This window comes from Saccharopolyspora indica (genome assembly GCF_027853965.1).
Lineage (GTDB): Bacteria > Actinomycetota > Actinomycetes > Mycobacteriales > Pseudonocardiaceae > Saccharopolyspora > Saccharopolyspora indica.
Genome location: NZ_JAQGLB010000023.1, coordinates 1 through 111,267, shown reverse-complemented (window position 1 = coordinate 111,267; position 111,267 = coordinate 1). Strand labels below are relative to the sequence as shown.

Genomic DNA, 111,267 nt, shown 5'->3' with positions numbered 1-111,267 from the left:
GCGCATGGCGATGCGCGGCGGGCGCTGCTCCTCGGCGGGCAACGAGTTCGTGCGGCAGGCGGCGGCGGACCTGCGCCTGGCCGCCGCCCGCCACCCCGACGACCAGCGCATCGCCGGTCTGGCCGATGAGTACGCCGAGTTCAGCGCGGAGTTCGCGGCGTCGTGGACCGATCACGACGTGCAGGTCCGCCCCACCCTGCGCAAGCGGATCGAGCACCCGGACCTGGGCGGGCTCGACCTGGAGGCCCAGGTCCTGCACGCCCCGAACAGCGCCCACCGGCTGATCTTCCTGACGGCGGAACCGGGCACTCGATCCCACGAAGCCCTTACCGCGCTGAGCGCTGCGGGAGGCGGTAGGCCCAGTTCCACACCGCTTCGAGCGGACCGCGCTCGAAGCGCCGGAGCCACAACGAGGCCAGCGTCATGAACGTCGCGCAGATCGCCGCCCAGGCCAGCAGGACCCACCACGGACGCGCCCAGTCGAACTGCGCGGCCAGCCCCAAACCCCAGCCGTAGCACAGCACAGCGCCGACCAGGTTCTGGAAGACGTAGCAGGACAGGGCCGTTCGCCCGACCGCGGTCAGACCTCGGCGCAGCGCACCGGGTTCACCGCGCAGCGATGCCACCACCGTCGGGATCAGGCCGAGCAGGCCCAGCGCGATCATCGGCGGCAGGATGTAGCGGTCCACCATGAACCACTCCGGGCCGGCGAAGGTCGTCACGAGGTTCAGCGGCACGCCGATGCCGAAGCCGAACAGCATCAACCGGTTTCGCAGTCGCTGCTGGTCGGCGTTGAACACCCCGGCCCGGTAGAGCCGCGCACCGGCCAGGAACAGCAGCGTCGACAGCGGGATGACGAAGATGGCTTCCGCGCGGTAGCTGCTCCAGTCGGTCAGGCGTCCGGAGAGCTGCTCCAGGTAGCTGCCGCGGGTGTAGAGGTCGGTCGGCGGAGTGGACAGCGACACGTCGCCGTGCAGCATCCCGATGGTGGCCAGGCCGATGAACGCCACGTGCACGGTGCCCATCGCGATCATCCAGCCGCGCTGCGCCCGGTCGCTGCGGCCGATGAGGTAGGCGACCAGGATCGAGGTCACCGCGTAGCTCATCAGCACGTCGTACTCGAAGATCAGCACGTAGTGCAGCAGGCCCTCGGTGAACAGCAGCCCGGCCCGCCACAGGTACCAGCCGGGCCACTTGCCGCCGCGCCGCTTGGCGGAGCGGTACTGCAGCTCCAGCCCGATGCCGAACAGCAGGGTGAGCAGGGCGAGGAACTTCCCGTTGGCCAGCCAGCGCAGCGCCGCTTCGACGTACGAAGCGCCGCCGTCGAGCGTGATGTTCAGAGCGGCTGCCGGGCCCTGCGGGTTGGTGAAGATCCAGATGTTGGTGCCGAGGGTGCCTAGGATCGCCACACCGCGGATGACGTCGAGCGCGCCTATCCGGGTCGAGGCGGGCGCCTGTTGCAGAGTTGTCATGGGTTCCCCAGTTGTCGGAAGCCTCCGTTTTGTGACGGAGGGTTACGATGCAAGTGCATGGTAAACAGCCGGGTGCCGGTTTTGCAATGCAGTTGCATTGGAAAGGTTGGTGACGTGCCGAAACAGGTCGACCACGCCGCACGGCGAATCCAGATCGCCGAGGCGCTGCTGCGCCTGGCCAGCCGCGGCGGGCTGGAGGCGGTGAGCCTGCGCGACGTCGCGGCGGAAGCCGGCATCTCGATGGGCGCGGTGCAGCACTACTTCAAGAGCAAGGAGCAGATGCTCCTGCACGCGATGGACCACGTCACCAAACGCGCTGGTGAGCGGATCGTGGCGGCGTTGAGCCGGCAGGGCGAGCGGCCGTCGGCGCGAGAGGTCGTGCGCACCGTGATGCTCGAAATGCTGGCGCTCACCGAGGACAGCCGCATGGAGTTCCTGACCCACCTGGCGTTCTTCATGCGAGCGCTCGGCTCATCCGAACTGGCCGCGATGTACCGGGAGTGGTGGCCGGAGCTGGAGCGCTGGCTCACCGGCGAGCTGCGATCGGCCCAGGAGGCCGGTGAACTACCGCCCGACCGCGACCCGGCCCGAGAGGCGGAACTCCTCCTGTCGATCCCCGACGGCCTCTCGGTGGGCCTCCTCCTCGGCCACCGAACCGGAGAAGAAGCGATCGCCACGATCGACTACCACCTGGACCGAGTCTTCGGCGATCGCCGATCGTGAGCGAGCCCGCTGTCAGGAGCGGATCTCGGCGTAGGTGAGGGCGCCGGGGGTGGCTTCGGCGGTGCCGCCGGTGGTCTCCGCCAGCCAGGTGGCGAAGGTGTCCACTTCGGACGCCGGGACGTTGACGTGGAAGCGGACCACTTCCAGGTACTCGGTGTCGGCCACCTGGTAGCCGGCCGATCGGAGATCGTTGTCCAGCTTGCCCGCCAGCAGGTAGTCCACTTCGGTCGTCACGGTCCGGACCGGGCGGCGCTCGACCAGCCCGACGTGCTCCAGCGCCGCCGACACCGCGCCGCCGTAGGCGCGCACCAGCCCGCCCGCGCCGAGCAGCACGCCGCCGAAGTACCTGGTCACCACCGCCACCGCGTTGGTCACCTCGTTGTGCCGCAGGACCTCCAGCATCGGCACGCCCGCGGTTCCCGCCGGTTCGCCGTCATCGCTGGACTTCTGGATCTCGCCGAGGTCGCCGAGCACGAAAGCCGAGCAGTGGTGGCGCGCGTCGTGATGCAGCTTGCGGCGCTGCTGGATGAACTCGCGAGCCTCCGCCTCATCGGTCACCCGGGCCAGCGCGCAGAGGAACCGGGACTTCTTGACCTCCAGCTCGTGCTCACCGGACTGCGTGATGGTGCGCATCTGTCCCCTTCGGAAGGTGGCGTTGCTCACGGCCCCGCTGGGCTGCTCCCTCATCCTCCCACCGAGTCGATGTCGCAGGTCAACGCGGTGCGGCGGCATTAAGGGGACGGCGATTTCCGTTGTGGCCCGCGGCCACGTAACGTCCCCCCTCATGGAGCAGTCCTCGAACCCGTTTGAACCAGGCGTGCGGGTCCGCGCCACGTTCGGCCGGTTCCGCGACAAGGTCGGCACGGTCGTGGAGACCGCCACCGGCCTCCCCGAAGTCTTCGACGGTCCCGTCCTGTGGGTCCGCTTCGAAGGAGACGAAGAGCCCGGCTTGGTAGCAGGCCGCTTCCTCGAAGCGGCCTGATCCCAGCCCGGTCAGCCCCAGACCTCGGCGGCGGTTTCCGCGACGAGGCGGAGCTTGGCCACTTCCTCCTCGTAGGTCAGGGAGTTGCCGTCCTCGGTCGAGGCGAAGCCGCACTGCGGTGACAGGCACAGCTGGTCGAGGTCGATGTGGCGGGCGGCCTGCTCGATGCGGCGCTTGAGCGCGTCCTTGGACTCCAGCTCACCTCGCTTGGTGGTGACCAGGCCGAGCACCACGGCCTTGCCCTTCGGCACGAACCGCAGCGGCTCGAAGCCGCCGGAGCGCTCGTCGTCGAACTCCAGGAAGAACCCGTCCACTTCGAGCTCGTTGAACAGCGCCTCCGCGACGAAGTCGTAGCCGCCCTCGGCGATCCAGGCGGAGCGGAAGTTCCCGCGGCACATGTGCGCGGTCACCGCCAGGGTGTCCGGTCGCCCGCGCAGCGAGTCGTTGATCAGCTCGATGGTCCGCAGGTGCGCCCGCTCGGCGTCGTCGCCGCGCGCGGTCAGCTGGGCGCGCTGGGCCGGGTCGTTGAGCTGGGCCAGGCCGGGGTCGTCGAGCTGCAGGTAGTGGCAGCCGAGGTCGGCCAGGGCACGCACCTCGGTGCGGTAGGCCGCGGCCAGGTCGGCGCGGAACTCGGCCAGGTCCGGGTAGGTGGTCTCGTCGACGGCCGCCCGGCCGCCGAGGTGGTGGAGCATGCCCGGCGACGGGATGGTCAGCTTCGGCGTCGCGGTGGTGACCCGCTCGGCCAGCGCGGTGAACTCCTCCTCGAAGATCGTCCGGCTCAGCCCGACCCGGCCGGTGACCCGCAGGCCCGGCGTGGCGAACTCGATGCCGCCCTGCTCGTTGCGGAACTGGACCGCGAGGCTGGTGTCGGCGACCTGCTCCACGCCGTCGAGCTGGCGCAGGAAGTCCACGTGCCAGGAGCCGCGCCGGAACTCCCCGTCGGTGGCGCTGTGCAGGCCGATCTCCTCCTGCACGGCCACCACCTGCGTGATCGCCTCGTCCTCGACGCGCCGCAGCTCGGCGTCGTCGATGCGGCCCGCGGCGTGGTCGTCGCGGGCGTCGAGCAGGGCTTGCGGGCGCAGCAGGCTGCCGACGTGGTCTGCGCGGAACGGCGGGGAGACGCGGGGACTCATGATCGCACCATAGTTTGCTAATGCGACCGTGCCCAGACCGCTCGCGCGGCGCTCGTTTCGCCAGGTCCGGTGGCCATCGGGGAACCCGCGGCCGTGTCGTTCGTTGTTCCGGCTGTGAGCAAGGACAAATCGGTACTACCGGTCCGCTGGATAAAATCGAGCAGGACAACTGACGTCGGGGCTGACGGATGGAGACGATGCGAGTTCTCGTGATCGGAGCCGGAGTCGGAGGACTCGCCATCGCCAACGGGCTGCTCGGCCAGGGCCACGAGGTCCAGGTCTTCGAGCACGCCGACACCCTGCGGACCACCGGCGCGGGCATCACGGTGTGGAGCAACGGCACGGCCGCGCTGCGCGAACTGGGCATCGACATCGAACCGTCCGGCCGCAAGCTGCACAGCCTGCGCTCGCTCACCGACTCCGGCCGCCTGCTGTGGGAAGCCGACCTCGGCGAGGTCACCGAGCGCCTCGGCTCGCCGACGGTGCAGATCGCGCGCCGCGAGCTGATCGCCGAGATGGCCGCCGCGCTGCCACCGGAGGTGCTGCACTTCGGCCGCCGCTGCGTCGGCGTCGTGGAACGGCCGGACAGCGTCGCGGTGGAGTTCGACGACGGCAGCGAAGCCGTCGGCGACCTGCTGATCGGCGCCGACGGGCAGCGCTCCGTGGTGCGCCGCGAGCTGCTCGGCGGCGACCCGGCCAAGCCCACCGGCTGGGCGAGCTGGCAGGGCCTGACCCGCAGCGACCTGCCCGTCGCGCACGGCCACCAGACGCTCAACATCGCGGGCCGCAACGCGCACTGCGGCCTGATCCCGACCGGCGACGGGCTGCTGCACTGGTGGTTCGACATGCCGTGGAAGGAAGGCGACCCGGTGCTCTCGGTCGCCGACCTGCGCGCGGTCTTCGCGGGCTGGCCGGATCCGGTCGAGCAGCTGCTGGCCTCGGTCACCGACGACGACCTGGGCTTCTTCCCGCACATCCGGCACAAGGTCCCGCACGTCTGGGGCGGCCCGCGCAGCACGCTGCTCGGCGATGCCGTGCACGCGATGCCGCCCGCGGTGGCGCAGGCGGCCAACCAGACGCTGGAAGACGCCTGGCTGCTCACCCAGTACCTGTCCGGAGCGGGCGACGACCTGGCTCCCCGGCTGCGCGCCTATGAGCAGGAACGCCGCCCGCGGGCCCTCAAGGTGTCCCGCACCGCGGCCCTGACCTCGGCCCAGCGCAGCACGCCGCTGCAACGCCTGGCGAAGTTCCCGGGCTGGCTGGCCACCCGCAGCCAGGTGGCCTCCCTGCGCTCCGGCAGCAACGTCCTGCGCGGCTTCGCCCCGCGCCCCGCGATCCAAGCCGCCTGACCCGCTCCGTCACCCGGGCCCTGGTCAATTTCGTGCGAAATTGACCGCTCCTGGCCGCCGAGAGCGGGGTTCGTGCAGGTCGGGGCTGCGTGCGTGGGTTGGTGGTGGTTCCCCGGAAGGTGTGAAGCACGACGGCCCGCCGCGCCGGGAGCGGCGGGGCGGGCCGTCGCGCCGGTGCGTCAGGCGCCGGCTGCGAAGGTGTCCGGGTCGGGGCCGACGCGGACGTCGGTGCGCAGCGCGGTGATCGCCGCGACGTCGTCGTCGGCCAGCTCGAAGTCGAAGACCTCGATGTTCTCCTCGATCCGCGACGGGGTGACCGACTTCGGGATCACGACGTTGCCCAGCTGCAGGTGCCAGCGCAGCACGATCTGCGCCGGGCTCTTGCCGTACTTCTCGCCCAGCGAGGACAGCGTCGTGTCGTCGAGCAGGCCCTTGCCCTGGCCCAGCGGGCTCCACGCCTCGGTGGCGATGCCGTGCTCGGCGTGGAACGCGCGCAGCTCGGCCTGCGGCAGGTTCGGGTGCAGCTCGATCTGGTTCACCGCGGGCACCACGTCGGTCTCGTCGAACAGCCGCCGCAGGTGCGGGACCTGGAAGTTCGACACGCCGATCGCCTTGGCTCGGCCCTCGTCGTAGAGCTTCTGGAACGCCTTCCAGGTGTCGACGTACTTGTCCGCGGCGGCGACCGGCCAGTGGATCAGGTACAGGTCGACGTACTCCAGGCCGAGCCGCTCCAGGCTCTCGTCGAAGGCCTTCAGCGCGCTGTCGTGGCCCTGCTTGTCGTTCCAGAGCTTGGTGGTGACGAACAGGTCCTCGCGCGCGATGCCCGATTCGGCGATCGCCCGGCCCACGCCCTCCTCGTTGCCGTACACCGCGGCGGTGTCGATGCTGCGGTAACCGGCCTCCAGCGCCGACTTCACCGGTGCGACGACCTCGTCGGCCGGCACCTGGAAGACGCCGTAGCCGAGCTGCGGCATCGCTGCGCCGGTGTTCAGCGTGATGTTCGGAACCTGAGTCATGTGGGTGATGTCCTCCGCCGTATCGCGTTCGTCGCCGGCCGCGAGGGGCCGGCACCAGGTGGAACCGATTCAGTCGATCGTGGATTCCCGCCACGCGGTGTGGCCCGTACCGCAGGCCACCGTATTTCACCTGCCCCGCGATCGCCCAGGAGGTGTTCCGCGAGTGACCGGTGTGGCACCCGGTCAGCCGATCTCGACGGCCTCGGCGGGCTGCGCGGCGACGGTCCCGGCGGACCGCGGGCGGCGGTCCAGCCAGCCGGACAGCAGCGCGAAGCCGAGGCCGACGACGGCCAGCAGGGCGCCGACCCAGCTCGGCGCGGTCAGGCCCAGTCCGGCCGCGATGACCAGGCCGCCGAGGTAGGCGCCCAGCGAGTTGGCGATGTTGAAGGTGGACTGGATGCTCGCCGAGCCCAGCGCGGGTGCTTCCTTCGCCTGGTCCAGGATCCGCGCCTGGATGCTCGGGATGGCCGCGAAGCCGGTCGCGCCGATCAGGAACACGGTGATCGGCGCCAGCACGGCGCTGTGCGCGGTGAACACGAACAGGCCGAGGGACGCGGCGAGCGCGGCGAGGAAGACGTACAGCGTCCGCATCGGGTTGCGGTCCGCGAACCGCCCGCCGAGCGCGGTGCCGACGGTCATGCCGACGCCGAACAGCGCCAGCAGCGGGGTGACCGCGGTCGCCGAGTAGCCGGTCACGTCGGTGAGCACCGGCTTGATGTAGCTGTAGAAGGAGAAGGTCGCGGCGAAGCCGAAGACCACCACGGCGAAGGCCAGCCACACCTGCGGGCGGCGGAACGCGCGCAGCTCGCCGCGCAGGCTGACGTCGGTGGGCTTGGGCTGGGCGGGCACCAGCGCGGCGACGGCGGCCAGCGCGATCACGCCGATCCCCGCGACCAGGCCGAAGGCCCAGCGCCAGCCGAACGCCTGGCCGAGCAGCGTGCCGATCGGCACGCCGACGATGTTGGCCACCGTCAGGCCGATGAACATCATCGAGATGGCCTGCCCGCGCTTGTCGGCGGCGACCAGCCCGGCCGCGACGACGGCGCCGATGCCGAAGAACGTGCCGTGCGGCAGCCCGGCGACGAACCGGGCGGTCAGCAGCAGCTCGTGCGTCGGGGCGAACGCGGAGAACAGGTTCCCGGCGGTGAACAGCACCAGCATGCTCAGCAGCATCGCCTTGCGGCGGGCGCGCATGCCGAGGATGGTCAGCAGCGGAGCGCCGATCACCACACCGAGCGCGTACAGCGAGATGTAGCCGCCCGCGTCCGGGATGGACACCTGCAGGTCGGTGGCGACCTCGGGCAGCAGGCCCATCATCACGAACTCGGTCGTCCCGATCCCGAATGCGGCGATGGCCAGGGCCAACAGGGCAATGGGCAAGGAAATCCCCCTGAGACGGAACGTGCCGGACGGTGTGCGATCGCCCCGCCGCGCGCACGCCGGAGCGGCTCGTCGCCAGCGGGGAGGTGGAACGGCTCACGCAGGCGTTCCCAGTTGTGCTCAACAGTATCCCGGTACCCCGCTGTTCCTGAACCGGTTATGAACCGCGCCACGTTCGGAATCCATCCGTCCACTGTGGATTTTCGGCAGTGCGTTCCGCACATTTCCGGGAGGCGCGCGCTGTGCGATCTGGCAAACGGGGAAAACGTGGAAACTTTTCGCAACTGACTACCTGCCGCGAGTTGCCCGGTGATAGCCCTCGACGCGACCCATCCCCGTTCTCCACGGAGGGGCCGATGCGCTCGAAGGTCGTCGCGGTCGTGTTCGCGGCGCTGGCACTGCTGGTGGCGAGCACCGCCTCCGGCGTGGCCGCGCCCCCGGAGCCGCACCGCTTCATCACCAGGCCGGATCTGAGCCCGCCGGTGGTGCGGATCGACACCCCGGCCAACGGCACCGAACCCGGCAGCATCTTCCTCGCGCCGCACGGCACCGCCGCCCAGAGCGGGCCGATGATCGTCGACGACGCGGGCCAGCCGGTCTGGTTCCAGCCGGTCGGCGACGGCGCCGGGCTGTTCACGATGGACTTCAAGGCCCAGACCTACCGCGGCCAACCGGTGCTGACCTGGTGGCAGGGCGCGCCGCGGCCCGGCTACGGCGAGGGCGAGTACGTCCTGCTGGACCGCTCCTACCAGCAGATCGCCACCGTCCGGGCGGGCAACGACCTGCGCGCCGACCTGCACGAGATGATCATCACGCCGCGCGACACCGCGCTGCTGATCGCCTACCGCACGGTGCAGCTCGACCGGCCCGTCGTGGAGGGCGTCGTCCAGGAGATCGACATCGCCACCGGCGAGGTGCTGTTCGACTGGCGCAGCCTGGACCACGTGGCGCTCGACGAGTCGACGGTCCCGCTCCCGGAGGACCCCGCGGCGCCCTACGACTACATCCACCTCAACTCGGTCACCGAGGACGCGAACGGCAACCTGCTGATCTCCGCCCGCCACACCGACGCGATCTACCAGCTGGACCGCGCCACCGGCGGGGTGCAGTGGCGGCTCGGCGGCAAGCGCAGCGACTTCGCGCTCGACCCGGACGCCGTGTTCGGGCGGCAGCACGACGCGCGCTGGCACCCGGACGGCACCATGAGCCTGTTCGACAACGCGGCCAGCGTGCCCGGGCCGGCGTCCCGGGCGCTGGTCCTCGCCGTCGACCAGACCGCGCGCACGGCCCGCGTGGTGCGCGAGTTCACCCACCCCGGCGGCGCCACGAGCGTCAGCCAGGGCGGTCACCAGGTGCTGGCGGGCGGCAACAGCTTCGTCGGCTGGGGATCGCAGCCGGAGTTCACCGAGTTCGACGAGACCGGCGCGGTGGCGCTGCACGGCTCGTTCGGCGACAACATGCCGTCCTACCGGGCCTTCCGGCTGCCCTGGACCGGCACGCCCACCGAGCTCCCGGCGGCGGCGATGAACGCCGACGACGGGACTCCGACGGTGTACGCGAGCTGGAACGGAGCCACCGAGGCCCGCACCTGGCGCGTCCTCGCGGGCCCGGCGCCGGACCAGCTCGCACCGGTCGCGGACGTCCCGAAGACGGGCTTCGAGACCGCCGCCGACCTGCCCGCCGCCGAGGACTACGCGGCGGTCGAAGCGCTCGACGCCAACGGCCAGGTGCTGGCCCGCTCGGAGGTCGTCAAGTCGGAATGACCTCAGTGGACACGTGATTCAGGAACGCGCACGTACGAGATCCACCTGGGGTCGGGCAACATCCTGATGACACCGAACGACCAGTACCTGTGCATCGTCCCGAAGCCGGGCGGCGGAGCAGTCGGCTACCTGCCCTTCGAAGGCGACGGCGTGCTGTCCGCGGTGCTCAGCAAGGCCATGATGCTGGCCGACGACGCGAAGATCACCGATCCTCGGCCAGCTGGGCAGCTGACCGGCCTCAGCGCATCCGGCGGTGACCGTGGGCACCTGGAGTCAGCTCATGGCTGCGGGCCAAGTGCTCCAGGAGCGCTTGGAGCTGCGCCCGTTCTTCCGGGGTCAGGGCCAGGCAGAAGGCGTCCTCGTGCCGCGCCGCCACCTCGAGGGCCTCGCCCAGCAGCTCGGTCCCCTCTGCGGTCAGGGCCAGGTGCTGGACGCGGCGGTCGCGGGTGCCGCGCGTGCGGGTGACCAGGCCGCGGCGCTCCAGGTCGTCGACGAAGGCCACCACCTTGCTCGGCAGCAGTCCGAGCTCGCCGGCCAGCTGCTGCTGGCTGAGGCCCGGCCGGACCGAGATCATCCGCAGCACGCCGACCAGCGGAGGTGTCAGCCCCAGCTCCTCGACGCGCGCGCCGAACTGCGTCGCGGCGTGCGCGCCCAGCTGGCTGAGCAGGAACGCGATCCCCGGGGAGTCAGCGGCCACGCGAGCATCTAACCACCGGCACCGGCAGCTGCCGAGCTCGCGCGATGCAGCTCCGTTTCCCCTGTTCAGCCCCCGTGAGTGCTTTGTGGGGCTATAGCACCCCGAAGTACTCACGGGCACTGACCTGCGGAAACGGAGCCTGCATCGCCTCGCCGGTGCCCGCGCCGCAGCGAGACGTGCGCCTCGGCCTCCAGCCGCTCGGCCATGTGCGGGTAGTGCAGCTCGAACGCCGGGCGGATCGAGCGCACCCGCGGCAACGAGGTGAAGTTGTGCCGCGGCGGCGGGCAGGAGGTCGCCCACTCCAGCGAGTTCCCGTGCCCCCACGGGTCGTCCACCCCGGCCACCGTCCCGAACCGGTAGCTCTTGAACACGTTGTACAGGAACGGCAGCATCGAGCCGCCCAGCACGAAGGCGCCGATGGTGGACACCACGTTCAGCGCGGTGAACCCGTCGGTCGTCAGGTAGTCGGCGTAGCGGCGCGGCATGCCCTCGGCGCCCAGCCAGTGCTGCACCAGGAACGTCAGGTGGAACCCGACGAAGGTCAGCCAGAAGTGCAGCTTGCCCAGCCGGTCGTCCATCATCCGGCCGGTCATCTTCGGGAACCAGAAGTACACCCCGGCGAACACCGCGAACACGATGGTGCCGAACAGCACGTAGTGGAAGTGCGCCACCACGAAGTAGGTGTCGGTGATGTGGAAGTCCAGCGGCGGTGCGGCCAGGACCACCCCGGTCAGCCCGCCGAGCAGGAACGTCACCAGGAACCCGATGGAGAACAGCATCGGCGACTCGAAGGTCAGCCTGCCGCGCCACATGGTGCCGATCCAGTTGAAGAACTTGATGCCGGTGGGCACCGCGATCAGGAACGTGGCGAAGGAGAAGAACGGCAGCAGCACCGCACCGGTGGCGAACATGTGGTGCGCCCACACGATCATGGACAGGCCCATGATCGTCATCGTGGCCAGCACCAGCCCGGTGTAGCCGAACAGCGGTTTGCGGCTGAACACCGGCAGGATCTCGGTGACGATGCCGAAGAACGGCAGCGCCACGATGTAGACCTCCGGGTGGCCGAAGAACCAGAACAGGTGCTGGTAGAGGATCGCGCCGCCGTTGGCCGGGTCGAACGCGTGCCCGCCGAGGTGCCGGTCGACCAGCAGCCCGAACAGCGCGGCGGCCAGGATCGGGAACGCCATCAGCACCAGCAGGCTGGTGGCCAGCACGTTCCAGCAGAAGATCGGCAGCCGCCACATCGTCATGCCAGGGCAGCGCAGGCACACCAGCGTGGTGATCATGTTGACCGCGCCGAGGATCGTGCCGAGCCCGCTGACGATCAGCCCGGCCGCCCACACGTCCCCGCCGGGCCCCGGGGTGAACGACGCGGACAGCGGCGCGTAGGCCGTCCAGCCGAAGTCGGCCGCCCCGTTGGGCAGCACGAACCCGCTGATCACGATCAGCCCGCCGAACAGGAACAGCCAGAACGACAGCGCGTTCAGCCGCGGGAACGCCACGTCCGGCGCCCCGATCTGCAGCGGCAGCACCACGTTGGCGAAGCCGAAGATGACCGGGGTGGCGAACAGCAGCAGCATCACCGTGCCGTGCATGGTGAACAGCTGGTTGTACTGCTCCTGGGAGAGGAACTGCATCCCCGGCGCGGCCAGCTCGCCGCGCATCAGCAGCGCCATCACCCCGCCCGCGATGAAGAACGCGAACGACGCGAGCAGGTACAGGATCCCGATCTGCTTGGGATCGGTGGTGTGCAGCCACGGCACGAGGTGCTCGCCCTTGCGCGGCCGCCGCGTGGTCCGGGCCCGCGTGGGGATCGGGGTGGGTTCGACCCGGGTGCTGGCCATCCACGCCTCCAGCGGATCGGCTCCGAGCTGGCCGTAACCCTCTCCGTACCCACCCTCGAACCCGGGCAATCACCCGTTGCCCAGGTAGCGCCGGGGAGAGGTCCCGACGGTCCGCTTGAACGCGGCGAGGAACGCGCTCGGCGTCGCGTACCCGACGGCGTGCGCGACCCGCGACACCGGCTGGCCCTCGGCGAGCAGGGCCAGCGCGGCGCGCAGGCGCGCGTGAGTCCGCCAGCGGTCGAAGGACATGCCGGTGTCGCGGACGAACAGCCTGGTCAGGGTGCGGCGGCTCACCCCGGCGGCTCGGGCGTGCGCCTCCAGGCCCCGCTGGTCCGCGGGGTCGGCGAGCAGCGCGTCGGCCACGATGCGGACGCGTTCGTCGGCCGGGCTCGGCACGTCGATGGGCGTGACCGGCAGCGGGCGCAGCAGGTCGAACACGACCGCTTCGGCCCGCAGGCGCGCGTCGTCGGCCAGGTCGTCCCGGCCGAGGTGGGCGATGAGCTGGGCCAGCAGCCCGTCGACGAGGACGGGAGTCGGCTCGGTCCACACCGGGCTGCCCGGGTGGTCCGGGTCGAAGTAGAGGCCGCTGAGCACCGCGTCGCGAGTCGCGCCGGTCCGGTGCACGACCCCTGCGGGAAGCCACAGCGCCCGGGTGGGCGGCAGGACCCAGTGGACGTCGTCCACGGCGACGCCGAGCACGCCGCTGCGGGTCCACGCCAACTGGTGCTGCGGGTGGCTGTGCGCGGAGAACCACTGCCCGGACTCCAGCGGGAAGTTCCCGACGACGATCGCTCCGATCCCGGCCGGAGCGGCGTACGAGGTCATGCCAGAAGGGTATGGCCGCAACGCGACATCCTTCGGCCTCGTTGCGCATCGCGGACAGATCGGCCGCTGCATAGCGTCGCCCCATGACAGTTGATCACCGCACAGCCGCGGTCACCGGACGTCGTGGACCGGCGCTGGTGGTCCTGTGCTTCGTGCAGTTCATGCTGGTCCTCGACGACACCGTGGTGAACGTGGCGCTGCCGAGCCTCCAGGCCGATCTCGGCTTCAGCACCGCGGGGCTGACCTGGGTCGTCAACGCCTACTTCCTCTCGTTCGGCGGCCTCCTGCTGCTGTTCGGCCGCGCGGCGGACCGGTTCGGCCGCCGCCGGGTCTTCCTGAGCGGAGTGGTGGTGTTCGGCGCGGCGAGCCTCGTCTGCGGCATCGCGCAGGAGCCCTGGCAGCTGGTGGCCGGGCGGTTCGCCCAGGGCGCGGGCGCTGCCATGTCCGCACCCGCCGCACTGGCGCTGATCGCGCTGCTGTTCCCCGGCACCGGCGAACGCGCCAGAGCGCTCGGCATCTGGGGTGGCATCGCCGCGCTGGGCGGCACGGCGGGTCTGGTGATCTCCGGCGCGCTGACCGACCTGGCGTCGTGGCGCTGGATCTTCCTGATCAACCTGCCGGTCGCCGTCGCCGCCCTCGCACTGCTCCCGCGCTTGGTCGCGGAGAGCCGGGCGGGGCGCGGGCGGCTGGACGTACCGGGTGCGGTGCTCGGCACCGGAACCCTGTTGTCGCTGGTCTTCGGACTGCTCCGGGTCGCTGAGTCGGGCTGGGACGTGGTCGCCGCCGGTGCCCTCGCGCTGGCCGCGGTCCTGGCGGTGTCGTTCGCGGTGGTCGAGTCCCGCACCGCCGAGCCGCTCGTGCCGATGGCCTTCCTGGCCCACCGGGTCCGCGCCGTCGCCAACTCCGCGTCGCTGCTGTTCTCCGCGGCCTTCTTCGGGATGGCCTTCCTGCTGATGCTGCACCTGCAGACCGTGCTCGGTTACCGGCCGCTGACGGCCGGGCTCGCCTACCTGCCCTACGGGGCGGGCATCCTCGCCGGGATGTGGCTGTCCTCCCGGTCGGTGATCCGGTTCGGCGTGGGCCGGTCCCTCGCGATGTCGTTCCTGATCAGCGCGATCGGATTGGTCGTGCTCTCCGGCGTTGCGCCCGGTGCCGCCTACGCGACCGAGGTGTTGCCCGGTCTGCTCATCACGAGCATCGGGTGCGGTCTGAGCCATCCCGCGTTGGCGGTCGCCGCGGTATCGGGCACCACCGAGCGGGACGCCGGTCTCGGTTCGGCGCTGCTGAACTGCGGCCAGCAGATCGGCGGTGCGGTGGGGCTGGCGGTGCTGGTCCCGCTGGCCACCGGCCGAGGCGCCTCGGGCTACTCCCTCGCGCTCACCGCGGCCGCTGCGCTCCTGGTCGTCGGTGCTGTCCTCATCGCGGCTCTGCTCCGGAAGGAGCACCGCGCCTGAGCCTCAGGTGGCCCGGTCGATGGCGCCGAGGGCCATCGCGCGCAGCAGGCGGGACATCGCCTCGGTGTCCAGGTGCGCGCTGTAGGGCGTCGAGTTGATCAGGCCGAACACCGCGTGCGCCGCCGCGCGGGCCGTGGGGCGCGGCAGCTCCGGGTGGATCTGGCACAGCACGTCCACCCAGACCTCCACGTAGCTGCGCTGCAGTTCGCGGACCTTGTGCCGGTCGTCGTCGGCGAGGCTGTCCAGGTCGCGCATGTGCACGGTGATCAGCGCCGGGTTGCCCAGGGCGAACTCGACGTGCCAGCGCACCAGCCGGTCCAGCGCGTCGTGCGGGTCGGCCGCCTCGCCGACGCGGTCCTGGCCACCGCGCAGCAGCCGGTCACTGATGCCGGTCAGCAGCTCCGCCAGCATCGCGTCCTTGCTGCGGAAGTGCCGGTACAGCGCGGGGCCGGAGATGCCGACGGCGCTGCCGATGTCGTCGATGCCGACCCCGTGGAACCCGGCGCGGGCGAACTTCTCCGCCGCCGCGGCCAGGATCTGCTCGCGGCGGGAGGGTTTGGCTGCATCGGTGGGCATCGCAGTCGATGCTAGACGAACCGGGTTAGTCATCGTTAACATCGGTCACGTTAACGATGACTAACCTCCGGTGGAAGGTGTGCCCCGCATGGATGCGCCCGCCCTGCGCACGACCGCGGATCCGGACTCGGCGGAGTTCGCCCGCTACACCGAGCAGCACGCGAAGCTCGTCGAAGACCTCAACGCCCAGCTCTCCCGCACCCGCCTCGGCGGGCCGGAGAAGGCCCGGATCCGGCACGTCGAGCGCGGCAAGCTGCTGCCCCGCGACCGGGTCGACGCGCTGCTCGACCGCGGCTCGCCGTTCCTGGAGCTCTCGCCGCTGGCCGCGCACGGCCTCTACGACGACGAAGCGCCGTCGGCGGGCATCATCACCGGCGTCGGCCGGGTCTCCGGCCGCGAATGCGTGGTGGTGGCCAACGACGCCACGGTCAAGGGCGGCACCTACTACCCGCTCACGGTCAAGAAGCACCTGCGGGCGCAGGAAGTCGCCCTGCACAACAACCTGCCCTGCCTGTACCTGGTGGACTCCGGAGGCGCGTTCCTGCCCAGGCAGGACGAGGTGTTCCCGGACCGCGAGCACTTCGGCCGGATCTTCTACAACCAGGCGACGATGTCGGCCCGCGGCATCCCGCAGATCGCCGCCGTGCTCGGCTCGTGCACCGCGGGCGGCGCCTACGTCCCGGCGATGAGCGACGAGGCGGTGATCGTCCGCGACCAGGGCACCATCTTCCTCGGCGGCCCGCCGCTGGTGAAGGCCGCGACCGGCGCCGAGGTGACCGCCGAGGAGCTGGGCGGCGGCGAGTTGCACAGCCGCACCTCCGGCGTCACCGACCACCTGGCCGCCGACGACGCCGACGCGCTGCGCATCGTCCGCTCCATCGTCAGCACCCTCGGCCCGCGCGCGCCCCGGCCCTGGGACGTCGCGCCGGTCGAAGCGCCGGTGGCCGACCCGGACGAGCTCTACGGCGTGGTCCCGACCGACAGCCGCACGCCCTACGACGTGCGCGAGGTGATCGCCCGCATCGTCGACGGCAGCCGGTTCGCCGAGTTCAAGCAGGAGTACGGCCAGACGCTGGTCACCGGTTTCGCCCGCATCCACGGGCACCCGGTGGGCATCATCGCCAACAACGGGATCCTGTTCAGCGAGTCGGCGCTGAAGGGCGCGCACTTCATCGAGCTGTGCGACAAGCGCTCGATCCCGCTGGTGTTCCTGCAGAACATCTCCGGCTTCATGGTCGGCAAGGAGTACGAGGCCGGCGGCATCGCCAAGCACGGCGCGAAGATGGTCACCGCGGTGGCCTGCGCCCGCGTCCCCAAGTTCACCGTGGTGATCGGCGGTTCCTTCGGCGCGGGCAACTACTCGATGTGCGGCCGGGCGTACTCGCCGCGCTTCATGTGGATGTGGCCGAACGCGCGGATCTCGGTGATGGGCGGCGAGCAGGCGGCATCGGTGCTGGCCACGGTCCGCCGCGACCAGCTCGACGCGCGCGGCGAGGACTGGCCGGTCGATGCGGAGGAGGCCTTCAAGCAGCCGATCCGCGACCAGTACGAGCACCAGGGCCACCCGTACTACGCGACGGCCCGCCTGTGGGACGACGGGGTCATCGACCCGAAGCAGACCCGCACGGTCCTCGGCCTGGCGATCTCGGCGGCGGCCAACGCCCCGCTGGAAGACATCTCCTACGGCGTCTTCCGGATGTGACCGGTATGCGCTGCTCAGGTCCCGTGCGCGCTTTGGGGCGCTATAGCACCCCGAAACGCTCACGGGCAACGACTCTGCCGTGCGAGGCGAAGGGATGACGATGCAGCACTTCGACGCGGTGCTGGTGGCGAACCGGGGCGAGATCGCGGTCCGGGTGATCCGGACGCTGCGCGAGCTGGGCATCCGCTCGGTGGCCGTGTACAGCGATGCCGACCGCGATGCCCGGCACGTCCGCGAAGCCGACACGGCCGTCCACATCGGACCGAGCGCGGCCGCCGAGAGCTACCTCGACGGCAAGCGGATCCTGGACGCCGCCCGCAGCACCGGTGCCCAGGCGATCCACCCCGGATACGGTTTCCTGGCCGAGAACGCCGCCTTCGCGGCGGAATGCGCCAGCGCCGGGATCGAGTTCATCGGCCCACCGCCCGCCGCGATCGAGTCGATGGGCGACAAGATCCGCGCCAAGCAGACGGTTTCGGCCGCCGACGTCCCGGTGGTGCCCGGCCGCAGCGAGCCGGACATGACCGACGCCGACCTGCACCGGGCGGCGCTCGAAATCGGCTTCCCGGTGCTGCTCAAGCCCTCCGCGGGCGGTGGTGGCAAGGGCATGCGGCTGATCCACGACGAGTCCGCGCTGGACGATCAGATCGCCTCGGCCCGGCGCGAGGCGCGGTCGGCCTTCGGCGACGACACGCTGTTCGTGGAGCGCTTCGTGGCCCGCCCCCGGCACATCGAGGTCCAGGTGCTGGCCGACGCGCACGGCAACGTCGTGCACCTCGGCGAGCGCGAGTGCAGCCTGCAGCGGCGCCACCAGAAGATCATCGAAGAAGCCCCGTCGCCGCTGCTCGACGCGGCGACCCGCGCCCGCATCGGTGCGGCGGCGGTCAACGCGGCCCGCTCGGTGGGCTACGTCGGCGCGGGCACGGTGGAGTTCATCGTCTCCGCGGACCGGCCGGAGGAGTTCTTCTTCATGGAGATGAACACCCGCCTGCAGGTCGAGCACCCGGTCACCGAGCTGGTCACCACCGTCGGCGGGCAGCGCGGCATCGACCTCGTCGAGCAGCAGGTCCGGGTCGCGGCGGGCGAACCGCTGCCGTGGACCCAGCAGGACATCGCGCTCGACGGCCACGCGGTGGAGGCCCGCGTCTACGCCGAGGACCCGACGCGCAACTTCCTGCCGACCGGCGGCGACGTGCTCGCCGTCCACGAACCGGCCGGCCCCGGCGTGCGGGTGGACTCCGGCATCCGCCCGGGAGCCCGGGTGGGGTCGGACTACGACCCGATGCTGGCCAAGGTCATCGCCTGGGGCCCGAACCGCGGCGACGCGCTGCGCCGCCTGGACAAGGCGCTCGGCGACACCGCGGTCCTCGGCCTGCAGACCAACGTCGCGTTCCTGCGAGCGCTCCTGCGGCACGAGCAGGTGCAGGCGGGCGCCCTCGACACCGGCCTGGTCGAACGCGAACTCGACGCGCTGATCGCCGAGAGCAAGACCACGCCCGACGAGGTCTACGCGGCTGCGGCCCTGGAGCGCCTGCTCGCCGCGGAACCCAACGGCACCGCGGTCGACCCGTGGGACGTCCCCGACGGCTGGCGCCTCGGCGAGCCCGCGTGGAGCACCTGGCGCTTCGCCGCCGACGGCGACGAGGTCGAGGTCCGCATCCGCGGCCGCGCCCGCGACGCCGAGGTCTCCATGCCCGCAACGGAATCCGCGATCCACCGGGCATCGGCGGAGGCGCACGGCGACGCGCTGACCGTCACCTACCGGGGCCGGACCCGCCGCTACCGGTTCGCGCACGTCGACGGCACCACGTGGCTCGCCGCCGACGGCCGCACCTGGGCGCTCGCCGAGCACCGGCTCCTCGCCGACCGCGGCGCGGCGGCTGGCCGCTCCGGCGGAGCGGTGACCAGCCCGATGCCGGGCACGGTGCTGGTCGCCGACGTCTCCGCGGGCCAGCAGGTCACCAGCGGACAACGGCTGTTCGTCGTCGAGGCGATGAAGATGGAGCACACCATCACCGCCCCGATCGACGGCGTCGTCACCGAAGTGCACGCCAGGAAGGGGCAGTCGGTCGGGCTCGACCAGCCGCTGGCTGTCCTCACCGCCCCGTCGGACGCGACCGGGACAACGAAGGAGGCCCAGTGATGGTGGACCACCGGCTCAGCGAGGAGCACGAAGCCCTGCGCGACAGCGTGCGGACCTTCGCGAGCAAGGAAGTCGCCCCGGTCATCGGCGACTACTACGAGCGCGAGGAGTTCCCGTACCCGCTGGTGCGCACGATGGGCGAGATGGGCCTGTTCGGCCTGCCCGTCCCGGAGGAGCACGGCGGCATGGGCGGCGACTACTTCGCGCTCTGCCTGGCGCTGGAGGAGCTGGCCCGCGTCGACTCCTCGGTGGCGATCACCCTGGAAGCGGGCGTGTCGCTGGGCGTCATGCCGATCTACCGCTTCGGCAACGACGAGCAGCGCGCCACCTGGCTGCCGAAGCTGGCCCGCGGCGAGATCCTCGGCGCCTTCGGCCTGACCGAGCCGGGCGGCGGTTCCGACGCGGGCTCCACCCGCACGACCGCGGTCCTGGACGGCGACAGCTGGGTGATCAACGGGTCCAAGGCGTTCATCACCAACTCCGGAACCGACCTGACCGGGCTGGTCACGGTCACCGCGGTCACCGGCCAGAAGCCGGACGGCCGCAAGGAGATCTCCACGATCATCGTGCCCTCGGGCACGCCCGGGTTCGAGGTCGCCAAGAAGTACTCGAAGGTCGGCTGGAACGCCTCGGACACCCACGCGCTGTCCTTCGACGACTGCCGGGTGCCCGCCGCGAACCTGCTCGGCGAGCGGGGCCGCGGCTACGCGCAGTTCCTCGCCACGCTCACCGAGGGCCGGGTGGCGATCGCGGCGGTCGGCGTCGGCCTCGCCCAGGGCTGCGTGGACGAGTGCCTGCGCTACCTCGACGAGCGCGAGGCCTTCGGCCGCAAGATCGGCGAGTACCAGGCGATGCAGTTCAAGATCGCCGACATGGAGCTGCGCGCGCACACCGCGCGCCTGGCCTACTACGACGCGGCATCGCGGATGCTGCGCGGCGAGCCGTACAAGAAGCAGGCCGCGATCGCGAAGCTGGCCTCGTCGAACGCGGCGATGGACAACGCCCGCGACGCCACCCAGATCTTCGGCGGCTACGGCTTCATGAACGAAACCCCGGTCGGCCGCTTCTACCGCGACGCCAAGATCCTGGAGATCGGGGAGGGCACGAGCGAGGTTCAGCGCATGCTGATCGCCAGGGAGCTCGGCCTGCCGGCCTGACAAACCTGTCTGGCGGACTCGTTCTGCGTGGCGGTGCGGGTAGCGGAACCTCAGCGCCCGCCTGGCTGCGGGATCCCGTTCTTATGCATGTCCGGTACACGGCGAACGGGCTGTCCTCGCCAGGCGAGCGCTGAGAACCCGCGGCGGTGCAAGCGCCGAGGGTGGGCTAAGCGGCTGCGCCGCTTCAACGACAAAACCGGATGAAAAAGCGGACGTCCCACCGACCCCGGTGCCCCGGGGTCGGTGGGACGTCGTTCGTCCAGGCGGAGTTTCAGTGCCGGAAGCGGTTCTGCGGCACGGTGATCTCCTCGGTCTGCTCGACGTCACCGCGCTGCACCGGCTCGGCCACCGGGCGGAAGTCCTGCTGGGTGTCCTGGTCGGGCCACATCGGCGCCGACTGCGCCTGCGGCGCGGCGGGCGGCTGCGGTGCGGCGGGCGATGGCTGCTCGTCCTCCATGGCCAGGTGCTGCATCACCCAGTCGCGGGCGAGCGTCGCCGGAGAGGTGCCCTGCTTGGCCGCGAGCTCCTTGAGCCGCTCGTTGGCCATCAGGGGCAGCCGGAGCTGGTGGACCTGCGCCGCGCCGAAGCGGCGGCCGGACCCGGTGGACTCGACGTCTTCCTCCGGAGCCAGCGCAGCCAGGTACGACTCGAACTCGTGATCGGGTTCGGCCGGTTCGGCCGTCTTCTGCCGACGGCTGGTCTTGGTTCGTCCTAGAGCCACGTGCCCACGATAACGGTTGGGTTGCGGCGCGCGAATCCCTGTGAGGTCCGTCACTGCCGCTGACGGCCGGGGAAAGCGGAGGGCCCCCGCGTCAGGGGGACGAACGCGGGGGCCGGAGGGGATCTCCACAGGTGCTGACCGGGGGTGTGTCAGCGACCCGATTGTGGCACGCGACGAGCGGCCTTGGGGAGCTTTCGGCGCACGATTCGTGCGTCCGGCGCTTCTCGGGCGGGCCCGGTCGGCGGTCTTGCGCAACGGTTCGACGTGGTAGCCGCCCGAAATGCGTCAGTTCGCGCTGGGCCAGTCGGTGATGGTGTAGCCGGCCTCGGTGATCGCCGCGGTGACCGCATCGCGGCTGAGCTCCTGCTCGCTGAGCACCGACACCTGCCCGCTGGCCACCGCCACCTGCACGTCGGTGACGCCGGGGAGCTCGGAGAGCTCCTCGGTGACCGATCGGGCGCAGTGGCCGCAGGTCATGCCTCCGACGGTGAACGTTCGACTGCTCATGCGAGTTCCTTCCTGAGTTGCCCGGGCCGCGCCGGTGCCACGTTCCGTCCGGTGTGGACGATCAAATCAGGATCCCGGCGCCGCGCGAGCATCCGAAGTGGATCGTGACCCCGGAGAGTGATTACTCAGCGTCGAAGTCAAATCACTCTGTGGGGGGCTGCGGGTGTGGACAACCTGTGGATAGCCTGCGCCGGGAACCCGAGGCCGGGGAGGCGTCATGTACGGGTCGCTGGACGTACGGAAGTTCTTGTGGCAGCAGGAAGACGGACCCTCGCGGCAGTCGCCCGCGGTGCCCGCCCCGCGTGCTGGCGAGCCCTCGCGGATCTCGCCGGAGCAAGTGCACAAGGCGCGGATGGCGGTCGCTCGCGGGGCGGCGGACGCGGAAGATTGCAGACTCCTGCTGGACATGTTGGGATTGGCTCCCGACGAGGACGGGCTGCCTCCGGTCACCCGCTGACCGGTGTCGCGCGGAGGCGTCGCCCGGCGGGCGCGACGCCCCGGGCCGGAGTAACTTCCGGTGGCAGTGTTGATCAACCGTTCGTGGGTCTCATCGCTCGGAAGAGCGGAATCGGCGAACGACTGCCCGCCGGAGCCGAGCCATGCCGAAGCAGCACCGGGCGCAGCTCACCCGCCGCGCCATCCTCACTGCGGCGGCGACGGAGTTCGACCTGGTCGGGTACGAGGCCGCAGCGCTGAACGCGATCCTGCGGCGCAGCGGGACCACCAAGGGAGCGTTCTACTTCCACTTCTCCTCCAAGGCGGCGGTGGCCGAAGCGCTGGTCGCGGACTACGTCGCCGGGCTCGCCGAGCTGCGGCGGGATTGGCTGGAGGGCGGCCGGGACCCGCTGTCGACGGCGGTCGGCCTGACGATCGAGGTGGCTCGCAGGCTGGAGCGGGACGTCGTCCTCCGCGCCGGACTGCTGCTCGCCTGCCGTCGCGTCGGTGCGGTCAGCGACGGCTGGGACGGCCTGATCGACCGCCTGCTGCACGAGTCGGCGGAAGCGGACCAGCTGCGGCCCGGTGCGGATCCGGCGGCGGTGGCCCGGGTCGCCTACGCGGCCCTGGTGGGTGCGCACACCGTCGGCCCGGACTTCACCGGCCTGGCGGAGCGCGTCGCGGAGACCTGGCGGGTGGTCCTCGCCGGGGTCGCCCGCGAGGGGGCGCTGCGGCTGGAGAACACCGACTGATCATGAGTCCCGGATCACATTTTCCAACATTGGCCGGTTTGTCCGTTTTCCCGCTCGGATCGACCGCCTGATGGGTGTCCACCGACCTCTGGGGTGCCCCGTCGCCGAGGCTGACGGAGTGTCGAAATGGCCAGGTCAAGGCGGTAGTTTGATGGGCGAGTGCGGGGCCTGGAGGAGGTCCGCGGCGAGGCGCCTCGGCTTAAGTGACCCCCCTGCGTTGGGCTCGCTGAGGGCATGTCGTAAGCTTTCTTCAACGCCAACGGAGCGGACCTGAAAAGGGAAAGCCGGTTGGAGGCAAGGCCGGGTCGGTTCCGAATCGGCCAAGCCCCCATCGTCTAGCGGCCTAGGACGCCGCCCTTTCAAGGCGGTAGCGCGGGTTCGAATCCCGTTGGGGGTACGAACAACTGAATACAGCAAGCATGGCCCAGTGGCGCAGTTGGTTAGCGCGCCGCCCTGTCACGGCGGAGGTCGCGGGTTCGAGTCCCGTCTGGGTCGCCAAGGCGAACGGCATGAAGCCGGACGCTATCGGCCAGGTAGCTCAGTTGGTACGAGCGTCCGCCTGAAAAGCGGAAGGTCGGCGGTTCGACCCCGCCCCTGGCCACCAACACGAGCTGCGATCAAGCCCTCACCGATCAGGTGGGGGCTTTTTTCGTGCCTTCGGCATGTCACGAGCCCGGTCTCTCCTCATCGCGTTGCACCGTCCACTTCTCCAGCACGCTGTACTAGCACGCCGTGCTACTCTCGCGACCAATCACTAGCACAGTGTGTTGGAAGTCGGTCGCGAACATCGGGGGCAGTCGTGCTGAAGGAGTGGCGACGGGGTCTGGCGGTCAAGCGCGTGAAGGGTGGTGACGGGCGTCCGCTGAAGCGTTTCCGCTGGTGGAACCTGTTCACCGGCCGCTCGCTGTTCTACCTCCAGCTGGCCGGGGACGGCGGCCGTCAGGTGGAGTACGCGATCGATGTGCGGCACTGGGGAGACTCCGAGACCGGCGAGGGCAGGGCGCACCTGTACCGCGACGGTCGGCATCACGCCGAGTCCAAGACGCCTGCCGTCTTCCCGGTCGAGGGCGGCGAGATCGAGGTGGCGATGAGCGGCTTCGGGGTCAAGCGCTGCCACTACGTCACCGGCGACGGGGCGGAGCGCCAGCTCGTGCCGGACGCGAGGTCGGCCGAGGGGCGCCGAGCCCGCCTCGAGCGCGATCGACCAGGGTTGAGCCGGTCGATCGGCATCATCTCGGTGATCGTGCTCGTCGTCGGGTTGGGCCTCAACCTCGTGCAGGTCCTCGAACCGATCTCCCGGATACCTCCGGTGGCCGAGAACGTCGGAGCCTTCGAGTCGCCCATCTCCCTGCCGCTGTGGTTGAACATCGCGCTCGGAGCCGCGGCGGCGTTCGCCAGCGTGGAGCGGGCTCTTCGCCTCCGCTACAACTGGCTGCTCGACGCGGGCGGGAACTGACCGCGCCGCCCGCCCCGGTCAGCGGGGCGTTGCACTCCCGCCGTCCGAGGACAGTTCGGCCTCGACCATGGCGACGAGCTGGTCGGCGGCTGCGGCGGTGTCGTAGGCCGGGTCGCCGAGCTGTTCGGCGACGATCGCGTCGATCCCGCCGCTGATGATGATCGCGAGGGTGCGCAGGTCGGCCCGCCGGTTCGGGCGCGCCGCTTCGAGGATCTGGGCCAGGGGGCGCCACCGCTCGGCGGACTCGTGCTTGGCGGTCTCGCTGGTCATCGCCTCGGTGATCATCCTGGTGTGCCGGGGATGGTCGCGCAGGTGGCCGATCATCGACCGGATGTAGGCCGCGGGGCCGCTCGCGGGTTCCGCCGCCTCCACCGCGGCGGCGACCTCGGCGACCAGCGCGTTGAGGACGTGCTCGTGCGCGGCGCGGACCACCGCGTCCTTCGACGGGAAGTGGTAGAGCACGGCTGCCTTCGTGATGCCGGCTCGTTCGGCGATCCGGGCCAGCGAAGTGCCCGCGTAGCCGCCGTCGGCGACCAGCTCGACCGTGGCCTCGATCAGCTGCCGCCGCCGGGCGCGCTCGGTCAGCGTCAGCTCGGATTCCGCTCGCTCTCTCCTTGACATGGTTCGTATTCTACCAATCGGTCAGAGATTCTACCGATCGGTTAGGAGTGTCGTGAGCAATTCGAAACGTCGTCGCCGATGGCTCATCGCCCTGGGGGTCGTCGCCGGACTCGTGGTGGTCGCCGCCTTCGCCACGCGCACGCCCTCGCCCGTCGGGCACTGGGACGGCGCGGAAGGGCGCGATCGCTTCATGGCGGCCTATGACCAGGCATTTCAGGATCTTCCGGCAGTTGCGGACACGGTCGACGTGCGCACCGACTACGGCGTCGTCCGCTTCTACCGCTTCGCGGGCAGCGGTGAGGCCTCGGCGCCGCTGGTGCTCCTCCCGGGCAGGTCCTCGGGGAGTCCGGTGTGGGCCGACAACATGCCTTCGCTGCTGGAGGTCGGCGACGTCTACACCGTGGACCTGCTCGGTGAACCGGGCCGCAGCGTCCAGGACCGCCCCATCGTCGACGACGCGGACCAGGCGGCCTGGCTGCACCAGGCGCTCGCCGGACTGCCCGAGGAGCGGTTCCACCTGGTCGGGCTCGCCATCGGCGGGTGGAGCGCGGCCAACCTGGCGATCCGGCAGCCCGGTCTCGTCGCCTCTTTGACCCTGGTCGACGCGGTCTTCGTCTTCGACGACCTGCCGCTGGGCACCGTCGTGCGGTCCATCCCGGCGTCCCTGCCGTGGCTGCCGAAGTCGTGGCGCGACGGCTTCAACTCCTACACGGCGGGCGGCGCTCCGGTCGAGGACGTGCCGGTCGCGCGGATGATCGAGGCGGGGATGCAGCACTACCAGCTGCGCCTGCCGCAGCCGACCCGCATCACCGAGGAGCAGCTGGCCGGGCTGGACGTGCCGGTGCTGGCGCTCATCGCCGGCCGGTCGGTCATGCACGACCCGGAGGTGGCCGCCGCGACGGCCGAACGCGCGCTGCCCGCGGCTTCGGTGCGCGTCTACCCCGACGCCTCCCACGCCATCAACGGCGAGCACCCGGACCAGATCGCCGCCGACATCGCGGAGTTCCTGAGCGGTCGTGCGCGAGTCTGAACCCGATCTGCAACCACTTGCAAAATGCAATCGGATCGGTTTAGTGTTCGGGTGTTCACGAAGAGCACTTCAACCGGAAGGCCGGACATGTCGCGCAACATCGAGACCGTCAACACCTACCTCGACGGTTTCCGCAAGAACGACCACGAGCAGATCCTGTCCTGCCTGACCGACGACATCCGCTGGACGGTCTTCGGTGGCTTCCAGCTGACCGGCAAGGAGGCCTACGACAAGAACATCGACGGCGCCCCGGTGTTCATCGACCCGCCCGAGCTGGAGGTCGTGCGCATGGTCGAGCAGGACGACGTCGTGATGGCCGAGCTCAACGGTGTGGCGAAGTACGCCGCGGGCGGCGAGATGCGCATGTCGATGGCGGAGGTGTTCGTCATGCGCGACGGCAAGATCGCCGAGCGCCGCGCCTGGGTGATCGAGCTCAAGGAGAACGACTTCCGCTGACGGGGCGTCGAACTGTGACCGTGGTCACAGCTCGCTCGAACGGCCTCGGGAGCCCGGCACTCCCTCGATACTCCCCGGAGAGTCGATCTTCGGGAGGGACACCGTGGCCGATCTCCAAGAGCCGGGGCCGCGCACCAACGGCCTCGCCGTCGCATCGCTGGTCGTGTCGGTGGTCGGGCTCGTCAGCTGCTGGGGAGGCCTGTTCATCGGGCCGGTCGGGGCGATCCTCGGGCACCGGGCGCAGGCCGCGATCAGGCGCGACCCGGGCAGCTACGGCAACCGGGGGCTGGCGCTCGCCGGTGTCGTCGTGGGCTGGATCGCCTTCGCTCTCGGGATCCTCGGCGTGCTCTACTTCTTCCTCACCGCGCCCGCCCAGACCGCCGACATGCTGGGCGGCATCTTCGGCATCTTCGGATAGCCAGGACGTTCGCCCGGTGCTCCCGGGCGACCGCATATCCTTGGCGACCTGATGTCTGCGACTCTCGTTGCCGCCAATCTCGCCGCCGGGCACGGCGACCGCTCCCTGTTCTCCGGGCTCGACCTCGTCGTGGCCCCCGGCGACGTCATCGGGCTCGTCGGAGCCAACGGCGCCGGGAAGTCGACGTTGCTGCGACTGCTCGGCGGGCTCGACGCACCGGAGCACGGGGACCTGCGGCTCTCCCCGGCCACCGCCACCGTCGGCTACCTGCCGCAGGAGCCCGACCGCCGCCCGGGCGAGACGGTGAGCCAGTTCCTCGCCCGCCGCACCGGCGTCGCCGCGGCGCAGCTCGCGATGGACGACGCGACCGCCGCACTTGCCGAAGGCGCGGCCGGTGCGGATGACGCCTACGCCGAGTGCCTGGAGCGCTGGCTGAGCTTGGGCGGCGCTGACCTGGAGGAACGCGCCGAAGGAGTGGCCGACCAGCTCGGTCTGGCCGTCGAGCTCGACCAGCCCATGACCTCGCTGTCCGGTGGTCAGGCCGCGCGCGCCGGGCTCGCCTCGCTGCTGCTGTCCCGCTACGACGTGTTCCTGCTGGACGAGCCCACGAACGACCTCGACCTCGAAGGGCTCGCGCTCCTCGAGGACTTCGTGCGCGGGCTGCGCGCCGGGACCGTCGTCGTCAGCCACGACCGCGAGTTCCTGGCGCGCACCGTCAACAAGGTCCTGGAGCTCGACCTCGCCCAGCAGCAGATCAACCTCTACGGCGGCGGCTACGACGCCTACCTGGAAGAACGCGACGTGGCGCGCCGCCACGCGCGCGAGGCCTACGAGGAGTACGCCGACAAGAAGTCCGCGCTGGAGGCCCGCGCCAGGATGCAGCGCTCCTGGATGGACAAGGGCGTCCGCAACGCCCGCCGCAAGGCCACCGACGGCGACAAGATCAGCCGCAAGACCCGCTCCGAAGCGTCCGAGAAGCAGGCCGCCAAGGCGCGGCAGACCGAACGGCTCATCGAGCGGCTGGACGTCGTGGCGGAGCCGCGCAAGGAGTGGGAGCTGCGCATGGAGATCGCGGCGGCGCCCCGCTCCGGCGCGGTCGTCGCCTCGCTGAGCGGCGCGGAACTGCGGCGCGGCGACTTCACCTTCGGCCCGGTGACCTTGCAGATCGACTGGGCGGATCGCGTCGCGATCACCGGTGCCAACGGCTCCGGCAAGTCGACGCTGCTCGGCGCGCTCCTGGGCCGCGTCGAACTGGACGCGGGAACCGCCGCGCTCGGTTCCGGTGTCGTCATCGGCGAGATCGACCAGGCCCGAGCCCTGTTCCACGGATCCGAATCACTGCTCGACGCGTTCTGCGCCGCGGTGCCGGACACCGAGCCTGCCGAGGTCCGCACGCTGCTCGCCAAGTACGGGCTCAAGGCCGACCACGTGCTGCGCCCGGCCACCACGCTCTCGCCCGGCGAGCGCACCCGTGCCGCGCTCGCGCTGCTGCAGGGGCGAGGTGTCAACCTGCTGGTGCTCGACGAGCCGACCAACCACCTCGACCTGCCCGCCATCGAGCAGCTGGAGTCGGCGCTCGACTCCTACCCGGGCACGCTGCTGCTGGTGACCCACGACCGCCGGATGCTCGACGCGGTCCGCACCAACCGCCGCCTGGAGATGGCCAGCGGGAAGCTGACCGAAGTGACCGCCTGAGCTGCGCTTCCAGCTCGGAAGTAGGGACGCCCCCGCGCTCAACCGGCCTGGGGGTTACCGGGAGTGCGGGGGCGTCAAGGTCCACCCCTGGGGGTCAGGTGGACGGCGTCCATGCTACTGCGTGGTATCCGAGATGTCTCTAGGGGCAGAGATCTTTTTTCTCGCGGACCGTCGTGAACCGGAGGAAGAACTGGGTCAGCGGGCCTATCGCCGCTGCGTACAGCACGGTTCCGACGCCCACTGTGCCGCCGAGCACCCAGCCGGCGGCGAGCACGCAGAGCTCGATGGTGGTGCGGACCACTCGGATCGACCAGCCGGTGCGGGCGTGCAGGCCGGTCATCAGGCCGTCCCGCGGACCCGGACCGAGCCGCGCGCCGACGTACACCGCGGTGGCGATCGCGTTCAGCACGATCGCGGCGACCATCAGGGCGATCCGGCCGGGCAGTGCGCTGAGCTGCGGTGTCAGCGCGAGGGTGAGGTCCACCGCGACCGCGATGACGACGACGTTGGCCACCGTGCCGATGCCCGGCGGCTGCCGCAGCGGTAGCCAGGCCAGCAGGACGAGCACGCCGGTCAGCGCGGTGATCGCCCCGAAGCTCCAGCCCAGCCGCTCGGCCAGGCCCTGGTGCAGGACGTCCCAAGGGTCCAGGCCCAGCTGCGCGCGGACCATGAAGCCCATGCTGATCCCGTAGGCGGCCAAGCCGGCGAGCAGCTGCGCGAGCCGGAAGACCGGTCGAGTCCGAATCGGAAGCGGTGAGAGGTCCACTTGGACCGTTGCGGGGGCCATTGACTCTTTATAGAACAGGATTGGCTTTATTTGCGATGTCCAATCCAGTTACATTGGATGCATGGTGTTCACGACGTCGGCCCAGATCCACGGGCGCAAGCTGGTCGAACTGCTCGGTTCCTGGCACGGTTCCGACCGACCGTCGTCGCAGCTGCTGGCCGCCGCGGTGCGCCACCTGGTGCTGGACGGGCGGTTGCCGCCGGGGACCAGGCTGCCGGCCGAGCGCGAGCTCGCGGAGAGCCTCGGCGTCAGCCGGACGCTGATCGCCCGGACGCTGGACCGGCTCCGCGAGGAGGGCTTCGCGGCCAGCCGTCGCGGCGCGGGGTCGTGGATCGGGCTGCCGGATTCGGAGCGGGGCAACGAGGCCCACGGCGGCTGGTTCCCGCCCGAGGACGCCGAGGTCCTGAACCTCGCGCAGGCCACGCCCAGCGCGCCGCCGGAGCTGTGCGCGGCGGTGGACCGGGCGCGGCTCCGCCTGGCCGAGCAGCTGCCCGGGCACGGCTACCAGCCGCACGGCCTGCCCGTCCTGCGGGAACGGCTGGCGGAGCGGTTCACCCGGCGCGGGCTGCCGACGACACCGGAGCAGATCCTGGTCACCAACGGCGCCCAGCACGCCTTCGCGCTGGTGCTGCGGATGCTGGTCTCACCGGGCGAGCGCGTGCTCGTCGAGCACCCCACCTACCCGAACGCGCTGGAAGCGCTGCGCGGGATCAACGCCATGCCGGTGGCGGTGCCGATGGTCGAGCACGGCTGGGACCTGGAGCTGCTGACCGCGAACCTGCGCCAGACCTCGCCCCGGCTGGCCTACCTGATCCCGGACTTCCACAACCCGACCGGCATCCGGCTGCCCGCCGAAGGCCGCGAGCGGCTGGCCCGCGCACTGGCCCGGACCTGCACGAACGCCGTCGTCGACGAAACGCTGGTGGACATCGACCTGACCGGTGAGCGGCCACCGCCGCCGATGGCCGCGCTGACCGACCGGGTGATCACCATCGGTTCGGCCAGCAAGTCGTTCTGGGGCGGCCTGCGGCTCGGCTGGATCCGGGCCTCCGAGGAGTTCGTGCAGCGCATGGTCGTCGGCCGCGCCGCGCTGGACCTCGGCAGCGCGGTGTTCGAGCAGCTGGTCCTGGCCGAGCTGCTGGCCGACGCCGACGAGGTGCTCGCACGCCGGTGCGCCGAAGCGGTCGAGCGGCGGCAGTGCCTGGTGGACGCCCTGCACGAGCACCTGCCGAACTGGCGCTTCCGGATCCCCGACGGCGGTCTGGCGCTGTGGTGCGACATCGGCGCCCCGGTGAGCAGCCGGCTCGCGGTGGCAGCCGAGCAGCACGGCGTGCGGGTCGCTCCTGGCGCGCGGTTCTCGGTGAACGGTTCCCTGGAGAACTGGATCCGCCTGCCGTACACGCTGCCCGGTGATCAGCTGGTGGAAGCCATCCGCCGCCTGGCCGCGGCGGCCACCGCCGTGCCCGGTGGTGGCCCCACGGTTCTCACCGCACCCATCGCCTGAGAGCTCTGTCGGCGTAGCCGTCCGCGCCCTTGCGAGCGGCGTCAGCCGCTTTGAGCACGTACGCAGCTTGCACCCGCCACGCAGACCAGCCACAGGTTCTGAGATCGCAATCCGCGGACGGCCGCCCCGCTTGGGACGGCCGCCCGCACGCCGCCGACCGCTCGTCGGCACGGCCCCTCGTCGTGCCGATGAGCGGTTCGGGCGGCAGGTGTCGCCCCGGTGCCGCAGGGGCATTTGCGGCACCGGGGCTGGGGCCCAACGCCTTCACGGTTCGGCAGGTCAGAGACGTCGCCGGGAGGCTGGTGGGGCCCCGATCCGACCCGGCCGGGCGCAGACGGCCGACTCGGAGCTGGGTGCGCGTGCGATAACCAGAGTCACCGCCGAAGCGGTTCGGTGCAGCGTCAGTCGGGGGATGCCGACGGTTCGGCGGATGCCAGACCCGTGAACGGGCGGTTCTCCGGGTGCGTCGAGCCGACCGCCGACGGGCAGGTCAGGCTCGGTCCGGTCGGGAGGACGACCAGCGCGGTCCGCAGGTCGTTGACCCCGCCGCCGGATCCTGGAGCGGGCTGCGGCGAGGTGTTGTGGTCGCCCGGCGGGGCTTCGTCGGCCGGTTCGGGTTTGGTGGGCGCGCGCGGTTCCGCCGGGGTGCGGAGGTGCGTGCGCGGCACGGCGACCGGTTCCGCTGGCAGCGGCGCGGCCTGCGCGGGGCTGGGTGGTTCCGCGGGGCGCTGCTGCGCCGGCGGCGGCACGGTCGGTGCGGCCGCCGGGGTCGGCACCGGCTCGTCGATCGCGGCAGGTGGTTCCTGCGCGCCGAGCGGTGCAGGCGGTTCGATCTCCACGACGTCGGGCTGCTCGGGCGCTGGTCGCTGCACCTCGTCCAGCACGGGGCGCAGGTCGTCCAGGCGCGGTGGCGCGACGTCCGGTCGGGCAGGGGCGATTTCGATCCGCGGCTGCTCGACGTCGGGCAGCTCGACGGCCTCGGCGGCGGAGCTGCCGCCGAGCCATCCGCCGATGCACAGGCCGCTGAGCAGCGAAACCCGTGCCACGAGCAGGGCGAGCCGCGATCCGGGACCACGCCGCGCGCAGTTTCCGGTCACGTTCACCACCGCCTGTCGGTCGGGTCCGCGCGGTCGGGCGCGGCATCAGCGTTGGTTGCGCCATGATCGGCGCCGTTGGTGGCATTCAACCATTTCGAGCGGCGGTTTCGCGCCACCGACCGCGAGGAGAGCAGCGGTTGGTCCAGCATTCTCCACGCAATCGGGCGACTAGGGAAGATCTGCCGCCCCGTCGGTCGGGTGAGTCCGCCTCCGGGGGTCGGCGTGTCCGCTGTGGACGGATGCGGCCGCGGGCACAGTGTCCGCTGTGGATCAGGGAAGTGGGACCCGGCTCGGCGTCGCCGAACTCCGGCAGCTGTGGGCCGCCTACGGGCACGACCTGCTGCTGCACGACCCGGGCGGGCGCGGCGAGTGCCTGGTGCGGCGCGGTGAGCTGATCGCGACGGCGGAGGCGCTGGATCCGGTGCTGGATCGGTACCGGAGGTGGGTCGACGACGTCCAGCACGACGAGGGCCTGCTGCTGGCCAGGGTCCGGTTGCGCGGTGCGGAGCGGGACCGCTGCGTCGACATGGCGCGCGAGACGGCCGGTGTCGCGGCCAACCACGTGCACTTCGGCTGCCCGGTCATGTACGGAACGCCCGTTATGTACGGAACCGGGGCGCAAGCGCAGCAGGCGCCGCCGGTCCCGGAACCGCCTGCGGCGCAGTGGGAACCGCCGGTGGTGGTCGGAGTGCTGGACACCGGTTGCGATCCGCACCCGTGGTTCCGGGAGCGGCCGTGGTTCGAACCGGTGCCGGAAGTGCTCGACGCCGACGACGACGCGGGGCAGGACCGGCAGGCGGGCCACGGCACGTTCGTCAGCGGCGTGCTGCTGCAGCACGCGCCCGGCGCGGTGCTCCGGGTCCAGCGGGTGCTCTCGTCGCTCGGCTTCACCGACGACTACACGGTGGTGGCCGGGCTGCGTTCGCTGCGGCTGGCCGCCGCTTCGCGCGGTGAGCGCGTCGGAGTCGTCGTGCTGACCGCCGGCTGCCACACCGCTGATGACGAGTGCCCGCCGATCCTGCGCGACGAGCTGGCGCACTGGTCGGGCTCGGTGGTCGTCGCTGCGGCCGGGAACCAGGGGCTGAGCAGGCCGTTCTGGCCCGCGGCGCTGCCGTCGGTGGTGGCCGTCGCCGCTACCGGGCCGGACGGTGCGCTGGCGGAGTTCTCGAACTTCGGGGCCTGGGTGGATGCCGCCGCGCCGGGAGTCGCGGTCACCAGCAGCTTCGTGCGCATGACCGGGAACGGCCGCCGCGACTTCGGCTTCGCGAGCTGGAGCGGCACGTCCTTCGCGGCGCCGCGGGTGGCCGCTGCCATCGCCACCGCGTTGCACGAACGGCGCACTCCGGAGGAAGCGACGCGGTTCTTCCGGCTCCGCTCCAGTTGAGCTCTGCCGGGTTCGCGCTGCGCGGCCATGGTGAAGAAGATTCGCGGAAACGGAAGTGATCACCCGATATCTCCCGGGATCGCTACCCGTTCGAGCGGTAATCGGCGTGAGGTGAATCTGTGCGGCCTGCTCGCTCCTCTATTTACCCGGGGGCACGAAGATCCGGGAGCGGGGAGGAACAGGTCGTGCACGAGGTCGGGGAGACCGGCGCCGCGGCGGTGTTGTTGCACCGGGCGGCGGCCGGTGATCAGCAGGCGTGGCGGGAGCTGGTGGACCGCAACGCGCCGGTGGTCTGGGGAGTGTCGCGGGCGTTCTCCGCGAACGCCGCGGATGCCGAGGACATCTGCCAGGCGACGTGGCTGCTGCTGGCGGAGAACCTGGAGCGGCTGCGCGATCCGGAGTCGCTGTCCGCGTGGTTGGTGACCACTGCGCGCCGCGAATCGCTGCGGCTGCACCGCGCTCGGCAGCGGGAATCGCCGGTGGGGCTGGACGCGGAGTCGCTCGTCGGGGCCGAGCACGCCGAGGCGCCGGAGCACAAGGTGCTGCGCGAGTGGACGAGTTCGCGGTTGGCGCAGTCCTTCGCCGAGCTCCCGCAGCGCTGCCAGCAGCTGTTGCGGGTGCTGGCAGTAGCACCGGAGGCGAGCTATGCGCAGGTCAGCGAGGCTCTGGGCTGGCCGCGCGGCACCATCGGGCCGAAGAAGAGCCGCTGCCTGGCGGAGCTGCGGCGGCGGATGCTCGCCAGCGACGTGCCCGAGGAGGTGGCGGGATGAACGCGTGGCTGCCGACCGAACTGCGCGAGCTGCGGGACCTGTTCTGCGCCAGCGATCCCGTTCCCGAGCGCGCGCTCGCGGGCGCGTACGCGGCGATGTCGCGCCGGATGGCCTACCAGGACCCGGTTTCGCTGCGGTTGATCGGGGATTCGGCGGAGTCGCCTGCCAAGGTGCGCTCCATCGGCCCGGCGGAGCCGCGGGTGCTCACCTTCGCGATGCCGGGCCGGGTGCTGGAGCTGGACCTGGCCCCGGTGGAGGAGGACCGGTACCAGGTCTCCGGCCTGGTGCTGAACCGAGCGGGCGGAACGCCGCCGACCGGCGACGTGGTGCTGCGGCACCGCTCCGGTGAGTGCACGTGCGCGCTGGACGAGCACGGTGCGTTCCGGGTGCTGGACGTCCCGCGCGGTCCGCTGAGCGTGGTGTTCCGGCCGCTGCGGTCGGCACCCGCCGTCGCGGATTGGCTGGTCTGTTGAGCGCCGGTGCGGCGGTGGCGCCGCTGGACCGGATCGGTGCCGCGCTGTGGTGGCGGGACAACGCCAGCTCGGCGCCGGAAGCCGCGATGCGCAAGGCGGCGGAGCTGCTGGCGGGCACGGACGGCGAACTGCGCGTGCTGGCCCGGCACATCGCCGCGCTGGCAGCCGTCGAGCAGGGACGGGTGCGGCAGGCGCACCGGCACGCCCGGCTCGGGCTCGCCGCGGCGCGCCGTGCGCAACGGTGGCAGCTGGCCGCGCAGCTGCAGCTCACGCTGGCGTGGATCGAGCTGGAACGGGGTGATGTCGACGCCAGCTGGGCGAACCTGGTCGCGGCGGAACCCCGGTTGCCCGCTGCCGAGCAGGGACGAGCCGCCTGCCTGCGGGGATTGCTGCACTGCCAGGGCGATCAGCACCGGGAGGCGCGCGCCGAGCTGACCCGGGCGTTGCACAGCCTGCGGGCCGACGACGATCGGCGCTGGGTGGCCAACGCGCTGATGGGGCGCGGCCTGGCCAACATGTACTCGAACCGGTTGGTGGCGGCGGAGAACGATCTGTCCGCGGCGGAGCGGGTCTTCGCGGCCGGTGGGCAGTCGGCGCGGGCCGCCGGGTGCCGGCACAACCGGGGCTGCGTCGCGTTTCGCGCCGGGGACCTGCCGCGTGCGCTCCGGCTGTTCGAGGAAGCGGTCGCGGCGGGCCTGGACGTGCGATCGAGCCCGGAAGCGCTGGTGGACCGGGCGGAAGCGCTGGCCGCAGCCGGGCTGGCCGCCGACGCGAGGGCGGTGATGGAGCAGGCGGCGGAGCGGTTGGCCGCCTGCGGGCGGGCCGGGCGGCTCGCGGACACCAGGCTGGCGCTTGCCGGCTGCGCGCTGCGTGTCGACGACCTGCCGGCCGCGGTGCAGGCGGCGAACAGCGCGCGGCGGTTGTTCCGCGCGCAGCGCCGCCCCGCTTGGGCTGCGGTGGCGACGGCCGTGGCGTGGCAGGCGAAGCTGCGCGCAGGCCAGTGCTCGCGGTACGCCCTGTCGGCCGCGCGGCGAGCGGCTTCGGCGTGCGCGGAGTCGGGCTGGATCGGCTTGGCCGCGGAGCTCCGGCTCACCGCGGGCAGAAGCGCGGCTCGGGCGGGAATGCGCACGGCGGCCCGGAAGCTCTTCGCCATGTGCGCGCCGCTGCGCGAAGCCGCGTCGGCGCCTCCGCAGCACCGGGCGCTGGGCTGGTTGGCCGAAGCGCTGCTGGCGGAGCAGGACGATGATCTGGAGCGGTTGTTCGAGGCGTGCCAGGGCGGATTGCGCGCCGTGGACAGCCAGCTCTGCGACATGGTGGCGTTCGAGCTGCGGGCGCACACCGCGGGCTTGGCGACCGAGCTCGGCGACCTCGCGGTCGGTGCCGCGCTGCGCACCGGGGATCCCGAGCTGGTGCTGAGCTGGACGGAGCGGTCCCGGGCCAGCGCCCTGCACCGCAGAGCTCTGCGGCCGCCGGTGGATTCGAAGCTGAACTCGGCTCTGGTGCGGCTGCGCTCGGCGGTGCGGGAGACCCGGAGCACGCGAGGTCCGCTGCGGGTCGTCGCCGGATTGGAGGAGCAGGTCCGGCAGCGCGCGATGCTGGTGGAAGGCCGGACCAGCGGGCTCCCGGCGCCGTGCGGACTGGGCGAGGTGAGCGGCGAGCTCGGCGAATCCGCCTTGCTGAGCCTGTGCTCGCACCGGGGCCGGCTGTTCGCTGTGTCCATTGTGGATGGAAAGGCTCGACTGCACGTGCTCGGCCCGGAGAGCAGCGCGCACGCGCAGGCGGCCAGGCTCCGTCACCTGCTCTCCAGGCAGGCCGCCGGAACCGCGCCGCGCGCCGCGCCGATGTTCGAGCACGGTGCGCGGCAAGCGGCGGAGGAGTTGCAGGCGCAGCTCCTGGATCCGGTGCTGCCGGTGCTCGGGCGGGAGCGCCCGCTGGTGGTGATCCCGACCGGGCGGCTGCACGTGCTGCCCTGGGCTGCGCTGCCCGCGTGCCGTGGCCGGAGCATCACCGTGGTGCCGTCCGTGCGGTGCTGGCTGCGCGCGGCGCTGGACGCTCGCGCTGCCGATCCGGCGGGCACGGCGGTGTGGATCGCCGGGCCCGGGTTGGACCACGCGGAGCGCGAAGTGCGGGCGTTGCGCGGTGCGGCGGGCGGTCGGTTGCTGACCGGCGCGGATGCCACCACCGAGCAGGTGCTGTCCACTGTGGATGGGGCGGCGGTGGCGCACATCGCCGCGCACGGCCGCTTCCGCGACGACCAGCCGCTGCTGTCCTGCCTGGACCTCGCGGACGGCCCGCTGTACGCCTACGACCTGGACAGGCTGCACCGGGGTCCGGCCACGGTGGTGCTGTCGGCGTGCGACGTGGGCAGGTCGGCGGTCGGTCGAGGGGATCAGCTGAGCGGCCTGGCGACCACGCTCCTCGGCCGCGGCACGGCAACGGTGATCGCCAGCGTCGTCCCGGTCCCCGACGAGCGCACGGTGGACGTGATGACCTCGCTGCACAGATCCCTCAGCGGCGGAGTCGCACCGGCCGAAGCCCTCGCCGCCGCCCAAGCCGAACACGGCGAGTCCGGCTTCGTCTGCCTCGGCTACGGAGGTGATCGATGACAGCTGTCCGAGGTGGAGCGAGGTTCAGAGCTTGTGGAGGCGGTTGATCGCTTCGTCGAGGACTTCGTCGCGCTTGCAGAAGGCGAAGCGGACCAGGTGCTTGGCCGGGTCCGGGTTGTCGCAGAAGACCTGCACCGGGATCGCGGCCAGGCCGATGCGCTCCGGCAGCGAGCGGCACAGCTCTGCGCCGTCCTCGAAGCCGAGCGGCCGGACGTCGGCGCAGATGAAGTAGGTGCCTTCGCTGCTGAGCACGTCGAAGCCTGCTTCGGCGAGGCCTCCGGCGAGCCGGTCCCGCTTGCGCTGCAGGTCCTTGCGCAGCTGCTCGACCCAGTCGAGCTCGTTGCGCAGGGCGTGCGCGACCGCGGGCTGGAACGGTGCGCCGCCGACGAAGGTCATGAACTGCTTGGCGGCGCGCACCGCGGCGACCAGCTCGGCCGGACCGCAGATCCAGCCGATCTTCCAGCCGGTGGCGCTGAAGCTCTTGCCCACGCTGGAGATCGACAGCGTGCGCTCGGCCATGCCGGGCAGGGTGGCCAGCGGGTGGTGCTCGCGACCGTCGAAGAGGAGGTGCTCGTAGACCTCGTCGGTGATGGCGATGACGTCGTTCTCGCGGCAGACCTCGGCGATGGCGGCCAGCTCGGCGTCGGTGAACACGGTGCCGGTCGGGTTGTGCGGCGAGTTCAGCAGCAGCGCCCGCGTCTGCGGACCGACCGCGGCGCGCAGCGCGTCCAGGTCGAGCTCGAAGCGGTGGTCGGGGCCCTGCCGGAGCGCGACGGTGCGGCGGACCCCACCTGCCATCGCGACCGCGACCGGGTACGAGTCGTAGTACGGCTCGATGAGCACGACCTCGTCACCGGGCTCGACCAGGGCGAGCATCGCGGCGGTCAGCGCCTCGGTGGCGCCGACGGTGACCAGCACCTCGTCCTCGGGCCGGTGCTCGACGCCGTAGCGCGTGGCGCGGTGCTCGGAGATCGCGGCGCGCAGCTCCGGCTCACCGGCTCCCGGCGGGTACTGGTTCACGCCGTTGGCGATCGCCTCCTGCGCGACTCGCAGCATGCCCTCGGGGCCGTCGGTGTCCGGGAAGCCCTGGCCGAGGTTGACCGCGCCGGTGCGGCGGGCCAGCTCGGTGATCTCGGCGAAGATCGTCGAGGTGAACGGGCGCAACCGGGTGGTGAGGGCTGGAGTACGCACGTCTGCCGAGAGTAGTCGAAACGCGCGGCGGTGTGCGGGTCCAGCCGGGCGCTGTCCAGGACGTGGAACGCCGGAGCCGCGATCCACCATGCGCACGTGCTCCGACCAGGCGGTTCCCGTCCTGCTCGGAACACGTGGAAACCGGTCGGAACGGACGTCCTGGGGCGTGCTTCCGCGGGCGTTGTGCCCGCCGACGGAGTGAGCACCCGACGAGCACTGCCACAATCGGTGTGTGCAGCCCACATCGGTTTCCGACACTGACAAGCGCCGGCGCCTGCGGCGGATGAAGGCCGTCGCAGGCGGACTCCTGGTGCTCGCGGCCGTGATCTACGTCTTCGCCCGCTGGCAGGAGAGCAGCGGTGCGGCGTGGGCCGGCTACGTGCGGGCCGCCGCGGAGGCGGGCATGGTCGGTGCGCTGGCGGACTGGTTCGCGGTCACCGCGCTGTTCCGGCGACCGCTCGGGCTGCCGATCCCGCACACCGCGATCATCCCGACCCGCAAGGACGTGATCGGCCGCAGCCTCGGCGACTTCGTGGGCTCGAACTTCCTGTCCGAGCAGGTGGTGCGGGACAAGCTGCGCCGGGCCGAGATCAGCCGCCGGCTGGGCGGCTGGCTGGACGACGAGGAGCACGCGGAGCGCGTCACCTCGGAGCTCGCCACCGCCGTGCGCGGTGCCGTGCAGGTGCTGCGGGACGACGACGTGCAGGCCGTGCTGGAGCAGGCGGTCGTGCGCAAGGTGCTCGCGCAGCCGTTCGGGCCGCCGCTCGGCCGGATCCTGGGGCAGGTCTTCGCCGACGGCTCGCACCACAAGCTGGTGGACCTGGTCTGCGATCGCGCCTACGACTGGGTGCGCGACAACCACGACACGGTGCTGCGCGTGGTGAGCCAGCGAGCGCCGTCCTGGTCGCCGAAGTTCTTCGACGCCATGGTGGCCGACAAGATCTACGCCGAGGTGCTGTCCTTCGCCTGGGCGGTCAAGACCGACCCCGAGCACCCGATGCGCAAGGCCGTCGACCGCTTCCTGGTCGAGTTCGCCGACGACCTGCAGAACGACCCGAAGACGATGGCCAAGGCCGAGCAGATCCAGCAGCAGGTGCTGGAGCACCCCGAGGTGCAGAACCTGGTCGCCTCGGCCTGGGGCACCGCGAAGAAGATGCTGCTCGACGCGGCCGAGGACCCGTCCAGCGAGCTGCGCGTCCGGGTCCGCGACGGCCTGCGCTCGCTGGGCCGCAGGCTCGTCGAGGAGCCGGAGCTGCAGGCCAAGGTCGACGGCTGGGTGGAGAGCGCCACGGTCTACGTGGTGTCCAACTACCGCGACGAGCTGACCACGCTGATCACCGACACGGTGGAGCGCTGGGACGCCGACGAGACCTCCCGCAAGATCGAGCTGCAGGTCGGCCGGGACCTCCAGTTCATCCGGATCAACGGCACGGTGGTCGGCGCCCTCGCCGGCCTGGCGATCCACAGCGTCTCCCAGCTGTTCTTCTGACCGCTCAGGCGGTGGTGTGGCGCTCCCGCCAGGAGCGGGCCTTCTCCCGGTTGCCGCACACCCGCATCGAGCACCAGGTCCGGGACCGGTTGCGGGACCGGTCGTAGAACGCCCACTGGCAGTCGTCGGCCGGGCAGATCTTGATCCGGTCCCAGTGCTCGGTGTGCACCAGCCGGGCGGCCGCCACCAGCACGGTGCCCAACGCATCGGCGCCGGTCAGAACGGGTATGCCGCGGTGCAGCCGGACCTGCACCGGCCACGCCGTGGCGAGCTCGGGTGGTCGGACGCCGTAGGAGACCGCGCTGCGCATGGAATCGCGGATCTCGCGCGCCGCTTCGACGTCGGGTGCCGCCCCCAGTCCGCGATCGGTGCACCACTGCTGCCACTGGTCGTGGTCGTCCAGGGTTTCGGTGCCGTCTTCCGCGTCGCAGGTGTTGAGGAAGGCCAGGACTAGCTCGATGTCGTGGTCGAAGTCGAGTTCGACCGCCTCCAGCGTCGGTGGTCGTACCACTTCCGGAGCGACAGCTCTGCTGCTCACGAACACCATCGTAAGCCAGTAGGGGGTTGTGCCGGGCCTGCGTAACCGGCATAGTTGTCACGCCGGTTAGTAACCTATCAATCAGTTTTGATGGTTAGGGGTGCGTGATGAATCCGATTCAGATCGAGCCGCAGGACACCGGGCACGCGCTGACCGCCGCGGCGGCCCGCGAAGCGGAGATCGACCGCGCGCTGAGCGAAGGCGGCAGGCTTCGGCCACGCTGGCTTGACCAGTTCGCCAACTGGTGGGCGGTGGCCACGGCCCCGCTGAGCCCTGGCGCAGCGGTCGACCCGGGCACGCGCCGCGCGACCGCCTGAACCGATCGGAGTAGCGATGACCCAGCTCGAACTGGCGGCGTTCGCCATCGACTGCCCGGATCCGCGTGAACTGGCCGACTTCTACGGCAGGTTGCTCGGCTGGCAGGTGGACGAGGAGGCCTCCAACGCGGACTGGGTCGAGCTGGCGAATCCGAACGGTGGTGCGCCGCTGGCCTTCCAGCGGGATCCGGACTACCGCCGGCCGACCTGGCCCAGCGGTGAGGTGCCGCAGATGATGCACCTGGACATCCGGGTGCACACGATCGCCGAGGGCTACAAGCGAGCGGTCGGGGCGGGCGCGACCCCGCTCCCGCAGCCGCCCGACCAGCAGGACGCGAAGTTCCGCGTCTACGCCGACCCGGCCGGTCACCCGTTCTGCATGTGCGCCTGCCAGGACTGAACCAGGCCCTGCTCGGCGGGAGCAGGGCCTGGCGTCATCGGGCGGAGACCACTTCCTGCGCGACGTCGGGTTCGCGCAGCATGACGACGATCGCCGCGGACAGCAGTGCGCAGAGCGCCGCGCAGGCCCACAGCAGGATCTGCCAGGATTCCGTGAAGCTGCCCGCGACGAATTCGAAGAACGACTGCTGCGCACCGGCCGGCAGCGACGACACGGGGCCGGCCAGATCGCCCGCGTTCACGTCGTTGGCCAGCGCCTCCGGCGTTCCGCGGTAGGCCCGGCACCTGCGCCCAACCGCGGCTGAGCGACCGCTGCATCAGGTCGACCAGCGCGGAGCCCGCCGCTGCGATGGCGAGCGCTTCGCTGCCGAGGCGCACCGTGTTGAGCAGTCCTGCGGCCGTGCCGGTCTTCTCGTCGGGGACGGCGGCCAGCGCCGCACCGTCGACCAGGCCGAAGTTCAGGCCCAATCCGACGCCGAGCGCGATCAGCGGCCCGGCCAGCGCCGCGATGCCGATCCCGGGGTGGAGCACGGCGGCCAGCCATCCGATCCCGGCGGTCAGGCAGAGCAGGCTGGCCGCGAACACCGCGCGGGTGGACACGCCCCACCTGATCAACCGCCCGGCCAGCAGCGGGGTCACCAGGATCGGCAGCGTCATCAGGAGCATCGTGCTGCCCGCCTCCTGGCTGGTCGACCGGTTCGCCACCAGCAGGTAGTTCGGCAGCAGCGGCAGCAGGATCACGAACGACAGGGTCGCCACCACCGGGATCGAGCACAGCGCCGCGAACTTCGCGTTGCGCAGCAGGCCGAGATCGAGCATCGGATCGCGGCGCCGCCGCTCCACCAGTGCGAACAGCCCCAGGAGGAGCGCCGCTCCGGCCAGCAGCCCCAGCACTCCGGGACTGCTCCAGCCCCACTGCGGTCCTTCGACCACGCCCAGCAGGAGCAGGAACGTGCCGCCGATGAACGCGGCGGTGCCCGGCCAGTCCACGCCGGTCGCCGCAGAACCGCGCGATTCCCGCATCGCCGGAACAGCGCACAGCACCGGCAGCATCAGCAGAGCGTGCGCGGCGAAGAACGACCGCCAGCCCAGGGTGTCGGCCAGCGCTCCTGCCAGCATCGCCCCGAGCGCCAGCCCGCTCCCGGTCGCGATGCCGACGGCGGCGAAGGCCCGGGTGCGGGTGGCACCTTCGAAACTGGTGGCGACCAGGGAGCTGCCGCTGGTCAGCAGCGCGGCGGCCCCGGCCCCGGCGATCCCGCGGGCGATGTCGAGCAGGTGGATGTCGGCGACCACCGCGCTGGCCGCCGAAGCCGATGCGAACACCACCGCGCCCACCAGGAACATCCGGCGCCGGCCGAGCAGGTCGGCCAGCGAGCCGCAGGCGAGCATGAAGCACGCGAAGGTCAGGTTGTAGGCGTGCACCACCCACTGCAGCGCGTCCAGCGAAGCGCCGGTCTCGGCCCCGACGTGCGGCAGCGCCACCGCCGACCCGGTCACCGATGTCGGCAGCACCACCAGGGTGAGCAGCACGGCTGCCAGCGTCGACATCGATCGTGCGGAGCTCATCGCACCGCCACGGAACCGACGAGCCCGCCGTCGACGACGAGGTCCTGCCCGGTGATGTAGGCGGCGTCGTCCGAGGCCAGGAACGCCACCGCCGCGGCGACGTCCTCGGAGTGGCCGAGCGAGCCGAGCGCCACCTCGGCCGAATTCCGCGCCTCCGAACCGGGGTCGGTGTTCAGGCTCCGGTACATCGCGGTGTCGATGTAGCCGGGGCTGACCGAGTTCACGCGGATCCCGCGCGGAGCGAGGTCGGCGCCCAGCGTGCGCGCGAGGTTGTGCACCGCAGCCTTGCTGGCGGAGTAGATCGAGCCGGTGGCCAGCCCGCGGTGCAGCGTCCAGGAAGCGTTGATGACGATCGCGCTGCCGTCGCGCATCAGCGGGAGCGCTTTCTGGATGGTGAAGAAGACGCCCTTGACGTTGACGTCGACGGTCCGGTCGAAGTCGGCTTCGGTGATCTCCGCGCTGGGCTTGAAGATCCCGGTCCCGGCGTTGGCGAAGACCGCGTTCAGGCCGCCGCGCCAGGTCTCGACGCGGCGCATCAGCTGATCGGTGTCGGCGAGCGAAGCGACGTCCGCGCGCACCGCCAGGACCCGGTCGGTGTCGAGCCGGGCGATCGCCGAGTCGAGCCGAGCCTGATCGCGGCCGGTGATGGCGACGTACGCGCCTTCGTCGAGCAGGCGGCGCGCGGTGGTCAGGCCCATGCCGCTGGTGCCGCCGGTGATCAGGGCGGTCTTGTTGGTGAATCGCTGCATGCCGACGATGCTCGGGCCGATCGCGCGTTCCCAGGAGTGTCGGCCGAACCTGGGTCTGCCACCACCAGTCAGCCCGTGGCGGGTTCGGTCAGGAGCTCGGCGATGCGGGATTCGGCGTTGCTGCCCGGCTGCGGGTTGTGCAGCAGCAGCCGGTGGCCGGGCAGGTCGGGCAGCGGCAGGGTGGTGTACTCGAAGATCAGCTCACCGGCCTGCGGGTGGCTGAGGGCCTTGGTGCCCTGGGCGTTGCTGCCGATGCGGTGCTCGGCCCAGATCTCGGCGAACGCCGGGCTCACCGCGCACATGTCGGTGGCGAGCCGGTCGAACTCGGGGTCGTCGGGGTAGCGGGCGGCGTCGGCCCGGTACTGGCCGAGCATGGCGCGCGCGGCGTCCTGCCAGTGGCAGATCGCGGACTGGTAGCGGGCGCTGGTGAAGAAGGTGACCAGGCAGTTGTGGTCGTCGGGGCCGTAGCCGAAGACGACCTGGGCCGCGCGGTTGAGCGCGACCAGGTTCCAGTGCCGGTCGATGATGTAGGCGGGTCTGGGCATCCAGCCGTCGATCACCCGCTGCAGTTCGGGCGAGGCCTGCCGCTGCACCGGTTGGGCCTGCGGCGGGTTGAGCCCTGCGAGCAGGTAGAGGTGCTCGCGCTCGGCGGCGTCCAGCCGCAGCACCCGCGCGATCGCATCCAGCACGTCGGGGGACACGTTGATGTCCCGGCCCTGTTCGAGCCACGTGTACCAGGACACTCCCACCCCGGCGAGCACCGCGACCTCTTCGCGCCGCAGCCCCGGGGTGCGCCGCGTGCCACCGGCCGGCATGCCGACGTCCGCCGGGGTCAGCCGTGCGCGCCGGGAGCGCAGGAAGTCGCGGATCTCGGCGCTGCGCCGCTGTCGTGCCCCTGCGGGAAGCCGGGAGATCTCCATGCCGCCATGCTAGGTCCCGCGAACGGGTGCAAGCAGGGTGCTTGCAAGAGTTAGCACTCGTGCGTATCGTGGTCGGTGACCGGAGAGGTGCTAGCCCGTGGAACGTGTGGACAAGGCAGTCAACAAGGCCGTGAACCAAGCGGTCAGCGACCTCGGCGGCTACATCCGGACGCAACGCAACAACGCCCAGATCTCGTTGCGGCAGCTGGCGAAGCTCGCCGGTGTGTCGAACCCGTACCTGAGCCAGGTGGAACGCGGGTTGCGCAAGCCGAGCGCGGAGATCCTCCAGCAGATCGCCAAAGGACTGCGGATCTCCGCCGAAGCGCTCTACGTGCAGGCCGGGATCCTGGAGCGCCGCGAGAGCGGGCCGGTGGTCGACGCGATCCTCGCCGATCCCCAGCTCGACGAGCGGCAGAAGCAAGTGCTTCTGGACATCTACGCCTCGTTCCGCCGCGAGCACGACGACCGGCCGGGCGAGGACAGCCAGCAATCCGAGGAGTGACCACCCATGCCGGGTTTCCCGAAGACCGAGGACGTGAACAAGGTGCGCGAGCAGGCCGAGAAGGCGTTCGGCGACGCCGTCGAGCAGGCCCGCACGCCGCTGCTCGCCGCGCTCGGCGCCGGTGACCTCGCCGCGCAGGCCCTGCTGGAGGCGGTCAACAAGGTCCGCAGCCAGCTCAACGAGCGCGCCGAGGCGGCTCGCCAGGAACTGCCCAACGACCTCGACGAGCTGCGCGGCAAGCTCGACCCGGCCGAGCTGCGCAAGCGCGTCGACGCCTACAGCCAGACGGCCAAGCAGCTCTACGACTTCCTGGCCGAGCGCGGTGAGGAGACCCTGCACCGGCTGCAGGACCAGCCGCAGGTCAAGAAGGTCTGGAGCCAGGTCGGCACCGCGCAGGACAAGGTCGAGGAGACGGTGGACGAGGTCCGCGACCTGGCCGACGACGTCCTGGGCAAGGTCAGCCGCCCGTTCACCAAGGCCGAAGAGGCCCCCACCGAGGAAGCCCCGGCCGAGAAGGCCGAGAGCGCGGAGGCACCCAAGCCCGCCGCGACCCGCAAGCCGGCGGCCAAGTCCACCGCGAAGAGCACGGCGAAGCCCGCGGCGAAGAAGACCACCAAGCCCAGCGACAGCTGAACCCCACCGGCGGCGCCGCGGGCAGGGGCGCGTCAATTTCGCGCGAAATTGACCGTCACCTGCTGCGACGCCGCCCGGCGGAGTTCCGTTCGGGTGAGGTCCGGGGGCGTGCGGTGTGTTGGGGCGGCTCGGCCCGTCGGCGGGTGCCCGCGCCGACGCTCGGCACGTAAGGTGGAGACGTGGATTTCACCGGCTTGGCTTTGTACCAGTGGATCTTGCTGGCGATCTGGATCGCGTGCATCCCGGTCGGGGTCTTCGCGTTCGTGCACGCTGCGCTGCAGCGCCCTGACGCGTTCACCGCCGTGGACAAGCTGAGCAAGGCGAAGTGGCTGCTCATCACGGGTGCCGCCGCGGTGCTGCTCATCCTGGACCAGCGCGGGCCGTACGGGATCATCTGGATCGCCGGGCTGATCGCCTCGCTGGTCTACATCGTCGACGTGCGCCCGAAGGTGCGGGAGATCCAGGGGCGGTCCTGGTAGTGCTGTCCCGCTGGACCGCGCACGGCCGCGGTGGGCCGGTGACGCTGGTCGTGCACGGTTTGGGTGCGACCGAGGGCGAGGCCCGCATCCCTTCGTCCGGGCTTCCGGGCACCCGCGTCGTCGTCACGCTGCCGGGGCACGGCAAGGCCCCGGACGCTCCGCCCGGTTACTGGAACTACGCGACCATCGCCGCGGACGTCCTCGCGATCGCCGACGAGGTGGAAGCGACTCGTGCGGTCGGTGTTTCGCTGGGCGCGGGCGCGCTGACCCGCATCGCCGCCGAGCGCCCGGACCGGTTCGAGCGGCTGGCGCTGCTGCTCCCGGCAGCCTTGGACCGGCCTCGTGACGTCGCGGCGACCTGGTCCTTCGAACGTCTCGCCGACGCGGTCGGTGATCCGGAGGAGCTGCGGAAGCTCGTCGCGGCGGATCTTCCGCCAGGCGCCGAGGTCGGGGACTACGCCGAGCAGCGCGCTGCCGCGCTGATGCGCCTCGAAGACGCCCTCCGCGAACTGCCCGAGCAAGCACCGCTGGCCGACGCGGCCCCGCTGAGCTCCGTGGGCTCGGACGTGCTCGTCGTCGGTGCCACCGATGATCCGCTGCACCCGGCGGAGGTGGCCAAGGCAGTGGCCGCGGCCTTCGCCCGCGCGCGGCTGGAGATCTTCCCCTCGCCCGCACCCATGCTCACGCACCGCCGCGAGCTGCGCGGACTCCTGGTGGACTTCCTCGGCTGAGCCACTCGTATTGTCGTGCCATGGGTGCTGATTGGGCTTTGGCCGCAGGAACGCTGGACGTGACATCGGCGCTCGAGCGCCTCGACCTGCTCGCCGACCCGGTGGCGGCAGCGGTCCGGCAGCTCGACGACGCGCGCATCGGCGCGACCGAGATCGACCCGGATCTGGCGGACACCGCGGCGTTCTGCGAGAAGTACGGCTCACCGCTGGAGCTGTCGGCGAACTGCGTGGTCGTCGCGGGCAAGCGCGCCGGCGAGGTCCGCTACGCCGCGTGCGTGGTCTTGGCGACGACCCGGGCCGACGTCAACGGCGTGGTCAAGCGCCGCTTGGACGTCCGCAAGGCGTCCTTCGCCCCGATGGACGACGCGGTGCGGCTGACCAGCATGGAGTACGGCGGCATCACGCCGTTCGGCCTCCCCGGGGACTGGCCGGTCCTGATCGACCCGGAGGTGGCGAAGGCCCCGGCGCTGGTGGTCGGCAGCGGCGTCCGCCGCAGCAAGCTGATCACCCCGGGCGAAGCCCTGACCGGCCTCCCGAACGCAGAGGTCCTGGACGGCCTGGGCCGCTGAAGTCGTGAGTGCGCAACGCCGTTGCGCACTCACGCCCTATGCGTTGGCGGCGACCCGGGCGTCGGTGATCATGTCGTCGAGGATCGCCCGGGAGGCCAGCAGGTCGTCGATCATCCCGTTGATCCGCTCCCGTTCCTCGCAGAGGTCCGCGACGACCTCGATCGTCGGCTTGGAGCGGCCGCCGAAGACGCACGGGAAGATCTGGGCCATCTTCGCGCTCGGCACACCTGCGCCGATCAGCCGCTGCACCAGTGCAACCTTGTCCACATCGGAGTCGGCGTACTCGCGGTGGCCGCCCGGGGTCCGGGTGGCGGAGAGCAGGCCCTGCTGCTCGTAGTAGCGGAGCGCGCGCACGCTGGCCCCGGTGCGCCGGGACAGTTCACCGATCCGCATCGTGTGCTCCATCACCTTCAGTGGAATCTGACGTGCACGTCAGATTCTACCGTCGTCGGCATGACGAACTCACTGCTCAAGCCGTACGAGCCGCTGTCGCTGCCGAACCGGATCGTGATGGCCCCGATGACCCGGTTCCGGGGCGACGAACAGGGCGTCCCCCAGCCGTTCGTGGCGGACTACTACGCGCAGCGCGCAGCTGCCGGGCTGATCGTGACCGAGGGGATCTGGCCGAGCGTGCAGGGACAAGGTGCGTTGCGCGGGCCCGGTCTGGTCTCGCCGGAACAGGTCGCGGCCTGGCGCGCGGTCACCGATGCCGTTCACACCGCGGACGGGCGGATCTTCGCGCAGCTCATGCACGCCGGGCGGCTGACCGTTCCGGACAACAACCTCGGCGGGCTGCACCCGATCGCGCCTTCTCCGGTGCCCGCGGACATCGAGCTGCACACCGCCGACGGCAAGGTGGGCGCGCTGGTCCCGCGTGAGATGACCACCGCGGACATCGCGCAGGCGGTCGACGAGCACGTGGCTTCGGCGCGGCGGGCGATCGACGCGGGCTTCGACGGGATCGAGCTGCACGGCGCCAACGGCTACCTGCTGCACCAGTTCCTCGCCGACAACACCAACGTGCGCGGCGACCGCTACGGCGGCGCCGGGCGCGTCCGGTTCGCCGTCGAGGTGGCCGAGGCCGTGGTGAGCGCGATCGGCGCGCACCGGGTGGGAATCCGCCTGTCACCGGGAAATCCGCTCACCGGGCTCGTCGAAGCAGACCCCGCACCGGTGTACCGGGCGCTCGTCGGCGCACTGGAACCGCTGGGTCTCGCGTACCTGCACCTGACCGACAACAGCCGCTACCCGGCGCTGCGCGATCTCCGTCCACGTTGGACCGGAACGCTCATCGGCAACACCGGTTTCGGACACCCGACCACGGCGGAGTCCGGCGCGGCGCTGGTCGAAGACCGAGGCGCGGACCTGGTTTCCTTCGGCCGCCTGTTCATCTCCAACCCCGACCTCCCGAACCGGATCGCCACCGGCGCCCCGCTCACCGAGATCGACGAGAGCACCCTCTACACCCACGGCCCGCAGGGCTACGCCGACTACCCGATCCACGCGTTCGGGTGAGAGGTGAAGGGCACCTTTCGCCGAGCATGCGGGCGAAAGGTGCCCTTCACCTTTGAGAAGTCGCGGGTCAGAACACCACGGTGCGGCGGTTGTGGACCAGGACGCGGTCTTCGAGGTGGGCGCGGAGGCCTCGGGCCAGCACCAGCTTCTCGATGTCGCGGCCCTTGCGGACCATGTCCGCCACGTCGTCGGTGTGGTCCACGCGGATCACGTCCTGCTCGACGATCGGGCCCGCGTCCAGCTCGGCCGTCACGTAGTGGCAGGTCGCGCCGATCAGCTTCACGCCGCGGTCGTAGGCCTGGTGGTAGGGCCGGGCGCCTGCGAACGACGGCAGGAAGCTGTGGTGGATGTTCAGCGCGCGGCCCGCCCACTCCTCGCACAGCTCGGGCGGCAGGATCTGCATGAAGCGGGCCAGCACGATCGCGTCCGGATCGTGCTCGTCCACCAGCTTCTGGACCTGGCTGAAGGCATCGGCCTTCGCCTCCGGGGTCTTGCCGAACGGCACGTGGTGGAACGGGATGCCGTGCGCTTCGGTGATCGGGCCGAGGTCCGGGTGGTTGCCGATCACCGCGCGCAGGTCCACCTCCAGCTCGCCGGAGCTGATCCGGCCGAGCAGGTCGTGCAGGCAGTGGCCGTCCTTGGACACCAGGGCGACCACCCGGCGGCGCTCACCGGTGTCCGAGACGCGCCAGCTGCTCTCGCCGCCGAATTCCCCGGCCACGGCGGCGAACCGCTCGCGCAGCTCGTCGATGCCGAACGGCAGCGAGTCGGCGCGGACCTCCTGCCGGGTGAAGAACCAGCCGGTCTCGAGATCGGTGTGGTAGCCGGCCTCGACGATCCAACCGCCGAAGTCGGCGAGGAAGGTCGAAATCCGGGCCACGATGCCGGTCCGGTCAGGGCAGCCGAAGCTGATCACGAAACGCCGCTCGGGAGTGCTCACGATCAGTCATTATCGCAGGTGGCGAAGGCCCTGCAGCTCAGGGGCGACCCCGTCGTGACGTCCGCGACAGGCCCCCGGGAGCAATCCGCCACGCCGTCCGATCGCCCCAACGGCCGCCTCGCTTCACCCGGGCCCTGGTCAATTTCGCGCGAAATTGACGTTCACCCGGGTGACGGTCAATTTCGTACGAAATTGACACCGCGCCCCGCGCCCGACGGCTGGGAGTGGTGTTTGCGCTGGTGGTGGGCTGGAGCGGGTGGTGGTGGGAAATCACCGGAACGTGATCACGGGTGCTGGGCCGCGGGAACGTCGCGGGTGGCGGCTCGGTGTTCGGTGGGGCGGATGCCGACCGTGCGCTTGAAGGCGACGCTGAGGGCGTAGGCGTTGGAGTAGCCGACCTGGCGGGCGATGGCGTCGACCGTTGCATCGGTTCGGGCCAGCAGGTCGGCGGCTTGGGCGATGCGCCACTCCGCGAGGTAGGCCATCGGCGGCTGGCCGACCAGCTCGCGGAACCGCTCCGCGAACGTGGCCCGGGCCAGGCCCGCTTCGGCGGCCAGCTTCGCCACCGTCCAGGGCTGCGCCGGGTTCTCGTGGAGCAGCCGCAGAGCTCGGCCGACGTGCGGGTCCTGGTGCGCCCGGTACCAGGCCGGGGCGCTGGTGTCCGCGCGGTCGAACCACTCCCGCAGGGTGGCGACCAGGTGCAGGTCGAGCAGCCGGTCCAGCATCGCCTGGCGGCCCGGCTTGTCCTGCTGGATCTCGTCGACGATCAGGTCCAGGGTCGGGCAGTCGGCCGCGGCGGCCGGCAGCAGGGCGATCGGCGGCAGCGCGGCCAGCACTCGCTGCGAAACGCTGCCCCGCACCTGGTACGTGCCGGTGAGCAGCACCGTCGGCCCGCTGACCGCGCCGCGCATGCCCTGGTGCGCGCACCTGTCGCGTCCTGCGGTCGTCGGACCGTCGGAGACCGAGAACGGTCCCCGCACGATGGCCTCGTCGTGCAGCCCGAGCCGGACGGGCTCGCCGTCGTCGGGCAGCACCCAGGCCTCGCCGTTGACCATGGTCAGCAAGGTCAGCGCTTCTTCCCCGAACCGGATCGACCAGGGCGGGCAGAGCACGGACCGGTCGAACAGCGCACCGCTGGAGCGGACGTCGAGCAGCAGACCGGACAGGGCGTCATCCACGCCCCGAGTCTAGACGCGCGAACATCCATCCCGGATTTCCAGCCATCCACAGTCCGGCCCCGCCGCTGTTGGCTGAAGGCATGAGCAGCCCAAGCCGAGACCCACTCAACCGCACCTCAGGGGACCGTGACGCAACTCAGCCACAAGAAGCCGCAAAACGTGAGACCCAGTCGGATGCGACCACCGCTGTGAATCGCGGAGAGGCGGGACAGCGACTGGGCCTGGTCTTCCTGCTGTTGCCGACGTTGCTGCTGACCATCGATCTCGGCGTGCTGTGGATGGCGGTTCCGCAGCTGTCCGCCGATCTGGGCCCGACCAGCACCGAGCTGCTGTGGATCAACGACAGCTACGGCTTCGCGATGGCCTGCCTGCTGGTCCTCGGCGGGAACATCGGCGACCGGTTCGGCCGTCGCCGCCTGCTGATGGCCGGTCTGGCGGTGTTCACCGCCGCTTCGCTGCTGGCCGCCTACGCGTGGAGCCCGGCGGTGCTGATCGCGGCGCGGGTGCTGCTCGGCACCTCCAGCGCGGCCATCATCCCGTCCACGCTGGCCCTGATCTCCGGGATGTTCACCGACGCCCGGCGCCGGGCCAGGGCCATCGCGCTGTGGGTGACCGCGCTGTCCACCGGGATCGCGCTGGGGCCGGTGCTCAGCGGCGTGCTGCTGGCGCACTTCTGGTGGGGCTCGGTGTTCCTGGTCGGAGTGCCGGTCCTGGTGGTCGCGCTGATCGGCATCCCGGGCACGGTGCCCGAGCTCGCCGATCCCGGCGCGACGCCGCTGGACCGGCTCAGCGTGCCGCTCCTGCTGCTGACCCTGCTGCCGTTCGTCTACGCCATCAAGCACTTCGGCGAGCACGGGCTCGACGTCCCGCTGCTGGTCGTGGTGGCTGCGGCGGTGCTCTTCGGCGCGCTGTTCGTGCGCCGCCAGCGCAGCATCGACAACCCGCTGCTGGACCTGGAGCTGTTCCGCGACCGCAAGTTCGCCGCCGCGCCGCTGCTGCTGTTCACCGGCTTGGCCGCGATGAACGGCGTGGAGTACCTGATGCCGCAGTACCTCCAGCTCGTCGGCGGTGTGGCGCCGCTGGAGGCGGGGCTGCTGATGGTGCTGCCCGCCGTCGGGCTGGCGCTCGGATCGCAGCTGACGCCGCTGCTGGCCCACCGCGCCGGGCCCGCCCTCGTGATCACCGCGGGTGCGGTGGTCGCGATCGCCGGGTTCGCGCTGATCGCCGCCGCGCCCGGGGTCGGGACGGTGACCGCGGGCACGACCGTGATGATGCTGGGGCTCGCGCCGATCACCGTGCTGGGGACGAACATCGCGGTGAGCGCCGCCGCTCCGGAGAAGGCCGGGCAGGCCTCCGCGATCGGGCAGACCAGCTACGAGCTCGGACTGGCCTTCGGCATCGCCGCCACCGGCAGCCTGGTCTCGGCCGTGTACCGCGACCACGTGCGGACCGCCGCGCCGGACGGGGTCCCGTCGGCCGTGGTCGCCGAGGTCGCGGGGAACCTGGGCAGTGGTGCGGCCGTTCCGGCGCTGGCGGACGTGGCGCGGGCGGGATTCACCTCCGGTGTGCAGACGGCGGCGATCGTCAGCGGTGTGCTCGCCGGGCTGCTGGCGGTGTTCGCGCTGGTGCTGCTCAAGCGGTCGCGGGCCGAGCAGCGCGATGCCGAGCCGGTCGGCTAGCGCCCGGCGATCAGGTCGGCCAGCGCGGTGTCGCCGGTGACCACGGCGGTGCTCGGCCGGCCCCAGACCCGCCGGTACACCGCGTCGGCCGTGCCGGCGATCGTCGCGTCGGCCTCCAGCGCGGTGCCGCTGGCCGGTCCGGCCTGCGGCGGCTCGCCCGGCCGGAACTCCACCAGCCACGCCCTGCCCGCGTCCGGTGCGTGCACGAGCACCTGGCCCTCGCTGCCGGACCCGGACCAGTCGCCGAGCGGGAGCAGTTCGGTCAGGAACTCGTCGATGCCGTCGGCGGCCAGCTCCGGGTCGAAGATCAGCTCGTGCACGTGGTCCGGGCCCAGCCCGGCGAGGGCGTGCTCGGCGTCCAAGCGGTGGATCGCGGTTTCGTGCGTGGCCCGCCGGAGCCAGGTGCGCGGCGTGCCGCCGGGGTGGAACCACCGCACCGGACGGTCCGGATCCACTGTGGACAACGTCTGCCGGAGTTCGGCCAGCCGCTCGTCCCACCAGGTGAGCACGTCGTCGAAATCGGCCGGTGGGCGCGGGGTTTCGGGCCGCGGGCTGCCCGGCTCCAGGTGCAGCGAGCGCTCGATCCTGGCGTAGGCCTGCGCGAGGTGCTGCACCAGCTGCCGGACGTCCCAGCCCGGGCAGGTCGAGACCTCGGTGTTCGGGCCTGCTTGGAGCGCGGCGCTGCGGAAGGCCACGGCCTGGTCGTGAAAAGCGTGCTGCAGGAACTCGCTCGCCATGCCTCCAGCCTAGGCCCGCGACCCCGCCGAAGGCTCCGGAGAACGCGACTTCAACGGAAATCGGAGACCCGATTTCCATTGAAGTTGCGCGAGTCGTCCCTAGGCGTCGGTGTGTCGGGGTCCGACACGCCGACGGTGCGCGACTTCCATTGAAATCGCGTGGGGAGCGCGACGTCAGCGGTCGGGCGCGACGGTGGACCAGGGGACGGTCAGCTCGCCGAGGCGCCAGCGGCGGTGTCGGTCCAGGACCGGCCAGCCGCGGTCGGCGAACAGCCGCACCGCGTGCGCCCAGCGGGCCCGGGGGCCGAACGGGGCCATCGGTACCGCCGTCGCCCAGCAGGCGTCGAGCTCCGCGAGCATCGCGTGCACCTTCTCCCCGGGCACGTTGCGGTGGATCAGCGTCTTGGGCAGCCGTTCGGCCAGGTCGGAGGGCTTCTCCAGGTCCGAGGGCAGGCAGGCCACGGTGAAGGTCAGCGGCCCGCCGCGGTCCAGCACCACCCAGCAGCAGCGGCGCCCGATCTCATCGCAGGTGCCCTCCACCAGCAGCCCGTCCGGGCCCAGCCGGGCGCACAGCTCGTCCCAGTACTTCCAGGCCTCCGCCTCGGAGTACTGCCGGAGCACGTTGAACGCGCGCACCAGCGCCGGGCCGGGGAAGTCGCGGATCCCGGCGGCCAGCCCGGCCAGCTCGAAGCCGCCGCGGCGGAACTCCAGCGCGGGCGGATCGGCCACCGCCTTGCCCGCCGCGACCCGGTCCGGGTCGATCTCCAGGCCGACCACCCGCAGCGCCGGGTGCAGCGGGCGCAGCCGATCGGCCAGTTCCACGGTGGTCACCGGCGTCGCGCCGTAGCCGAGGTCGATCACCACCGGTTCCGCCGCGTCCCGCACCGCGCCCGCGACCCACGGCGTGCCGAGGATCCAGCGGTCGACGCGGCGCAGCCGGTTCGGGTTCGTCGTGCCCCTGGTGGGCATGCCGAGAGCGCGGGCCCGACCGGCGGCCAGCCGCGGTGCCCGCTTCTTCGGGACCGACGTCATGCCCGGCGGGCCAGCCATTCGGCGGTGAAGCGCTCCTCGGCGCTGAGCAGCTTCTGCACCTGATCGGCGACGAGGTCCTCCATCTTGCCGCCCACGAACGGCACGTTGACCCGCACGTTGCCCGACACCACGAACTCGCTGTCGGCCGATTCGGCCACGTCGCGCAGCCACATCGAGCCGGTGATGGTGCACGGCGCCCCGGCGATCTCGGCGGCGATCTCGCCGGTGTAGTGCCCGTCCTCCTCGCGCCGCCACGACTCGCTGCGGTCGATGGTCAGATCGTTGCCGACCATGGTGCGCGCCACCGAGGGCAGCGCGTCCGCGGGCACCGAGTGGCGGATCTGGAACCGCGCGCCGTCGTCGGTCGCCACGTGCTGCACCAGCTCGGCGTTGGTGCCGCCGAGCTCCTCCAGGCGGTCGTTGAGGTAGTCGATGTCGATCAGCGCCTCGTACAACCGGACCGCGGGCCACTCTGAGGTGCTTCGGTGCTCGATGCGGCGTGCCATGCAGCGGAGGTTACCTTTGGCAACCGTGAACCCCTCCATGTCCGGTGCCGAAGAAGTGCGCGGCGACACAGCGCTGCCCGGCGAGCGCACCGGTGTCCCGCTGGCCGACCACACCACCCTGCGGCTGGGCGGCCCGGCCGCCGGTCTGGTGGTCGCGACCCGGCCCGACGAGATCACCGACGCGGTGCGCGCGGCCGACGCGGGCGGGCACCGCCTGCTGGTGCTGGGCGGCGGGTCGAACGTCGTGGTGGCCGACGAGGGGTTCGACGGCCACGTGGTGCGCATCGCCACCAAGGGCCGCCAGTACGACAGCGTCGGTGACGGGCTGGTGCAGCTGACCGCGGAGGCGGGCGAGGACTGGGACGAGGTCGTCGCCGACACCGCGCGCCAGGGCCTGGGCGGGCTGGAGTGCCTGTCCGGCATCCCCGGCCTGACCGGCGCGACGCCGGTGCAGAACGTCGGCGCGTACGGCGTGGAGGTCTCGGAGCTGCTGGTCTCGGTCGACCTGCTCGACCGGCGCACCGGCCAGGTGCGCACCGTCCCGGCCGGTGAGCTGGGCCTGACCTACCGCAACAGCGTCCTCAAGCACAGCGACGCCGCCGTGGTGCTGCGCGTCCGGTTCATGCTGCGCGACGACGACCGCTCCGCGCCGATCCGGTACGGCGAGCTGGCCCGCGCGCTCGACGTCGAGCCGGGCGCGCAGGTGGACGTGGCGAGCGCGCGCGAGGCGGTGCTGGCGCTGCGGCGCGGCAAGGGCATGGTGCTCGACCCGGCCGACCACGACACCTGGAGCGCCGGCTCGTTCTTCACCAACCCGATCGTCGGCGAGGCCGAGCTGCCCGAGGTGCTGGCGCGCATCACCGCCCGGGTCGGCGCCGACCAGCGGATCCCGCAGTACCCGGCCGACGGCGGGGTCAAGCTGTCCGCGGCGTGGCTCATCGAGCGCGCCGGGTTCGCCAAGGGCCACCGGGGGCCGGGCGGCCGGGCGGGGCTGTCCACCAAGCACACCCTCGCGCTGACCAACCGCGGCGCCGCCACCACCTCGGACCTGCTCATTCTTGCGCGTGAAGTTCGGGACGGAGTACGCCTGGCCTTCGGCGTTTCGCTGGCACCCGAGCCCGTCTTGGTGGACTGTTCGCTGTAGCAGCCGAAGAGCCGAACGGCCGTAAGAGTGACTCTTCGTGACTGATGCGTCACCCTGAGTGTTAAATGGTGTAGGTGGAGGGGGCCACCATGCTGAGCATCAGGGAGCTTAGGGATCGGGCCGTGATACGCCCGATCAAACGGGCCGTCGAGGATCAGCTGCTCGACCTGCCCGGGGTGACAGCTGTCGACATCGGCGCGCAGCACCGCGCCGGACGCAGCACCGGGCAGCAGGTCATCGTGGTGTCGGTGGCGCACAAGAAGCCGCGCGAACAGCTGAAACCCGGTTCCTGCGTGCCCGCGGACGTCTTCGGCATCCCGACCGACGTCATCGAGGAGCAGCCGGTCCTGCAGCACATCCACTGCGCCGAGGACGAGCCGCTGACGCCGCGACCGCGGCGCGCCGAGCGGCCCGGGGTGATCTCCGGCGGCAGCGGGATCGCGCCGTGCCGCGCCGTCCACCTCGCCCCGCCGGACGTCGTGGTGGCCGGTCCGCACCGGCGGATCGGCACGCTGGGCGCGCTGGTGACCGGTGCCGCGCCGATGGCGGTTCCGATGGGCCTGACCACCTTCGACGTGGGCTGCCTGGACGACGGCTGGTCGGTGGGCGACCAGATGCTCGACCCGGAGGGCGGGCGGGTGCACGCCGAGCTCGCGCGGGCCGCGCTGTCCGGCCGGGTGGACGCGGCGGCGGTCGCTCTGGCGCCGGGATCGGCGACGACCTGCGTGGTCGAGGGCATCGGCCCGATCACCGGGCCCGCGACGGCCTACCCGGGCGAGCGGGTGCGCAAGCACGGCTTCGGCACCGCGGTGACCGTCGGCGTCGTGACCTCCGTCGACGCGACGCTGCGGATCGACCACGGCGAAGCCCTCGGTGTCCGCGTGCTGCGCGAGCAGATCCGCGTGGTGGGGCCGGAGGAACGCTTCTGCGGGCCCGGCGACGCCGGTGCGGCCGTGGTCGGCCCGGGCGGCCGGGTGGTGGGCCTGCACGTCGCGGGCAGCTGCGACGGAGCGGTCGGGTTCGCCAGCCCGATCGCGGACGTCCTGACAGAACTGGACGTGGAGCTCTGCACCGAACCCCAGCGCATCCACGCCTGACGGTTGATTCCGTGCTCGTTTTGCGTGGCGGTGCCGGTAGCGGAACCTCAGAGGCTCCCTGGACTGCGGGTGCCCAGCCTGATGTATGACCAATACACGGCGGCTGGGCCGTCCTCGCCAGGAAACTCCTGAGAACCCGCGGCGGTGCGAGTTGCGGGGGTGGGGCAAGCGCTGCGCGCTTGCGGCAGCTCATGCCGTTGTGCGCTGCGCCTCGCGGCTGCGGCCCATTCAATCGCCTCGCCGTGAGCGCTTCGGGGCGCTATGACACCCCGAACCGCTCACGGCCTCGTCGTCACTCGTGGCGGTGCATCCGGGTCGCGGAGTGCTGGTCGCGCGGCTTGACCTCGATGAAGTCGAGGTTGACGTGCGGCGGGCGGGTCACCGCGAAGGTGATGACGTCGGCGATGTCGTCGGCGGTCAGCGGGGTGATGCCGCGGTACACGGCCGCCGCGCGCTCCTTGTCGCCGTCGAAGCGCACCTCGGAGAACTCCGTCTCCACCGCGCCCGGCGCGATCTCGGTGAACCGCACCGGCTCGCCCAGGTGCTCGCCGCGCAGCGTGCGGTGCAGAGCGCCCTGCGCGTGCTTGGCCGAGGTGTAGCCGCCGCCGTTGTCGTAGACGCCGGTCGCCGCCACCGAGGTCACCGTCACCACGTGGCCGTCGCCGGAGGCCACCAGCTTCGGCAGCAGGGCGCGGGTGACCCGCAGCGTGCCGAGCACGTTGGTCTCCCACATCCAGCGCCAGTCGTCCTCGACCGCGTCGGCGATCTTGGCCAGGCCCTTCGCGCCGCCGGCGTTGTTGATCAGCACGTGGCACTCGGGCACCTGCGCGACGAACGCGTCCACCGATTCCTGGTCGGTGACGTCCAGCGGCAGCGCCTTGCCGCCGATCTCCTCGGCCAGCGCGGTCAACCGGTCGAGCCGCCGCGCGCCCAGGACGACGGTGAATCCGGCCGCGGCGAGCTGCCGCGCGGTGGCGGCGCCGATGCCGGAACTCGCCCCGGTGACCACGGCCCAGCGACCTGCAGAACTTGTGCTCACGTCTACGTCCTCCCGCCGGTTTCGGGTTGCCCCCATCATCCGATCACGTCACCCGGAGGGGCTCGCCATCACCCGATCGATGTGACCGGACACACTGGTAGGGCAATGCACTTCACCGGGCTTCAGGCGTATTTGTGAATGAGGGTCATTTTTTCGCCTGCTGTCCGCCGAATTCGGCAAAGCGGACAGCGTGGTCGCAATTTCTCGGAAGGGAATCGAAGTGAGTTCCAAGCTGCGGCTGCTGTGGACCGCGCTCGCGGCGGTGCTGCTGATCTCCGGCTGCGGGACGTCCGCGCCGGAAGACCGGGCGCCCGACGAACCGGTCGCGAAGGTCTCCTTCGAGCCGGGCGCCGGCGCGGCCGAGGTCAACCCGGCGGCCCCGGTCAAGGCGGGCGTCGATCGCGGCCGGTTCGACTCCGTCCAGCTGACCAACGCCGACGGCAAGCAGGTCGAGGGGCAGCTCGCACCGGACGGCAAGAGCTGGCAGGCGACCACGGCCCTCGGCTACGGCAAGACCTACACGTGGTCCGGGCAGGCCACCGGCGAGGACGGCAAGCAGGTCCCGGTGCAGGGCAGCTTCACCACCCTGCAGCCGCAGCGGACCATCCGCGCCACCATCAACCCCACCGACGAGGCAGAGGTCGGCATCGCGATGCCGATCAGCGTCAAGTTCGACGAGCCGGTCGAGGACAAGGCCGCCGTGCAGCGGGCGCTGAACGTGCAGACCTCGGTCCCGGTGGAGGGCGCCTGGGCGTGGCTGTCCGACCGGCAGGTCGACTGGCGGCCGAAGGAGTACTGGCCGGCCAACACGCGGGTCAGCGTCAGCGCCAAGCTCTACGGCCAGGCCTACGGCGGCGGCGCCTACGGCCTGGCCGACCTGACCACCGACTTCGACATCGGCCGCGCGCAGATCGTCAAGGCCGACGTGGGCACGCACCGGCTGGTGGTGGAGCGCGACGGCGAGCAGGTGGCCAGCTACGCGGCCAGCTACGGCGAGGAGTACGACCCGGGCCGCAACACGCCCAACGGGACCTTCATCATCATGGAGAAGAACCCGGTGGAGATCATGGACAACCCCCGCTACGGCTACCGCGACGTGCGCAAGACGTGGGCGGCCCGGTTCTCCAACCACGGCGAGTTCATCCACGAGAACCAGGAGAACGCGGCGGCCCTGGGCAAGGTCAACAACTCGCACGGCTGCATCAACCTCAGCGCGGCGGACGCGAAGAAGTACTACGACAGCGCGCTGATCGGCGACCCGGTCGAGGTGTCCGGATCGGCGAGCAGCATGCCCCCGCAGTACGACGTCTACGACTGGCTCCTGAGCTGGGACCAGTGGACGGCGAAGTCAGCGGTCTGAACCCTCCCGCAAACCCCACCGGCCTCGGCACGCCGCGGCAGTTTCCGGCAAAACTGCCGCGGTGCTCCGGCCGCGGGGGCGGGACAGCTTCCGGTGAAACTGGGCTGGGCTACGTGTGAGTAGCGCCACCCGGGGCCGGTGGAGCGGCCGGTCCGGCGGGGTGTTGGCGGTAGCGTCGAGCGTTGGCCTGGTGTTGCGGGAACGTTTCCCGCCGCGCCGGACGTCGGGTTCCACGTGCGCTCCGAGGCCTCGGGGCGTCCCGCTCGCGATGGACAGCTGATGACCTCCAGAACGTTACGCATGCGGCCGCGCCGCGCGGCCGTCTTCTCGTTGCACACCTCGCCGCTGGAACAGCCCGGCACCGGTGACGCCGGGGGCATGAACGTCTACATCGCGCAGACCGCGCGGCAGCTCGCCGAGTTCGGCACCGAGGTCGAGATCTTCACCAGGGCCACGTCCTCGGACGTCCCGCCGATCGCCGAGCTCGCGCCCGGCGTGCTGGTCCGCAACGTCGTCGCCGGTCCCTTCGAAGGCCTGGACAAGAACGAGCTGCCGTCGCAGCTGTGCGCCTTCGCCGCCGGAGCGCTGCGCGTCGAGGCGCGCCACGACCCCGGCCACTACGACGTCGTGCACTCGCACTACTGGTTGTCCGGGCAGGTCGGGTGGCTGGCGCGGGAGCGCTGGGGCGTGCCGCTGGTGCACACCGCGCACACCCTCGCCAAGGTCAAGAACGCCAACCTCGCCGCGGGCGACACCCCGGAGCCGCGGATGCGCGTGCTGGGCGAGGAGCAGATCGTCGAGCAGGCCGACGTGCTGGTGGCCAACACCGAGTTCGAGGCCGCCGACCTGATCGACCGCTACGACGCCGATCCGGCCTCGATCGCGACCATCCCGCCCGGCGTCGACCTGGACGTGTTCACCCCGGGCGACCGCCTCGCCGCGCGCGCCGAGCTGGACCTGCCCGCCGACGCCGTCACGCTCGCCTTCGTCGGCCGGATCCAGCCGCTGAAGGCCCCCGACGTGCTGCTGCGGGCCACCGCCGAACTGCTGGCGCGGCACCCGGAGCTGCGCGAACGACTGGTCGTGCTGGTGGTCGGCGGGCCGTCCGGCAGCGGGCTGGAGCGGCCGCGGGCGTTGCAGGAGCTCGCCGCGGAGCTGGCGATCACCGACGTGGTGCGGTTCCTGCCGCCGCGCTCGGGAGCGGCGCTGGCCGCGGTCTACCGGGCTGCCGACGTCATCGCGGTGCCCAGCCACAACGAGTCGTTCGGGATGGTCGCGCTGGAGGCGCAGGCCTGCGGGACGCCGGTGGTGGCCGCGGCGGTCGGCGGGTTGCCGGTCGCCGTCGACGACGGCGTGTCCGGGCTGCTGGTGGACGGGCACCGCACCGGGCAGTGGGCCGACGCGCTGGGTTCCGTGGTGCGCGATCCGCAGCTGCGGGCCCGCCTGGCGGCCGGTACGACGGCGCACGCGACGCGGTTCTCGTGGCGGAACACCACCGAGGCGCTACTGGACGCCTACGCGCAGGCGAAGATGGCCTTCCACGCGCAACTGCACGTCCGGGAGGCGACCGCGTGAGCATCGACCAGGTGATCAAGTCCACTTTGGACGAAAACGGGCTGGAGCACCGGCAGGAGGGCCCCGGCCGGTTCTTCGTCACGCTGCCCGGCACCAAGAAGCTGCAGACCAACTGCTGGCTGGTGGTGGCCGAGCACGCGCTGGTCGTCGAGGCCTTCGTGTGCAGGCAGCCGGACGAGGCGCACGCCGAGGTGTACCGGTTCCTGCTGCGCCGCAACGCCAAGCTCTACGGCGTGCACTACACCCTCGACGCCGCCGGCGACATCTACCTGGTCGGCCGGATCGGCCTGCACGCGGTGACCGCCGAGGAGCTGGACCGGGTGCTCGGCCAGGTGCTGGAAGCCGCCGACGGCGACTTCAACGCGCTGCTGGAGCTCGGGTTCGCCACCTCGATCCGCCGGGAGTGGGGCTGGCGCGAATCGCGCGGCGAGTCGCTGGCGAACCTGCAGCCGTTCCGCGCGCTCGTGGAGCGCGACGGTCCCCTCGAACCCGGGCGCTACCAGCAGTAGTGCAACCGGAAGATCGCACCGCTCCGTCCTCGCTGTGTCCGAACCGAGGTGGAGGAGTTGAAGGTGCGATTACGTTGGTCCCTGCTGGTGGTGGTCCTGGCCGGATTGGTCGCGGGGTGTTCCTCGTCGTCGGAGTCCGCTAGCAGCGCGCGCGAAGTGGCGCCGCAGCGCAGCTCCGACTACTCGACCGGGAAGCAGGACCTCTCGACCGGCCAGCAGGACTTCTCGACGGATCAGCAGCGCGAGGTGATCCGCACGGCGGAGCTGGACGTCGAGGTGGACGACGTCGCGGGCGCGAGCGCGGAGGTGCGCCGCCGGGCCGAGGCGATCGGCGGCTACCTGGAGCAGGAGAGCGGCTACCGGTCGAGCACCACGCTGACCGTCCGGATCCCGGCCGCGGAGCTGGACCGGGCGCTGGGCGAGCTGTCCGCGCTGGGGCGCGTGACCTCGCGCAGCCAGCAGGCCGAGGACGTCACCGAGCAGCTCGTGGACACCCGCAGCCGGATCGACTCGCAGCAGGCCAGCGTGCAGCGCCTCCGCGAGCTGATGGCCAGGGCGGAGACGGTCTCGGACATCGTCTCGATCGAGTCGGAGCTGACCTCGCGCGAGACGGAGCTGGAATCGCTCCAGCGCCGGGAAGCGGCGATGGCCTCGCAGGTTCAGCTGGCGACGGTCACGGTGCGCCTGGAGAGCCAGCCGCTGGCGGCCGACGACGACACGGGCTTCCTGGCAGGTCTCAGCGCGGGCTGGCGGGGGCTCACCGCGACCGGCGCGGTCATCCTCACGACGCTGGGCGCTGTGCTCCCCTTCGCGGCGGCCCTGGTGGTGCCCGCGATCGGCCTCCGCCTGTGGTTGCGCCGCCGGAAAGCGCTCAAGAAGTCGTTCTAGTCCCGGCTCAAGACGTCTGTCGGCGTAGCCGTCCTCGCCTTTGTAAGCGGCGCCAGCCGCTTGGGCCACCTATGCAGGTCGACCACCAGCGGGTACGGTGGCCCGCCCCTGGGTGGCTCTCTGGGCGAGGACGGCCCCTCCGCCGTGTATTCGGTCATACATCAGGAGGGGCACCCGCAGTCCAGGGAAGCACTCAGGTTCCGCCAAGCGACCACCCGAGCAAAACGAGCACCGACAAGCTTGGCGGGACCGCGGGGGCGGCTCGGGAGAGAGGGGGAGTCACGAGCTCGAGCCGCCCCGCGCGGGGGTCCCGCCTGACGGGCCGTTGGGCGGGGGGCACCCGGGGCCCGGCGGGCGCGGTCCGATGGGGGATGTGGACCGCGTTGACGCTCTCGCGTGATCGGGGAGTGCGTGGGAGCCGATCAAGGAGAGCTTTGTCAACTTCGCAGAGTCATGCAGCTGCCACAAGGCCGCCACATTACTCCATTAGTGTGATGTTCAAAGCGAAAAGTAACGCATAGGAATCAAACTGCCTTCGTTTTCCGAACGAAGGTGATGGCCGCCACTTTCGTGTCACGTTGCTGCGGTGATCGCATAACCGTCGAGTGAAGAGCACAACCAAATGCGCCGGTCACGGCGCGTTTCCGAGCGCCGCTCGCGACCGCCTCCGCCGGGATTCATCGGCACCGCGCTCGGAACGCTGAAGGCGGTCGGCGGCCTCCGCGGCAGAACGCCTCGATAGCCTGGGGATATGACTTCGACCCTGGTGCTGCTGCGGCACGGCGAGAGCACGTGGAACGCCGAGAACCTGTTCACCGGCTGGGTGGACGTCCCGCTGTCCGAGAAGGGCGAGGCGGAGGCCAAGCGCGGCGGCGAGCTGCTGCGCGAGGCCGGTGCGCTGCCGGACGTGCTGCACACCTCGCTGCTGCGGCGGGCGATCTCCACGGCGAACATGGCCCTGGACGTGGCCGACCGGCACTGGATCCCGGTCCGCCGCGACTGGCGGCTCAACGAGCGCCACTACGGCGCGCTGCAGGGCAAGAACAAGAAGCAGACCCTGGAGACCTACGGCGAGGAGCAGTTCATGCTCTGGCGCCGCTCGTACGACACCCCGCCGCCGGAGATCGAGCTCGGCAGCGAGTTCAGCCAGGACGCCGACCCGCGCTACGCCGACCTCGGCGCGGACCTGCCGCGCACCGAGTGCCTGAAGGACGTGGTGGCCCGGCTGCTGCCGTACTGGGAGTCGGCGATCGTGCCGGACCTGCGGGCCGGCCGCACCGTGCTGGTCGCCGCGCACGGCAACTCGCTGCGCGCGCTGGTCAAGCACCTCGACGGCATCTCCGACGACGCCATCGCGGGCCTGAACATCCCCACCGGCATCCCGCTGCGCTACGACCTCGACGACAACTTCAAGCCGCTCAACCCGGGCGGCACCTACCTCGACCCCGAAGCGGCCGAGAAGGCCGCCGCCGCGGTCGCCAACCAGGGCCGCTGACCCCGATCGAGCCACGGTGAAGGGCACCTTCAGGCAAGTAACTTGCCTAAAGGTGCCCTTCACCGTTGAGAGCCACCCCTCGGCTGGAGGCGAAGGTGCCCTGCTGTCGTCACCCGGGTGGGGGAGGGATGGCGGGAAATCGCCGTGGGGGCGAACGGACTGCTACCGATGGCCCTGCGGTACGTGAACTGGCCACCAGCGCCGGGTGAAGCCGAGGTGAAGAAGCCCCCGATTCGTGTCACGGGTATCACGGAACGCCCTCGTAGACTGGCCTTTCCCCACCCCGGCGCGCTTACGATGCTCGCGTGACCGCATTGGGCTACACCGCCCTGATCATCGCCGTGCTCCTGGTGGGTGCGGCCGGTGGCTTCGTCATCGCGAGACTCCGGTTCTACGGCCGCGGCAAACCCGAGGGCCCGACCGTCGCGGAGCTGCTCCAGCGGCTGGTGCACACGAGTGCCAGCGGCGTCGTCCTGCTCAACAAGTTCGGCGACGTGGTGCTGCACAACCCCCGGGCCGACGAGCTCGGCGTCATCCGGGACCACCGGGCCGACGCGCGCGCCCGCAAGGCCGCCGAGCAGGCCCTGGCCACCGGTGAAGCCGTCCCCGTCGACCTCACCCCGCTGACCGAGCGCCCCGCGATGCGCGGTCGCGGCCCGGCCGCGGTGCTCGGCGAGGTCCGCCCGCTCGGCGACGGCTTCGCGGTCGTCGACGCCGCCGACGAGTCCGACTCGGTGCGCCTGGAGGCCACCCGCCGCGACTTCGTCGCCAACGTCAGTCACGAGTTGAAGACCCCGGTCGGGGCACTCGCGCTGCTCGCGGAGGCGGTTCTGGACGCCGCCGACGATGCTGAAGAGGTGCGGCGGTTCTCCACCAAGATCCTGCACGAGTCGACCAGGCTGGGCACCCTGGTCTCCGAGCTGATCGCGCTGTCCCGGTTGCAGGGCGCCGAGGCGCTGCCGGAGATGACCACCATCAACGTCGACGACGTGGTCCAGGAGGCGCTGGGCCGCTGCCGGCTCGGCGCGGAATCCGCGGGCATCGAGATCGCCGTCGACGAGCCCACCGGCCACCTGCTGGACGGTGACCGGACGCTGCTGGTCACCGCGCTGAGCAACCTGATCGACAACGCGGTGTCGTACTCGCCGCCGGGCAGCCCGGTGTCGATCAGCCGCCGCCTGTCCGGGGACTTCGTGGAGGTCGCGGTGACCGACCGCGGCATCGGCATCGAGCCGGAGTACCACGAGCGGGTCTTCGAGCGGTTCTTCCGGGTCGACCCGGCCCGCTCGCGCGCCACCGGTGGCACCGGCCTCGGCCTGGCCATCGTCAAGCACGTCGCCGCCAACCACGGCGGCGAGGTCAAGCTGTGGAGCCGCACCGGCACCGGCTCGACCTTCACGCTCCGGGTGCCCAGGCACGGCGCGCGCACGACCGACGGCCAACCGGCCGTTGACGCGGTGGCAACAAAGGACCGCCCCGGCGGAGTCATCCGTTCCGGGAACGAGGGTGCCGACGGCGTCACAGCCGTCGAAACGGGAGGAGTCCGGTGACCAGGGTGCTGATCGTGGAGGACGAGGAGTCCTTCGCCGACCCGCTCGCTTTCCTGCTGCGCAAGGAGGGCTTCACGGCGGCAGTCGCCGCGAACGGTCCGGAGGCGTTGGACGAGTTCGACCGCAACGGCGCGGACATCGTGCTGCTCGACCTGATGCTGCCCGGCATGAGCGGCACCGACGTGTGCAAGCAGCTGCGCCAGCGCTCCTCGGTGCCGGTGATCATGGTGACGGCGCGGGACAGCGAGATCGACAAGGTCGTGGGCCTGGAGCTGGGCGCCGACGACTACGTGACCAAGCCGTACTCGGCGCGCGAGCTGATCGCGCGGGTGCGCGCGGTGCTGCGCCGCCGCGGCGAGGCCGAGGAGCTCCAGCCGCAGGTGCTGGCCGCGGGGCCGGTGCGGATGGACGTGGAGCGGCACGTGGTGACCGTCGACGGCGAGGACGTCAACCTGCCGTTGAAGGAGTTCGACCTGCTCGAGTACCTGCTGCGCAACGTCGGCCGGGTGCTCACCCGCGGGCAGCTGATCGACCGGGTGTGGGGCGCGGACTACGTCGGCGACACCAAGACGCTGGACGTGCACGTCAAGCGGCTGCGCTCGAAGGTCGAGCCGAACCCGGCCGACCCGCGCTACCTGATCACGGTGCGTGGCCTCGGTTACAAGTTCGAAGCGTGATCCCACTACCGTGACCGGGAGCACGACTTGCACCGGCGGAGCAGGTCCGAGGGCTGTTCGGAGTGCTCGGGTGGGCCGTTCGCGGGCCCACCCGGCACCCGGTCGTGTGCGCAGCCGGTAATTTGTCGGTCATGCGCCTAGGGGTGCTCGACGTCGGATCCAACACGGTCCACCTGCTGGTGGTGGACGCGCATCGTGGTGCCCATCCGACCCCGATGACATCGGAGAAGACCGTGCTGCGGCTCGCCGAGCGGATCGGTGCGCACGGCGGTCGTCTCAGCGAGGACGACGCGGCCGAGCTGATCCGCACGGTCGCTGCTGCCCAGGAAGCGGCGGTCGCGGCCGGGTGCGAGGAGCTGATGGCCTTCGCGACCTCGGCGATCCGCGACGCGGTCAACGCCGCCGAAGTGCTCGACCGGGTCGAAGCCGAGACCGGCATCGCGCTGGAGGTGCTGCCCGGCGAGGACGAGGCCCGGTTCACCTTCCTCGCCGCGCGCCGCTGGTACGGCTGGTCGGCGGGCAACCTGCTGATGCTCGACATCGGCGGCGGCTCGCTGGAGCTGGCGATGGGCATCGACGAGCAGCCCGAGCTGGCGGTGTCGCTGCCGCTGGGCGCCGGGCGGATGGCCCGCACGATGCTGCACGACCCGCCCGGCCAGGACGAGGTCAAGAAGCTCCGCGAGTGGCTCCAGGAGCAGCTCGCGCCCACCGCCAAGCAGTTCCGCAAGCTCGGCAGGCCGGATCGCGCGGTGGCCAGCTCCAAGACGTTCCGGTCGCTGGCCAGGCTGACCGGCGCCGCACCGGCCTCGGCCGGGCCGCGGGCGCCGCGCAGCCTCACCGAGACCGGCCTGCGCCAGCTGATCTCGTTCATCTCCCGCATGTCCTCGCCCGACCTGGCCGCCCTCGACGGGGTCAGCGCGGCGCGAGCGCACCAGCTCGTCGGGGGTGCGCTGGTGGCGGAAGCCACCATGAAGGCGCTCGGGGTGAAGGAACTCGACATCTGCCCCTGGGCGTTGCGTGAAGGGGTGATCCTGCGGCGGCTGGACCACACCAACGGAGACAGTCACACTGCCATCCAGGACCGAGCGGCGTTGCGGCTCGCCGGGCCTGAGGACGGAACTGGACGCCGGACGGAGCACGGGGCACGGTGGGAGCGATGAATCGGGACAGCGGGGCCGATCAGCCCACCCAGCGCACCGTCGCGGAGCTGCTGGCTGAGTACGGCAACAGCGGGCAGAAGAGCAGCCGCCGGCGGCGCAGGCGCGCCGAGGACCCGAGCGAGACCGCACCGCAGGCGATCATCGAGCGGGTGCTGTCCGACAGCGGCCAGATGCGCGCCATCCAGCCCGACGCCGAGCCGCCGCAGTACCGCAGCCACCGGGTCGCAGGCCGCCGCCCGGCCGCCCCGCCACCGCCGCCTGCGGCTCAGCAGCCCCCGGTCGCGCCGCCTGCCCCGCAGGCGCCGCCGCCCGAGCCGCCGGCCGCTCCGGAACCGCCCGCTGCCGAGGCCCCGGCTGAGGGCAGCCCGAGCTACTGGGCGCAGCGGTTCTCCTCCGCGGGCGGCAAGAAGCCCGCAGGTCCGGTCGCGGGCGATGCCGAGGCGACCATCCAGCAGCCCGCGTTGCGCGCCGACGCGCCGCCGGTGCCGCCGACGGCGCCCAAGCAGACGCCACCGGAGAGCCTCACCGAGCAGCTGCCGCGGGTACCCGCCGCCGCTCCGCCGAGCGTCGAGAGCGGCACCGAGGTGCTGGCCGTCCCGGCCGCGCCGCCGGAGCCGGTCGAGGACGAGCCGAAGCGCGCCGACGACGACCCGTACGACTTCGACTCCTACGAGGAGCCGGAGCCGGAGTACGCCGAGGAAGACGACTACGACCCCGAGCTGCCCGCGGGGATGGACGCCGACGACTACCGGGAGGACGAGCCCGAGGAGGAGCCGGAGCCGCCGTCGCCCGCCAAGGAGTGGGGCACGCTGGCGCTGCAGGGCGTCGCCGGGCTGGTCGGCGGCGGTGCGGTCTGGTTCGGGTTCCGCTGGCTGTGGGGCTTCCACGCGCTGGCGGCGCTGGGCGCGGCGCTGCTGTTCACCGGTCTGCTGGTGCTCATCGCGTGGAAGTTCTTGCGCAACAACGACCTGCAGACGATCCTGCTGGCGGTGCTGGTCGGTCTGTTCTGCACGGTTTCGCCCGCCGCGCTGCTGCTGATCAGCCACTAGATCCCGGGTTCGCACGACGCCGGGACCGCGTTTTGGCACACTCGCCCGGGGACACTGCGGTGTGAGCTACGCACCGTTGGCGGGGGCCGCAGCGTGACCACCCAGCGATCGTCGGTCATCCTTGGCAGGACATGACAGTGCAACCGCCACCGCGCGAGGACGCCCCGGGACGCATCCCGGTCGGGTTGTCCAGCGCCTCGGTGTGGCCGCAGCCGGCCCGGGCGGCGTTCGAGATGGCCGCCGACCTCGGTTTCGACGGGGTCGAGGTGATGGTCTGGGCGGACGCGGTCAGCCAGGACGCCGCCGCGCTGCACCGGCTCTCCGAGCAGCACGGGGTGCCGGTCCTGGCCGTCCACGCGCCCTGCCTGCTGATCACCCAGCGGGTCTGGTCGCCGGAACCGGAGGAGCGGCTGCGCAAGGCCGTGGTGGTGGCCAGCGAGCTGGGCGCGTCCACAGTGGTCGTGCACCCGCCGTTCCGCTGGCAGCGCCGCTACGCGGACGGCTTCGGCGAGCTGGTCGCGGAGCTGGAGGAGACCAGCGGGATCGCGGTCGCGGTGGAGAACATGTTCCCGCTGCGCCCGCCGAGCACGCTGAACCGGCTGCGCGGCGGCAAGTCCAGCGGGCTCTCGGCGTTCAAGCCGTCGCCGGACCCGACCGAGGTGGGCTTCCGGAACTACACGCTCGACCTCTCGCACGCCGCCGCCGCGCACGTCGACGCCATCGACCTGCTCAAGCGCATGGCGGGCGGGCTCGCGCACGTGCACCTGGCGGACGGCACGGGCGCGCCGCGCGACGAGCACCTGCTGCCGGGGCAGGGGAACCAGCCGTGCGCCGAGGTCTGCGAAGCGCTCGCGGCCGACGGCTACCACGGCTCGGTGGTCCTGGAGGTCAACACCCGCAAGGCCCGCAACCCCCAGCAGCGCTCGGCCCTGCTGGCCGAAGCCCTCCAGTTCGCCCGCACCCACCTGCGACCACCGGCTCCGGCGTGATGGTCAATTTCGTACGAAATTGACCATCACCCGGGTGAACGTCAATTTCGTACGAAATTGACCGCCGCGCGGCGGCGCGGAGCGCCGGTTTCGCGCGAAATCTCCAGGCACAGCGCCCACTTCTGGGCTTAACCGGTGCCTGATGATCAACTTCGGTCAAGGTCACTAGAATCGGTGAACATGAACCCGTTGCGCGCATCGGTCGTCGAGCGCAGTCGACCACTGGACCGCATGTGACCGAGGCCCTGGATCCCTTCGCGACGGCCACCTCGGTGCGCCCTCTCGGCGACGGCAGCTACGTCGCCAACCTGCATCCGGAATGGGCCGTGGGCGACCGCCCGCACGGCGGTTACCTGCTTGCGCTGCTGACCAGGGCGCTCGGCGACATCACCGGGCTCGCGCCGCTGGCGGTCAGCGCGCAGTACCTGCGGCCGCCCAGGGTGGGGCCGGTGCTGATCCGCACCGAGATCCTCAAAGCGGGCAAGACGGTCACCGCGGCCAGAGCCGTGCTCGAACAGAGCGGTCAGGCCTGCGTCGACGCCACGATCACCCTCGGCAAGAGCCCGGAGGGCGAGCCGGTCTGGGCGGACCTGCCCGACATGCCGGTGAACCCGCCGTCCAGCGCGATCGACCTCGGGGCAGGCGAAGCGCGGAAGTACTTCTCGCTGGCGCAGGTCTGCGACATGCGGCTGGACGCCGACACCGCGGAGTTCCTCGACGGCCGAACCGGCCCGCCCCGCCTGCGGATGTGGGTCAAGCCGCGGGAAGCGCAGCCGGATCTGCTGTTCGGCCTGGTCGCGGGCGACCTGACGGTGCCGGTCACGCTGAACCTGGCCCGCTTCGGCTGGACCCCGACGGTCCAGCTGACGGCCCTGCTCCGCGCGGCCCCGGCCAACGGCTGGCTCCGCCTGGCGGTGGACTGCCGAGCGGTCCAGGGCCAGTGGTTCGACGAGGACGTGACGGTGGTGGACTCGGTGGGCCGCCTGGTCTGCCAAGCCCGCCAGCTAGCCATCGCTCCGTGACCCGAGGTCGGTTTCGAAGGGGTTCAGCGGTGGGTGGGCCGTGAGTGCTTTGGGGCGCCATAACACCCCAAAGCACTCACAGCACTCCGTCAGTCCAGGCGGGTCACGTCGAGGCCGCCGTCCGCGTGCTGCTTGCGGAGGCGCTTCTTGTCGAACTTGCCCACGCTCGTCTTCGGCGCCTCCGCGATGAACGTCCAGTACTCCGGCAGCTGCCACTTCGCCACCGAGTCGGCCAGGAAGTCGCGCAGCTCCGCCGCATCCGCCTGCTGACCGTCGCGCAGCACCACCGCGACCAGCGGGCGCTCCGACCACTTCTCGTCCGGCACCCCGATCACCATCGCCTCCGCGACCGCGGGGTGGCCCATCACCTTGTTCTCCAGGTCCACCGACGAGATCCACTCGCCCCCGGACTTGATCACGTCCTTGGCGCGGTCGGTCAGCTGCAGGAATCCCTCCGGGCTGATGTGCCCGACGTCGCCGGTGCGCAGCCAGCCGTCGTGGAACTTCTCCGGATCGTCGTCGCCGTAGTAGGCGGCGGCGATCCACGGGCCGCGGACCTCCAGCTCGCCGACGCTCTCGCCGTCCCACGGCAGCACCTGGCCGTCGTCGCCGACCAGCCGCCCCCGCACCCCGGCGGGCAGCCGCCCCTGGCTGGCCCGGTACTTCCAGAGCTGCTCACCGGTGGCCCCGGCGGGCGGCCGGGCCACGCTGCCCAGCGGCGAGGTCTCGGTCATGCCCCAGGCGTGCAGCACCGGGATGCCGTACTCCTCCTCGAAGGTCCTCATCAGCGACGGCGGGCAGGCCGCCCCGCCCACCACGACCTCGCGCAGCGAGGACACGTCGTGCGGATCCGTCGCCAGGTGCTGCAGCACGCCCTGCCAGATCGTCGGGACCGCCGCAGCCATCGTCGGCCGCTCCGCCGCGGTCATCTCCACCAGCGGTCCGGGCTGCAGGAACCGGTCGGGCATGACGATCGAGGCGCCCACCATGAACGCCGCGTAGGGCAGGCCCCAGGACATCGCGTGGAACATCGGCACGACCGCCAGCGCGCGATCCGCCTGCGACAGCGCCATCCCGTCGGTCATGCACACCTGCATCGAGTGCAGGTAGATCGAGCGGTGCGAGTAGACGACGCCCTTCGGGTTGGCCGTGGTGCCGGAGGTGTAGCACATCGCCGCGGCCGATCGTTCGTCCAGCTCGGGCCAGTCGAACTCGATCGGCTGCGCGGCCAGCAGCTCCTCGTAGTCGTGCACCTGGACGCCCTGCGGTGCCTCCAGGCCGGCCGCGCCACCGCCCGCGACGACCACGTGCCGCACCGTCTTGAGCTCCGGCAGGAGCTTGCCGAACAGCGGCAGCAGCGTCGTGTCGACCACCACGACCTCGTCCTCGGCGTGGTTGACCACGTACACGAGCTGCTCCGGGAACAGCCGGATGTTCAGCGTGTGCAGCACCGCGCCCATCGCCGGCACCGCGAGGTAGGCCTCCAGGTGCTCGGCGTTGTTCCACATGAACGTGCCGACGCGCTGGTCGCCGGTGACGCCGAGGCCGCGCAGCGCGTGCGCCAGCTGCGCCGCCCGGCGGCCGACGTCGGCGTAGGTGCGCCGCCGCGAACCCTCGCCGGTCCAGGTGATGACCTGGGCCGACGCGCCGTGCGGGCCGCTGCCCTGCTCGAGGATCCGGGCGATCGTCAGGGATCCGTCCTGCATCGTGCTGAACATGATCAGAGCTCCTTAGTGCTGCATCGCACGGCCGTGGCGGGGCGCTGTGGTGGCAGACACAGTAGCCGCTGTGATCGCGCTGCGGGAGAGCTCGGGACGAATCGGACAGCGGCGGCTGGCGTCGTTCGCGCAGCGTGTTCTGGCACCCTGAGCGGCATGACGACGATCGCCGTTCTCGGAGCCGGAAAGATCGGGGAGTCCCTGCTGACGGGGCTGCTGAAGGCCGGGCGGGCGCCGGCGGACCTGCTGTTCACCGAGCGGTTCGCGACGCGCGCGGCCGAGCTGACCAAGACCTACGGCATCACGCACGTGGACGTGGCCACCGCGGTGCGGCGCGCGGACGTCATCGTCGTCGCCGTCAAGCCCCAGGACATCGAGCCGCTGCTCGACGAGATGGCCCCGAACCTGCCGTCCGGCAAGCTCGTGGTCTCGCTGTGCGCGGGCCTGCCCACCGCCCTGTTCGAGCGTCGGCTGCCCGAGGGCACCGCGGTGGTCCGGGTGATGCCGAACACGCCGATGCTGGTCGGCGAGGCCATGAGCGCCATCTCCGGCGGTTCCCGCGCGTCCGACGCCGACTTGGAGCTGGTCGAGGAGCTGCTCGGCAGCGTCGGCAAGGTGGTGCGCGTGCCCGAGGGCCAGCAGGACGCGGTCACCGCGCTGTCCGGCTCCGGCCCGGCGTACTTCTTCTACCTGGTCGAGGCGATGATCGACGCGGGGATCCTGCTGGGCATCCCGCGCGCCACGGCCGCCGACCTCATCGTGCAGTCGGCGGTCGGCGCCGCCGCGATGCTCCGCGAGGGCGGCGGGCACCCGGTGATGCTGCGCGAGGCGGTCACCTCGCCCGCCGGGACCACCATCGCGGGCATCCGCGAGCTGGAGAAGCACGGCGTCCGAGCGGCCCTGATCGACGCCATCGAGGCCGCTCGCGACCGGTCCGTCGAGCTCGGCGCAGTGCACCAGGACCGCGACTGACCGTCTGTTGGTGGCTGATCTGCGTGCGTACTCGAAGCGGCTGACGCCGCTGGTGAGGCGTTGGACGGCTCCGCCGACAGTGCTCTCTGAGGCACGGGCGAATACTCAGGTAGTTCGGCCATCGCAGGTTCCCCAGCCGTCCCGCTACTCTCGATAGAGCACGTGCGTGAGGTTTCCGTCGGAGGGGAAGCCGACGGCGCGACACGTGCCGAAGGGCACGGTGAAGCATGTCTGCGAACTCCGAACCCAGCCAACAGGCGCCTCCGGACATGGGTCAGGTGCGGTTCCTCACCGTCGCCGAGGTCGCCAAGCTGATGCGGGTGTCGAAGATGACGGTCTACCGGCTCGTCCACGCCGGTGACCTGCCCGCAGCACGCGTGGGCCGGTCGTTCCGGGTGGCGGAGAAGGACGTCCACGCCTACTTGGAGAGCGCCTACTACAACGCGGGCTGACGCTGGTCGCCGGGCGCCGCTACCTGCCGGTGACGGTGCCCGGAGGCGTTTGGAGGACCACGGCCGCAGGGGGTCGCACCAGGCCAGGTAAAGTTCTGGGGTGGTCGTGCCTGGTGCGCTCATCTCGGCTGCGCCGGCGCGGAAGACGTTCGAACTGCCGTCAAGAGTGAAGGAGTCCGCATGGGCTCGGTCATCAAGAAGCGCCGCAAGCGCATGTCCAAGAAGAAGCACCGCAAGCTGCTCCGCAAGACGCGCGTTCAGCGTCGCAAGTTGGGCAAGTGACCTGCGCGCCGCCGCCGACCACCTGCAGGGGTCGGCGGCGGTGTTGTTTTCCGCCCCGGTTTCCCGCGCGACGGGTGCTTCGGCCCGGCGGAGGTTTCGGCAGGTGATGGCCCGTGAGCGTTTTGTGGTGCTATAGCCCCCCAAAGCACTCACGGCCCCATCGCAGACCGAACATGATCCCGACCCGGCGATGGCGCACCGGTAGGTCGCCCCGGCGATCAGCGGTCCAGTCCTCGTTGGTAACCGCGATGTAGCCGTCAGTGGTTCCGATGGCGGTAGCATCGCGCGTGGTGGCCGTGGTCGAGACGCAGGGGGACGCATGGGCCCGAACGTCGTGCTGGTGACCGGGGTCAGCCGCTTCCTGGGCGGGCACCTCGCCGCGCGACTGGCCGCCAACCCCGCGATCGGTCGAGTGCTCGGCGTCGACACCGCGCAGCCCGGTCGCGATCTGCTGCGCCGGATGGGGCGCACCGAGTTCGTCCGCGCCGACATCCGCAACCCGCTGATCGGCAAGGTCATCGCCAACGCAGGCGTCGACACCGTGGTGCACGCGGCGGTCAACACCCACTCCGGGCCCGGCGGCCGCGCCGCGGTCAAGGAGATGAACGTCATCGGGACCATGCAGCTGCTGGCCGCCTGCCAGCAGTCGCCGCAGGTGCGCAAGCTGGTGGTCCGCTCCACCTGCGCCGTGTACGGGTCGAGCCCGCGGGATCCCGCGGTGTTCACCGAGGACATGGAGCCGAAGGACCTGCCGTCGTCCGGCTACGCCAAGGACGCGGTGGAGATCGAGGGCTACGTGCGCGGCTTCGGCAGGCGCCGCCCCGACGTGGACATCACCACGCTGCGGTTCAGCAACCTGATCGGCCCGCGCATCGACGCGATGCTCACCCGCTACTTCGCCCTGCCGGTGGTGCCGACCGTGCTCGGCTTCGACGCCCGGCTTCAGCTGCTGCACTCCGAGGACGCGCTGGCGGTGCTGGAACGCGCGACGCTCGCCGAGCGGCCCGGGGTCTTCAACGTGGCCGGTGACGGCGTGCTCGTGCTGTCCCAGGCGATCCGGCGGGCCGGGCGGATCGCGCTGCCGCTGCCGGGGCCGGCGGTGCTGCCGGTGACGCAGTTCTTCCGCGGCGCGCGGCTCGTCGACTTCTCCTCCGAGCAGCTGCGCTACCTCAACTTCGGCCGGGTGCTGGACACCACCAGGCTCCGCGAGCAGTTCGGGTTCACCCCGCGCTGGACCACGCAGCAGGCCTTCGACGACTTCGTCAGCGGTCGCGGCCTGCGGCCGGTGGTGGATCCCGAGACCGTCCGGGCGGCCGAGCGCGGCGCCGGGGACCTGCTGGTGAAGCTGCGCGGGTCGTCCACCGCGCGGGATGTGGAGTCGTGATGGCGGATGCGCAGGTGATCCCGCTGCGGCCGGAGGACCGGGACCGGCAGGCCCCGGAACCCGCCGAGCCGGGCTGGGAGGACGCGGTCGCCGAGGTGCTGGCCTTCGCCCGGCGGCGGCTGCTCGGCGACTACCAGGTCGACGAGTTCGGCTTCGACGAGGAGCTGACCGACGAGGTGTTCCTCCGGCTCCTGCGGCCCTTCTACGACAAGTGGTTCCGCGTGGAGGCGATCGGCCTCGAGCACGTGCCCGGCGATCGCGGCGCGCTGGTGGTGGCCAACCACTCCGGCACGCTGCCGTGGGACGCGCTCATGACGACCGTCGCGCTGCACGACCACCACCCGGCGTCCCGGCACCTGCGGATGCTCGGCGCCGATCTGGTGTTCCAGCTGCCGGTGCTCGGCGCGCTCGCCCGCAAGGCCGGGCACACGCTGGCCTGCAACCCGGACGCCGAGCGGCTGCTGACCGGCGGCGAGCTGGTGGGCGTCTGGCCGGAGGGCTTCAAGGGCATCGGCAAGCCGTTCAAGGATCGCTACAAGCTGCAGCGGTTCGGACGCGGCGGCTTCATCTCCGCGGCGCTGCGCACCGGGGCGCCGATCGTGCCCTGCGCCATCGTGGGCGCGGAGGAGATCTACCCGAAGCTGGCCGACATCAAGCCGCTCGCCCGGTTGCTCGGCGTGCCGTACTTCCCGGTCACGCCGCTGTTCCCGCACTTCGGCCTGCTGGGCGCGGTGCCGCTGCCGTCGAAGTGGTACATCGAGTTCGGCGAGCCGATCGAGACGGCGTCCTACCCGGAGGGCGCCGCGGACGACCCGATGCTGGTGTTCAGCCTCAGCGACCAGGTCCGCGAGAACATCCAGCACACCCTCTACCGCCTGCTCTCCCAGCGCACCAACGTCTTCCTCGGCTGACCCGCCCCGCCCCGTCACCCGGCCTGTGGTCAATTTCGCACGAAATTGACCGTCACCCGGGTGAACGTCAATTTCGCGCGAAATTGACCAGGGCCCGGGTGAACCGGGGCGGGATTGTACGGCTGGGGGAGCCCGGGTGCCGCGTTGCGGCGGGGTCGTGACGTTGGTCTATTTGGGCTGGTAGACGCGCTTTGCGCGGGTGGTTCGGCGCGGCGTCGTCCCGGTTCCGACCTACAGCCCTGGCGGTGGATGATGAGCTTTCCCTCCGGATTCGGCGGTCAAGATCCCTTCGCCGATCTGCTCAACCGGTTCTTCGGCATGTCGCCGCGCACCTCGCCGCCCGCCGTGCAGCGGGTGCCGATCGGGCGGCTGCTCACCGAGTCCGCCACCGACCTGATCAGCCGCGCCTCCGCTCGCGCCGAGCAGGACGGCAGCGCCGACCTGGACACCGAGCACCTGCTCTGGGCCGCCACCCAGGTGGACGCGACGCGCAGGCTGCTGGAGCAGGCCGGTGCCGAGCCGGACCACCTGGCCGGGCGGATCGCCGAGATCCTGCCCGGCGAGAGCGAGCAGCCCTCGGCGAACCCGGGCCTGACCCCGGCGGCCAAGCGGGCGCTGATCGGCGCGCACGCCCGCTCGCAGGCCGTCGGCGCCTCCTACATCGGCCCGGAGCACATCCTCGCCGCGCTGCTCGACGATCCGGACGCGGCCGCGGTGCGGATGCTGGACTCCCAGGAGATCAACACCGATCGGCTCCGCGACCGCGTCGAGCGCTCCGCCGCGGCGGAAGGCACCCCGGCCGCGCCCAGCAGCGAGACGCCGACCCTCGACGAGTACGGCCGCGACCTGACCGCCGAGGCGCGCGCGGGCAAGGTCGACGTCGTGGTCGGCCGCGGCGACGAGATCGAGCAGACCGTGGAGATCCTGTCCCGGCGCAGCAAGAACAACCCGGTGCTGATCGGCGAGCCCGGTGTCGGCAAGACCGCGATCGTGGAGGGCCTCGCGCAGCGCATCGTCTCCGGCGACGTCCCGGAGACCCTGCAGGACAAGCGGGTGGTCGCGCTGGATATGACCGGGCTGGTGGCGGGCGCCCAGTACCGCGGCGAGTTCGAGCAGCGGCTGAAGAAGGTCATCGACGAGGTCCGCGCCGCGGAGGGCTCGGTGATCATGTTCATCGACGAGATGCACACCGTGGTCGGCGCGGGTGCGGCCGAGGGCAGCATGGACGCGGGCAACATCCTCAAGCCCGCCCTGGCGCGCGGTGAGCTGCACGTCGTCGGCGCCACCACCATCGACGAGTACCGCAGGCACGTCGAGAAGGACGCCGCGCTGGAGCGGCGCTTCCAGCCGGTGATGATCCCGGAACCGACGGTCGAGGAGACCATCCAGATCCTGGAAGGCCTGCGCGACTCCTACGAGGCGCACCACGGCGTGCGGTTCACCGACGACGCGCTGGCGGCCGCGGCGACGCTCTCCGACCGCTACATCAGCGACCGCTTCCTGCCGGACAAGGCGATCGACCTGATCGACCAGACCGGCGCCCGCGTCCGGCTGCGCACGCTGCACCGCAGCACCGGAACCCGCGAGCGGGAGGACGAGATCGCCAAGCTGCGGCGGGAGAAGGACCAGGCGGTCGCCGCCGAGGAGTTCGACCGGGCCGCCGAGCTCAAGCACCGGATCGAGGTCGCCGAGGGCGAGCTGGCCGGGATCGCCGAGCGGCGCGAGGGCATCACCGACGTCACCGTCCAGGACATCGCCGAGGTGCTCTCCAAGCGCACCGGCATCCCCGTCTCGCAGCTGACCGAGAGCGAGAAGGAGCGGCTGCTGAAGCTGGAGGAGGCGATGCACGACCGCGTCGTCGGCCAGGACGAGGCGGTCACCGCGGTCGCCGAGGCGGTGCGCCGCAGCCGGGCCGGGATGGGCGACCCGAACCGGCCGATCGGCTCGTTCCTGTTCCTCGGCCCCACCGGCGTCGGCAAGACCGAGCTGGCCAAGACGCTGGCCGAGATGCTCTTCGGCGACGAGCACCGGCTGATCCGGTTCGACATGAGCGAGTTCCAGGAGCGGCACACGGTGTCCCGGCTGCTCGGCGCCCCGCCCGGTTACGTCGGCTACGAGGAGGCCGGGCAGCTGACCGAGAAGGTCCGCCGCCAGCCCTACAGCGTGCTGCTGTTCGACGAGATCGAGAAGGCGCACCGGGACGTGTTCAACGCCCTGCTGCAGGTGCTCGACGACGGCAGGCTCACCGACGCGCAGGGCCGCACCGTGGACTTCCGCAACACCGTGGTGATCATGACCAGCAACATCGGCGCCCAGCGGATCCTGGCGCACGAGGGATCGGTGGAGGAGATCCGCGACCAGCTGATGGACGACCTGCACGGCGGCTTCGCGCCGGAGTTCCTCAACCGCATCGACGACATCATCATCTTCCACCGGCTGGCGGAGGACGACCTGGCGCACATCGTCGACCTGCTGCTGGACCGCAGCGAGCGGCTGCTGCGCGCGCAGGAGGTGGACCTGGAGGTCACCGACGACGCCAAGCGGTGGCTGACCAAGCGCGGCTACCAACCGGAGTTCGGCGCCCGGCCGCTGCGCCGGACCATCCAGTCCGAGCTGGACAACCGGATCTCCAAGCTGCTGCTCGGCGGCGAGGTCCAGCCCGGCGACACCATCCTGGCCTCGGTGGAGGACGACGAGCTGATCTGCACCCTGGCCCGGCCCTCGGTCCCCGAGCAGCAGTCCGGCGCCAGGGAGCAGCAGGCGACCTCGGTCTGAGCTTCACCCGGACTGATGATCTGCGGGTTCGAGCACTGCGGTGGAGCGGAGGGCGTGCGGAGGATGGTCCATGAGCGTCTATCCCGAAGAAACCGCGGACCTCGGGCAGCGGCTGGCGAAGATGGCGTGGCAGTCGATCCTGGTGGTCGGCATCTGCTCGCTGGTGGTCGGCGTGCTGGCGCTGGTGTGGCCGGCCGCGACGCTGTTCGTGGTGGGCGTGCTCTTCGGCGTCTACCTGCTGGTCAGCGGCGTGCTGCAGATCGTCGCCGCGTTCGGCACGCACGGATCGGTGGCCATCCGGGTGCTCGCGTTCGTCAGCGGTGCGCTGTCGATCCTGCTCGGGCTGCTGTGCTTCCGCGGCGAGATGCAGTCGATCCTGTTCCTGGGCCTGTGGATCGGGATCGGCTGGCTGTTCCGCGGCGTCACGGAGATCACCGCGTCGGTGGCCGACCGGGACATGCCCGCGCGCGGCTGGCAGATCTTCCTCGGCGTCCTCACCGCGCTGGGCGGGGTGGTGCTGATCGTGTCGCCGCTGGCCTCGGTCGCGCTGCTGGTGCTCTTCGGCGGCATCTGGCTGCTGGTGGTCGGCGTCGTGGAGATCATCACCGCGTTCCGCATCCGCGGCGCGGCCAAGCGCTTCGCGGCGGACTGACTTCCGCCGTCCGGGCGTGCGAGCGGGTGGGGTGCGCCCGGCAGGCGGACGGGCCGGTGCGGTGGGCGGGGATGCCACCGCACCGGCCCGGTTCTCTGTCGGAGGTGGGCGCGACGATCCTGCCGGGTGCGCGAAGCGCGCCTAGCCTGCAATTGCCGAAAGCCCGAGCAGAGGGGGATTTGCCGTGTCTTCTCGTCTCAACCCGTACATCAGCTTCGACGGGACCGCCCGTCAGGCGATGGAGTTCTACCAGCAGGTCTTCGGCGGGAACCTGCAGGTCAGCACCTACGGCGACGCCGGAGCCAGCGATGTGCCGGAAGCCGACAAGATCATGCACTCGATGCTGGAGACCGACAGCGGCTTCACGCTGATGGCCTCCGACCTCCCGCCGGGCATGGAGCACCGGCCGGGCAACAACATCTCGGTGAGCCTCACCGGCGACAGCGACGAGGAGCTGCGCGGCTACTGGGCGAAGCTCTCGGCGGACGGCGTGGTGGCGGTCCCGCTGGAGAAGCAGATGTGGGGCGACGTCTTCGGCATGTGCACGGACCGCTTCGGCATCACGTGGATGGTCGACATTTCCGCTGGCTGAGTGCCGTGAGCGTTTTGGGGTGCCATAGCGCCCCAAAACGCGCACGGCCAACCCACCACTGAACGGATCCCCACCGCCGAGCGCGCGTCCCGGCCAGCTCGGGTCAGGAGCGGTCGCGGCGGCGGTAGGCGAGGCCTGCCGCGATCGCGCCTGCGATGGCGCTGGCGCCGAGCATCGAGTTCAGGCCGATGCGGGCCGCCTTCCGGCCGGTGCGGAAGTCGCGGACCTCCCAGGCCCGGGCGCGGGCGATGTCGCGCAGCCGCTGGTCCGGGTTGACCGCCACCGCGGTGCCCACCACCGACAGCATCGGGATGTCGTTGGCCGAGTCCGAGTAGGCCGTGCAGCGGCGCAGGTCCAGGCCCTCGCTGGCGGCCAGCGCGCGCACCGCGTGCGCCTTGGCCCGCCCGTGCAGCATCTCGCCGACCAGCTTGCCGGTGTAGACGCCGTTCGCGCTCTCCGCGACCGTGCCGAGAGCGCCGGTCAGGCCGAGGCGGCGCGCGATGATCTGCGCCAGCTCGACCGGCGTCGCGGTCACCAGCCACACCCGCTGCCCGGCGTCCAGGTGCATCTGCGCCAGCGCCCGGGTGCCCGCCCAGATCCGGTCGGCCATCAGCTCGTCGTAGATCTCCTCGCTGAGCTCCACCAGCTCGGAGACCTTGCGGCCGGCCACGAACGACAGCGCCTGCTCGCGGCTGGCCTGCATGTCCTGGTGGTTCTCCCGGCCGCCGACCCGGAACTTCAGCTGCTGCCAGGCGAACCCGGCCAGGTCGGTGGCGGTGAGGAACTTGCGGGCGGCCAGCCCGCGGGCGAAGTGGAACAGCGAGGCGCCCATCATCATCGTGTTGTCCACGTCGAAGAACGCCGCCGCGGTCAGGTCGGGCGGAGCGGCCAGCGAACCGTCCGGGCCCGGAGCCGCGGCCACGGCCGCCTCGGCCGAGGCGCGTCCGGCCACCTTCGCGCTGTCGACCTGCGCTTGCAGGCCGCGCTGGTCCGCGCCATCGGCCGAGCCCTGACGTGTCGGCACCGCCGCGCCTCCCTGGGGGTCCTCCGGAGCGTTCGTGCGAAAGTTCCTGGTTCTCGCCGGTGGGCCATCCGGCTCAGCAGACCCCTAGCTTAGAGCCTCCCGGCAACCACCTTTGCGCACCTCCGGCGGGCGCGGCAACGCCCTCAGCGGAGGTCGTCGGGCAGCAGCTGCGCGAGGCGGCGGATCGCGCGGTGCTGCAGTGCCTTCACCGCCCCTTCGTTGCGCTGCATCGCGATCGCGGTCTCGGTGACGGACAGGCCCTGCAGGAACCGCAGCCGGATGCATTCCCGCTGGTCGGGGTTGAGCTGGCGGACGCAGCGCAGCAGCTCGTGGTGGGTGGCCTCGGTGAGCACGTGCTGCTCGGGGCCGAAGTGCGCGCGCTGCGCCGGGAGGTTGTCGGTCCAGTCGGCGGTGGGGACCTCCAGCCGGTACCGGCTGGACTTGATGTGGTCCAGGATCAGGTTCTTGGCGATGGTGATGAACCAGGCGGCCACGTCGCGGCCCTGGTAGCTGATCGAGGCGATCCGGCGCAGCGCGCGCAGGAAGGTCTCGCTGGTGATGTCCTCGGCCAGGCAGTGGTCGCTGACCCGGAAGAGCACGTAGCGGTAGACGGTCTGGGCGTACTCGTCGTAGAGGTGCCCGAAGGCGTCGTTGTCGCCCTGCTGCGCGGCGCTGACGTAGGCCCAGCTCCCCGGTCTCGGGGCGGGCGGCTCGACGCGGCGGCGGGCGACTTCCGGGGCGGGGGGTGCGAGCGCGTTCGGGCTGCTCATCTCGTTGCGACCTCCTGCCGTCGTTGGCGGACCGGTCCTGGTGCTCGAAGGGACGCACCGGGTTCGGCGTCATGTCGCGGTGTCCTTCGGACACCCGCCTCCGTCGCGGAGCGAGCAGTCGTTCGTGGCGGTGTCGGGTCGCTCGTTCGGGAACTGGGTTGCGCCGGGGGCGTGGGCGTTGGAGCAGCATACGTGTTGTTACTCAGAAGTAGGTAGTGCAACGCGGTGATCGTCCGGCTACGCATCGTGTTCGCCGCTGTCGCGAAGGTTCGCTCTGCGAGGTGATTTTGGACACTTGACCAGCGGGATTCGGGATGCGGTCCGCCACCGCCGGCTGGGTACCGTGGAGCCTCGGAAACCGGCCCGAATCTCTCCCTGGAGCGGCGGTATGCACCAAGTGACCGTGATGACCCGAGACGGCTGCCACGCGTGCGACGACGCGATCTCCGACGTGCGGCGGATCTGCGCTGAGCTCGGCGTCGCGTGGTCCGCGGCGGACGTCGACGCCGACGGGGAGCTGCGGGCGGAGTACGGCGACCGGGTTCCGGTGATCTTGATCGATGGAGTCGAGCACGGCTTCTGGCGGGTCGAGGAGGAGCGCTTCCGCCGCGCGCTGGCGCGCTGAGCGCGATGTTGCCCGGCGCGATGCCCGTCACGTGCCCCAGACCACGCGTTTTGGCACGTCGGGGGGCTATCGGCAATGATGGCGGGGAAGGTTCGCGTCTCCGGGGCACGACGGTCGCAGCGACTTTGTGCATGCGTTCACAAGTGGTTACGGTGTCACTGGTCCGACCGCCGGAATCCCGGTGCGGATCAGCGGACCAGGTGCCACCCGCGGCGCCGGGACGATGCCGCCGAGGTGCGAACCGGTCGGCGTCGGTGCTCCCCGCCTGCGGAGGAAGTCGGGAAGTCGACGGCCGCCCGCGGCGGAGCGCGCGGGTGGACAGGTGAGCGAGCAGTACGGCGAGGGAGATCCAGCGTGACGGCCCACGGAGCGGACGTGCAGGACGGAGACGGGCAGGCCCGGACCGAGTCCAAGCAGTCGGTCGAGGTGCCCGCGGCCCGGGAGCGGGCCCGCGCGATCCCGGAAGCCGCCGTCGCCCGCCTCGCGGTCTACCTGCGAGCCCTGTCCGCGCTGGCCGACCAGGACGTCACCACGGTCTCCAGCGACGAGCTGGCGGTGGCGGCGGGCGTGAACTCCGCCAAGCTCCGCAAGGACCTCTCCTACATCGGCTCCTACGGCACCCGCGGCGTCGGCTACGAGGTGTCGGTGCTGGTCGGGCAGATAGAGCGGACGCTCGGCCTGACCCGCAAGCACAGCGTGGCGGTGGTCGGGATCGGCAACCTCGGTCACGCGCTGGCCAACTACGGCGGCTTCCCGAGCCGCGGCTTCCCGGTGTCGGCGCTGTTCGACCTGGACCCCGACCTGGTCGGCGTGCCGGTCGGCGGCATCCCGGTCAGCCACATCGACGACATCGTCGAGGTGTGCGCGGACCGCGAGGTCACCATCGGCGTGATCGCCACGCCCGTGCAGGGCGCCCAGGAGGTCTGCGACCGTTTGGTCGCCGGGGGCGTTACGTGCATTCTGAACTTCGCACCCGTCGTGCTGCAGGTCCCCGAGCACGTCGAGGTGCGCAAGGTCGACCTGGCGGTGGAGATGCAGATCCTGTCGTTCCACGTGGCCCGGCGTCAGCAGGAGGCCGCGGCGCAGTCCGAAGTGGACGGCGCGGACACCGGTCCGCCGGGCTCCGGCGAACAGGTACCAGGCGAGGTCGAATCGGCGAACAGGATGGTGGAACGGCTGTGAACCTGCTCACCGTCGGGATTTCCCACCGCAGCGCCCCGGTCCGGGTGCTGGAGCGGGTCTCGATCAGTGGCGACGAAGTCCGCAAGGTGCTCGACGAACTGCTGCAGCAGGACCACGTGTGCGAGGCCTTCGTGATCTCGACCTGCAACCGGGTCGAGGTCTACGCGATGGCGGAGACCTTCCACGGCGGCCTGGACGACGTCAGCTCGGTGCTGGCCCGGCACGCCGGTGCGGAGTTCCGCGACCTGTCCGACCACCTCTACGTCTACTACGCGGGCGCCGCGGTCGAGCACCTGTTCTCGGTCGCCGCCGGCCTGGACTCGATGGTCGTCGGCGAGGCGCAGATCCTCGGCCAGCTGCGGCAGGCCTACGGCACCGCGGACGAGAGCGGCACCGTCGGCAAGACGCTGCACGAGCTCGCCCAGCAGGCGCTGCGCGTCGGCAAGCGAGTGCACAGCGAGACCGGTATCGACGCCGAAGGCGCGTCGGTGGTCTCCGAGGCGCTCGCCGACGCCGAGGTCGCGCTGGACGGCCTGGCCGGGCGCAGCGCGCTGATCGTCGGCGCGGGCTCCATGGGCGGCTTGGCCGCCGCGCAGCTCAAGCGCGTCGGCATCGGCGAGGTCGTGATCGCCAACCGCACGCCCGCCAACGGCGAGCGGCTGGCCGAATCGCTGCGCGCCGACGGCGTCGCCTCGCGCACCGCGGACCTCAGCGACCTCTCCGGCGCGATCGCCGCCGCCGACCTGGTGGTGGCCTGCACCGGCGCGATCGGTGCCGTGGTCACCGAGGACCTGGTCGCCGCGGCCCTGACCGAGCGCGACGGCCGCCCGCTGCTGTGCTGCGACCTCGGGCTGCCCCGCGACATCGACGCCGCGGTGGCCGAGCTGCCCGGCGTCACCGTCGTCGACCTGGAGAGCCTGCAGCAGCGGCTCTCCGAGCGGCAGGGCGGCAACGAGTCCGAGCGCGCCGCCCAGATCGTCGCCGAGGAACTGCGCGGCTACCTCGCCGCGCAGCGCTCGGCGGAAGTGACCCCGACCGTGACCGCGCTGCGCAAGCGCGCCGCCGAGGTGGTGGACAGCGAGCTGCTGCGGCTCGACTCGCGGCTGCCCGAACTCGACGGCGGCGTCCGCGACGAGCTGGCGCGCACCGTCCGCCGCGTGGTGGACAAGCTGCTGCACGCCCCCACGGTCCGGGTCAAGCAACTCGCGTCGGTGCCCGGTGGAGCCGGTTACGCCGACGCGCTCCGAGAGCTCTTCGAACTCGATCCGCAGACCACCGCGGTGCTCGGATCCCCGCAGGCCGACGAGGTCCTGCCCGGGACGACCGTCGCCCAGGCCCGCAAGCACGATCGAGCGGCACAAGACGGGGAGGACCGTTGAACAAGACCCTCCGCATCGGCACCCGCGGCAGCGCGCTGGCGGTGGCCCAGTGCTCCTGGGTCGCCGAACAGCTGGAGCAGGCGGGTTACCCGACCCAGCTGATCACCGTGAAGACGCCCGGCGACCTCTCGATGGCGCCCATCGCCGAGATCGGCGTGGGGGTGTTCACCTCCGCGCTGCGCGAGGCGCTGGCCTCCGGCGAGGTGGACGTCGCGGTGCACTCCTTCAAAGACCTGCCGACCGAACCGGACCCCCGGTTGTCGCTGGCCGCCGTCCCGGTCCGGGAGGACCCGCGGGACGCGCTGGTGGCACGGGACGGTCTGACGCTCGGCGAATTGCCCCCGGGCTCCGTCGTGGGCACCGGTTCGCCGCGCCGCGCCAGTCAGCTCCGGGCCCTGGGCCTGGGGCTGGAGGTGCGCAGCATCCGCGGCAATGTGGACACCCGCCTGCGCAAGGTGACCGACGGCGAGCTGGACGCCGTCGTGCTCGCCCGCGCCGGGCTGGCCCGCGTGGGCCGGCTCGAGGTGATCACGGAAACGCTCGATCCACTGCAGATGCTGCCCGCGCCCGCTCAGGGCGCGCTCGCAGTGGAATGCCGCGTCGACGACGTGGACACCGAGCACCTGCTGCAGTCCGTTCTGGACGATCAGGCCAGCCGCGCCGCGGCGGCCGCCGAGCGCGGCATGTTGAACGCGCTCGAAGCGGGCTGTAGCGCGCCGGTCGGCGCGCTGGCCGAAGTGGTGGAGGACCTCGACGAGGACGGGCGCGTGGCGCTGCGGCTGTCCCTGCGCGGGGTGGTGGCGGCCGACGATTCCCGTCTGGTCCGCGCCTCCGCCACTGGTGAGACGACCGCCGCTGACCAGCTGGGCCGCGATCTGGCCGCCCAGCTGATCGAAGCCAGGACCGCACTGCTCAGCGGCCCTGGCAGTAGTTGATGGGGAGTGCCCTGATGACCCGAGCACGCAAGACCCCCGGACGGATTGCGTTCGTGGGCTCCGGTCCCGGTGACGCCGGCCTGCTCACCGTTCGGGCCCGGGATGCGATCACCCGTGCCGCCCTGCTGGTGACGGATCCGGACGTACCCGCCGACATCGTCGGGCTGGCCGCGGACGGCGCCGAGGTGCGCCCCGCCGTGGGCGACCCGGCGGACGTGGCCAAGGACCTGGCGAACGAGGCCTCGATCGGGCGCGGTGTGGTGCGCCTGGTTGCCGGTGACCCGCTGACCGCCGACGCGGTGGTCCGCGAGGTCCAGGAGGTCGCCAAGACCGGTGTCGCGTTCGACGTGGTTCCCGGTGTCGCCGGTGGCAGCGCGGTTCCGGCTTACGCCGGTGTCGCGCTCGGCGCCGCGCACACCGAGGTGGACGTCCGCGGCGACGTGGACTGGCCCGCCCTGGCCGCCTCGCCCGGCGCGCTGGTGCTGCACACCGCGGGCAGCCACCTGGCCGAGGCCGCTTCGCGGCTGGTCGAGCACGGCAAGGCCGCGACCACGCCGGTCGCGGTGACCGCCTCCGGCACCACGGTCCAGCAGCGCACCATCGACACGACGCTGGCCTCGCTGGCCGCGGACGCCGGTGAGCTGCAGGGCCACCTGGTGGTGACCATCGGCGACGTCGTGTCCGAGCGCGGCAAGCTCTCCTGGTGGGAGTCGCGGGCCCTGTACGGCTGGAAGGTCCTGGTGCCGCGCACCAAGGAGCAGGCGGGCGTGATGAGCGACCGGCTGTGGTCGCACGGCGCCGTCTCGCACGAGGTGCCGACCATCTCGGTCGAGCCGCCGCGCAGCCCCGCGCAGATGGAGCGCGCGGTCAAGGGCCTGGTCGACGGCCGCTACCAGTGGGTGGTGTTCACCTCGGCCAACGCGGTCAAGGCCGTGTGGGAGAAGTTCGGCGAGTTCGGCCTGGACGCGCGGGCGTTCTCCGGCGTGAAGATCGCCTGCGTCGGCGAGGCCACCGCGGAGCGGGTGCGCGACTTCGGGATCATCCCGGAGCTGCTGCCCTCCGGTGACCAGTCCAGCGAAGGCCTGCTGCAGGACTTCCCGCCGCACGACGACATCCTGGACCCGGTCGACCGGGTGCTGCTGCCGCGCGCGGACATCGCCACCGAGACGCTGTCGGCCGGTCTGCGCGAGCGCGGCTGGGAGGTCGACGACGTGACGGCCTACCGCACCGTCCGCGCCGCGCCGCCGCCCGCCGACACCCGCGAGATGATCAAGACCGGTGGCTTCGACGCGGTGTGCTTCACCTCGTCGTCGACGGTCCGGAACCTGGTCGGCATCGCGGGCAAGCCGCACGCCCGGACGCTGGTGGCCTGCATCGGCCCGAACACGGCGGAGACCGCCAAGGAGTTCGGCCTGCGGGTCGACGTCCAGCCCGAGGTCCCCCGCGTGGAGGACCTGGTGGACGCCCTGGCCGAGCACGCGGCCCGCCTCCGCGCGGAAGGCGCCCTGCCGCCCCCGCGCAAGGCCAAGCGCGCTCGCCGCAGCTGATCGACGGTGTGAAGGGCACCTTTCGCCAACTGACTTGGCGGAAGGTGCCCTTCACCTTTTCCCGATCGTGCGGGCGAAGGCGCGGGCTTCGGTGGTGAAGGCGGCGTGCTTCGCCGCTCGGTCGGTGCGGAAGTCGTAGCCGGTTCGGTCGGTCTCGTGTTCGGGGTCGTCGAGTTCGTCCATGTCGAGGTGGGTCAGGAAGGCGACCAGTTCGGGGCGCGTGGTGCTCGTCGCGGCGAGCTCTTCGCGGGCGCTGGGCGGGAATCCGCTGGAGTAGCGGGCGCCGTGGTACTCGTCGACGATGCCGAGGAAGATCGCGTCGAGGCCGGGGAACGATGCCGGGTCGGCGATGTCGGGCGGTAGCGGTGCGCCGTACTTCCTGGCCCGTGCGTTCCTGCAGTCCTGTTCGAGGTCGAGTTCGAGCAGGTGCTGCGCCGCTGCGGAGGTGGCCAGGTCGGTCAGGCCGTCGTCGCCGATGACGTTGTCGTGCAGGTTCAGCTCCCAGAGCTGCGGCAGCACGGGCCACGCGGCGAGCGCGCGTGCGCCGCGGGAGCCGATGCTGTTGTAGGCCAACGAGATTCCGCGGAGCACGGGTGCGGAGCTGGTCGCGGTGAGGGCTTCGACGGCGTCGTCGTCGAGACCGCATTCGGAAACGTCCAGGGTTCGCAGGGTCCGCCAGATCGGCGCGTTCTCCAGCGTTGCGGGCCAGGTGCCCATCGGATTGCGCGCGAGGTCGAGGGAGCGGAGCTCCGGCAGCTGCATCAGCGTGACGAGGCCGTCCACGCCGAGTCCGGTGGCCGCCAGGTTGAGGTGCTTCAGCTTCGCGGCGTTGGGGGATGCGGCCAGCGCCTCGGCGCCGAGGTCGCCGATCGGCTGGACCTCGGGGTGCTCGTAGTACGGCGAATCGCCCTTGCGGCCGCTCAGGTCGAGGTGTTCCAGCGCGGGGAGCCGGGCCGCCGCCAACTGCCGAGCTCCGGCCGGACCGAGCCGGTTCCGGCTCAGGTCGAGGTGCCGCAGGCGGGGGAAGGAGCCGAACGCGCATGCCGTCCGGTCGGTGGCGACGAGGTCGGTGAGCACCAGCTTCTCGATCCGCTCCGGATCGACCTCCTCGAGGACGGCCGCGATGGTGTCGTCCCCGATGGGCAGCAGTTCGAGCGTCAGTTCCGTCAGCTGCCGCAGCACGCCGATGGCGTCCACACCGCGAGCCCCCAGCCCCTCACGGCCGCGCGGCAGCTGCGTTCCACGCACCGCGAGACTGCGCAGGTTCGCGAGGTCCGCGTGCGCGAAGAACGCTGCGCACGCCTCGTCGTCCTGCTCGATGACGTTGCCGAAGTGCGGCTCGAACGGTGCGCGTCCGTCCATGCCGCAGCGGAATCCGATCGCCAGGCGTTCGAGCTGGGCGAGCTCTGCGCATCTGGCCAGGTCGTCGGCTTCCTCGGCGCTGAGCACGAGAACAGCAGCGGAGCGCAGGTCCGGAACGAGGCCGGAACGCATCAGGTGGGCCAGGTCGGATGCGCGCAGACCGGCGTGGCGCAGCCGCCACGGCGGACCGGCGACGGGGCGCAGCGGTGGCTTCTCGAAGTTCCGCACGTCATCGTGGAGGCTGATCAGGTCGAGCGATTCGAGCTGTGCGACGAGCCGGGTGCCGGCGAGTTCCGCGAGCGATCCGGCGTCCTCGTCGGTGAGGCCGTCGACGCGGACCGATCGCAGGTTCGCCCAGCTGGCCGCGGTTTCGGCCAGCGCCGCGAGTTGATCTCCGGCGTAGCTCCCCAGGTCGAGGTGGGTCACGCCGCGCACTTCCGGCTGGGTGCGCGGATCCGGCAGCGGGAGCTTTCGGACCCCGCTGCGCGTCGGTTCCAGCACGAGCGACCGGACGAGCGGCCAGGTCGGCTTCGAGCGGCCGGAATCCAGTGCGGCGAGCCAGGACCACGGTGCTTCGCGCACCGCGTCAGGCCACGAAGCGAGATCCGGCGGGCTGTCCGCGTGGTCGAGCGCGGCGCAGAGGGCGCGGAACGCGAGCTTGCTCGGCGGGCCCTCCAGGATCTGCTCGACGGCGCTCGGCGTCAGGTCGAGGAAGGTGTCGTGCTTCGCGTAGTGGTCGAGGGCGCGGACGTAGTCCTCGGTGCTCGCGGACGGCTTCTGCCTCGACACCGAGCGCACCACGTCGGCGAACTGCTCACCCGAGTACAGGAAGTCCAGGTGCTGCGCCGATTCGGGGTGGATCTCCTCGTCGTCCTCGACCTGCGGGTAGTCGGCGAGGTGGTAGTGGCCGTCCGCGGTCAGCGAGTCGCCGTACAGGCAGAAGTCGTCGTGCTCCGGGTGCGCCTCCAGCTCCGCGATGATGTCGCGCAGGCTGTGGGCTCGGTCCTTCTGCAGCACGGTTCTCCTTGTCTTGGTGGTCCGTGAGCGGTTTGGGGCGCTATAACACCCCGAACCGCTCACGGGCCCTGAACTTGCGCCGCGCCGGGCGAGTGCGGCGTTGCCGACCTGCGCGGATGCCAGGATCTTCGCACCACTCGGCAGCTACCGATCACGGGTGCGGGAGGAGGAACGAAGACCTCCGGCGCTTGCCCGAGGGGCAGTGGCTGTCCGGGCTCGAACGGCGGGTTCTGCTGCGGCGGTCGTCACAGCGACGCTTCGCGATCTTGACCTCTACATTAGTGGAGGTTGGAGGCTGTACGCGTACCGACCGGAGAATTCGGTTGGCGTGCAGCCGCATCCGCGGCAGTGAGGAGACCGTCATGAGCCCCCAGGTCGCAGGTGTCGCGGTTGCCCAGGAAGACGTGGACGCCATCGTCGCGCTGGTCGCGGGAGTCGAGCACGCCCAGCAGAACGCGCTTCCGGATGCGTTCATGAGCGCGTTCCGCGAGGACGCCATCTGGACCACCGCCCACGGCAAGCGGCTGACCGGCTTCGAGGAGATCAGCACCTTCACCCACAAGGTGCTGCCCGGCACGATCGAGCTGCCGCTGACCGCTACCTACGAGGCCGAGCACATCCTGTTCATCCGCCCCGACATCGCCGCGGTCAAGGTCCGCCAGCGCCCGGTCACCCGCGACGGGCAGCCGCTCGACGAGGTGTTCCGCGGGCATGACGACCCGGCTGCCCTGGTGGCGGAGCACCCCGACGCGGTGCCGGGCACGCCGATGTACGTGCTGGCGAAGGACGGTGGTGAGTGGCGCGTCGCTGCTGCGCAGAACACCAAGGTCCTCGATCCCGAGACGCTCGCGGCGATCTGATCGTCGATGTGGCCTGCTGGGACCCGTGAGCACTTCGTGGGGCTATAGCAACAGAAGGTGCTCACGGGCTCAGACCGCGCCGAGGAAACCGGGGTCGGTGTTGTCGAACTGGCGGGCCGTGTCGCGGGCCAGGGCGATGACCTCGGCCATCGGCACCGGCTTGCGCTCGATCACCTCGGGCCAGCCCCTGGCTTCCGCCGACCACAGCGGCGGGAAGCAGGACATGCCCTGGGCGGCGGTCATCGCCCGGACCTCGTCCTGCCAACCCGGCCAGCGCTCGCCCGCGTAGAACTCGTCGAGGGCGCCCGAGAGGGTCCAGGACAGCCAGTCGGCATGGCCGATGCCGAGCGCTTCCCAGCTGAGCGAGGCGGGCACGAAGTAGATCACCTCGCCCGGCGAGCCGGGCCGTGCGTGCTCCTGCGGGGCGGCTCCGTTGATCGCGAAGACACCGCCCAGGACGTCGTGGGCGATGATCAGGGCGGTGGCCCGCCATTCGGGATCGAATGCCTTGGGGAAGTCGTTGACCTGCGCGAATCCGGCCAGCTCCGGCTGATTTCCGGCCGCCGGACTGCCGAAGGTGCGCAGCCAGCCGTGGTCGAGGAGCAGGCCGCCGCAGTTCAGCGCGAAGCCCCCCAGGTAGGACCTCGCCGTCACCTGGAGCTGGAGCAACGTCGCCCGGCCCCGCCCGGGATCTACCGGTACGACCTCGGCCGGTACGGAGCTCACCGCCAGTTCCCGCTCGATCTCGGGCCACGCGGGGTCGGCGACGTCGGTCAGTTCGGTGAGCTCGCGCATGCCCGGATCGTCGCACCGCCCGGCCGCTACCGATCACGAGCGTTGCCGGTGATCGCTCCACTCGCCGTGGAAGTTCCCGGAGATCATCCGCGCCTGCGCCGAAGAACCGCGATGTGACCTACGTCTCCACCTCTCGGTCGGAACCCGCGAGCGCACGATGCTCGTCCAAACCCGAGAACTCCGCACCCGCTGGCAGGTGAAGGGCACCTTTCGCCCACTTGCTCGGTGAAAGGTGTCCTTCACCTCGTCCGGCCTGAAGCGCGGGTCGGGTAAGGGTGCGTCTCGGTGTGGTCCCTGATGTTCGCGCGGGTGCCGTCGGGGAGGGTGCGAGTGGACGAACCCGAAGCTGCCGTCGACGCGGCGGGCACGAGATCGACTAGGACGGACACGTGACAGACGCTGCGGACCTGATCCAGCAGGTCATGGCTTCGCCGTGGGTCTACCTGGCGTTGTTCGCGCTGGCCGCGCTGGACAGCGTCCTCCCGGTGATCCCCGGGGAAGCGGCTCTGGTCACCGCGGCCGTCTTCGCGACGTCCGGCGACCTGAACCTGCTCGTGATCGTGCTGGCCGGAACTGCCGGAGCGTTCGCAGGCGATCACCTGACCTATCTGATCGGGCGCAACTCGATCGGCCGGCTCCAGGCGCGGATCCGGCGACGGCCCCGTGGCCGCGCCGCGTTCGACTGGGCGACGACCACGCTCGCCGAGCGGGGCGGGCAGGCCCTGCTGACATCGCGGTGGGTGCCGGGAGTCCGGACCGCGACCACGATCACCATGGGCGGGGTCGGCTATCCGCTCAGGTCGTTCTCCCTGTTCGACGCCGCAGGGGCTGCGCTGTGGGCGACCAGCTGGTCGCTGATGGGCTACCTCGGCGGAGCCGCCTTCGGCACCGACCCGCTCAAGGGCCTGCTGTTCGGCCTCGGCCTGGCTGCCGCGCTGATGCTGCTCAGCGGCGCAGTCCGCCACGTCCGCCGCCGCATCATCGCCGCCCGGAAGCCGGTGAACGCGGACCAGCGCTCCGAACTCCCCGAGCTGTCCGAACGCGTCTAGCCGAGCCCGGTGGTCGGCGTGCCCAGGGCCGGGCGGTTCTCGGGTCGACCCTTCGGCGTCCGGTTCGTCGGGGTGGCTACGCTCGGGGCTGTTACCCCTGTCGAGCTGCTTGGGGAGCTGCTGGATGTATCCCTCGCACCGTCCGCGTCGGCTTCGCCGCAATCCGGCCCTGCGCCGACTCGTTTCCGAGACCTCCGTGGAGCCTCGGCACCTGGTCCTGCCGATGTTCGTGCGGGAAGGCATCGACGAGCCGTTGCCGATCGCTTCGATGCCGGGCGTCGTGCAGCACACCCGCGATTCGCTGCGCAAGGCCGCCGTTGACGCCGTCAGCGCCGGGGTCGGCGGGCTGATGCTGTTCGGCGTGCCTGCCGAGCACGACGCCGAGGGCTCGGGCGCGATCGATCCGGACGGGATCCTCAACGTCGCGCTGAGCGACCTGCGCTCCGAGCTCGGCGACGACACCGTGCTGATGGCCGACCTGTGCCTGGACGAGTTCACCGACCACGGGCACTGCGGCGTGCTGGACGAGGACGGCAACGTCGACAACGACCGGACGCTGCAGATCTACGGCGAGATGGCCGTCGTGCAGGCCCAGTCCGGGGCGCACGTGGTCGGGCCCAGCGGGATGATGGACGGCCAGGTCGGCGTGATCCGCGACTCGCTCGACGCGACCGGCTTCGCCGACACCTCGATCCTGGCCTACTCGGCGAAGTACGCCTCCGCCTTCTTCGGCCCGTTCCGCGAAGCGGTGGACTCGCAGCTCGAGGGCGACCGCAACACCTACCAGCAGGACCCGGCCAACGGCCGCGAAGCGCTGCGCGAAGCCGACCTGGACCTGGCCGAGGGCGCCGACATGGTGATGGTCAAGCCCGCCATGTCCTACCTCGACGTGCTGCGCGACATCGCGGGCGTGGCCGACGTGCCGGTGGCCGCCTACCAGGTGTCCGGCGAGTACTCGATGATCGAGGCCGCCGCGGCCAACGGGTGGCTGGACCGGCAGCGGACCGTGCTGGAGTCGCTGACCTCGATCCGGCGCGCGGGCGCGGACATCGTCCTCACCTACTGGGCCACCGAGGCCGCGCAGTGGCTGCGGGGCACCCGCGCATGACCGGACCGGGGCAGCAAGTCGACGCGTTCGGCCGGCCGGTGCCCGCGCCGGAGCCGCCGACGGCACCGCAGTCGCTGCTGGTGGCGCGGTGGCTGTGGATCGGGTCGGTGCTGATCGGCGTCGTGCAGGCCTTCATCCAGCTCGCCGACCGGTCGCGGCTGATCGGCGAGCTGCGCGCGGTGAACCCGGAGCTCAGCCAGCAGGACCTCGACTCCGCCGCCAACAGCGGGATCATGTTCGCGTTCCTGCTCAAGGCGCTGATCCTGATGGTGTACGTGATGCTCACCCGGCGGATGCTGGAGGGGCGGAACTGGTCGCGGATCGTGCTGACCGTGTTCGGCGGCTTCGGGGCGTTCAACGCGTTCATCACGGTGCTGACGGTGGCCGCCTTCGGCTCGGCGATGGTCCACGAGCTCACCGGCGTCGCCATCACCTGGGTCGAGGTGCTGTTCGCGCTGGTCGTGGCGGCTGTCGAAGTGACGGCGATCGTGTTCATGTTCCGGCCGGACGCCAACCGGTTCATCCGCGAGGCAGGCGAGCGCATCCGGCTCGCCAAGATGCGGCGCTGACGAATTGTCGCCTGCCCGGATGATTCCTAACCTGGGCAGGTGACCTCGCAGGAGCAGGATTCCGCGGCGCCGCGGCCGGGCACGGTCGACGGCGCGTTCTGGGCGGGCATCGCGGCCGTGGTGGTGGGGTTCGCCATCCTCGTCACCTCGTTCCTGATGGTGTCGGACGCCGAGCTCCAGCTGGTGATCGAGGAGTCCGCGGCGCAGGGCCAGCCGCTCAGCCCGGAGCAGGCGCGCGCCGTCTACACCGGGGTGCTGGTGCTGGTCACCGCGATCGTGGCGATCATCGCGGCGCTGTGGATCATGTTCCTGCTCTTCCTGCGCAAGGGCCGGAACTGGGCCCGGATCGTGATCACCGCGGTGGGCGCGCTGTGGATCCTGCTGACGCTGCCGTCGGTCACCGGCGGTTCGGTCGGCGGTGCCGCCGCGGCCCTGCTGGCGGTGCTGCAGGTGCTGACCGTCGCGGCGACCATCGTGCTGGCCTACCTCGCGCCGTCGAACGAGTACTTCCGGCGCTGAGCAGTGCGACAGCTCTCGGCTTTCCGGAACCGGTGGACCGGGGCCGATCACTTCTCTACTGTCCACTTGTGACATCGCCGCAGAACCCCTGGCCGCAGGGGCCGAACCAGCAGTTCGCGCCGCAGCAGCCCCAGCAGTTCGGCCAGCAGCCGGGTCAGCCGCAGCAGTTCGGTCAGCCGCAGCCGCCGCAGCAGTTCGGCCACCCGCCGCAGCACGTCGCGGTGCCGGGGAAGCCGCCCGGCTCGGTCGCCCTCGCCAGCTGGCTCGGTGCGGTGTGGGCGCCGCTCTCCGCGCTGATCGGCATCGTCGGGTTCGCGATCACGACGATGACGATCCTCGACTACGGGCTGGCGGTGCTGCCGATCCTGATCAACGGCATCGTGATGCTCGGCGCGACGGTGTGCGCGGTGCTCTGGGTGGTGTTCGGCGGCGGCGTGCGGCGGGGACGCAATTCGGCGCGGATCACGCTCTCGGTGCTCGCCGGGCTGTGGCTGGCGCACACCCTCTACTCCACCGTGATGTTCCTGCTGAGCTTCGGCGGCAATTTCGGGATCATCGGCAGCAATCCGATCCTCTTCCTGAACATCGCCAACCTGCTGCTGTCGCTGGTCGTGCCGGTCGTGTTCCTGGTGCTGGTGTTCGGCAAGCAGGCGAACGCCTATTTCAAAGCGATGTCGGTTCGGTGAGTTCGGCCAACCAAGTGGACAGCGAGTGAGTCCGCTTCATACTGTTTGCCGGTGACTTCACCGCAAAATCCTTGGCAGCAGGGCGGGTACCCGCAGGGCGGTACGCCGTCCGGCGGCTTCCCGCAGCAGTACCCGCAGGGCGGGTACCCGCAGCAGAACCCCTACGCGGCGCCGCCGGTGCCCGCGCAGGAGATGAACCAGGTCCCGCGGCCGATCACCGTGGAGATCGCGTTCTGGATCGCCATCGCGATGCCGCTGCTCGTCACGGTCCTGTCCGTGGTGAGCTACATGATGGTGCAGGGCGCGCTGAACGACGCCCTCACCAGCGCGACCGATCCCGACATGCCCGCCGAGTTCCAGTCCGGGATGTCCTCGATCGTCAACGGGATCATGCTGTTCACCTTCATCTTCGTGACGGTGATCTACCTGATCCTGACCGCGCTGTGGATCCTGTTCGGCTTCAAGATGCGGGCCGGCCGGAACTGGGCGCGCATCACGCTCACCGTCTTCGCCTCGATCTGGCTGCTCAGCAGCATCATCAGCCTGATCCAGGGCGGCAGCGTCACGACGGCGTCCGCCGACGTGCCGGAGTTCGCGCTGCCGTCGTCGTACTACGTGATGGTCTACGTCCAGGCCGGGCTCGGGCTGCTGTCCATGGGCGCGTTCATCGCGCTGGTGTACCTGAAGCCGTCGAACTGGTACTTCAACGCGGCTCGCCGCCCGTACTGATGGCAACACCTCGACCGCTGCGCTTCTCCGTCGTCCTGTGGTGGACGGTGGCGATCCTCCTGCTGCTGCAAGCCGGGCTGATGTGGTCCGGCCGGGCCGAGCTCGTGCAGCAGCTGGCCGTGCAGCAGCAGTTGCCGCCGGCCGACGCGGCCGGGCGCGCGCAGCAGATGATCCTGGCCAACACCGGGATCGCCGTCGTGCTCGCGGCGGCCTATCTGGGGTTCGGGGTGGCGCTCTTCAAGCGGCATTCGTGGGCGCGGATCGGGTTGTCCGCGTTCGCGCTGCTGCACCTGGTGCTGGTGCTGGGATCGGGCGCGGTGTTCAGCGTGCACACGATCCTGCTCGTCCTGGGGGGAACGGCTGCGGTGTTGTTGTGGCGGGCGCAGAGCACGGAATGGCTGACGGGTGAGCGATGAGCGAACCGGTGCTGTACTCCGAACCAGGTAGCAGCTGGTGGCCGGTGCTGTGGGGGCCGGCGTTCGCGCTGCTGGGCTTCGGCGTCGAGGCGTTGACGCCGGGCCCGGTGAGCCCGTGGACGTGGTTCCTGACCGGAGGGCTGCTCGCCGTCGCGGCGGCGGTCTGGGTGCAGGGCAGGCGCCGCCTGGTCTCGGTGCGGCTGACCCCGGTCGAACTTGCGCTCGGGCGCGAGGAGATCGAGGTCAGCCGCATCTCGGCGGTGACCGACGTGGGCGCGCCGGTGGGTGCGCGGGTGCTCGGCGGGGCCTGGACGGTCCCGAAGGGGACCGGCGAGGTGCCGATCCGGATCGACGGCGACAAGGTCGTCCTGGCCTGGGCGAAGGACCCGGCAGCCCTCTCCGCCGCCCTGACCGGGCTCGTCGAGAAGTAGCCCGCTGGGCGGGCGGCGGTCAATTTCGTACGAAATTGACCAGGGCCCTGCGGGCAGGGGCGTGGGTCGCTGAGGGTCGTGAGACGCTTCTGCGCGTGACCACTCCGGAACCGTGGCCTGCGGACGGGCCGAAGTTCAGCGCCGAGGAGCTCGAACGCGACGAGCCGCGGGGCGTCGTGCACACGCCTTGGCGGGCCGCCGTGGCCGGGATCGAGCTGGTCCTGGTCGTCGCGCTGGTGGTGGCCGGTTGGTGGGCGTGGCAGCAGGGCATCCTCCTGATCCAGCTGCCCGGGCCGAAGGGCGCGATCGACGTGGTGACCCGGTCGATCGGCAGCTGGCAGGCGTCCGCGGTGGCCGCGATGACCCTCGCCGGTCTGCTGCTGCTCGACGCGATCCGGCAGGTGGCGCTGGCCGTGCGCGCTCGCCGCCGGTAGTCGGGGTGAGCCCGGTCACCGAGCCGGGCCTGTCAGACTGGGAGGCGTGACAGCTTCTGCGAACCCCGCATCGAACCCGAATCACGATCCGGCTCCGCGGTCGCGGCAGCTGTTCGACCGCGCGCAGGCGGTGACGCCGGGCGGCGTCAACTCGCCGGTCCGCGCCTTCCACTCGGTCGGCGGCACTCCCCGGTTCATGGTTCGCGGCGAAGGCGCCCACCTCTGGGACGCCGACGGCAACCGCTACGTGGACCTGGTGTCCTCGTGGGGACCGATGATCAACGGGCACGCGCACCCCGACGTGGTCCGCGCGGTGCAGGAGGCCGCCTCGCACGGCCTGTCCTTCGGCACCCCCGGCGAAGGCGAGATCGACCTCGCGCAGGAGATCATCGACCGCGTCGAGCCCGTCGAGCAGGTCCGGCTGGTCAACTCGGGCACCGAGGCGACGATGAGCGCCGTCCGGCTGGCCCGCGGGTTCACCGGCCGCCGGAAGATCGTCAAGTTCGCCGGCTGCTACCACGGGCACGTCGACGCGCTGCTGGCCAGCGCCGGATCCGGGCTGGCGACGCTGGGGCTGCCGACCTCGCCGGGCGTCACCGGCGCGCAGGCCGCCGACACCGTCGTGCTGCCCTACAACGACCTCGAAGCCGTGCGGCAGGTCTTCGCCGAGCAGGGCGACGAGATCGCCTGCGTGATCACCGAGGCCGCGGCGGGCAACATGGGCGCCGTCGCGCCGCTGCCGGGCTTCAACCAGGGCCTGCGCGAGATCACCCGCGCGGCCGGGGCGCTGCTGATCATGGACGAGGTGATGACCGGCTTCCGCGTCTCCCGCGCCGGCTGGTTCGGCGTCGACGGCGTCGCCGGTGACCTCTACACCTTCGGCAAGGTGATGTCCGGCGGGCTGCCCGCGGCGGCCTTCGGCGGCCGGGCCGACGTGATGGCGCGGCTCGCCCCGTCCGGGCCGGTGTACCAGGCGGGCACGCTGTCCGGGAACCCGGTCGCGGTGGCCGCGGGCCTGGCGAACCTGCGGGCCGCCGACGCCGAGGTCTACGCGGCGCTGGACCGCAACAGCAAGCGGCTCGGCGACCTGCTCGGCTCGGCGCTGACCGAGGCCGGTGTGCCGCACCAGATCGCTTACGCGGCGAACATGGTCAGCGTCTTCTTCAGCGAGACGCCGGTGCACGACTACGAGCAGGCGCAGGCCCAGCAGACCTGGCGGTTCCCGCCGTTCTTCCACGCGCTGCTCGACCGCGGCGTCTACGCCCCGCCGAGCGCGTTCGAGTCGTGGTTCGTGAACGCGGCGATGGACGAAGCGGCGTTCGAGACGATCGCCGAAGCGGTCCCGCACGCCGCCCGCGCCGCCGCGGAGGCCACGAAATGAGCGGCCCTGAATCACGGTCCCGAGCCCTGCGCAACCGCACCTCAGGGGAACGTGACGCAAACCAGCCACAAGAAACCGCGGGGCGTGAGATTCAGCTGGACGCGACCACCACTGTGAATCGCGGAGAGGCGGAACGGCAGACTGTCGTGCACTTCATGCGCCACGGCGAGGTGCACAACCCGGAGGGCATCCTCTACGGCCGGTTGCCCGGCTACCGCCTGTCGGACCGCGGTGAGCAGCAGGCGAAGCTCGTGGCCGAGTTCCTGGCCGGGCGCGACGTCGTCCACGTGGTCGCCTCGCCGCTGCAGCGGGCGCAGCAGACCGCCGAGCCGATCGGCGCGACCTTCCAGGTCGACGTGGCCACCGACGAGCGGCTGATCGAGTCCGAGAACCGCTTCGAGGGGCTGAAGGTGTCGGTCGGCGACGGCGCGCTGAGCTCGCCGAAGCACTGGCCGAAGCTCTGGAACCCGCTGCGGCCGTCCTGGGGCGAGCCCTACCTGCAGATCGCGCACCGCATGCTCGGCGCCGCCGAGCGCGCCCGCGCGGCCGCGGCCGGGCACGAAGCGGTGTGCGTGTCGCACCAGCTGCCGATCTGGACGCTGCGCCGGTTCCTGGAGGGCAAGCCGATGTGGCACGACCCTCGCCGGCGCCAGTGCTCGCTGGCGTCGCTGACCAGCCTGGTGTTCCGCGGTGAGGAGCTGGTGCGCATCGCCTACGTGGAACCGGCGGGCGCAACCGATCCGAAGGTGACAGGGGCATGAAGAAGCTGTTGGTACGCCTGGGCCTGGTGGCCGCGGCGTTGGCGCTGGTCGGCGGATGCGCGACCCAGGGCGAGGACGCGGTGGCGACCGGCGGCGAGTTCACCTTCGTCTCCCCTGGTGGGCAGACCCGGCTCTTCTACGCGCCGGACGAGCGCGGCCGGGTCTCCGGGATGGCCGGCGAGAGCCTGCTGGAGGAGGGCAAGCAGCTCGGCCTGGACGACTTCAAGGGCCAGGTCGTGGTGCTCAACATCTGGGGCTCCTGGTGCGGGCCGTGCCGCGCCGAGGCCGACGACCTGCAGGCCGTGCAGGACAAGGCCGGGCCCAAGGGCGTGCAGGTGCTCGGGATCAACGTGCGGGACAGCCGGTCGGCGGCGGTGGACTTCCACCGCGACCGCGGCCTGACCTACCCGTCGATCTACGACCCGTCCGGCCGCTCGCTGCTCGCGCTGCGCCAGTTCCCGCGCAGCACCGTCCCGGCGACGATCGTGCTGGACCGCAACCACCGCGTGGCCGCGGTCTTCCTGACGGCGATGCTGGAGAGCGAGCTGCTCCCCGAGGTGGAGAAGGTCGCCGCCGAACCGGCGTGAGTCCTTCCAGGCTCATCTTGCGCGGCGGTGCGGGTAGCGGAACCTCAGAGGCTTTCTCGACGGCGGGATCCCGTTTTTATGTATGTCCAATACACGGCAAACGGGCTGTCCTCGCGAGAAAGCCTCTGAGAACCCGCGGCGGTGCAGGTTGCGAGGGTGGGTTATGCGCCTGCGGCGCATGCGACACCTTCTGCGGTGCGGCGCGTTGGTCGTCGCGGCTGCGGCCGGCAACCAAGATGAATAAGGACTCATCGAGATTGCGGGCAGGTTCGGACGCCAGATCTGGGGCCTGGGGTTGATCGTGGGGTCCTTGATATGCGGGACCTATGGCCCTGGTGGGGCGGTTGTGGGCTTGATCGGGGTCGCTACCTGGGACGATGTGGGGCGGCTCACCGAGCCCGGTTACGGGTCGTGGTCTTGACTTTCCTACCCTCGAAGCGTGAACCCCACTGAGCTCGCCGCGTCCGGACCGCTGTTGTTCGCGGCCGCCATCGCGGTGCTGGCCGGGGCGATCAGCTTCGCTTCGCCGTGCGTGGTGCCGCTGGTGCCGGGCTACCTCGCCTACCTGGCGGGCGTCGTCGGGGCGGAAACCCCGCCCGTGGACGAGAGCGAAGCGGCGCTGTCGCGGCGCGGTCGCTGGCGGGTCGCCGGTGCCGCGCTGCTGTTCGTCGCCGGGTTCACCGTCGTCTTCGCCTCCGGCACGCTGCTGCTGCTGGGCCTGTCCGACGCGCTGCTGGCCAACGAGCTCCTGCTGCAGCGCATCGGTGGCGTGGTCACCGTCGCGATGGGGCTGGTGTTCATCGGGCTGGTGCCCGCGCTGCAGCGCGACGTGCGGATCCACCGGGTCCCGCGGGCCGGGCTCTGGGGCGCCCCGCTGCTGGGCGCGGTGTTCGGCCTCGGCTGGACCCCGTGCCTCGGGCCCACCCTGACCGGGGTGACCTCCATCGCCATCGCCACCGACGGGTCGAGCAGCACCGTGGTCCGCGGGGTTCTGCTGATCGCCGCCTACTGCCTGGGCCTGGGGCTGCCGTTCGTGCTGCTGGCCCTCGGCGCCCGGTGGGCTCTGCGCAGCGCGGGGTGGCTGCGGCGGAACGGACGTGTCATCCAAATCGCAGGTGGTGTGCTGCTGGTCGTGGTCGGCCTGCTGCTCGTCACCGGTCTGTGGGGAGAGTTGATCGCCTTGCTCCGTGGCCCGATCGCCGGTTACGAGACGATCCTCTGATGCGCGGCTACCTGAAGACGGCACTGGCGTTCCTGCGCAACACCTGGCGCGGGCTGACCTCCATGCGCACCGCGCTGGTGCTGCTGTTCCTGCTCGCGCTGGCGTCGTTGCCGGGCGCGCTGATCCCGCAGCGCTCGCTGAACATCTCCGAGGTGAACCGGTACTTCGCCGAGTACCCGACGCTCGCGCCGATCCTGGACAAGCTCGGCGCCTTCGAGGTCTTCAGCTCGGTCTGGTTCGCCTCCATCTACGTGCTGCTGTTCATCTCGCTGATCGGCTGCCTGCTGCCGCGCTGCTTCGAGTACTACAAGCAGTGGCGCGGCAAGCCGGTGCGCACGCCGCGGAACCTCTCCCGGATGCCGCACCACGAGCAGGCCACCCTCGGCACCTCCGTCGACGACGTGATGGCCGCCACCCGCAGCAGGCTGCGCGGCTGGCGGATGGTCGAGCGCGAGGAGGACGGCGGCGCGAAGTCGATCAGCGCGGAACGCGGTTTCCTGCGCGAGATCGGCAACCTCGTCTTCCACTTCGCCCTGGTCGGCCTGCTGATCAGCGTCGCGGGCGGCAAGCTGTACGGCTACGAGGGCCAGGTCATCGTGGTCGCCGACGGCTCCGAGTTCTGCAACTCCGGCACCTACAACTACGACTCATTCCGCGCCGGGCTCACCGTCGACGGCACCCAGCTCACCCCGTTCTGCGTGCGCGTCGACGACTTCGACATCGACTACGAGCCCAACGGCCAGGTCAGCGACTACCGGGTGAACCTGCAGTACCAGTCCGGCGCGGACCTGGAGTCCAACACCTGGCGGCCGTACCTGCTGCAGGTCAACCACCCGCTGCGCACCGCGGGCGACCGGATCTACCTGACCGGCAACGGCTACGCGCCGCGCTTCACCATCACCTTCCCGGACGGGCAGCAGCGCACCGACGTCATCCAGTGGCAGCCCGCCGACCCGATGACGATGCTCTCGCAGGGCGCCACCAAGTTCGACCCGCCCGGCGTGCTCGACGACGCGCAGCGCCGCCAGAACCAGCTCGCCATCACCGGCCTGTTCGCGCCCACCGCCGCGTTCGACGGCGCCATCCTCAGCTCCAGCTTCCCGGACCTGCTGGACCCGGCCGCGGCGATCGACGTGATGCGCGGCGACCTCGGCCTGGACTCCGGGCGCGGCCAGTCGATCTTCGGCGTGGACCAGTCCATGGTGGACCAGGGCAGGCTCCAGCGGGTGGCCCGCGAGAACCTGCGCGTCGGCGAGGACATCCGCCTCGACGACGGCACCACGGTCCGCTTCGACGGCGTCGAGCGCTGGGCCAACCTGCAGGTCTCGCACGACCCGTTCCAGCCGTGGGTGCTGCTGTTCTCGGTGCTGATCATCTTCGGCATCAGCACCTCGCTGATGATCAAGCGGCGGCGGGTGTGGGTCCGCGCCGCACCGCACCCGGACCAGGACGGATCCGGTTCCGCACGTACCGTTGTCGAAGTCGGCGGGCTCGCTCGCACCGATCAGGCCGGATACGGCGAGGAGTTCACCAGGCTCGCCGCCGACCTCCTCGGCACGGGTGTCGACCACTCGCCGAAGTCCCGCGCGGCCGCTGGTCCCGCGCGCGAAAGGAAGAGCTGATGCCGGTCAACGAGACGCTGTCGACCTACAGCGACATGGCCTACGCCACGTCGGTGGTGGTCTACATCCTGGCGATGCTGCTGTACTTCGCGGAGTTCTCCCGCGGGCGCGTCGGCGCGGTCGAGCGCAACCGCGAGGCGGCACTCGTCGGCGGAGGCGGCGGGGACGCCACCTCGACCCCGGTGGTCGGGCACGTGCCCGCCCCGGAGAAGCGGCCGTTCTCCGAGCGCCTCGGCGGCATGGCCGTCGCGATGACGCTGCTCGGCGCGGTGGTGCACTTCGCCTCCCTGCTGCTGCGCGGACTGGCCACCGGCCGGGTGCCGTGGGGCAACATGTACGAGTTCGGCTCGGCGATCTGCCTGGCCGCCGTGGTGGCCTGGCTGGTCGTGCTGTACCGGCAGACGCGCACCGCTCGTCGCGCCGCGACCTCGCCCCAGCTGCGCGGGCTCGGCGGATTCCTGATGCTGCCGGTGATCCTGCTGCTCTTCCTGTCCGGCACGGTGCTCTACGCGCAGGCGGCGCCGCTGATCCCGGCGCTGCAGTCCTACTGGATCGTGATCCACGTCGCCGCGGCGATCATCGCCAGCGGCGTGCTGCTGTTCGCCGGCGTGGCCAGCCTGCTGTACCTGGTGCGCTGCCGGTACGAGAACAACCCGCTGAAGATGACCAAGGTCGGCTCGCGGCTGCCCACCAGCCAGGCGCTGGACCGGGTCGCCTACCGCGCCACGGTGATCATCTTCCCGGTGTGGACGTTCGCCATCGTCGCGGGCGCGATCTGGGCGGAAGCGGCCTGGGGCCGGTTCTGGGGCTGGGACCCGAAGGAGACCTGCTCCTTCATCGCCTGGGTGGTCTACGCCGCGTACCTGCACGCCCGCGCCACCGCGGGCTGGCGCGGGGTGCGCGCCGCCTGGATCAACATCCTCGGCCTGGCCGTCATGATCTTCAACCTGTTCTTCATCAACATCGTCGTGGCCGGTCTTCACTCGTACGCTGGACTGTGAGCGGGTGATCAGCGCCCTCCGGGGCGCAGCGGGGAACCCGCCGTGCGCGGCGGGTTCCGTCGCGTCCAGTCCGCCACCTGCGCAATTCGCGCCCCGTCGGCGAACGGTTCCGGAAGATCGGACCGCCCACCCCCGGTGACTAGCGGGTATCTCTGCGACTACCGTGCCTTGCGGAGACGGGGAGTTCACGATTCGGTCCGGCAGGGCCCGGCTCGATTGTGGGAGGGACGGCAACGGTGACCGGACAGTACGAAGAGCCCGAAGCTCGGCGGGACGCGGGGACCACCGCGGCGCAGCCCGACGGCGCGGACGTCGAGTCCGGGAGCGCGCAGTACGTCGAGCCGCAGACCAGGCCCGCGCACCCCACACCGTCCTACGTCGACCCGTCGCAGGTCGACCCGTCCGGCAACCCGGCAGGGGACGCGCCGCAGCCGTACTACCCGGGCGGCGCGCCCGCGGGCGCGGCACCGGTGTACGGCGACCCCGCCCAGTCCGGGCCGCAGCCGCAGTTCCCGGATCCCTCGATGTCCGGGCCGCAGCCGCAGTTCCCCGACCCGTCGATGTCCGGCCCGCACCCGCAGGCGTCGGGCCCGCACCAGGTGCCCGGTGCGCAGTCGGGTCCGTACTCGGTCTCCGGTGGGCAGTCCGGTCCGTACCCGCCCGTTTCCGGTGGGCCTTCTGGTCCTTATTCGCCGGTGTCCGGTGGTCCGTCCGGTCCTTATGCGCCCGTGTCAGGTGGGCAGTCCGGCCCGTACGCGCCGGTGTCCGGTGGCCAGTCCGGGCCTTACCCGACCGGCGCTCAGCAGTTTCCGCAGCAGTCGTATTCGTCACACCCCCAGGCTGCCCCGAACGGCGGCCCGGGGGATCGGCCATTCGGCCAGGACCTCTCGTCCGCTCAGCTGCTCCGGCAGACCAAGCGGTCTCCCCAATCCGGGTGGCGCAAGGCCGTCTACCTGGCCAGCGGGAAGACGGTCAACTTCGGCGAGGGGCCGGCCGACCGGCGCCGCCGGGAGCTGATCGGCCGGATCAACCAGCCGCTGCAGGGCTGCTACAAGATCGCGATGCTGAGCCTGAAGGGCGGTGTGGGCAAGACGACCACGACCGCCACCCTCGGCTCCACGTTCTCCTCGCTGCGCGGTGACCGGGTGATCGCGGTGGACGCGAACCCGGACCGCGGCACGCTGGCGCAGAAGATCCCGCTGGAGACCACCGCGACGGTGCGGCACCTGCTGCGCGACGCGCACCGCATCCGCAAGTACAGCGATGTCCGCGCCTACACCTCGCAGGGCCCGTCGCGGCTGGAAGTGCTGGCCAGCGAACAGGATCCGGCGGTCTCGGAGGCGTTCAGCGAGGACGACTACCGGCGCACCGTCACGCTGCTCGAGCACTTCTACAACGTGGTGCTCACCGACTGCGGCACCGGCCTGATGCACTCCGCCATGAAGGGCGTGCTGGACCTCGCCGACTCGCTGGTGATCGTCTCGTCCGGCTCGATCGACGGCGCGCGCAGCGCGTCGGCCACCTTGGACTGGCTGGACGCGCACGGCTACGGCGACCTGGTGGCCAGGTCGGTGGCGGTGATCAACTCGGTGCGCCCGGGCTCCGGCAAGGTCGACGTGGACAAGCTGACCGCGCACTTCAGCTCGCGGTGCCGCGCGGTGTCGAAGATCCCGTTCGACCCGCACCTGGAGGAGGGCGCCGAGGTGGAGCTGGACCAGCTCGCCGCGCCGACCAGGATGGCGCTGCTGGAGCTGGCCGCGATCGTCGCCGATGACTTCCCGCACGCGCCCGGCCGCAACCGCCAGGCCTGAAGACCGCACTACGCAGCAGCCCTGAACCACGCGGTGGTTCAGGGCTGCTGGCGTTGTGGACCGGGTGGCGGGCGTGCCGGCCCGCCGGTCGGTCAGTCGTCTTCCGACGGCCGGGACTTGCGCCGCTGCTCGTCCAGGCGGCGCAGGAACTCGGGGTCGTCGTCGGGCGCGATCGGCGCCTGCCTGGGACGGGGCCGGTCCGGCCCGGCCGAGACGGGGCCGAACGCCTTCCACATCAGCACCGCGATCGTGAGCGCGCCGATCGCTGCCAGGACGTAGATCATCGGGCCACCTCCAACTCTGCCGCTTCCGAGATTAGCCAATCCCGGCCCCGGTTGTCCGCGTCGCAGGTGGCCGCACGTCAGCGACCCGGGTGCTGCCACGCCATCGGCGCAGCACCACCCGGGTGGCGGCGGTCGTCGCCCGACCGCGGGCGTCGTTTCGGCCCGCTCGCCCACGAGGGGTGCTGGCGAGCGGCTCGGTGAACCCGGAGCAATGCCTTCGAACGAGCCCTTCCGAACTCGTCGAACGAGTCTGGAAGGTGAAAGGTCGTGCGCGAGCCGGGGGCCGCGGGTTACCGCCACCCCTGGCCGCGTGCAGGACCAGTTCTCGGGCGTTGCTCAGATGGCGCGGTTCACGTCGTTGGTGAGTTCGGCGAGCAGGGCGCGGACCTCAGACTCGCGGAAGCGGCGGTGGCCGCCGGGCGTCCGGATGGAACCGATCCGGCCGGCCGTGGCCCACCGCGTCACGGTCTTGGGGTCGACCCGGAAGAGCGCCGCGACCTCACCGGGCGTGAGGAGCTGCTCCTGGCCGTTCTGGCGCGGCTGCTGGGTCGTCGCGGTCACAGGTGACCTCCACGTTCGAGATGGTCATTCGGGCAATCCGGTCGCATCCTGGCACCCCGATGGCCAGGTACTCGAACATTTGGGTTTAGGTAAAGGGAAGGTAAGGGACGAAAACGGCGCTTCGGGCGGCGCCCGAGACGGCCGCGAACCGGCCGCCCGGCCGGTTCGCCGATCGCTTGCTCTACCCTGGTGACGTGCAGGAACAGCAGCAGTCCGGAACCGCGTCCCAGGGTGCGAAGTCGACTCTCGCACGTGACATCGCGCTGTACACCGTCGCCAGGTTCGCGATGGTGATCGCCGTGGCGGCGCTGTTGATGCTGGCCAAGGTGCCCGCGCTGGTCGCGCTGGCGGTGTCGGTCGTGGTCGTGATGCCGCTGTCCTTGCTGGTCTTCGGCAAGCTGCGGCGCCGGGTGGCGATCGGGATGGCCGAGCGCGGCGCGGAGCGCAAGGCCCGCCGCGAGGAGCTCCTGTCCCAGCTGCGCGGCGACCGCGCAGCGGACGCCGGATGACCCCGGGGATGGCCGCCAGCATCGATCGCTCCTGCACGCGGACCAGGGCCTGGACCAGCGAAGCGGTCCGGATCATCGAGGCCGACGCGAACCGCAGCGCCGACACCCACCTGCTGCGCTACCCGCTGCCCGCGGAGTGGGGAATCGATCTCTACCTCAAGGACGAGTCAACACATCCGACTGGTTCGCTCAAGCACCGGCTGGCCCGATCGCTGTTCCTCTACGCGATCTGCAACGGCTGGGTGACCGAGAACACACCGGTGATCGAGGCCTCCTCCGGTTCCACCGCGGTGTCCGAGGCCTACTTCGCCCGCCTGCTCGGGCTGCCGTTCATCGCGGTGATGCCGCGCTCCACCAGCCGCGAGAAGGTGTCGCTGATCGAGTGGCACGGCGGCCGCTGCCACTTCGTGGACGAACCGGGCGCGATCTACACCGAATCGCGCCGGCTGGCCGCCGAGCTCGGCGGCCACTTCATGGACCAGTTCACCCACGCCGAGCGCGCCACCGACTGGCGCGGCAACAACAACATCGCCGAGTCGGTCTTCGAGCAGCTGGCGCTGGAACCGCACGCCGAACCGAGCTGGATCGTGGTCGGTGCGGGCACCGGCGGCACCAGCGCGACCTTCGGCCGCTACCTGCGCTACCGGTGCCACCGCACCGAGCTGGCCGTGGTCGACCCGGAGCACTCGGTGTTCTTCGACGCCTGGCGGGACAGCGATCCGGAGCGCACCAGCGACCGCGGTTCGCTGATCGAGGGCATCGGCCGCCCGCGGGTGGAGCCGTCCTTCGTCGGGCAGGCGATCGACCGGATGATCAAGGTCCCGGACGCGGCCTCGATCGCCACCATCCGGCACACCGAGCAGGTGCTGGGCCGCCGGGTCGGCGGATCCACCGGGACCAACCTGTGGGGCGTGTTCGCGCTGGCGTCGGAGATGATCGCCTCCGGGCGGCGCGGGAGCATCGTGACGTTGCTCTGCGACGGCGGTGAGCGCTACGCGAACACCTACTACGACGACGAGTGGGTCGCCGCCCGCGGCATGGACCTGGACGCGCCGCGCGCGGTGCTGGAGCACTTCCACGCGACCGGCGAGTTCCGGGCGGGTTGAGCGCGGTGCAGGGAGGTCTGGTTCCGGTGAGGCGTTGGGGTTTGGTGGCCGGGGTGGCGTTGCTCGCCGCCGTGGCCGGGTGCGCTCCCGAGCAGTCGCCGCCCGCCGCGGAGCCGTCGACGCCCTCGACCTCCGCGGCGGAGTCGGCGACGGAGTCGACGGAGCCCTCGATCACCCGGAACATCCCGCCGGAGCAGCGCGCGCACCTCGCGGCGCTGTCCGGCGAGCAGATCTGCCTGCTCGTCGAACCGGCGGACCTCGAATCGCTGGCCTTCGCCGTGCTGTCCGGCCGGCCGCAGGAGCTCGGCTTCGACCCGCCGGTGCGCGGCTGCCGGTTCGACGCCGAGTCGGGCGCCCGGTCGGTGCTGATCGGGGCGCAGCGGGAGGGCTTCGCGGACCTGGGCCGGGACGAGGTCGAGCTGGGCGCGCTCGCGGGCACCAAGACGCTGCGCGCCGGCGACTGCACGGTGTACGCGGGTGTCGCCGGGGCGACCCTGCAGGTCTCGGTGACCGCGGCGGAAGCGGATTCGGACGACTGCGGGACGGCGGAGCGCGTCGCCGAGTACGTGCTGCCCGCGCTGGTCGGCTGACGGCCCGCGATTCGCCGTGCGGCCCGATCCGTTTCGGTCCGGCGCGCGTGAATTGCGCTGAAACTGCCGGGTAATTGCGGCCGCGATCAGTTCGCCGGGCTAACGGGATGTATTCGTCAAAACGGTCAATCTGGCCCTTTGCTTGTCACGAATGGGAAACGAGCGGCCGCATTCGTGGAACCCGGGCGCGCTAGGTGGAGTCAAATGCTCCTGACGGATTAGTGCGAGTCGGGGGTTCGGGTGGCTGAAAACCTCAAGGCGATTCCAGCCGAGATGAAGGGCTTCGAAGGCCTGCTGGAGCGGAACGCCGGGTATTTCACGAAGATCGATGAGTGGGCGGAGAGCACCGCGTCCGACACCAGCGGGTTCACCGGTCTGATGATGGTGCTGATCCCGGTCGTCGAAATGGTGACCGCGCTGTACGGCGAGACCCTGGAATGGGCGAACAGCGCACTGCTGAAGGTCAAGGACGATCTGGCGGACGCCTCCGCGGAGTACGAGGAGATCGAGCAGAAGATCGTCGGGATCTTCCGGCAGATCCAGTCCGATCTCGACGACATCAAGATCTGAGGGGGAGCGGGAATGGCTTCGTTCGCGGACGCCGAAGACCCGATGGGGGTGCTCACGGCCGACCCGAGCCAGAGCAACGCGGAATCGCAGAAGCAGGCGATCGAGGACGCCGGCTGGCAGGTGCAGGCGGTCAACTGGGTCTACGAGCAGGTGACCGGGCAGAACCTGATCGAAACGCTGATCGCGCCGATCGCCGGTGACTTCTCGAAGATCGAGACCAACGCCGAGGCGTGGGGCCAGGTCGGCGATGCGCTGCGCGCCATCCGGAAGAACCTGAACCAGGGCATCAGCGACCTGCGCGAGAGCTGGGACGGCGCAGGCGCGATCGCGTTCGAGACGCTGCTGGTCTCCACCTGGACCGTGGCGCTCGAAGGCGACGCCATGCTGGCGCAGCTGGTCGGCAAGGGCTTCCAGAAGGCCGCGGACATGTCGCGGAAGATGACCGACAAGGCCCTGGAGCTGATCAAGAAGCTGGTCGACCGGCTGATCGAGACCGCGGCCACCGGGTGGATCCCGGTCGCGGGCTGGGCCAACGTGGTGCGCAACGTGCAGAAGTGCGTCGAGATCGTGATGGCGATCCTGGAGCTCTTCGAGGCGCTGCAGCAGATGTACGACTCGGTCGTGCAGCTGGTCGAGTCGGTCAAGAGCGCGGGCACCAACCTGGCCAAGATCAAGGACGCCAACAGCCTGGGCGACGCGGTCAACATCGGCTTGCAGGCCAAGGACGACTTCACCGCGGTGAAGGACTCGGCGACGGGTGTGACGGACGCGGCGACCGGGGTGAAGGACTCCGCGACCGGCGTGAAGGACGCGGCCACCGGCGGCAACCAGCCGGCGACGTCCGGGAACCGGTGACGGAGAGGAGTGCACGACGTGAGCGACGACTGGATGACCCCGGAGATCCGCGAGGCCGAGGCGATGCTCGAAGAGCGCATGCGCCAGGCCGAGGAGGTGCTGGACCGCGTTGCCCAGTACGAGGCTTCGCTGCCCGAGATCAAGCTGACCGACGACCAGATCGAGGACGTCGAGCAGCGGATCCGGTCCGGCCAGGCGCCGCCGGAGATCGCGGCCCTGCAGGCGCGCATCGATGCCGGTGAGCTCAGCTGGCAGGACATCGCCAGCGGGGAGGCGCTGCACGACGAGTCGGTGCAGGCCTCGTTCGCCAAGAGCGTGGCGAACATGCAGCAGGCCAAGGAACTGCTGGACGCCGGGTACGACGTGGCCACGGTGATCGGCAACGACCCGAACCGCCCGGCGGCCGACACCTACGACGACGAACCGCCGGATTCGTTCCTGCGGTGAGGGGTTGAGTGATTCCACGATGAACCGCAAGACGCTGATCGGCATCACCATCGGCTGGGGCGTGCTGGTCGCGCTGGTCTTCGCGGTGTTCCTGGGCATCGCGATGTTCAGCGGCACCTCGCTGGCCAAGGCCAGCACCGCCGACGGCTCCACCGGCCCGTACTTCCGCTGGAACGGCGAGCCGATGCTGCTCACCAGCGCTCAGCGCGGCAAGGACGCGGTCTGCAAGGTCGTGCCGGAGGAGGGCGAGTCGCGCGACATCAGCACCTACCGCGCGGAGGGCCGCCGGTACGTGGACCCGGTGACCCCGTGGTTCTCCGGCGAGGCCCAGATGTCGTGCACGACCCCGGTGACGATCCGGGTCGGCTCCGAGATCTCGAACTACGAGCTGTTCACCAAGAACCGCGTGCTGCAGATCGGTGCCGCGGTGGTCGCGGCCGCGCCGTTCCTCGCGGTGAGCGTCTTCGGCCTCGGCACCCGCAAGACGCGGGCCTGACGACGAGAACGGCCCGTGCACCTGGGCAGATTCGAGGGGTCGTTGCAACACCGCTGCTAGCTGGTGGTTGTGAGTAGAGTAGCGAAGCGCTCGGCTGGGGTGTCCCAGCCGAGCGTTTTGCGTGGGCGGTTGTT

At 71.2% G+C, this 111,267-nt stretch carries 114 protein-coding genes, 3 tRNA genes and 1 pseudogene (1 of these 118 only partly in view); 85 read left to right on the top strand and 33 right to left on the bottom strand.

What is annotated here, in order from left to right; all coding sequences use genetic code 11:
* A protein-coding gene (locus OU416_RS34260; protein WP_270931223.1) for a helix-turn-helix transcriptional regulator crosses the window boundary here: on the top strand, positions 1-427 show its end. Its footprint begins 446 nt before the window's first position; 427 of the gene's 873 nt are visible here — the last part of the coding sequence; its start codon lies beyond the left edge, outside the window; the stop codon is at positions 425-427.
* On the opposite strand, the gene OU416_RS34255 is transcribed toward OU416_RS34260, so the two are convergent.
* Positions 327-1,472: a DUF418 domain-containing protein gene (locus tag OU416_RS34255; protein ID WP_270931222.1), complete on the bottom strand. Its 1,146-nt coding sequence runs from the start codon at positions 1,470-1,472 to the stop codon at positions 327-329. The genes OU416_RS34260 and OU416_RS34255 overlap by 101 nt on opposite strands.
* A gap of 114 nt (positions 1,473-1,586) precedes the next feature.
* On the opposite strand from OU416_RS34255, the gene OU416_RS34250 reads away from it, so the two are divergent.
* On the top strand, positions 1,587-2,195 hold the full coding sequence (locus OU416_RS34250; RefSeq protein ID WP_270931221.1) for a TetR/AcrR family transcriptional regulator: 609 nt from the start codon (positions 1,587-1,589) through the stop codon (positions 2,193-2,195).
* Between the two features lie 12 nt (positions 2,196-2,207).
* Here the strand turns inward: OU416_RS34250 and OU416_RS34245 are convergent, their stop codons facing one another.
* On the bottom strand, positions 2,208-2,828 hold the full coding sequence (locus tag OU416_RS34245; RefSeq protein ID WP_270931220.1) for a YigZ family protein: 621 nt from the start codon (positions 2,826-2,828) through the stop codon (positions 2,208-2,210).
* Between the two features lie 151 nt (positions 2,829-2,979).
* On the opposite strand from OU416_RS34245, the gene OU416_RS34240 reads away from it, so the two are divergent.
* Positions 2,980-3,177, top strand: a complete 198-nt coding sequence (locus tag OU416_RS34240) for a hypothetical protein (RefSeq protein WP_270931219.1) — start codon at positions 2,980-2,982, stop codon at positions 3,175-3,177.
* Between the two features lie 11 nt (positions 3,178-3,188).
* Here the strand turns inward: OU416_RS34240 and OU416_RS34235 are convergent, their stop codons facing one another.
* Complete coding sequence (locus tag OU416_RS34235; protein WP_270931218.1) at positions 3,189-4,310, bottom strand: 5-methyltetrahydropteroyltriglutamate--homocysteine S-methyltransferase; 1,122 nt, start codon at positions 4,308-4,310, stop codon at positions 3,189-3,191.
* 197 nt (positions 4,311-4,507) lie between these two features.
* Here OU416_RS34235 and OU416_RS34230 point away from each other — a divergent pair, with 197 nt between their 5' ends.
* Positions 4,508-5,659 (top strand): FAD-dependent monooxygenase, encoded by a 1,152-nt coding sequence (locus tag OU416_RS34230; protein WP_270931217.1) that lies wholly within the window; start codon positions 4,508-4,510, stop codon positions 5,657-5,659.
* A 179-nt stretch (positions 5,660-5,838) separates the two neighbouring features.
* On the opposite strand, the gene OU416_RS34225 is transcribed toward OU416_RS34230, so the two are convergent.
* Complete coding sequence (locus OU416_RS34225; RefSeq protein WP_270931216.1) at positions 5,839-6,675, bottom strand: aldo/keto reductase; 837 nt, start codon at positions 6,673-6,675, stop codon at positions 5,839-5,841.
* 183 nt (positions 6,676-6,858) lie between these two features.
* Entirely contained in the window at positions 6,859-8,055 is a 1,197-nt protein-coding gene (locus tag OU416_RS34220; RefSeq protein WP_270931215.1) for an MFS transporter, read from the bottom strand.
* 356 nt (positions 8,056-8,411) lie between these two features.
* Here OU416_RS34220 and OU416_RS34215 point away from each other — a divergent pair, with 356 nt between their 5' ends.
* Together OU416_RS34215 and OU416_RS40380 are read left to right on the top strand one after the other, a co-directional pair.
* Positions 8,412-9,818, top strand: a complete 1,407-nt coding sequence (locus OU416_RS34215; protein ID WP_270931214.1) for an arylsulfotransferase family protein — start codon at positions 8,412-8,414, stop codon at positions 9,816-9,818.
* Positions 9,819-9,854: 36 nt separating this feature from the next.
* Positions 9,855-10,022: pseudogene (locus OU416_RS40380) on the top strand (DUF7737 domain-containing protein); the annotation flags it as partial.
* A 34-nt stretch (positions 10,023-10,056) separates the two neighbouring features.
* On the opposite strand, the gene OU416_RS34210 reads toward OU416_RS40380, so the two are convergent.
* The 3 genes from OU416_RS34210 to OU416_RS34200 all read right to left on the bottom strand — a co-directional run bounded on the left by OU416_RS34210 (position 10,057) and on the right by OU416_RS34200 (position 13,187).
* Positions 10,057-10,515 carry a MarR family winged helix-turn-helix transcriptional regulator gene (locus tag OU416_RS34210; RefSeq protein WP_270931213.1) on the bottom strand — a complete coding sequence of 153 codons (459 nt, stop codon included), beginning with the start codon at positions 10,513-10,515 and terminating at the stop codon, positions 10,057-10,059.
* Between the two features lie 110 nt (positions 10,516-10,625).
* Positions 10,626-12,362 carry an aa3-type cytochrome oxidase subunit I gene (gene ctaD, locus OU416_RS34205; RefSeq protein ID WP_270931212.1) on the bottom strand — a complete coding sequence of 579 codons (1,737 nt, stop codon included), beginning with the start codon at positions 12,360-12,362 and terminating at the stop codon, positions 10,626-10,628.
* Positions 12,363-12,431: 69 nt separating this feature from the next.
* Positions 12,432-13,187, bottom strand: coding sequence for an AraC family transcriptional regulator (locus OU416_RS34200; RefSeq protein WP_270931211.1), 756 nt, complete (start codon positions 13,185-13,187; stop codon positions 12,432-12,434).
* Between the two features lie 83 nt (positions 13,188-13,270).
* Here OU416_RS34200 and OU416_RS34195 point away from each other — a divergent pair, with 83 nt between their 5' ends.
* Positions 13,271-14,641, top strand: coding sequence for an MFS transporter (locus OU416_RS34195; RefSeq protein ID WP_270931210.1), 1,371 nt, complete (start codon positions 13,271-13,273; stop codon positions 14,639-14,641).
* 3 nt (positions 14,642-14,644) lie between these two features.
* On the opposite strand, the gene OU416_RS34190 is transcribed toward OU416_RS34195, so the two are convergent.
* Positions 14,645-15,217, bottom strand: a complete 573-nt coding sequence (locus OU416_RS34190) for an SACE_7040 family transcriptional regulator (RefSeq protein ID WP_270931209.1) — start codon at positions 15,215-15,217, stop codon at positions 14,645-14,647.
* Positions 15,218-15,305: 88 nt separating this feature from the next.
* Here OU416_RS34190 and OU416_RS34185 point away from each other — a divergent pair, with 88 nt between their 5' ends.
* The 3 genes from OU416_RS34185 (at position 15,306) to OU416_RS34175 (ending at position 20,219) form a co-directional block, all read left to right on the top strand.
* Positions 15,306-16,919: a carboxyl transferase domain-containing protein gene (locus OU416_RS34185; protein WP_270931208.1), complete on the top strand. Its 1,614-nt coding sequence runs from the start codon at positions 15,306-15,308 to the stop codon at positions 16,917-16,919.
* A 94-nt stretch (positions 16,920-17,013) separates the two neighbouring features.
* A complete protein-coding gene (locus OU416_RS34180; protein ID WP_270931207.1) occupies positions 17,014-19,062 on the top strand; it encodes an acetyl/propionyl/methylcrotonyl-CoA carboxylase subunit alpha in 2,049 nt (682 codons plus the stop codon).
* Positions 19,062-20,219, top strand: coding sequence for an acyl-CoA dehydrogenase family protein (locus tag OU416_RS34175; protein WP_270931206.1), 1,158 nt, complete (start codon positions 19,062-19,064; stop codon positions 20,217-20,219). The genes OU416_RS34180 and OU416_RS34175 overlap by 1 nt, the downstream gene beginning before the upstream one ends.
* 271 nt (positions 20,220-20,490) lie before the next feature.
* Here the strand turns inward: OU416_RS34175 and OU416_RS34170 are convergent, their stop codons facing one another.
* Both OU416_RS34170 and OU416_RS34165 read right to left on the bottom strand, forming a co-directional pair.
* A complete protein-coding gene (locus OU416_RS34170) occupies positions 20,491-20,940 on the bottom strand; it encodes a hypothetical protein (protein ID WP_270931205.1) in 450 nt (149 codons plus the stop codon).
* A 285-nt stretch (positions 20,941-21,225) separates the two neighbouring features.
* Positions 21,226-21,447, bottom strand: coding sequence for a heavy-metal-associated domain-containing protein (locus OU416_RS34165; protein ID WP_270931204.1), 222 nt, complete (start codon positions 21,445-21,447; stop codon positions 21,226-21,228).
* 217 nt (positions 21,448-21,664) lie between these two features.
* Between OU416_RS34165 and OU416_RS34160 the strand changes: the two genes are divergently transcribed.
* From OU416_RS34160 to OU416_RS34135, 6 genes are all read left to right on the top strand, one after another.
* Positions 21,665-21,904 (top strand): hypothetical protein, encoded by a 240-nt coding sequence (locus OU416_RS34160; protein WP_270931203.1) that lies wholly within the window; start codon positions 21,665-21,667, stop codon positions 21,902-21,904.
* 142 nt (positions 21,905-22,046) lie between these two features.
* Positions 22,047-22,634: a TetR/AcrR family transcriptional regulator gene (locus OU416_RS34155; RefSeq protein ID WP_270931202.1), complete on the top strand. Its 588-nt coding sequence runs from the start codon at positions 22,047-22,049 to the stop codon at positions 22,632-22,634.
* A gap of 324 nt (positions 22,635-22,958) precedes the next feature.
* Positions 22,959-23,031: transfer RNA gene (locus tag OU416_RS34150), tRNA-Glu, on the top strand.
* Positions 23,032-23,055: 24 nt separating this feature from the next.
* Positions 23,056-23,132 (top strand) — tRNA-Asp (locus OU416_RS34145).
* A gap of 29 nt (positions 23,133-23,161) precedes the next feature.
* Positions 23,162-23,238, top strand: a tRNA-Phe gene (locus OU416_RS34140).
* Positions 23,239-23,433: 195 nt separating this feature from the next.
* Positions 23,434-24,090 (top strand): hypothetical protein, encoded by a 657-nt coding sequence (locus OU416_RS34135; protein ID WP_270931201.1) that lies wholly within the window; start codon positions 23,434-23,436, stop codon positions 24,088-24,090.
* Positions 24,091-24,108: 18 nt separating this feature from the next.
* On the opposite strand, the gene OU416_RS34130 is transcribed toward OU416_RS34135, so the two are convergent.
* Positions 24,109-24,711, bottom strand: coding sequence for a TetR/AcrR family transcriptional regulator (locus tag OU416_RS34130; RefSeq protein WP_270931200.1), 603 nt, complete (start codon positions 24,709-24,711; stop codon positions 24,109-24,111).
* A 52-nt stretch (positions 24,712-24,763) separates the two neighbouring features.
* Between OU416_RS34130 and OU416_RS34125 the strand changes: the two genes are divergently transcribed.
* From OU416_RS34125 to OU416_RS34110, 4 genes are all read left to right on the top strand, one after another.
* Complete coding sequence (locus OU416_RS34125) at positions 24,764-25,741, top strand: alpha/beta fold hydrolase (RefSeq protein ID WP_270931199.1); 978 nt, start codon at positions 24,764-24,766, stop codon at positions 25,739-25,741.
* An 87-nt stretch (positions 25,742-25,828) separates the two neighbouring features.
* Complete coding sequence (locus OU416_RS34120) at positions 25,829-26,197, top strand: nuclear transport factor 2 family protein (RefSeq protein ID WP_270931198.1); 369 nt, start codon at positions 25,829-25,831, stop codon at positions 26,195-26,197.
* A 103-nt stretch (positions 26,198-26,300) separates the two neighbouring features.
* Positions 26,301-26,615: a DUF4190 domain-containing protein gene (locus OU416_RS34115; protein ID WP_270931197.1), complete on the top strand. Its 315-nt coding sequence runs from the start codon at positions 26,301-26,303 to the stop codon at positions 26,613-26,615.
* Positions 26,616-26,666: 51 nt separating this feature from the next.
* On the top strand, positions 26,667-28,310 hold the full coding sequence (locus tag OU416_RS34110; RefSeq protein ID WP_270931196.1) for an ABC-F family ATP-binding cassette domain-containing protein: 1,644 nt from the start codon (positions 26,667-26,669) through the stop codon (positions 28,308-28,310).
* A 139-nt stretch (positions 28,311-28,449) separates the two neighbouring features.
* On the opposite strand, the gene yczE is transcribed toward OU416_RS34110, so the two are convergent.
* Positions 28,450-29,097 carry a membrane protein YczE gene (gene yczE, locus OU416_RS34105; RefSeq protein WP_270931195.1) on the bottom strand — a complete coding sequence of 216 codons (648 nt, stop codon included), beginning with the start codon at positions 29,095-29,097 and terminating at the stop codon, positions 28,450-28,452.
* Positions 29,098-29,158: 61 nt separating this feature from the next.
* Here yczE and yczR point away from each other — a divergent pair, with 61 nt between their 5' ends.
* Positions 29,159-30,601: a MocR-like transcription factor YczR gene (gene yczR / locus OU416_RS34100; RefSeq protein ID WP_270931194.1), complete on the top strand. Its 1,443-nt coding sequence runs from the start codon at positions 29,159-29,161 to the stop codon at positions 30,599-30,601.
* A 401-nt stretch (positions 30,602-31,002) separates the two neighbouring features.
* Here the strand turns inward: yczR and OU416_RS34095 are convergent, their stop codons facing one another.
* On the bottom strand, positions 31,003-31,698 hold the full coding sequence (locus tag OU416_RS34095) for a hypothetical protein (protein ID WP_270931193.1): 696 nt from the start codon (positions 31,696-31,698) through the stop codon (positions 31,003-31,005).
* Positions 31,699-31,963: 265 nt separating this feature from the next.
* Here OU416_RS34095 and OU416_RS34090 point away from each other — a divergent pair, with 265 nt between their 5' ends.
* From OU416_RS34090 to OU416_RS34075, 4 genes are all read left to right on the top strand, one after another.
* Positions 31,964-33,082, top strand: coding sequence for a S8 family peptidase (locus OU416_RS34090; protein ID WP_270931192.1), 1,119 nt, complete (start codon positions 31,964-31,966; stop codon positions 33,080-33,082).
* A gap of 185 nt (positions 33,083-33,267) precedes the next feature.
* Positions 33,268-33,852: an RNA polymerase sigma factor gene (locus tag OU416_RS34085; RefSeq protein WP_270931191.1), complete on the top strand. Its 585-nt coding sequence runs from the start codon at positions 33,268-33,270 to the stop codon at positions 33,850-33,852.
* Positions 33,849-34,325, top strand: coding sequence for a hypothetical protein (locus OU416_RS34080; protein ID WP_270931190.1), 477 nt, complete (start codon positions 33,849-33,851; stop codon positions 34,323-34,325). The genes OU416_RS34085 and OU416_RS34080 overlap by 4 nt, the downstream gene beginning before the upstream one ends.
* The gene (locus OU416_RS34075; RefSeq protein WP_270931189.1) at positions 34,310-36,931 is read left to right on the top strand and encodes a CHAT domain-containing protein; all 2,622 of its coding nucleotides are present in this window, start codon (positions 34,310-34,312) and stop codon (positions 36,929-36,931) included. Before OU416_RS34080 ends, OU416_RS34075 begins: the two co-directional genes overlap by 16 nt.
* A gap of 24 nt (positions 36,932-36,955) precedes the next feature.
* Here OU416_RS34075 and OU416_RS34070 read toward each other — a convergent pair whose 3' ends face one another.
* Complete coding sequence (locus OU416_RS34070; protein ID WP_270931188.1) at positions 36,956-38,122, bottom strand: pyridoxal phosphate-dependent aminotransferase; 1,167 nt, start codon at positions 38,120-38,122, stop codon at positions 36,956-36,958.
* Positions 38,123-38,405: 283 nt separating this feature from the next.
* Between OU416_RS34070 and OU416_RS34065 the strand changes: the two genes are divergently transcribed.
* Positions 38,406-39,611 carry a DUF445 domain-containing protein gene (locus OU416_RS34065; RefSeq protein WP_270931187.1) on the top strand — a complete coding sequence of 402 codons (1,206 nt, stop codon included), beginning with the start codon at positions 38,406-38,408 and terminating at the stop codon, positions 39,609-39,611.
* A 4-nt stretch (positions 39,612-39,615) separates the two neighbouring features.
* Here OU416_RS34065 and OU416_RS34060 read toward each other — a convergent pair whose 3' ends face one another.
* Positions 39,616-40,158, bottom strand: coding sequence for a CGNR zinc finger domain-containing protein (locus OU416_RS34060; RefSeq protein ID WP_270931186.1), 543 nt, complete (start codon positions 40,156-40,158; stop codon positions 39,616-39,618).
* 98 nt (positions 40,159-40,256) lie between these two features.
* On the opposite strand from OU416_RS34060, the gene OU416_RS34055 reads away from it, so the two are divergent.
* A complete protein-coding gene (locus OU416_RS34055; RefSeq protein ID WP_270931185.1) occupies positions 40,257-40,466 on the top strand; it encodes a hypothetical protein in 210 nt (69 codons plus the stop codon).
* Positions 40,467-40,482: 16 nt separating this feature from the next.
* Positions 40,483-40,866: a VOC family protein gene (locus OU416_RS34050; protein ID WP_270931184.1), complete on the top strand. Its 384-nt coding sequence runs from the start codon at positions 40,483-40,485 to the stop codon at positions 40,864-40,866.
* Here the strand turns inward: OU416_RS34050 and OU416_RS34045 are convergent.
* The 3 genes from OU416_RS34045 to OU416_RS34035 form a co-directional block, all read right to left on the bottom strand.
* Positions 40,833-42,431: an MFS transporter gene (locus OU416_RS34045; protein WP_270931183.1), complete on the bottom strand. Its 1,599-nt coding sequence runs from the start codon at positions 42,429-42,431 to the stop codon at positions 40,833-40,835. The genes OU416_RS34050 and OU416_RS34045 overlap by 34 nt on opposite strands.
* A complete protein-coding gene (locus OU416_RS34040; protein WP_270931182.1) occupies positions 42,428-43,180 on the bottom strand; it encodes an SDR family NAD(P)-dependent oxidoreductase in 753 nt (250 codons plus the stop codon). Before OU416_RS34040 ends, OU416_RS34045 begins: the two co-directional genes overlap by 4 nt.
* Before the next feature lie 68 nt (positions 43,181-43,248).
* Entirely contained in the window at positions 43,249-44,100 is an 852-nt protein-coding gene (locus tag OU416_RS34035; protein ID WP_270931181.1) for a helix-turn-helix transcriptional regulator, read from the bottom strand.
* 97 nt (positions 44,101-44,197) lie between these two features.
* Here OU416_RS34035 and OU416_RS34030 point away from each other — a divergent pair, with 97 nt between their 5' ends.
* The 5 genes from OU416_RS34030 to OU416_RS34010 all read left to right on the top strand — a co-directional run bounded on the left by OU416_RS34030 (position 44,198) and on the right by OU416_RS34010 (position 47,014).
* Positions 44,198-44,602 carry a helix-turn-helix domain-containing protein gene (locus OU416_RS34030; RefSeq protein WP_270931180.1) on the top strand — a complete coding sequence of 135 codons (405 nt, stop codon included), beginning with the start codon at positions 44,198-44,200 and terminating at the stop codon, positions 44,600-44,602.
* 6 nt (positions 44,603-44,608) lie between these two features.
* A complete protein-coding gene (locus tag OU416_RS34025; protein ID WP_270931179.1) occupies positions 44,609-45,235 on the top strand; it encodes a hypothetical protein in 627 nt (208 codons plus the stop codon).
* Between the two features lie 179 nt (positions 45,236-45,414).
* Entirely contained in the window at positions 45,415-45,714 is a 300-nt protein-coding gene (locus OU416_RS34020; RefSeq protein WP_372907180.1) for a DUF2516 family protein, read from the top strand.
* A gap of 38 nt (positions 45,715-45,752) precedes the next feature.
* A complete protein-coding gene (locus OU416_RS34015) occupies positions 45,753-46,445 on the top strand; it encodes an alpha/beta fold hydrolase (RefSeq protein ID WP_270931178.1) in 693 nt (230 codons plus the stop codon).
* A gap of 20 nt (positions 46,446-46,465) precedes the next feature.
* Positions 46,466-47,014, top strand: a complete 549-nt coding sequence (locus tag OU416_RS34010; protein WP_270931177.1) for a YbaK/EbsC family protein — start codon at positions 46,466-46,468, stop codon at positions 47,012-47,014.
* A gap of 36 nt (positions 47,015-47,050) precedes the next feature.
* Here OU416_RS34010 and OU416_RS34005 read toward each other — a convergent pair whose 3' ends face one another.
* The gene (locus OU416_RS34005) at positions 47,051-47,407 is read right to left on the bottom strand and encodes a MerR family transcriptional regulator (protein WP_270931176.1); all 357 of its coding nucleotides are present in this window, start codon (positions 47,405-47,407) and stop codon (positions 47,051-47,053) included.
* A gap of 60 nt (positions 47,408-47,467) precedes the next feature.
* On the opposite strand from OU416_RS34005, the gene OU416_RS34000 reads away from it, so the two are divergent.
* Complete coding sequence (locus OU416_RS34000; RefSeq protein WP_270931175.1) at positions 47,468-48,529, top strand: alkene reductase; 1,062 nt, start codon at positions 47,468-47,470, stop codon at positions 48,527-48,529.
* Between the two features lie 67 nt (positions 48,530-48,596).
* Here OU416_RS34000 and purU read toward each other — a convergent pair whose 3' ends face one another.
* Positions 48,597-49,469 carry a formyltetrahydrofolate deformylase gene (gene purU / locus OU416_RS33995; protein WP_270931174.1) on the bottom strand — a complete coding sequence of 291 codons (873 nt, stop codon included), beginning with the start codon at positions 49,467-49,469 and terminating at the stop codon, positions 48,597-48,599.
* 284 nt (positions 49,470-49,753) lie between these two features.
* Positions 49,754-50,647 (bottom strand): AraC family transcriptional regulator, encoded by an 894-nt coding sequence (locus tag OU416_RS33990; RefSeq protein ID WP_270931173.1) that lies wholly within the window; start codon positions 50,645-50,647, stop codon positions 49,754-49,756.
* A 188-nt stretch (positions 50,648-50,835) separates the two neighbouring features.
* Here OU416_RS33990 and OU416_RS33985 point away from each other — a divergent pair, with 188 nt between their 5' ends.
* On the top strand, positions 50,836-52,326 hold the full coding sequence (locus OU416_RS33985) for an MFS transporter (RefSeq protein ID WP_270931172.1): 1,491 nt from the start codon (positions 50,836-50,838) through the stop codon (positions 52,324-52,326).
* On the opposite strand, the gene OU416_RS33980 is transcribed toward OU416_RS33985, so the two are convergent.
* The 3 genes from OU416_RS33980 to OU416_RS33970 form a co-directional block, all read right to left on the bottom strand.
* Positions 52,323-53,063 (bottom strand): maleylpyruvate isomerase family mycothiol-dependent enzyme, encoded by a 741-nt coding sequence (locus OU416_RS33980; protein ID WP_270931171.1) that lies wholly within the window; start codon positions 53,061-53,063, stop codon positions 52,323-52,325. The genes OU416_RS33985 and OU416_RS33980 overlap by 4 nt on opposite strands.
* A gap of 174 nt (positions 53,064-53,237) precedes the next feature.
* Complete coding sequence (locus OU416_RS33975; protein ID WP_270931170.1) at positions 53,238-54,113, bottom strand: class I SAM-dependent methyltransferase; 876 nt, start codon at positions 54,111-54,113, stop codon at positions 53,238-53,240.
* Complete coding sequence (locus tag OU416_RS33970) at positions 54,092-54,601, bottom strand: DUF2505 domain-containing protein (RefSeq protein WP_270931169.1); 510 nt, start codon at positions 54,599-54,601, stop codon at positions 54,092-54,094. The genes OU416_RS33975 and OU416_RS33970 overlap by 22 nt, the downstream gene beginning before the upstream one ends.
* Positions 54,602-54,638: 37 nt before the next feature.
* Here OU416_RS33970 and OU416_RS33965 point away from each other — a divergent pair, with 37 nt between their 5' ends.
* Complete coding sequence (locus tag OU416_RS33965) at positions 54,639-55,745, top strand: UDP-N-acetylmuramate dehydrogenase (RefSeq protein WP_270931241.1); 1,107 nt, start codon at positions 54,639-54,641, stop codon at positions 55,743-55,745.
* Positions 55,746-55,867: 122 nt separating this feature from the next.
* Positions 55,868-56,842 (top strand): chymotrypsin family serine protease, encoded by a 975-nt coding sequence (locus OU416_RS33960; protein ID WP_270931168.1) that lies wholly within the window; start codon positions 55,868-55,870, stop codon positions 56,840-56,842.
* 292 nt (positions 56,843-57,134) lie between these two features.
* Here the strand turns inward: OU416_RS33960 and OU416_RS33955 are convergent, their stop codons facing one another.
* The gene (locus OU416_RS33955) at positions 57,135-57,917 is read right to left on the bottom strand and encodes an SDR family NAD(P)-dependent oxidoreductase (RefSeq protein WP_270931240.1); all 783 of its coding nucleotides are present in this window, start codon (positions 57,915-57,917) and stop codon (positions 57,135-57,137) included.
* A 184-nt stretch (positions 57,918-58,101) separates the two neighbouring features.
* Between OU416_RS33955 and OU416_RS33950 the strand changes: the two genes are divergently transcribed.
* From OU416_RS33950 to OU416_RS33900, 11 genes are all read left to right on the top strand, one after another.
* Positions 58,102-59,241 (top strand): L,D-transpeptidase, encoded by a 1,140-nt coding sequence (locus OU416_RS33950; RefSeq protein WP_270931167.1) that lies wholly within the window; start codon positions 58,102-58,104, stop codon positions 59,239-59,241.
* A gap of 279 nt (positions 59,242-59,520) precedes the next feature.
* Positions 59,521-60,816: a D-inositol-3-phosphate glycosyltransferase gene (mshA, locus tag OU416_RS33945; protein WP_270931166.1), complete on the top strand. Its 1,296-nt coding sequence runs from the start codon at positions 59,521-59,523 to the stop codon at positions 60,814-60,816.
* Entirely contained in the window at positions 60,813-61,325 is a 513-nt protein-coding gene (locus OU416_RS33940) for a type III secretion system chaperone family protein (protein WP_270931165.1), read from the top strand. Before mshA ends, OU416_RS33940 begins: the two co-directional genes overlap by 4 nt.
* Positions 61,326-61,388: 63 nt before the next feature.
* Positions 61,389-62,213 carry a DUF4349 domain-containing protein gene (locus OU416_RS33935; protein WP_270931164.1) on the top strand — a complete coding sequence of 275 codons (825 nt, stop codon included), beginning with the start codon at positions 61,389-61,391 and terminating at the stop codon, positions 62,211-62,213.
* A 751-nt stretch (positions 62,214-62,964) separates the two neighbouring features.
* Entirely contained in the window at positions 62,965-63,708 is a 744-nt protein-coding gene (locus tag OU416_RS33930; protein WP_270931163.1) for a phosphoglyceromutase, read from the top strand.
* Positions 63,709-64,013: 305 nt separating this feature from the next.
* Positions 64,014-65,258 carry a sensor histidine kinase gene (locus OU416_RS33925; RefSeq protein ID WP_270931162.1) on the top strand — a complete coding sequence of 415 codons (1,245 nt, stop codon included), beginning with the start codon at positions 64,014-64,016 and terminating at the stop codon, positions 65,256-65,258.
* Positions 65,255-65,935: a response regulator transcription factor gene (locus OU416_RS33920; protein ID WP_093145679.1), complete on the top strand. Its 681-nt coding sequence runs from the start codon at positions 65,255-65,257 to the stop codon at positions 65,933-65,935. Before OU416_RS33925 ends, OU416_RS33920 begins: the two co-directional genes overlap by 4 nt.
* A 131-nt stretch (positions 65,936-66,066) precedes the next feature.
* Entirely contained in the window at positions 66,067-67,095 is a 1,029-nt protein-coding gene (locus OU416_RS33915) for a Ppx/GppA phosphatase family protein (RefSeq protein ID WP_270931161.1), read from the top strand.
* Positions 67,092-68,144 carry a hypothetical protein gene (locus OU416_RS33910; protein ID WP_270931160.1) on the top strand — a complete coding sequence of 351 codons (1,053 nt, stop codon included), beginning with the start codon at positions 67,092-67,094 and terminating at the stop codon, positions 68,142-68,144. The genes OU416_RS33915 and OU416_RS33910 overlap by 4 nt, the downstream gene beginning before the upstream one ends.
* A gap of 131 nt (positions 68,145-68,275) precedes the next feature.
* Positions 68,276-69,133: a sugar phosphate isomerase/epimerase family protein gene (locus tag OU416_RS33905; protein WP_270931159.1), complete on the top strand. Its 858-nt coding sequence runs from the start codon at positions 68,276-68,278 to the stop codon at positions 69,131-69,133.
* A 233-nt stretch (positions 69,134-69,366) separates the two neighbouring features.
* Entirely contained in the window at positions 69,367-70,155 is a 789-nt protein-coding gene (locus tag OU416_RS33900) for an acyl-CoA thioesterase (protein ID WP_270931158.1), read from the top strand.
* A gap of 89 nt (positions 70,156-70,244) precedes the next feature.
* Here OU416_RS33900 and OU416_RS33895 read toward each other — a convergent pair whose 3' ends face one another.
* Positions 70,245-71,873 carry a long-chain fatty acid--CoA ligase gene (locus OU416_RS33895; protein WP_270931157.1) on the bottom strand — a complete coding sequence of 543 codons (1,629 nt, stop codon included), beginning with the start codon at positions 71,871-71,873 and terminating at the stop codon, positions 70,245-70,247.
* Positions 71,874-72,029: 156 nt separating this feature from the next.
* On the opposite strand from OU416_RS33895, the gene proC reads away from it, so the two are divergent.
* From proC to OU416_RS33855, 8 genes are all read left to right on the top strand, one after another.
* On the top strand, positions 72,030-72,845 hold the full coding sequence (gene proC / locus OU416_RS33890) for a pyrroline-5-carboxylate reductase (protein WP_270931156.1): 816 nt from the start codon (positions 72,030-72,032) through the stop codon (positions 72,843-72,845).
* A gap of 227 nt (positions 72,846-73,072) precedes the next feature.
* Positions 73,073-73,297 carry a helix-turn-helix domain-containing protein gene (locus OU416_RS33885; RefSeq protein WP_093145685.1) on the top strand — a complete coding sequence of 75 codons (225 nt, stop codon included), beginning with the start codon at positions 73,073-73,075 and terminating at the stop codon, positions 73,295-73,297.
* Between the two features lie 180 nt (positions 73,298-73,477).
* Positions 73,478-73,579: a 30S ribosomal protein bS22 gene (locus tag OU416_RS33880; protein ID WP_010241351.1), complete on the top strand. Its 102-nt coding sequence runs from the start codon at positions 73,478-73,480 to the stop codon at positions 73,577-73,579.
* 319 nt (positions 73,580-73,898) lie between these two features.
* Positions 73,899-74,963 carry an NAD-dependent epimerase/dehydratase family protein gene (locus OU416_RS33875; protein ID WP_270931155.1) on the top strand — a complete coding sequence of 355 codons (1,065 nt, stop codon included), beginning with the start codon at positions 73,899-73,901 and terminating at the stop codon, positions 74,961-74,963.
* Positions 74,963-75,874, top strand: coding sequence for a lysophospholipid acyltransferase family protein (locus OU416_RS33870; protein WP_270931154.1), 912 nt, complete (start codon positions 74,963-74,965; stop codon positions 75,872-75,874). The genes OU416_RS33875 and OU416_RS33870 overlap by 1 nt, the downstream gene beginning before the upstream one ends.
* 252 nt (positions 75,875-76,126) lie before the next feature.
* The gene (locus OU416_RS33865) at positions 76,127-78,649 is read left to right on the top strand and encodes an ATP-dependent Clp protease ATP-binding subunit (RefSeq protein WP_270931153.1); all 2,523 of its coding nucleotides are present in this window, start codon (positions 76,127-76,129) and stop codon (positions 78,647-78,649) included.
* Between the two features lie 70 nt (positions 78,650-78,719).
* A complete protein-coding gene (locus OU416_RS33860; RefSeq protein WP_270931152.1) occupies positions 78,720-79,301 on the top strand; it encodes an HdeD family acid-resistance protein in 582 nt (193 codons plus the stop codon).
* A 184-nt stretch (positions 79,302-79,485) separates the two neighbouring features.
* Entirely contained in the window at positions 79,486-79,893 is a 408-nt protein-coding gene (locus OU416_RS33855; RefSeq protein WP_270931151.1) for a VOC family protein, read from the top strand.
* Positions 79,894-79,996: 103 nt separating this feature from the next.
* Here OU416_RS33855 and OU416_RS33850 read toward each other — a convergent pair whose 3' ends face one another.
* Together OU416_RS33850 and OU416_RS33845 are read right to left on the bottom strand one after the other, a co-directional pair.
* Positions 79,997-80,872, bottom strand: coding sequence for an HAD family hydrolase (locus OU416_RS33850; RefSeq protein ID WP_372907181.1), 876 nt, complete (start codon positions 80,870-80,872; stop codon positions 79,997-79,999).
* 188 nt (positions 80,873-81,060) lie between these two features.
* Positions 81,061-81,687 carry a sigma-70 family RNA polymerase sigma factor gene (locus tag OU416_RS33845; RefSeq protein WP_270931149.1) on the bottom strand — a complete coding sequence of 209 codons (627 nt, stop codon included), beginning with the start codon at positions 81,685-81,687 and terminating at the stop codon, positions 81,061-81,063.
* A 388-nt stretch (positions 81,688-82,075) separates the two neighbouring features.
* Between OU416_RS33845 and OU416_RS33840 the strand changes: the two genes are divergently transcribed.
* The 5 genes from OU416_RS33840 to OU416_RS33820 all read left to right on the top strand — a co-directional run bounded on the left by OU416_RS33840 (position 82,076) and on the right by OU416_RS33820 (position 87,355).
* Positions 82,076-82,312, top strand: a complete 237-nt coding sequence (locus OU416_RS33840; RefSeq protein WP_270931148.1) for a glutaredoxin family protein — start codon at positions 82,076-82,078, stop codon at positions 82,310-82,312.
* Positions 82,313-82,666: 354 nt separating this feature from the next.
* Positions 82,667-83,494 (top strand): redox-sensing transcriptional repressor Rex, encoded by an 828-nt coding sequence (locus OU416_RS33835; RefSeq protein ID WP_270931147.1) that lies wholly within the window; start codon positions 82,667-82,669, stop codon positions 83,492-83,494.
* Positions 83,491-84,873 (top strand): glutamyl-tRNA reductase, encoded by a 1,383-nt coding sequence (locus OU416_RS33830; protein WP_270931146.1) that lies wholly within the window; start codon positions 83,491-83,493, stop codon positions 84,871-84,873. The genes OU416_RS33835 and OU416_RS33830 overlap by 4 nt, the downstream gene beginning before the upstream one ends.
* The gene (hemC, locus tag OU416_RS33825; protein ID WP_270931145.1) at positions 84,870-85,808 is read left to right on the top strand and encodes a hydroxymethylbilane synthase; all 939 of its coding nucleotides are present in this window, start codon (positions 84,870-84,872) and stop codon (positions 85,806-85,808) included. Before OU416_RS33830 ends, hemC begins: the two co-directional genes overlap by 4 nt.
* A gap of 14 nt (positions 85,809-85,822) precedes the next feature.
* Positions 85,823-87,355 (top strand): bifunctional uroporphyrinogen-III C-methyltransferase/uroporphyrinogen-III synthase, encoded by a 1,533-nt coding sequence (locus tag OU416_RS33820; RefSeq protein ID WP_270931144.1) that lies wholly within the window; start codon positions 85,823-85,825, stop codon positions 87,353-87,355.
* A 51-nt stretch (positions 87,356-87,406) separates the two neighbouring features.
* On the opposite strand, the gene OU416_RS33815 is transcribed toward OU416_RS33820, so the two are convergent.
* On the bottom strand, positions 87,407-89,734 hold the full coding sequence (locus OU416_RS33815; RefSeq protein ID WP_270931143.1) for a DUF7716 domain-containing protein: 2,328 nt from the start codon (positions 89,732-89,734) through the stop codon (positions 87,407-87,409).
* 362 nt (positions 89,735-90,096) lie between these two features.
* Here OU416_RS33815 and OU416_RS33810 point away from each other — a divergent pair, with 362 nt between their 5' ends.
* The gene (locus tag OU416_RS33810) at positions 90,097-90,594 is read left to right on the top strand and encodes an SgcJ/EcaC family oxidoreductase (protein WP_270931142.1); all 498 of its coding nucleotides are present in this window, start codon (positions 90,097-90,099) and stop codon (positions 90,592-90,594) included.
* 69 nt (positions 90,595-90,663) lie between these two features.
* Here OU416_RS33810 and OU416_RS33805 read toward each other — a convergent pair whose 3' ends face one another.
* Positions 90,664-91,389 carry a DUF2625 family protein gene (locus tag OU416_RS33805; RefSeq protein WP_270931141.1) on the bottom strand — a complete coding sequence of 242 codons (726 nt, stop codon included), beginning with the start codon at positions 91,387-91,389 and terminating at the stop codon, positions 90,664-90,666.
* A 389-nt stretch (positions 91,390-91,778) separates the two neighbouring features.
* Here OU416_RS33805 and OU416_RS33800 point away from each other — a divergent pair, with 389 nt between their 5' ends.
* From OU416_RS33800 to OU416_RS33725, 16 genes are all read left to right on the top strand, one after another.
* A complete protein-coding gene (locus OU416_RS33800) occupies positions 91,779-92,438 on the top strand; it encodes a DedA family protein (protein WP_270931140.1) in 660 nt (219 codons plus the stop codon).
* A 124-nt stretch (positions 92,439-92,562) separates the two neighbouring features.
* A complete protein-coding gene (gene hemB, locus OU416_RS33795; protein WP_270931139.1) occupies positions 92,563-93,546 on the top strand; it encodes a porphobilinogen synthase in 984 nt (327 codons plus the stop codon).
* Complete coding sequence (locus tag OU416_RS33790; RefSeq protein ID WP_270931138.1) at positions 93,543-94,115, top strand: hypothetical protein; 573 nt, start codon at positions 93,543-93,545, stop codon at positions 94,113-94,115. Before hemB ends, OU416_RS33790 begins: the two co-directional genes overlap by 4 nt.
* A gap of 39 nt (positions 94,116-94,154) precedes the next feature.
* Positions 94,155-94,634, top strand: coding sequence for a hypothetical protein (locus tag OU416_RS33785; protein ID WP_270931137.1), 480 nt, complete (start codon positions 94,155-94,157; stop codon positions 94,632-94,634).
* A gap of 68 nt (positions 94,635-94,702) precedes the next feature.
* Positions 94,703-95,320 carry a hypothetical protein gene (locus OU416_RS33780; RefSeq protein WP_270931136.1) on the top strand — a complete coding sequence of 206 codons (618 nt, stop codon included), beginning with the start codon at positions 94,703-94,705 and terminating at the stop codon, positions 95,318-95,320.
* A gap of 51 nt (positions 95,321-95,371) precedes the next feature.
* Positions 95,372-96,049 (top strand): hypothetical protein, encoded by a 678-nt coding sequence (locus OU416_RS33775; protein WP_270931135.1) that lies wholly within the window; start codon positions 95,372-95,374, stop codon positions 96,047-96,049.
* Positions 96,049-96,465 (top strand): hypothetical protein, encoded by a 417-nt coding sequence (locus OU416_RS33770; RefSeq protein WP_270931134.1) that lies wholly within the window; start codon positions 96,049-96,051, stop codon positions 96,463-96,465. The genes OU416_RS33775 and OU416_RS33770 overlap by 1 nt, the downstream gene beginning before the upstream one ends.
* Positions 96,462-96,896: a hypothetical protein gene (locus tag OU416_RS33765; RefSeq protein WP_270931133.1), complete on the top strand. Its 435-nt coding sequence runs from the start codon at positions 96,462-96,464 to the stop codon at positions 96,894-96,896. Before OU416_RS33770 ends, OU416_RS33765 begins: the two co-directional genes overlap by 4 nt.
* A gap of 95 nt (positions 96,897-96,991) precedes the next feature.
* Complete coding sequence (locus tag OU416_RS33760; protein WP_270931132.1) at positions 96,992-97,330, top strand: hypothetical protein; 339 nt, start codon at positions 96,992-96,994, stop codon at positions 97,328-97,330.
* Between the two features lie 109 nt (positions 97,331-97,439).
* Positions 97,440-98,711, top strand: a complete 1,272-nt coding sequence (hemL, locus tag OU416_RS33755) for a glutamate-1-semialdehyde 2,1-aminomutase (protein WP_372907182.1) — start codon at positions 97,440-97,442, stop codon at positions 98,709-98,711.
* A 155-nt stretch (positions 98,712-98,866) separates the two neighbouring features.
* On the top strand, positions 98,867-99,472 hold the full coding sequence (locus OU416_RS33750; RefSeq protein ID WP_270931130.1) for a histidine phosphatase family protein: 606 nt from the start codon (positions 98,867-98,869) through the stop codon (positions 99,470-99,472).
* Positions 99,469-100,059, top strand: coding sequence for a TlpA family protein disulfide reductase (locus OU416_RS33745; RefSeq protein WP_270931129.1), 591 nt, complete (start codon positions 99,469-99,471; stop codon positions 100,057-100,059). Before OU416_RS33750 ends, OU416_RS33745 begins: the two co-directional genes overlap by 4 nt.
* 439 nt (positions 100,060-100,498) lie before the next feature.
* Entirely contained in the window at positions 100,499-101,281 is a 783-nt protein-coding gene (locus tag OU416_RS33740) for a cytochrome c biogenesis CcdA family protein (RefSeq protein ID WP_270931128.1), read from the top strand.
* A complete protein-coding gene (resB, locus tag OU416_RS33735; protein ID WP_270931127.1) occupies positions 101,281-102,903 on the top strand; it encodes a cytochrome c biogenesis protein ResB in 1,623 nt (540 codons plus the stop codon). Before OU416_RS33740 ends, resB begins: the two co-directional genes overlap by 1 nt.
* Positions 102,903-103,904 carry a c-type cytochrome biogenesis protein CcsB gene (gene ccsB, locus OU416_RS33730; RefSeq protein WP_270931126.1) on the top strand — a complete coding sequence of 334 codons (1,002 nt, stop codon included), beginning with the start codon at positions 102,903-102,905 and terminating at the stop codon, positions 103,902-103,904. Before resB ends, ccsB begins: the two co-directional genes overlap by 1 nt.
* 236 nt (positions 103,905-104,140) lie before the next feature.
* A complete protein-coding gene (locus OU416_RS33725; RefSeq protein ID WP_270931125.1) occupies positions 104,141-105,715 on the top strand; it encodes an AAA family ATPase in 1,575 nt (524 codons plus the stop codon).
* Between the two features lie 92 nt (positions 105,716-105,807).
* Here the strand turns inward: OU416_RS33725 and OU416_RS33720 are convergent, their stop codons facing one another.
* Together OU416_RS33720 and OU416_RS33715 are read right to left on the bottom strand one after the other, a co-directional pair.
* Positions 105,808-105,999 (bottom strand): hypothetical protein, encoded by a 192-nt coding sequence (locus tag OU416_RS33720; RefSeq protein ID WP_093155372.1) that lies wholly within the window; start codon positions 105,997-105,999, stop codon positions 105,808-105,810.
* 336 nt (positions 106,000-106,335) lie between these two features.
* The gene (locus OU416_RS33715) at positions 106,336-106,560 is read right to left on the bottom strand and encodes a BldC family transcriptional regulator (RefSeq protein ID WP_093155370.1); all 225 of its coding nucleotides are present in this window, start codon (positions 106,558-106,560) and stop codon (positions 106,336-106,338) included.
* 194 nt (positions 106,561-106,754) lie between these two features.
* Between OU416_RS33715 and OU416_RS33710 the strand changes: the two genes are divergently transcribed.
* The 7 genes from OU416_RS33710 (at position 106,755) to OU416_RS33680 (ending at position 111,133) form a co-directional block, all read left to right on the top strand.
* The gene (locus OU416_RS33710) at positions 106,755-107,069 is read left to right on the top strand and encodes a DUF4229 domain-containing protein (RefSeq protein WP_270931124.1); all 315 of its coding nucleotides are present in this window, start codon (positions 106,755-106,757) and stop codon (positions 107,067-107,069) included.
* Between the two features lie 8 nt (positions 107,070-107,077).
* The gene (cds1, locus tag OU416_RS33705; protein ID WP_270931123.1) at positions 107,078-108,175 is read left to right on the top strand and encodes an L-cysteine desulfhydrase Cds1; all 1,098 of its coding nucleotides are present in this window, start codon (positions 107,078-107,080) and stop codon (positions 108,173-108,175) included.
* A gap of 26 nt (positions 108,176-108,201) precedes the next feature.
* On the top strand, positions 108,202-108,765 hold the full coding sequence (locus tag OU416_RS33700) for a DUF3558 family protein (RefSeq protein WP_270931122.1): 564 nt from the start codon (positions 108,202-108,204) through the stop codon (positions 108,763-108,765).
* Positions 108,766-109,005: 240 nt separating this feature from the next.
* Entirely contained in the window at positions 109,006-109,335 is a 330-nt protein-coding gene (locus OU416_RS33695; protein WP_270931121.1) for a hypothetical protein, read from the top strand.
* A gap of 12 nt (positions 109,336-109,347) precedes the next feature.
* Positions 109,348-110,190 (top strand): WXG100 family type VII secretion target, encoded by an 843-nt coding sequence (locus OU416_RS33690; protein WP_270931120.1) that lies wholly within the window; start codon positions 109,348-109,350, stop codon positions 110,188-110,190.
* Positions 110,191-110,208: 18 nt separating this feature from the next.
* Positions 110,209-110,637 (top strand): hypothetical protein, encoded by a 429-nt coding sequence (locus OU416_RS33685; RefSeq protein ID WP_270931119.1) that lies wholly within the window; start codon positions 110,209-110,211, stop codon positions 110,635-110,637.
* A gap of 4 nt (positions 110,638-110,641) precedes the next feature.
* Positions 110,642-111,133, top strand: coding sequence for a hypothetical protein (locus tag OU416_RS33680; protein WP_270931118.1), 492 nt, complete (start codon positions 110,642-110,644; stop codon positions 111,131-111,133).
* Positions 111,134-111,267: the final 134 nt, after the last annotated feature.

Excerpts from the sequence above, each read along its gene's own strand:
- OU416_RS34255 (WP_270931222.1), bottom strand. The coding sequence starts at position 1,472 with ATGACAACTCTGCAACAGGCGCCCGCCTCGACCCGGATAGGCGCGCTC.
- OU416_RS34245 (WP_270931220.1), bottom strand. The coding sequence starts at position 2,828 with ATGCGCACCATCACGCAGTCCGGTGAGCACGAGCTGGAGGTCAAGAAG.
- OU416_RS34240 (WP_270931219.1), top strand. The coding sequence starts at position 2,980 with ATGGAGCAGTCCTCGAACCCGTTTGAACCAGGCGTGCGGGTCCGCGCC.
- OU416_RS34235 (WP_270931218.1), bottom strand. The coding sequence starts at position 4,310 with ATGAGTCCCCGCGTCTCCCCGCCGTTCCGCGCAGACCACGTCGGCAGC.
- OU416_RS34230 (WP_270931217.1), top strand. The coding sequence starts at position 4,508 with ATGCGAGTTCTCGTGATCGGAGCCGGAGTCGGAGGACTCGCCATCGCC.
- OU416_RS34225 (WP_270931216.1), bottom strand. The coding sequence starts at position 6,675 with ATGACTCAGGTTCCGAACATCACGCTGAACACCGGCGCAGCGATGCCG.
- OU416_RS34215 (WP_270931214.1), top strand. The coding sequence starts at position 8,412 with ATGCGCTCGAAGGTCGTCGCGGTCGTGTTCGCGGCGCTGGCACTGCTG.
- ctaD (WP_270931212.1), bottom strand. The coding sequence starts at position 12,362 with ATGGCCAGCACCCGGGTCGAACCCACCCCGATCCCCACGCGGGCCCGG.
- OU416_RS34200 (WP_270931211.1), bottom strand. The coding sequence starts at position 13,187 with ATGACCTCGTACGCCGCTCCGGCCGGGATCGGAGCGATCGTCGTCGGG.
- OU416_RS34195 (WP_270931210.1), top strand. The coding sequence starts at position 13,271 with ATGACAGTTGATCACCGCACAGCCGCGGTCACCGGACGTCGTGGACCG.
- OU416_RS34190 (WP_270931209.1), bottom strand. The coding sequence starts at position 15,217 with ATGCCCACCGATGCAGCCAAACCCTCCCGCCGCGAGCAGATCCTGGCC.
- OU416_RS34185 (WP_270931208.1), top strand. The coding sequence starts at position 15,306 with ATGGATGCGCCCGCCCTGCGCACGACCGCGGATCCGGACTCGGCGGAG.
- OU416_RS34180 (WP_270931207.1), top strand. The coding sequence starts at position 17,014 with ATGACGATGCAGCACTTCGACGCGGTGCTGGTGGCGAACCGGGGCGAG.
- OU416_RS34175 (WP_270931206.1), top strand. The coding sequence starts at position 19,062 with ATGGTGGACCACCGGCTCAGCGAGGAGCACGAAGCCCTGCGCGACAGC.
- OU416_RS34165 (WP_270931204.1), bottom strand. The coding sequence starts at position 21,447 with ATGAGCAGTCGAACGTTCACCGTCGGAGGCATGACCTGCGGCCACTGC.
- OU416_RS34160 (WP_270931203.1), top strand. The coding sequence starts at position 21,665 with ATGTACGGGTCGCTGGACGTACGGAAGTTCTTGTGGCAGCAGGAAGAC.
- OU416_RS34155 (WP_270931202.1), top strand. The coding sequence starts at position 22,047 with ATGCCGAAGCAGCACCGGGCGCAGCTCACCCGCCGCGCCATCCTCACT.
- OU416_RS34130 (WP_270931200.1), bottom strand. The coding sequence starts at position 24,711 with ATGTCAAGGAGAGAGCGAGCGGAATCCGAGCTGACGCTGACCGAGCGC.
- OU416_RS34120 (WP_270931198.1), top strand. The coding sequence starts at position 25,829 with ATGTCGCGCAACATCGAGACCGTCAACACCTACCTCGACGGTTTCCGC.
- OU416_RS34110 (WP_270931196.1), top strand. The coding sequence starts at position 26,667 with ATGTCTGCGACTCTCGTTGCCGCCAATCTCGCCGCCGGGCACGGCGAC.
- yczE (WP_270931195.1), bottom strand. The coding sequence starts at position 29,097 with ATGGCCCCCGCAACGGTCCAAGTGGACCTCTCACCGCTTCCGATTCGG.
- yczR (WP_270931194.1), top strand. The coding sequence starts at position 29,159 with ATGGTGTTCACGACGTCGGCCCAGATCCACGGGCGCAAGCTGGTCGAA.
- OU416_RS34080 (WP_270931190.1), top strand. The coding sequence starts at position 33,849 with ATGAACGCGTGGCTGCCGACCGAACTGCGCGAGCTGCGGGACCTGTTC.
- OU416_RS34065 (WP_270931187.1), top strand. The coding sequence starts at position 38,406 with ATGAAGGCCGTCGCAGGCGGACTCCTGGTGCTCGCGGCCGTGATCTAC.
- OU416_RS34060 (WP_270931186.1), bottom strand. The coding sequence starts at position 40,158 with ATGGTGTTCGTGAGCAGCAGAGCTGTCGCTCCGGAAGTGGTACGACCA.
- OU416_RS34055 (WP_270931185.1), top strand. The coding sequence starts at position 40,257 with ATGAATCCGATTCAGATCGAGCCGCAGGACACCGGGCACGCGCTGACC.
- OU416_RS34050 (WP_270931184.1), top strand. The coding sequence starts at position 40,483 with ATGACCCAGCTCGAACTGGCGGCGTTCGCCATCGACTGCCCGGATCCG.
- OU416_RS34045 (WP_270931183.1), bottom strand. The coding sequence starts at position 42,431 with ATGAGCTCCGCACGATCGATGTCGACGCTGGCAGCCGTGCTGCTCACC.
- OU416_RS34040 (WP_270931182.1), bottom strand. The coding sequence starts at position 43,180 with ATGCAGCGATTCACCAACAAGACCGCCCTGATCACCGGCGGCACCAGC.
- OU416_RS34035 (WP_270931181.1), bottom strand. The coding sequence starts at position 44,100 with ATGGAGATCTCCCGGCTTCCCGCAGGGGCACGACAGCGGCGCAGCGCC.
- OU416_RS34025 (WP_270931179.1), top strand. The coding sequence starts at position 44,609 with ATGCCGGGTTTCCCGAAGACCGAGGACGTGAACAAGGTGCGCGAGCAG.
- OU416_RS34010 (WP_270931177.1), top strand. The coding sequence starts at position 46,466 with ATGGGTGCTGATTGGGCTTTGGCCGCAGGAACGCTGGACGTGACATCG.
- OU416_RS34005 (WP_270931176.1), bottom strand. The coding sequence starts at position 47,407 with ATGCGGATCGGTGAACTGTCCCGGCGCACCGGGGCCAGCGTGCGCGCG.
- OU416_RS34000 (WP_270931175.1), top strand. The coding sequence starts at position 47,468 with ATGACGAACTCACTGCTCAAGCCGTACGAGCCGCTGTCGCTGCCGAAC.
- OU416_RS33980 (WP_270931171.1), bottom strand. The coding sequence starts at position 53,063 with ATGGCGAGCGAGTTCCTGCAGCACGCTTTTCACGACCAGGCCGTGGCC.
- OU416_RS33975 (WP_270931170.1), bottom strand. The coding sequence starts at position 54,113 with ATGGCTGGCCCGCCGGGCATGACGTCGGTCCCGAAGAAGCGGGCACCG.
- OU416_RS33970 (WP_270931169.1), bottom strand. The coding sequence starts at position 54,601 with ATGGCACGCCGCATCGAGCACCGAAGCACCTCAGAGTGGCCCGCGGTC.
- OU416_RS33965 (WP_270931241.1), top strand. The coding sequence starts at position 54,639 with ATGTCCGGTGCCGAAGAAGTGCGCGGCGACACAGCGCTGCCCGGCGAG.
- OU416_RS33955 (WP_270931240.1), bottom strand. The coding sequence starts at position 57,917 with ATGGGGGCAACCCGAAACCGGCGGGAGGACGTAGACGTGAGCACAAGT.
- mshA (WP_270931166.1), top strand. The coding sequence starts at position 59,521 with ATGACCTCCAGAACGTTACGCATGCGGCCGCGCCGCGCGGCCGTCTTC.
- OU416_RS33930 (WP_270931163.1), top strand. The coding sequence starts at position 62,965 with ATGACTTCGACCCTGGTGCTGCTGCGGCACGGCGAGAGCACGTGGAAC.
- OU416_RS33915 (WP_270931161.1), top strand. The coding sequence starts at position 66,067 with ATGCGCCTAGGGGTGCTCGACGTCGGATCCAACACGGTCCACCTGCTG.
- OU416_RS33910 (WP_270931160.1), top strand. The coding sequence starts at position 67,092 with ATGAATCGGGACAGCGGGGCCGATCAGCCCACCCAGCGCACCGTCGCG.
- OU416_RS33905 (WP_270931159.1), top strand. The coding sequence starts at position 68,276 with ATGACAGTGCAACCGCCACCGCGCGAGGACGCCCCGGGACGCATCCCG.
- OU416_RS33895 (WP_270931157.1), bottom strand. The coding sequence starts at position 71,873 with ATGTTCAGCACGATGCAGGACGGATCCCTGACGATCGCCCGGATCCTC.
- proC (WP_270931156.1), top strand. The coding sequence starts at position 72,030 with ATGACGACGATCGCCGTTCTCGGAGCCGGAAAGATCGGGGAGTCCCTG.
- OU416_RS33885 (WP_093145685.1), top strand. The coding sequence starts at position 73,073 with ATGTCTGCGAACTCCGAACCCAGCCAACAGGCGCCTCCGGACATGGGT.
- OU416_RS33880 (WP_010241351.1), top strand. The coding sequence starts at position 73,478 with ATGGGCTCGGTCATCAAGAAGCGCCGCAAGCGCATGTCCAAGAAGAAG.
- OU416_RS33875 (WP_270931155.1), top strand. The coding sequence starts at position 73,899 with ATGGGCCCGAACGTCGTGCTGGTGACCGGGGTCAGCCGCTTCCTGGGC.
- OU416_RS33870 (WP_270931154.1), top strand. The coding sequence starts at position 74,963 with ATGGCGGATGCGCAGGTGATCCCGCTGCGGCCGGAGGACCGGGACCGG.
- OU416_RS33865 (WP_270931153.1), top strand. The coding sequence starts at position 76,127 with ATGAGCTTTCCCTCCGGATTCGGCGGTCAAGATCCCTTCGCCGATCTG.
- OU416_RS33860 (WP_270931152.1), top strand. The coding sequence starts at position 78,720 with ATGAGCGTCTATCCCGAAGAAACCGCGGACCTCGGGCAGCGGCTGGCG.
- OU416_RS33845 (WP_270931149.1), bottom strand. The coding sequence starts at position 81,687 with ATGAGCAGCCCGAACGCGCTCGCACCCCCCGCCCCGGAAGTCGCCCGC.
- OU416_RS33840 (WP_270931148.1), top strand. The coding sequence starts at position 82,076 with ATGCACCAAGTGACCGTGATGACCCGAGACGGCTGCCACGCGTGCGAC.
- OU416_RS33820 (WP_270931144.1), top strand. The coding sequence starts at position 85,823 with ATGACCCGAGCACGCAAGACCCCCGGACGGATTGCGTTCGTGGGCTCC.
- OU416_RS33810 (WP_270931142.1), top strand. The coding sequence starts at position 90,097 with ATGAGCCCCCAGGTCGCAGGTGTCGCGGTTGCCCAGGAAGACGTGGAC.
- OU416_RS33805 (WP_270931141.1), bottom strand. The coding sequence starts at position 91,389 with ATGCGCGAGCTCACCGAACTGACCGACGTCGCCGACCCCGCGTGGCCC.
- hemB (WP_270931139.1), top strand. The coding sequence starts at position 92,563 with ATGTATCCCTCGCACCGTCCGCGTCGGCTTCGCCGCAATCCGGCCCTG.
- OU416_RS33790 (WP_270931138.1), top strand. The coding sequence starts at position 93,543 with ATGACCGGACCGGGGCAGCAAGTCGACGCGTTCGGCCGGCCGGTGCCC.
- OU416_RS33770 (WP_270931134.1), top strand. The coding sequence starts at position 96,049 with ATGGCAACACCTCGACCGCTGCGCTTCTCCGTCGTCCTGTGGTGGACG.
- OU416_RS33765 (WP_270931133.1), top strand. The coding sequence starts at position 96,462 with ATGAGCGAACCGGTGCTGTACTCCGAACCAGGTAGCAGCTGGTGGCCG.
- OU416_RS33750 (WP_270931130.1), top strand. The coding sequence starts at position 98,867 with ATGCGCCACGGCGAGGTGCACAACCCGGAGGGCATCCTCTACGGCCGG.
- OU416_RS33745 (WP_270931129.1), top strand. The coding sequence starts at position 99,469 with ATGAAGAAGCTGTTGGTACGCCTGGGCCTGGTGGCCGCGGCGTTGGCG.
- resB (WP_270931127.1), top strand. The coding sequence starts at position 101,281 with ATGCGCGGCTACCTGAAGACGGCACTGGCGTTCCTGCGCAACACCTGG.
- ccsB (WP_270931126.1), top strand. The coding sequence starts at position 102,903 with ATGCCGGTCAACGAGACGCTGTCGACCTACAGCGACATGGCCTACGCC.
- OU416_RS33720 (WP_093155372.1), bottom strand. The coding sequence starts at position 105,999 with ATGATCTACGTCCTGGCAGCGATCGGCGCGCTCACGATCGCGGTGCTG.
- cds1 (WP_270931123.1), top strand. The coding sequence starts at position 107,078 with ATGGCCGCCAGCATCGATCGCTCCTGCACGCGGACCAGGGCCTGGACC.
- OU416_RS33690 (WP_270931120.1), top strand. The coding sequence starts at position 109,348 with ATGGCTTCGTTCGCGGACGCCGAAGACCCGATGGGGGTGCTCACGGCC.